The following is a 115,343-nucleotide window of genomic DNA, read 5'->3' as shown; positions in this document are numbered from 1 at the left end:
ATGCACGTGAAAATGCACAGGATGAAGGCGTGAACTGTCCGCTTCGCGAGCACGTGCCAATGGCGTGTGACCAAGAACGGACCGCGAATTTCCGTTTCTACTCGCTCTCCCGGCGGGCGATCAGTAGCCTCACCTCGAACACCGGCCGCGAACACCTGGCCGCGTCCCCCATGGCGACTGTTGGAGACATTGATGGAGCGTCCCGCCTGGGCCCCGCCCGGTATCGATATCTCGGTGCCGAGCGTGTCCCGCATGTACGACTTCTATCTGGGCGGCTCGCACAATTTCGAGGTCGACCGGGAAGCGGCCCGCAAGGCCATGGAGTTCATGCCGGGCCTGCCCAAGATCATGCAGGCGAACCGCGCGTTCATGCGCCGGGCCGTCCGCCACGCCGTCGACGACGGCGTCACCCAGTTCCTGGACATCGGCTCCGGCATACCCACCTTCGGCAACGTGCACGAGGTCGCCCAGGCCGCCCACCCCGGCGCGCACGTCGTCTACGTCGACCACGACCCGGTCGCCGTGGCCCACAGCCGCGCCGTCCTGGCGGGCGACGAGCGCGCCGCCGTCGTCGCCGCCGACCTGCGCAAGCCGGCCGACATCCTGCACAGCCCCGAGGTGGAACGGCTCCTCGACCTGGACCGGCCCGTCGCCCTCCTCCTCGTCGCCGTCCTGCACTTCCTGGAGGACGAGGACCGGCCGCGGGAGGCCGTCGCCGAACTGATCGACGCCCTCGCCCCCGGCAGCCTCGTCGTCCTCACCCACGCCTCCTACGAGGGCATCCCCCTCACCGAGGAACAGGCGAGCGGCACCGTCGGCGTCTACCGGAACATCCGCAACCCGCTCGTCATGCGCTCCGGGCCCGAGATCGCCCGCTTCTTCGAGGGCACCGAGCTCCTCGAACCCGGCCTGGTCCCGATGCCCCACTGGCGGCCGGACGGTCCGGTCGAGGAGGAGGACCCGTACGCCTTCTCCGGCTTCGCGGGCGTGGGGCGCAAGGCGTGAAGATGCCGTCGCAGCCGTCCGGCGCCGGCGCCGAAGCCGACGGCCCGGAGGACAGACTCAGGCGGTTCGCCACCATCTGGAGCCGGGCGATCTTCCCGGTGACCGCCACCTCGCTCACCCGCGCCGAGTTCGAGGGACACCTGCTGCCCCTCGCCCGCGCCCTGTACGACGCCCTGCACGCCCGGCCCTTCGACACGGCCCCGGCCCAGCGGACCGGCGCGGCCCTGGTGGAGGCCCACTGCACCGACCCCGACGCCCTCGGCCGCAGCCTCGGCGTCGTCGACAGCTACCTGGTGCTCTACTGCGGCGCGGAGTCGGACCTCCCGGCCGAGGAACTGCGGGCCCGGTGCTCCCGGCTCCAGCACGCCATAGCCACCGGCTACGCCCAGGCCCTGCGCGAGCGGACCCGTACCGAGCAGGAGGCCATCGCCCAGTCCGCCCTCTCCGCCCGCAGCGCCGCGGAACTCGCCCTGCACGCCACCGAGTCCCGCTTCCGGGCCGTCTTCGACGGGGCCGCCATCGGCATCGGCATCGCCGACCTCGACGGCAACGTCCTGGAGGTCAACGAGACCCTCACCCGCATGTTCGGCGGCATGGAGGGCCAGGTCCGCAGCCGCAACGTCAGCGAGTGGGTCCACCCCGAGGACGGCCCGCACGTCTGGAAGCTCTACGAGGAGCTCGTCCGCGGCGAGCGGGAGCACTACCGGGTCGAGAAGCCGTACTACCGCGGTGACGGAACGGTTCTCTGGACCAACCTCACCGTCTCGCTCCTCCGCGACGCCGACGGCCGCCCCCAGTACCAGCTGGCGCTCCTGGAGGACACCACCGAACGCCGTCTGCTCCACCTGCGGCTGCGGTACGAGGCCACCCACGACGCCCTCACCGGGCTCCCCAACCGGACCCTCTTCTTCGAACGCCTGGAGAAGGCCCTCGCCCCCGGCGAGAACACCCGCTTCGGCCTCTGCTACCTCGATCTCGACGGCTTCAAGGTCATCAACGACAGCCTCGGCCACTCCGCCGGCGACCGCCTCCTCGTGGAGGTCGCCGACCGGCTCCAGAGCTGTGTCACCGGCCCCCACGAGATGGTGGCCCGCCTCGGCGGGGACGAGTTCGTCGCCCTCACCACCGGCGCCGACGGCCGGCGCGACGTCACCGAACTCGCCGACCGCATGCTCGGCGCCCTCGCCGCGCCGCTGCGGATCGAGGGCCGCGAACTGACCGTCCGCGGCAGCGTCGGCGTCGTCGAGGGCCCGGCGGGCGAGCGGACCCCCGCCGAGGTGCTGCGCAGCGCCGACATCACCATGTACCGGGCCAAGTCGGCGGGCGGCAACCGCTTCGAACTCGCCGACCCCGAGGCCGACGCCCGCGCCATCACCCGGCACGGCCTCACCACGGCCCTGCCCGCCGCCCTGGAGCGCGGCGAGTTCTTCATCGAGTACCAGCCCCTCGTCCACCTCGGCGACGGCAGCGTGCACGGTGCCGAGGCGCTCGTCCGGTGGTGCCATCCGCAGCACGGCGTGCTCGGACCCGACCGCTTCATCCCCCTCGCCGAGGACACCGGCCTCATCGTGCCCCTCGGCCGGTGGGTGCTCCAGGAAGCCGTGCGCCAGGCCCGCGTCTGGCAGTCCCGGCACGCCGACGGCGGCCCCCTGCGCATCAACGTCAACCTGTCGCCGACCCAGCTGCACCACCCCCGGCTCGTCGCCGACACCGTCGACGTCCTGGAACGCTCCGGCCTCGAACCCGGCGCGCTCTGCCTGGAGGTCACGGAGTCGGCACTGATCGGGGCGGACGAGGACCTGCTCAAGCCGCTGCGGCAGCTCGCCGAGATGGGCGTCGACATCGCGCTCGACGACTTCGGCACCGGCTACTCCAACCTCGCCAACCTGCGCCGCCTCCCGGTGAGCGTCCTCAAGCTCGACCGGTCCTTCACCCGGGGCATGCAGCAGCACCCGGTGGACCCCGTCGACCTGAAGATCGTGGAGGGCATCGTCTCCCTCGCCCACAGCCTCGAACTCGCGGTCACCGTCGAGGGCGTCGAGACCGGAGCCCAGGCCCGCCGGCTCCGCGACCTCGGCTGCGACACCGCCCAGGGCTGGTACTACGCACGGCCCGGCGCCCCCGACCGCATCCACACCCTGCTCCTGGCGGACGCCGTCTGAGCCGCGTGCCCCGGCCCCCGCGCGGGGGCCGGGGCACGCGGCTCACCTCCGGTGCAGCAGCAGCTTCTGCAGCTCGCGGGCGGCCCGCGGCGGCGCCACGTCACTGCGGTGGGCCAGCGCGATCGTACGGCGCAGACCCGGGCGGGCCAGCGCCGTCACCCTCAGGTCCCGGCCCGCCCGCGAGGCGACCATCGCGGGCACCACGGCCATCCCGAGCCCCGCCCGCACGAACCCGAGCACCGCGTCCAGCTCCCCGCCCTCCACCGTGAACGACGGCTCGAACCCCTCCGCCCGGCAGGCCGACACCGTCAGCTCCCGCAGGTCGTAGCCGTGCCGGAACATCACCAGCGGCTGGTCGCGCAGATCGGTGATCCGCACCGGCCGGCGCGGCGCCGGAGCCGAGGCCGAGGAGACCACCACCAGATCCTCCCGGAGCAGCTCCACCGTCGTCAGGGCCGGTGACGGCGAGGGCAGCGGCAGCACCACGAGGGCCAGGTCGAGCGCGCCGCGCGCCAGTTCCCGTACGAGATCGTGCGAGCCGCCCTCCTCGATCATGATCTTGATGCCGGGGTGCAGGTCGTGGAAGGCGCGCAGCACGTCCGGCAGCAGACCGGTGCAGAGACTCGGCGTCGCCCCGAGCCGCACCCGGCCCCGCTTGAGCTGGACCAGCTCCTGCACCTCGGTGCGCGCCGTGTCGGTGTCGGCGAGGATCCTGCGGGCGAGCGGCAGCAGCGCCTCGCCCGCCTCGGTGAGCGCGATGTTCCCCCGCGCCCGGCTGAACAGCTCCGCGCCCAGCTCCTGCTCCAGCGCCTTGATCTGCTGCGACAGCGAGGGCTGCGAGACGTGCACCCGTTCCGCCGCCCGGGTGAAGTGCCGGGTCTCGGCCACGGCGACGAAGTAGAGGAGCTGCTGGAACTGCATGCCCTCACCTTAGAGACAAGGGGGATGCCGCGAGGCCCGGAGGCCGGCCCGGTCGTACGAGGTCCTGCCGGCCCGGTGGCCGATCTCAGGCCGGCTTGCGCCACACGGAGACGTGCTTCGCGGAGTCCTGGGTGAACGGGGACCCGTCCCAGTCCGCGACGCGGCGTTCCAGTTCGAGCCCGGCGATCCGTGCCATCAGGTCGAGCTCCGCCGGCCAGGCGTACCGGTGCCGGGAGTTCGCGCGGCGGTAGCGGCCGTCGTCGCCGTCGCGGGTGAAGTGGTGCGAGACGAGGATCTGCTCGACCAGGTCGAAGGTGTCGAAGCCGAGATGCCGCTGGGAGACGTCGAACGGCACCGCGACCTGGCCGGGCGGCAGGAGCCGCAGCGGCGGCACACCCAGCTCGACGACGAACCGGCCGCCGGGCTCCAGATGCCGGGCGGCGTTGCGGAAGCACTCGACCTGCTCGTCTTGCGTGAGCAGGTTCGTGAGGGTGTTGTAGACGAGGTAGACCAGGGAGAACGCGCCGGGGACGACGGTGGTGGCCATGTCCCCCACGGTCACCGGGAGCGTCTCCTCGTCCACCTTGCGCCGCAGCACCGCCGCCATGTGCTCGGACAGTTCGATGCCCACCACCGGCACGCCGCGCTTCTGGAGGGGAACGCCCACCCGTCCGGTTCCGATGGCGAACTCCAGTGCCCGGCCGTCTCCGGCGAGCTCGGCGAGGAAGGCGAGGGTCGGTCCGAGGACGGCGGCCGAGGAGGCTTCGGCCTCCTCGGCGTCGTAGCGGTCGGCGGTTTCACGGGTCCACAGTTCGCTGCTCGTCACGGCCGGCCACTGTGCCCGGTGCGAGGGGCGCTGTCGACCCGTTTTACCGCCTCCGCATAGGCGTGGCCTATCGAGATCAGCCGCACCATGTCTTGGACCTCTCGGCACTCCGAGCCGTAGCGTCGAGCCATGGCTCTGGCACCCCCGAGGGACCGGACGGCCGCCCGTACGCCGTCCTCCACCCCGACACGCGGATTCTGGTCCTCGACCATCGGCAAGAAGACCGTCATGGCCGTCAGCGGCCTGATCATGCTCGGCTACCTCGTCGCCCACGTCGCCGGCAACCTCAAGGTCTTCTTCGGCCCCGAGGAGTTCAACGCCTACGGTCACTGGCTGCGCGTGATGGGCGCCCCCGTCCTCCACCACGCATGGGGTCTGTGGGCCGTCCGCGTCCTGCTCCTCGCCGCCGTCCTCGCCCACGCCGTCTCTGCCTACCAGCTCAGCAGACGCGGCATCGCCGCCCGCCCCACCGGCTACGTCCACCGCCGCCGCCGCGCCTCCTACGCCACCCGGACCATGCGCTGGGGCGGCGTCGTCCTCGCCCTCTTCATCGTCTGGCACGTCCTCGACCTCACCACCGGCACCGTCCACCCCGGCGGCTTCGAGGCCGGCAAGCCGTACCAGAACGTGGTCGACACCTTCTCCACCTGGTACGGCAACGTCATCTACCTCGTCGCCATGCTCGCCGTCGGCCTCCACGTCCGCCACGGCTTCTGGAGCGCCGCCCAGACCCTCGGCGTCGGCAGCGCCCGCCGCGAACGCCTCCTGAGGGCCCTCGCCGACCTCCTCGCACTCGCCCTGACCGCCGGCTTCGTCTCCGTACCCGTCGCCGTCATGACCGGACTGGTGAACTGACCATGAACCACCCCGCGTACACGCTCGGCGAGCCGATCGCCGACACCAAGGCCCCGGCGGGACCCATCGCCGACCGCTGGGACACCCGTCGCTTCGAGGCGAAGCTGGTCAACCCCGCCAACCGCCGCAAGCACCGCGTCATCGTCGTCGGCACCGGCCTCGCCGGCGGCTCCGCCGGCGCCACCCTCGCTGAACAGGGCTACCAGGTCGTCCAGTTCTGCTACCAGGACTCCCCGCGCCGCGCCCACTCCATCGCCGCCCAGGGCGGCATCAACGCCGCGAAGAACTACCGCAACGACGGCGACTCGGTGCGCCGTCTGTTCTACGACACCGTCAAGGGCGGCGACTTCCGCGCCCGCGAGTCCAACGTCCACCGCCTCGCCCAGATCTCCGTCGAGATCATCGACCAGTGCGTCGCCCAGGGCGTCCCCTTCGCCCGTGAGTACGGCGGACTCCTCGACACCCGCTCCTTCGGCGGCGTCCAGGTCTCCCGCACCTTCTACGCCCGCGGCCAGACCGGACAGCAGCTCCTGCTCGGCGCCTACCAGGCCCTCTCCCGGCAGATCGCCGCCGGCACCGTCGAGATGCACCCCCGCACCGAGATGCTCGACCTGATCGTCGTCGACGGGCGCGCCCGGGGCATCGTCGCCCGCGACCTGATCACCGGTCGGATCTCCACCCACTACGCCGACGCCGTGGTCCTCGCCACCGGCGGCTACGGCAACGTCTTCCACCTCTCCACCAACGCGATGAACTCCAACGCCACCGCCGTCTGGCGGGCCCACCGGCGCGGCGCCTACTTCGCCAACCCCTGCTTCACCCAGATCCACCCCACCTGCATCCCGCGCACCGGCGACCACCAGTCCAAGCTCACGCTGATGAGCGAATCCCTGCGTAACGACGGCCGCATCTGGGTCCCCAAGGCCGCAGGCGACCGGCGGCCCCCCGCCGAGATCCCCGAGGACGAGCGCGACTACTACCTGGAGCGGATCTACCCCTCCTTCGGCAACCTCGTCCCCCGCGACATCGCCTCCCGCGCCGCCAAGAACGTCTGCGACGAGGGCAGGGGAGTGGGCCCCGGCGGCCAGGGGGTGTACCTCGACTTCGCCGACGCCATCCGCCGCATGGGCCGCGCCAAGGTCGAGGAGAAGTACGGCAACCTCTTCGACATGTACGAGCGGATCACCGCGGAGAACCCCTACGAGGTGCCGATGCGGATCTACCCCGCCGTGCACTACACGATGGGCGGACTGTGGGTCGACTACGACCTCCAGACCACCGTCCCCGGCCTCTTCGCCGTCGGGGAGGCCAACTTCTCCGACCACGGCGCCAACCGCCTCGGCGCCTCCGCCCTCATGCAGGGTCTCGCCGACGGCTACTTCGTCCTGCCCGCCACCCTCAACGACCACCTCGCCCGCCACCCCGGCGGCGAACCCGTCACCGACGACCACCCGGCCGTCCGGGAGGTGCTCGCCGAGACCGAGGACCGGCTGAACCTCCTGCTCGCCGTCGACGGCGACCGCACCCCCGACTCCTTCCACCGCGAACTCGGCGACCTCATGTGGGAGTTCTGCGGCATGTCCCGCACCGAGGAGGGACTGCGCACGGCGCTGCGCCGCATCCCGGAAATCCGCGAGGAGTTCTGGCACCGGATCAAGGTCCCCGGCACCGGCGAGGAGTTCAACCAGTCCCTGGAGAAGGCCAACCGGATCGTCGACTACCTGGAACTCGCCGAGCTGATGTGCCTCGACGCCCTCCACCGCGAGGAGTCCTGCGGCGGCCACTTCCGCGAGGAGTCCCGGACGCCGGACGGCGAGGCGGCCCGCCGCGACGAGGAGTTCGCGTACGTGGCGGCCTGGGAGTTCGCCTCCGACGGCGCCCCGGTGCTCCACAAGGAAGACCTGACCTTCGAGTACGTCCACCCCACCCAGCGGAGCTACGCATGAGGCTCACCCTGCGCGTCTGGCGCCAGAAGAACGCCGGCGCCGAAGGCGCCATGGCCGTCTACGAGGTCGACGGCATCTCCTCCGACATGTCCTTCCTGGAGATGCTGGACACCCTCAACGAGGACCTCATCCTGCGCGGCGAGGACCCCGTCGCCTTCGACCACGACTGCCGCGAGGGCATCTGCGGCGCGTGCAGCCTCGTCATCAACGGCGACGCCCACGGCCCCGAACGCACCACCACCTGCCAGCTCCACATGCGGTCCTTCCGCGACGGCGACACCATCGACATCGAACCCTGGCGTGCCGCCGCCTTCCCCGTCGTCAAGGACCTGGTGGTCGACCGCTCCGCCTTCGACCGCATCATCCAGTCCGGCGGCTACATCAGCGTCCCCACCGGCTCCGCCCCCGAGGCCCACGCCACGCCCGTCCCCAAGGCCGACGCGGACCTCGCCTTCGAGCACGCCGAGTGCATCGGCTGCGGCGCCTGCGTCGCCGCCTGCCCCAACGGCTCCGCCATGCTGTTCACCTCCGCCAAGGTCAACCACCTCAACGTCCTCCCGCAGGGCTCCCCGGAACGCGAGACCCGCGTCCTCGACATGGTCGCCCGCATGGACGCGGAGGGCTTCGGCGGCTGCACCCTGACGGGCGAGTGCGCGACCGCCTGCCCGAAGGGCATCCCGCTGCCCTCGATCACCGCGATGAACAAGGAGTGGCTGCGGGCCCGCCGGAAGGTCAAGGGGCAGGCCCCCTGACAGCGCCGCCGCGGGCTTCGCGGAGCGGCACGGCGGGGGAGGGGCGGCACGCCCGGGCGGCCACGCCCGCCTCGTGCTGTGACCGGGAAGGGAACTCTGCCGCCCACCGGCCCCACCGGCCCCACCGCCGGACCTCCGGGCCGAACCCGTTCGGAAAGGTGCGGTCAGCCGCGTCGGAAGCCGTCGACGGCCAGGTAGATGTTGAGGGCGAAGAGCGAGAGGGCGACGACGAGGAACGCCAGACAGAAGGAGGTCCGGAACACCTTGTGCACCCACGAGTGCGCGGCGAACGGCTCGCCGCCGGCCCTGTCCGGGTGGTAGGCGATCCGTCTGGTCGGGGCGGTGCCCGCGACGGCGGCGGTGCGGGTCGTGCCGTGCAGGTCGGTGAAGGCGTAGTTCCGGTGGCCGCGGTGGACCGCCTCGACGGTGATGCCGTACCGGGGCAGGTACCACTCGTAGAACGGCGTCCTCATCGCGTAGAGACCCAGCAGCGCCAGCACCAGGGTGATGGGGTTGGTGAACAGGAAGAGGAGCGCGCCGGCCGTCGACCCCGTGATCATCATCGCCACGGCCACTCCGACGGTCACGAGGCCGACGCCCCACGTCCGAGTCGAGCCGCTCGGCCCCCGGAGGGTGAGCGCCCGCGCGGGAGAACAGCATCCGCAGCGAGTTCGACAGCGCCGTCACCGTACCGACCGAGGAGCGGGCGTTCGGCGTGGACCTGTGCTGCTCCAGGGAGACCGCCGGCGGAAGACCGGTGATCTCGGCGACCCGGGGAGCCCCCACCTGGTGGATCAGCCGCCGCGCGTAGGGCGCGACCGACTCGAAGTAGCGGCGCTGCGCCTCCGCGTACACCGTTCCGAACGCCAGGGACGACTTGCCGGATCCCGAGACGCCCGTGAAGACGGTGAGCGCGTCGCGCGGAATGTCGACGTCCACCCCCTTGAGATTGTGCTCGCGGGCGCCACGCACCCGGACGTACGGGTCGTGGGCCGGGGCGGGAGCCGGGCCGGAGGTCCTGTCACGCATCCGGTGATTTTATCCGGTGGGACCGCTTTGCCCCGGTCGGGCCGGGGCCACGGGCGCCCGCAGGCCGACCGCGCGCGCCAGCCGCCGGTACGACTCGCTCAGCGCCGCCCGGTCGTACGTGCTCGTGGTGACCAGCACCTCCTGTGCGCCGGTCTCCTTCACGACCCGCTCCAGCTCCTCGGCCACCCGCTCCTCCGTACCGTGCAGATGGCCCCGCAGCCCGTCCACGTAGAAGCCCCGTTGCTTCGGCGTCATCGTCATCGCCTCGATCCGCCCGGCGGGCGCGAGCGGCGGATAGTCCCCGCGGGTGCGGGCGTGCGCCATCGCCCACGCCTCCGGCACGAGCAGCCGCCGCGCCTCCTCCTCGTCCCCGGCCACCGCCACCGTCCCCGCGACCACCACGTACGGCTCGGCCGCCCACGCGGAGGGCCGGAAGGCCGACCGGTACGCCTCCACGGCGGCCAGCAGCTTCGAACGGCCCCGCAAATCCCCGATGACCAGGGGAAGCCCGGCCTCGGCGGCGATGCCGGCTCCCTCGCCCATGGCCAGCACGAACGGCGGGACCCGCAGCCCCTCCGCCGGCCGCGCGTGCACCCCCGGATGGGCCGTCCGGTCCCCGGTGAACCAGCCGAGGAGCTCGGCCAGCTGCTCACCGAACAGCCCGGCCTCCTCCTTGTCGTGTCCGAGCGCCCGCCGCACACCGTCGGTGAACCCCAGCGAGCGCCCCACCCCCATGTCGATCCGCCCGGGGAAGAGGGACTCCAGGACCCCGAACTGCTCGGCCACCACGAACGGCCGGTGGTTGGGCAGCATCACCCCGCCCGTGCCCACCCGCACCGTCGAGGTGGCGGCCGCCACGGCGGCGGCGAGCACCGTGGGCGCCGAACCGGCCACCCCGGGCACGCCGTGGTGCTCCGACACCCAGAAGCGGTGGTAGCCGAGGGCCTCCACCTCCTGGGCCAGCCGGACGGTCTCGCGCAGCGCCCGCCCCGGCTCCTCGCCCTCCCGGACGCGGGAGCGGTCGAGGACCGAGAGACGGACGGCGCCGGGGAAGTCACTCGCGAAGCTGCTCACACCATGCTTCAACGCCGGGAGCGGGCCGGGATTCCCGGGACGGCCGCGCCGTGCGGCGGCACGGCCCGTGGCAGGCTGGGACGGTGACACGCGACCCGCGGCCGCTGGCCGTCTTCGACCTCGACAACACCCTCGCCGCGACCGCCCACCGACAGCACTTCCTGGAGCGGCGGCCCCGCGACTGGGACGCCTTCTTCGCGGCGGCGCCCGACGATCCCCCGCTCGACGAGGGGGTGGACCTCTGCCTCCGTACGGCTCGGGAGTGCGAGATCGTCTACCTCACCGGGCGGCCGGAGCGCTGCCGCCGCGACACCGAGCGGTGGCTCGCCGGCCACGGCCTGCCGGAGGGCGCGATCCACATGCGGCGCAACCGTGACTTCCGGCCCGCCCGGGTGACCAAGGTCGAGCTGCTGCGCGCGTTCGCGGAGGGCAGGGAGGTGCGGATGCTGGTGGACGACGACGACCTGGTCTGCGACGCGGCCGAGGCGGCGGGCTTCACCGTCGTGCGCGCCCGCTGGGCGACGCCGTCCGCGGAGCTGAAGGACGCCCAGGAGCGGGAGGGCAGGACCTGAGGGGGAGTACGCGAGCCGTGTGACGACCCGCGCGGGCCGGGGCGGCGTACGGGCGGAGGGGGGGTCGGCCCGTACGCGACGGTCCCGGCCGCCGTCAGGTCCGGGCGCGGCGGCGTACGCGCGTCACTCGCCCTCCTCCAGGCGGAAGCCGACCTTCAGGCCGACCTGGAAGTGCTCGACCGAGCCGTCGACCAGGTGGCCGCGGATCTGCGTGACCTCGAACCAGTCGAGACCGCGCAGGGTCTGCGAGGCCCGCTCGATCCCGTTGCGGATGGCGTGGTCCAGGCCCTCGGTGGAGGTGCCGACGATCTCGGTGACGCGGTAGGTGTGGTTGGACATGGGGGCCGGGCTCCTCTCGTGCGTTCCCTCCACCGTGCCCCAGGCCGGAGCGGCGCGCGACACGGCGGCTCCGGCCGGGCCGGCCTCCCGCCCACCTGCACGAGCCGGCCGGGGAAGGCCGGGGGGAGCCGTCCGTACGGCTCCGCGCGGACGCGGCCGACGCACCGCCACGTCCCTACCCGTCGGTAAGGATGCGGATCGTCCGGTACGGACCGGTCCAGGACTTGACCACTTCGTTGGTCCAGACCAGAATCCAGGCCACACACCCGCGCGAACGCCCCGTTCGTCCCCCCACGGCGGGTCAGCCCCCATGCCGCACGTCCGCCCGTGCCGGCCCGCAGAAGGTGACCGCCGTGAAGAACCGCCCTCTCGCCTGCCCCCTGGCAGCCCTCACCGCACTCGCCCTCACCGGCTGCGGCATGCTGCCGGGCGGTGGGAGCCGGACCAGGACGGTCGACCTCTGGCTCATGCGGGACAGCGTGAGCGAGCAGTTCCTGACGAAGTTCACCGAGACGTACGAGGCCGAGCACGAGGGCGTCGACATCCGGGTCACCGTCCAGGACTGGACCGGCATCGGCAAGAAGGTCACCGAGGCCATCGAGGGGCCCGGCGGGCCGGACGTCATCGAGGTCGGCAACACCCAGGTCGCCCGGTACGCGGACACCGGCCACCTCTTCGACCTGACACTGGAGTCGATCCGCGACCTCGGCCGGGAGGACTGGCTGCCCGGCCTCGCCGAGCCCGGCAGCATCGACGGCTCCCAGTACGGCATCCCCTGGTACGCGGCCAACCGCATCGTCATCTACCACAAGGGACTGTTCGAGAAGGCCGGCATCGACGGGCCGCCCGCCACCCGCGCCGAGTGGCTCGCCGACACCCGCAAGCTCAACCGAGACGGCGTCCAGGGCATCTACCTCGCCGGACAGGACTGGTACACCCTCGCCGGCTTCGTCTGGGACGAGGGTGGCGAACTGGCCGTCGACAAGGGCGGGATGTGGACCGGCGCCCTCGACAGCCCGGCGGCCCGGCGCGGCATGGCCGTCTACAAGGAGCTCCAGTCCCTCGGGCACGGCCCCAAGGACGCGGACGAGCAGAACCCGCCGCAGACCGGTGTCTTCGCCCGGGGAGACGTCGCCCAGATCATCGCGACGCCCAACAACGTGCCCGCGATCCTCAAGGCCAACCCGGCCCTGGAGAGCGAGCTCGGCTACTTCCCGATCCCCGGCGAGGAGCCCGGCAAGCCCTGCGCGGTCTTCACCGGCGGCTCCGACCTCGTCATCCCGGACAACGCGCCCGACAAGGGGCCGGCCCTGGAGGTCGTCAAGGCCCTCGCGGGCGAACGCTGGCAGACCGAACTCGCCCGCGCCATGGGCTACGTGCCCAACAAGAAGTCCCTGGCCGGGGCCGTCTCCGGCCAGGAGGCGACCGCCGTGATGGCGCGCGCGGCGGCCCGGGGCCGCGCCACCCCCAACTCGCCCCAGTGGGCCGACGTGGAGGCCGACAACCCCATCAAGCCGTACATGACGGCCGTCCTGCGGGGCGAGGACCCGGTGGAGGCCGCGCGCGAGGCGTCCCGGGCCATCACGGAGACGCTCGCCGAATAGCATTCAGCGTTCGCACATCCGCGATCCTCCGGACGGTCATGTCGAATCCAGCCGGCCACGGAAGAAGTGGGAGTGCGGGACCGGCGCCGCTCGCGGCCCCGTACCCCGCTTCCGTATCCGCACGCCGGAGGAGCCCGACATGCCCGTCCCGCCGTCAGCGCCTGCCGCCCCCACCCGGACGGCCCCCCTTCCCGCCGTCCCGGCCCAGCCGCTCGCCGTTCCCGCCGTTCCCGTGCCGCCCGGGGCTCCGTTCCCCGGGCAGGCCGGGGCCGCCGGGGACCGGGCGGCGGAGCCGGCGCCCCGGTACGTCGTCGGACTCGCCACCCGGCAGGAGGACGTCCGCGCCGCCCAGCGGCTGCGGCACCTCGTCTTCGCCGGGGAGATGGGCGCCCGCCTCGACGGACCCGAACCGGGCCTCGACACCGACGCCTTCGACGCCTACTGCGACCACCTGCTCGTGCGGGTCGAGGACACCGGAGAGGTCGTCGGCACCTACCGGATCCTGCCGCCCGAGCGGGCCGCCGTGGCCGGACGCCTCTACTCGGAGACCGAGTTCGACCTCGGCAGGCTCGCGCCCGTCCGCCCCGACCTCGTGGAGGTCGGGCGCTCCTGCGTCCACCCCGCCCACCGCAACGGCGCCGTCATCGCCCTCATCTGGGCCGGCCTCGCCCGCTATATGACCCGCACCGGCCACAACTGGCTGGCCGGCTGCTGCTCGATCCCGCTCGCCGACGGCGGCGCGCTCGCCGCCGCCACCTGGGACACCGTGAAGGAGAAGCACCTCGCCCCGGAGGAGTACTGGGTCACCCCGCGCAAACTGTGGAGCCCCGAGGGCGTCGCCCGGCCCGAGGGCCGCACCGAACTGCCCCCGCTGCTGCGCGGCTACCTCCGGCTCGGCGCGTGGGTCTGCGGCGCCCCCGCCCACGACCCGGACTTCGGCGTCGCCGACCTCTACGTCCTGCTGTCGCTGCGCAGGACCGACCCGCGCTACCTCCGCCACTTCCTCTCGCTCGCCCCGGCCCGGTGAGCGGGTCCCCGGCCCCCTCGCCGTGGCTCCCCACGGCGCCCTGCACCCCTGGTGACCGCTGCGCCGCCCACCCCTCGGACGGTACGGAGCCGGAGGGCCGCGTCCCCGTGGCGCGGGCCGTGCTCCGGCTCGCCGCGGGGATCGGCACCGTCCTGTCCGGCATCCTGCTCGCACCGGCGGCGGCCCCGCTCCCGGCGGACGCCCGGCACGCCCTCGTACGCCTCTGGGTCCGCGCGGTGCTCCGCGCCTTCGGCGTCCTGGTCCGTTTCCCCGAGGCGCCCGCCCGGGACGCCGGGCCGCTCCTCGTCGTCGCCAACCACGTCTCGTGGCTCGACGTCCCGCTCGTGGCCGCCGTCCTGCCGGGCCGCATGGTGGCCAAGCGGGAAGTCCGCGGCTGGCCCGTGCTCGGCACGCTGGCCGCGCTCGGCGGCACCCTCTTCATCGACCGGAACCGGCTGCGGAGCCTGCCCGGCACCGTACGGGCGATGACCGGCGTCCTCGCCGGCGGCGGACGGGTGGTCGTCTTCCCGGAGGGCTCGACCTGGTGCGGCCGGGCGGCGGGACGGTTCCGCCCCGCCGCGTTCCAGGCCGCCCTGGACGCCGGGACCGACGTCCAGCCCGTACGGCTCGACTACCGGCCCACGCACGCGGCGGCGTACGTCGGGGACGACCCGCTGGGCGCCTCGCTCTGGCGGATCGTGTCCACCCGCCGGCTCACCGCCGACGTCCGCCTCCTCGACCCCCTGCCCGGCGGACGGTACCGCGACCGCCGGGCCCTGGCCGCCGCCGCTCAGCGCGCCGTGGCCAGCGACAGCGCGAACCTGCCCTGCTCGTCCGTCCACCAGCGGGCCAGTTCGAGTCCGGCCGCGGCCAGTTCGTCCCTCACCCCCTCCTGACGGAACTTCGCGGACACCTCCGTCCGCACCTCCTCGCCCTCCTCGAACGGCACGACCAGGTCCAGGTCCCGGATCTTCACGGCCAGCGCGTGCCGGGCGCGCAGCCGCATCTCGATCCACTCCCGCTCCGGGTTCCACACCGCCACGTGCGCGAAGTCGGCGGGATCCGCGTCCCCGCCCAGCTCACGGTCGATGACCGCCAGCACGTTCTTGTTGAACGCCGCCGTCACCCCGGCCGCGTCGTCGTACGCGGCCACCAGCGTCGCCCCGTCCTTCACCAGATCCGTGCCGAGCAGCAGCGCGTCACCGGGCGACAGCATCGCCCGGACCGAGCGGAGGAAGGTCCGCCGCTCGGCGGGGAGCAGATTGCCGATCGTGCCGCCGAGGAACGCCACGAGCCGCGGCCCCTCGGTGCCCGGCAGGGCGAGACCCCGGGTGAAGTCCGCGACCAGCGCGTGCACCCGGAGGCCGGGACGCTCGGCCAGGAGCGCCTCGGCCGCTCCGGTCAGCGCCGACTCGCTCACGTCCACCGGCACGTACGTGTCGAGCCCGGGCAGCAGCGCGTCGATGAGGAAGCGGGTCTTCTCCGAGGAGCCCGAACCGAGCTCCACCAGGGTCCGCGCCCCCGTCGCGGCGGCGATCTCCGGCGCCCGGGCGGCGAGGATCTCCCGCTCCGCCCGCGTCGGGTAGTACTCCGGAAGCCGGGTGATCTCCTCGAACAGCTCGCTGCCCCGGGCGTCGTAGAACCACTTGGGCGGCAGCTCCTTCGGTGTGCGGGTCAGCCCGTGCAGGACGTCCGCGCGGAGATCGGCGCTCGCGGCGTCGGGGGCGAGGGTACGGGTCAGCTGGAACGGGCTCACGCGGAAGGCTCCTTGAGCGGGGTGAGGACGACGTCGGTACGGGTCGCGGTGACGAGGGTGTGGTCGGGCACCTCGCGCCACCGCGGGTCGTCGTCGTACGGTTCGGAGGCCACGGCCACCCGGCCGGGGCCCGTCAGATACCAGAGGCTGTTGTGCCAGGCCGTCGCCGCGATCGCGGAACCGTCGGTCAGGAGCAGGTTCAGCCGGGCGTCGGGCGCCGCCCCGGCCACCTCGCGCACGGTGTCGGCCAGGGCGTCCCCCGGCGCGTCCCCGGCCCGCAGCCGGTGCAGCACCAGTGCCCACAGCAGTGCCGAGTCGGTCCGCGCCTCCAGGGCGAGCAGCTCCCCGGCCGGCAGTGCCGCCGCGAGCCCGGTCAGCGCCCCCGGCCAGCCCGGCACGGCACCGTTGTGGCTGAACAGCCACGGGCCCGAGGCGAACGGCGCCGCCGCCGCCTCCCCGTCCGCGCCCGGCAGCGTGGCCCCCCGCACGGCACCGAGCAGCGCCCCGCTCCGAACCACCCGGCCCAGGTCCGCGAAGGACAGGTCGCCCCAGATGGGCCCGGTCCGCCGGTACCGGGCGGGGACCGGGTCCCCGCCCGCGTACCAGCCCACGCCGAACCCGTCCGCGTTCACCACGCCGCTGCTCTGCGTCCGCGGCGCCCACGCCTGCCGCAGCAGACCGTGCTCCGGAAGCAGCAGCAGCTCGCCCAGCGCCACCGGCGGCCCCACGTAGGCGAGATGACGGCACATCAGTCCAGCTCCGCGGAGCGCGCGGTACGGAAACCGGAGAAGATCTGGCGCCTCACCGGCAGGTCCCAGTTGCGGAAGGTGCCCCGGCACGCCACCGGGTCCACCGCGAACGAGCCGCCCCTCAGCACCTTGTGGCCGGGGCCGAAGAAGACCTCCGAGTACTCCTTGTACGGGAAGGCGCGAAAGCCCGGGTACGGCAGGAAGTCGCTGGCCGTCCACTCCCACACGTCACCGATGAGCTGGCGCACGCCCAGGGCGGAGGCGCCCTCCGGGTAGCTTCCGGCGGGAGCCGGCCGCAGGTGCCGCTGCCCCAGGTTCGCGTGCCGCGGCCCCGGGTCCGAGTCGCCCCACGGGTAGCGGCGCGAACGCCCGGACACCGGGTCGTGCCGGGCGGCCTTCTCCCACTCCGCCTCGGTCGGCAGCCTTCGGCCCGCCCAGCGCGCGTACGCGTCCGCCTCGTACCAGCTCACGTGCAGCACCGGCTCCTCCTCGGGCACCGGCTCCGTCATTCCGAACCGGCGGCGCAGCCACTGCCCGCCCTCCCGGTGCCAGAACAGCGGCGCCCCGATCCCGTGTTTCCGGATCTGCTCCCAGCCCTCCGGATGCCACCAGCGCGGGTCCGTGTACCCGCCGTCGGCGATGAAGGCCTGATAGGCGCCGTTGGTGACGGGCACGGTGTCGATGTGGAAGGCCGGCACGACCCGGTGGTGCGCCGGACGCTCGTTGTCCAGTGCCCACGGCTCGTCCGAGGTGCCCATGGTGAACGGCCCGCCGGGCACGAGCACTTCGGCGGGGAGCGCCCCCGTCCGGCTGTCCGGCGGCTCGGGAGCCGTCAGCGCGGCCGGCCCCTTGCGCAGCTGATGGGTGATCAGCATGGTCTCGTCGTGCTGCTGTTCGTGCTGCGCGACCATGCCGAAGGCGAACCCGTCCGCCAGGAGGGGCGGCCCTTCCAGCGCGGTCGACCCCAGGACGTCCAGCACTCGCGTCCGTACGTCGGCGGCGTAGGCGCGGGCTTCGCGCGGCGCCAGCAGGGGCAGCGACGGCCGGGTCGCCCGCGGATGCTCGAAGGCGTCGTACAGCGAGTCGATCTCCGGCCGCAGCGCCTCCCGTCCGGCGACCGCCCGCCACAGCCACTGCTCCTCCTGGTTGCCGATGTGCGCCAGGTCCCACACGAGCGGCGACATCAAGGGGGAGTGCTGGGCGGTGAGTTCGCCGTCCTCCACGCAGGAGGTCAGCAGCGCGGTCCGCTCCCGCGCCGCCGTGAGCGCGTCCACGGCCCGCCGCCGCAGCTCCTCGGGACCGGCGCCCGCCGCCGCGAGCGGGGCTCCGCCGCCGCGACCGGGCCCTGTCTCCGCATCGGCCCCGGTATCGGTGTCGGTGTCGATCTCGGTCATGACGTCACCACCTGGAGTTCGTCGGCCGGGCAGCTCCCCGGGATCACATACCGTTCGTGGAAGGCGGCCACCGCACGGCACACCTCCTCGCTCGCCCCGATCCGGGGCAGCGCCTCGCGCGCCGCGGTGAAGACCGCCAGGGCGGCGCCGTGCAGCCCGGGATCGGCCAGCCCGTCGCGGGCCGCCGCCTCCCAGAGCGGATTGCGCGGCGCGGGAGCGGCGCCGGCCCGCCACGCCAGCGGTCGTACCGCCTCGTACACGGCCTGCGCCGCCCGGTCGTCCTCGAACACCGCCGTCGTGACGGCCACCGGCACCATCCAGCCGTCCCGCCCCGGTTGCGCGTCGATCATCCGCAGCTCCAGATGACCGCGCGGCCGCACCGGCGGGAAGAGGGTCGTCAAGTGGTAGCGCAGGTCGTCGGTGACGGGGGGCCGGGGGAGCCCGGTGCGCAGCCAGGTACGGAAGGTCAGTTCCTCCGGCACGGCCCACGGCCCGTCCTCGGTCCGCACGCACAGCACGGGGGTGTCCAGGACGTGCGCGGCCCACGCGGCGCGCGGTTCGCCGTCCACCGGCGGGGCGAGCGCCCGCCGCGGGTCGAGGTCGGCCCACAGGGCCTGCCGGATGGAGCGCCAGCCGGTCGTGCGCCCGCCGTGCCGGGGCGAGTTGGCGAAGACGCCGACGAGCACCGCGCCCAGCAGGTGCGCCAGCTCCCAGCGCCGCCGGTAGCCCAGCGGCCCCGGCCGGTCGAGACCGGCGTCCAGGCAGACCTGCACGGACGCCGAGTCGCGCATCATGGCCCGGCCGGCGGGCCCGGTGCGGTCGAGGGCGGCCTCCATCGCGTCGTACCGCGGCTCGTGCAGGACGCGGTCCCGCTGCGCGTGCCAGGGGTCCACGCCGTAGCCGCTCAGCCCGAGGCCGAACGGGTCGAGCGCCGCCCGCACCGCGCGCAGATCGGCGGCGAGCGAGTCGAGGCACTCCATGAGGGATCCGGCCGGGCGCGAGCTGAGCTCCAGCTGCCCGCCGGGTTCGAAGGTGAGGGCCGACACCAGGGGTACGGCCCGTACGGAGTCGAGCGCCGCGGTGAGCCGGTCCGCGCGCACCGGGCGGCGGGGGTCGCGCAGATCGTGGACCAGCCATTCCAGCTCCGCTCCCACCGTCCGGGGCGGGCCGGTCTTGAAACAGATGCCCCGCAGCAGGGCCTCCGCCTCCTCCTCGGTCAGGGGCGGGCCGCCCCGTGCCGTGGCGTTCGACGACATCCGTGCACCTCCTCGTGTCCTCGCCGGAACCGTCCCGGGAGTCGCTGCTTCCACCTAAAGCCACCGCCCGGCCGCGTGCAAGGGCGCCCCCACGGGCCCGGCGCGCCCCTCGTGCCTCAGGTCGGCCGAAATCCCACGCTCCGTCCCACGGTCGCCGCGGGCGGCCCGGGGCACGCCCCGGCCGGCGACGGCGCTCCGCGGACCGCCGCCCGCCGCCCGGCGGAAAACCCTTTGTCCCGGACCCGCGGAAACGATCATCCTGGGCAGATGAGTGCACGACTGCGCGAGATCGCACGCCGGACCGAGGAGATCGTCGCCGCAGGGGAGTACCGGACCCCCGACGGCCGGACCGTCTCCCTCGCCGAGGACCTCGCCGCCGCCCTGGCCGGAACCCGGCTCCACGGCCCCGAACCCGTCCCCGTCACCCCCGACACCGACCGCCGGACGACCCTCGAGGTCACCGCCGAGAGCAGCCTGGCCGCCGCCCGGCGGATGCTCACCGCCGACCCCGCCCGTCCCGTCGCCGTCCTGAACTTCGCCTCCGCCCGCAACCCCGGCGGCGGCTACCTCAACGGCGCCCAGGCCCAGGAGGAGGCGCTCTGCCGCTCCTCCGCCCTGTACGTCACCCTGCTGCGGGCCCCCGCCTACTACGACCACCACCGGACCGAGCGCGACGCCTTCTACACCGACCGCGTCATCCACTCGCCCCGCGTCCCGGTCTTCCGCGACGACCGGGGAGCGCTGCTCCCGGAACCCTTCACCGCCGGCTTCCTCACCTCGCCCGCCCCCAACGCGGGAGTCGTGCTCCGGCGGACCCCGGAGCTGGCCGACCGCATCCCGGCGGCCCTGGCCTCCCGCGCCGAGCGGGTGCTCGAGACGGCGGCCGCCGCCGGCTACCGCAGGCTCGTGCTCGGCGCCTGGGGCTGCGGGGTCTTCCGCAACGACCCGGCCGAGGTCGCCGGCGCCTTCAAGGCCCTGCTCACCGGCGGGGGCCGCTTCGCCGGACACTTCGACGAGGTCGTCTTCGGCATCCTCGACCGTGCCACCGGCACCCCGACGCTCGCCGCCTTCCAGCGGGTCCTCGGTACGGTCCCGGCCCGCTGAAGCCCCGGCCCCCGGCGGACGTGCGGCGTCCCTGGGCCCGTGCCACGCTGAGGGGACGGACACCCCGTCCGACCCCGTCACGGGAGGCAGCACCGTGGGCAAGAAACAGACCCGGGTGAACAAGGGCGCCCGCACCGGCGGCCACGAACACCGCACGGCGGCGGCCGAGAAGGAACGGTCCCGGACCACCCCCACGCGAGAGGCCCCGAGGCCGTCCATCGACCAGCCCGCCCACCGCAAGGAACCGAAGTTCGGCCACAACTGAGACCGGGGAAGCGTGCGGGAACACGGGCCCGGGGGCGTCGGCGTGTGCCGTCGGCGCCCCCGGGCCCGGCCGCTTTCCCCCGGCCGGTACGGCGGCGCCGGCCCCGCCCAGGACGAGGGGTCCCGCGCCCCCGCGGTCCCCGCTCGCCTCGCGGGCCGTCCGGCCGAGCGCTTAGCGTCGAGACATGAGCACTGTCGTGAAGCGTTTCGAGATCCTGCTGGTGCCGGAGCACGTCGTGGACCGAGGACGGGCGTCGGTCGCGGACAGCGCCGTCCGCTCGGCGGTCGTGGAGGCGACCGGGCGGCAGGGCGCGTCGGGCTACCCGATGTACGAGGGGCACGGCATGGTCGCCGACATCGACCCCGGGACGGGGACCGTCGAGGCCCTGCTCGTCGACGGCCGGGAACTCGACTACGGCCTGACGGCACTGGCCCGCCCCGCGGACCCGGCCTGACGGCACTGGCCCGCCCCGCGGACCCGGCCTGACGGCACCGGCCCGCCCCACGGACCCCGGCGCGCCGCGCCCCTTCGGAACCGGTTCCGCCACCGCCCCCGCGGGCCCGGCGGCCCGTTGACAGCGCGGTCCGCCGGGCAGAGACTCTGCGCGCACGGAATCGCGAAAATTCGTTCACCAGGCGAACAGCGCGCGGACCGCGCCGAGTCGTTCCGAAGAGCACGCAGGCCACGTGGGAGAGAACCGATGAGCATCCGCGACGTCTACATCGTCGACGCCGTCCGTACCCCGATCGGGAAGTTCGGGGGCGCGCTCGCCCCGGTGCGCCCCGACGACCTCGCCGCGCACGTGGTCAAGGCCCTCGTCGACCGCTCGCCCGCCCTAGACCCGGAGCGGATCGACGACGTGTACTTCGGCGACGCCAACGGCGCCGGTGAGGACAACCGGGACGTGGCCCGCATGGCCGTCCTCCTCGCCGGGCTCCCCGTCACCGTCCCCGGCGTCACCGTCAACCGCCTCTGCGGCTCCGGCCTCGAGGCCGTCATCCAGGCGGCCCGCGCCATCGCGCTGGGCGACGCCTCCGTCGCCGTCGCCGGCGGCGTGGAGTCCATGTCCCGCGCCCCGTGGGTCCTCCAGAAGCCCGAGCGCGCCTTCCCCGCCGGGCATCAGCAGCTGTACTCCACCACGCTCGGCTGGCGCATGACCAACCCGCGGATGCCCGCCGACTGGACGGTGTCGCTCGGGGAGGGCGCCGAACTCGTCGCCGACAAGCACGCCCTCACCCGCGAGCAGCAGGACGCCTTCGCGCTGGCCAGCCACCGGAAGGCGGCCGAGGCCTGGGCCAAGGGCCTGTACGACGGGGAGGTCGTGCCGTACGAGGGCGTGGACCTGGTCCGGGACGAGTGCATCCGCGACTCCACCTCCCTGGAGGCGCTCGCCAAGCTGAAGCCCGCCTTCCGCCCCGAGGGCGGCACCGTCACGGCGGGCAACGCCTCCCCCCTCAACGACGGCGCGGCGGCGCTGCTCCTCGTCGACGAGGAAGGGCTGCGCGCCACCGGACGCGAGCCGCTCGCCCGCGTGCGGGCGTCCGCCGTCACCGGCATCGAGCCGCAGCTGTTCGGCCTCGGACCGGTGGAGGCGGTCCGGCGCGCCCTGGAGAAGGCGGGGCGTTCCTTCGCGGACCTGACGACCTTCGAGCTCAACGAGGCGTTCGCCGCCCAGTCCCTCGGCTGCCTCGCCGAGTGGCCGGAACTCGATCCGGAGATCGTCAACCCGCGCGGCGGAGCCATCGCCCTCGGGCACCCGCTCGGCGCCTCGGGGGCCCGGCTCGCCGGCTCCGTCGCCCATCAGCTGGCCGCGGCCGGCTCCGGAACGGGCCTCGCCGCACTGTGCATCGGGGTGGGCCAGGGCCTCGCCCTCGTCCTGGAGCGCTGAGCCGGCCCTCCTACCCCCGCTCCGTACCCCTCACGTCCGCCGGTTCCGCACCCGTACCCGTGGGTGACGGAACCGGGCGGTACGAAGCGGGCGTTCAGCTCACTGCTTCTGCTGCTGCGCCGCGATGGACTTGCGCACCTCGTCCATGTCCAGGTTCCGCGCCTGACCGATGACGTCCTCCAGGGCGGCCTCGGGAAGCGCCCCGGGCTGGGCGAAGACGGCGACCTTGTCCCGCACGATCATCAGCGTCGGAATGGAACGGATCTCGAACGCGGCGGCCAGCTCCTGCTGCGCCTCGGTGTCCACCTTCGCGAAGACCAGGTCCTGGTGACGCTCGGAGGCGGCCTCGAAGACGGGGCCGAACTGACGGCACGGACCGCACCACGAAGCCCAGAAGTCGATGAGGACGAAGTCGTTCTCGGTGACGACCTCGTCGAAGTTGTCCTTGGTGAGCTCTACGGTGCTCATGCTTCCTGCCTCTCGGTCTCCGGTGGTGTCCTCACGGTCCCCTGGGGACACGCCCCGCACAACGGCGTATCCGGTCGCGCTATTCCGGCGGCCTCCACCAGACTGGGGCCATGACACGAACGGTGACGGAAACCCCCGGTGACGGACAGCGGTACGAGCACACCTACGACGTGGTGGTCATCGGCGCGGGCCCGGTCGGCGAGAACGTCGTCGACCGGGTGCGGGCCGCGGGCCTGAGCGCGGCGATCGTCGAGAGCGAACTGATCGGCGGCGAATGCTCGTACTGGGCGTGCATGCCCAGCAAGGCGCTGCTCCGCCCGGCCCTCGCCCGCTCCGACGCCCGTAAGGTCCCCGGCCTGCGGGGGCTCGTCGAAGGGCCGCTCGACGCGCGCGAGGTCCTGGCGCACCGGGACGCCACCGTCGGCCACTGGAAGGACGGCGGTCAGGTGGACTGGCTCGACTCGATCGGCGTCGGCGTCCACCGGGGCCACGGGCGGCTCGACGGCCCCCGCCGGGTCACCGTCACCCGCCCCGACGGCGGGCGTGAAATCCTCACCGCCCGCCACGCCGTCGCCGTCTGCACCGGCAGCCGTGCCCTCCTGCCCGAACTGCCGGGCCTGGCGGACGCCCGCCCCTGGACCAGCCGGGAGGCCACCGGCGCGGACCGGGTGCCCGGCCGGCTGATCGTGGTCGGCGGCGGCGTGGTCGGCGTGGAGATGGCCACCGCCTGGCAGGCCCTCGGATCGCGCGTGACGATGCTGGTACGGGGCGGGGGACTGCTGCCGCGCATGGAGCCGTTCGTCGGGGAACACGTCGCCGAGGCCCTGGCGGCGCGCGGCGCCGAAATCCGTACCGGTGCCTCGGTCTCCGCGGTGGAACGCGACGGGGACTCCGGACCCGTGACCGTGGTCCTGGAGGACGGCACGCGGATCGAGGGCGACGAGGTGCTGTTCGCCACCGGCCGGGCCCCGCGCACCGACGACCTCGGCCTGGAGACCGTCGGCCTCGAACCGGGCTCCTGGCTCGACGTCGACGACAGCCTGAAGGTGTCCGGGAGCGACTGGCTCTACGCCGTCGGCGACGTCAACCGGCGCGCCCTCCTCACCCACCAGGGGAAGTACCAGGCCCGGATCGCGGGCGCGGCCATCTCCGCCCGCGCGAGCGGAAGCACCGACCTCGACACGGGCCGCTGGGGCGCCCACGCCGCCACCGCCGACCACGCGGCCGTGCCCCAGGTGGTGTTCTCGGACCCGGAGGCGGCGGCCGTGGGGCTCACCCACGCGGAGGCGGAACGGGCCGGGCACCGCGTCCGGGCCGTGGACCTCGACATGACGCAGGTCGCCGGCGCCGGCCTGTACGCGGACGGCTACCGGGGCCACGCCCGCATGGTCGTCGACCTCGAACGCGAGATCGTGCTCGGCGCCACCTTCGTGGGGCCCGGCATCGGCGAGCTCCTCCACTCGGCCACCGTCGCCGTGACGGCGGAGGTCCCCGTCGCCCGTCTCTGGCACGCCGTCCCGTCCTACCCGACGCTCAGCGAGGCCTGGCTGCGGCTCCTGGAGGCGTACCGGGGCTGATGCCCCGTCACTCACCGTGCGCCGGGGCGGCCTTGACGTCGTCCGCCCCGGCGGGGCAGGGCGGCACCAGGGCGCGTGCCGCCGCGCGGGCCGCCTCCAGGGCCGGGCGCGGGTCCCGCCCGGACTCCTGGCCGATCACCACGCGGGTGCTCAACCCGTCGAGCAGCGCCAGGAGTTCGGAGGCGCGGGCCGGAACGTCCAGTGGGGCGAAGCGTTTCCGGGCGACGCCGGCCGCGAGCAGTGACTCCAGGTCCTGCCGCCAGCCCTCGTCCAACTCGTCCTGCGCCGCGCGCAGCGAGGCGTTGCCCGCCGTGCGGGCCCACAGCTCGATCCACAGGGTCCAGCGCGGGTCGCGCGGCCCGCGCGGCAGGTAGAGCCGCAGGAAGAGGTCGAGCTTGCGCTCGTCGGTGATCCGCCGGGCCAGCAGGGCCCGCCGTTCCCCGGCGAGGAGCGCCTCGCTCCAGCGCAGCGCGGCCAGCAGCAGCAGGTCCTTGCTGCCGAAGTGGTACAGGATGTGCCCGCCGCTGGTGCCGAGCCGTTCGGCGAGGGCCGACATGGTGAGCGAGGCGAGGCCGTCCTCGGCGATCGCCGCCATGGCCTCCTCCAGCATCCGCTCCCGCGTCACGCTCCCGTCGCGCCGCCGCCCGGCCCGCGCCCCGGCCCCCGGTGCCGCGGTCCGCTCCGCCGCCGTCCCGGCGGGAGGCGCGGCCGCCGCCTTTCCCCCTGCCTTCGCGCGCGTTCCTTCCGCTCCCGGGGTTCCGGCGGCCGGCTTCGCCGCCGCTCCCGCCCTCGACCTTCCCCTCGCCACGGCCACCGCCCTTTCGTTCCCCGCGCCCTGCGCCGCTCGCGTGACCGACCCTAACGCGAGGCCTCCCGGGTCTTGACGTGGGAGTCGCCGTCACCCATCTTGAATGCCATTCAAAGACTTAGAACGCCATTCAAGATGGTGTGGAGCGAGGGAGGTGCGGTGTGCTCGGACACGAGCCGACGCGGGCGGAGCCCGCGACCACGGGCCGGGACGAGGTGTTCCAGGTCGAGGGGCACGGCATCGACCCCATACCCGACGCCGAACGCCACGGCGGCGCCAAGGACGTCTTCTGGCTCTGGTTCGGCTCCAACCTCACCTTCACCTACGTCATCAACGGCGCCCTCGCCGTCGCCTTCGGCCTCTCCTTCTGGCAGGCCACGGCCGTCGTCGTCCTCGGCGGCCTCTCCTTCGCCGTCATCGGCGCGGCCGGCCTCGGCGGCGTCCGCACCGGCACCGCCACCCTCGTCCTCTCCCGCGCCGCCTTCGGCGTCCGGGGCAACTGGCCCGCCGGACTCCTCAACTGGGTCGTCAGCATCGGCTACACCATCGTCAACACGGTCGTAGGCACCCTCGCCCTGGAGGCCTTCCTCGCCGACCTCGGCTGGGCCGTCGGGTCCCCGGCCCGCGCGCTCGCCCTCGCCGTCACCCTCGCGCTGACCTTCGCGGTCGCCCTGTGGGGCCACGCCACCGTCCAGTTCGCCGAGCGCTGGATGGCCTACGTCCTGGCCGCCGGCTTCGCCGTCCTCCTCGTGCTCCTGCTGCCCGGCGCCGACACCACGCCCCCCACCGCGGCGCCGGGGGCCGCCGGATGGAGCCTCGCCCTCGTCGTCATGCTCGCGGGCCCCTTCTCGTACCTGCCCATGCCCGCCGACTACACCCGCTACCTGCCCCGGACCACCTCCCTCCGGGCGGTCACCTGGAGCGGCGCCCTCGGCGGCTTCCTCTCCTCCGTCGCGCTCGGCGTCGCGGGCGTCGCCGCCGCGACGCAGACCGACATGACCGACGCCGTTGCGGGCACCGAAAGCCTGCTCCCCGGCTGGTTCCAGCCCCTCTTCCTCGCCCTGGTCCTCGGCGGCTCGGTCACCAACTCGATCATCACCCTCTACTCCTCCAGCCTGAACCTCCAGGTCCTCGGCATCCCGTGGAGCCGCGCCCGCGCCCTCCTCATCAGCGCCGGCGTGACCGCCGCCGGCTCGCTCGGCGCCCTCTTCCTCACCGACTTCACCACCTCGCTGCTCTCCTTCCTCTCCCTCCTGATCATCGTCTTCGCGCCCTGGGGAGGCGTCTTCCTCGCCGACATGGTGCTGCGCCGCTGCGCCTACGACCAGGACGCCCTCCACGCGGGAGCGGGCGGCGCCTACTGGTACCGCGCGGGCTGGCATCCGGCCGGTGGCGCCGCTCTCCTCGCCGGCATGCTGTTCGCCGCGCTCACCTGCGACTCCGCACTCTGGACCGGCCCCCTGGTCGCCCCGCTCGGCGGCGCCGACCTGACCCTGCTCGGCGCCCCCGTCGCCGCCCTGGTGTACGTCCTCCTCGCCCGCGGCACCGTCGCACCGGCGCCCCGCGACGCGTGAGCGCGCGACGCCGGGACCCCGCCATCCGATCCCTCCCGTACGACACGGAGTTCTGCCACGTGAACAGCGCCACCCCCGCCGATCTCGTCCTCACCGGCGCCCGCATCCACACCGTCGACCCCGGCCTGCCCGAGGCGGAGGCCCTCGCCGTCCGCGACGGGCGCATCGTGTGGCTGGGTGCCGCCGCCGACGCGGCCGCGCACACCGGGCCGGCCACGCGGGTCGTCGACGCGGGCGGCCGGCTGGTCCTGCCCGGTTTCATCGACGCCCACAACCACGTCCGCCTCGGCTCCGACGACGCCTGCGTGCAACTGGCGGGCGCCCGCACCCTCGACGCCGTCCACGCCCGGATCGCCGACTGGCGCACCGCCCACCCCGGCGCCCCCTGGATCGAGGCCGAGGCCTTCGACTACTCCGCCCTGCCCGGCGGACGCATGCCGACCACCGCCGACCTCGACCCCGTCACCGGTGACACCCCCGCGTTCGTCCTCAGCTACGACGTGCACACCGCCTGGCTCAACACCGCGGCCCTGCACCGCCTCGGCATCACCCGGGACCGTACCGACCTGCCCTTCGGCCGGGCCGTCACCGATCCGCGCACCGGCGAACCCACCGGTTTCATCCGGGACTTCGCGGTCAAAGGGCTCTCACGCGAGGGCCACCGCGCCCTGCGCGACCTCGGCGTCCCCTGGGCCTCGCCCGACCGCCAGTACGGCCGGCTCGCCAAGAGCCTCGACGACGCCATCGGCTACGGCATCACCACCGTCGTCGAACCCCAGAACTCCCTCGACGACCTCGCCCTCTTCCGGCGCGCCCGCGCCGAGGGCCGGCTGCGCTCCCGGATCGTCGCCGCCCTCTTCCACCCGCGCGGCACCACCGAAGCCGACCTGGACGCCTTCGAGGACGCGGCCCGCTGGCACGCGGACGACCGGCTGCGCGTCGGCCCGCTCAAGCTGTACATCGACGACGTGGTCGAACCGCGCACCGCCGCCCTCCTGGAGCCGTACGCGGGCTGCGCCCACCACAGGGGCGACACCTTCTATCCGCCCGAGGAGTTCGCCGGGCTCCTCACCCGCCTCGACGCGCGCGGCTTCCAGTGCTTCGTCCACGCGACCGGGGACCGGGGCATCCGTACCGTCCTCGACGCCGTCGCCCGGGCCCGTACCGTCAACGGCCCGCGGGACGCCCGCCACCAGATCGTCCACGTGGAATGCCTCGACCCGGCCGACACCCCCCGCTTCGCGGAACTCGGCGTCGTCGCCTGCATGCAGCCGCGCCACGCCGCACCCGACATCGCGGGGCCGGGCCGGGACTGGGCCGAGAACATCGGCCCCGACCGCTGGCACAAGGCCTGGCCGCTGCGCAGCCTGCGCGAGGCCGGCGCCGTCCTCGCCCTCTCCAGCGACTGGAACGTCGCCGAGATGGATCCGATGGTCGGCATCCACGCCGCCGTCACCCGCCGCCCGGTCGGCGGCGGCGAGCCCTGGACGGAGACCGAGACGATCGACGTCGCCGCCGCCGTCGAGGGCTACACCATGGGCTCCGCCTACGCGAACTTCCTGGAACGGGACCGCGGCTCGCTGACCGTCGGCAAGCTCGCCGACTTCGTCGTCCTCTCCCGCGACATCCTCCGGATCGCGCCGGAGGACATCCCGGGCACGGTGGCCGACACCGTCGTCGTCGGCGGCGAGATCGTCGCGGAGCGGGGACGCCCGCTCGCCGCCCGCGCCCCGGGGAAGTGAGGCAGGGCGGTCAGGAGAACGGGCGGCGGTGGCCGGACGGGGGCGGCCCGCGCGGTGCGGCACGGGCCGCCCCCTCGGCGGTCCGGGTCAGAGCCGGTCGAGGATCTTCCGCAGCTCGGTGATCTCGGCGGACTGGGTGCGGGCCACGTCGTCGGCGAGCCGCCTGGCGGTGGCGTTGCGACCGTCGCGCAGCTCCTGCCGCGCCATCTCCATGGCGCCGTCGTGGTGGGCGATCATCAGCTCGGCGAAGAGGCGGTCGAAGGCCCTGCCCCTGGCGGCGGCGAGCTGCTTCATCTGCTGCTCGGTCATCATGCCGGACATGCCGTGACCGCTCCCGTGGTCCCGGGGGGCCGACTCCGGCTCCCCCCATTCCTTCAGCCAGTCGCGCATCTTCCGGATCTCCGGGTCCTGGGCCCGCTCGATGGCGGCGACCAGCTTCTTGACCTCGGGGTCCTCGGCGCGGCCGTCGGCGAGTCGGGCCATCTCCAGCGCCTGGCGGTGGTGCGGGATCATCATCCGCGCGAACATCACGTCCGCGTCGTCGAAGGGGCCCGGGGCGGCCGTGCCCGAGCTGGTGCCGGTCCCGGCGGTGGGGGTGGCCGCCGTGGACGTACCGCCGTGGTGGGGGGCCTTCGCCGCGTCGTCGGTACCGCAGGCGGCGAGCAGCAGCCCGGCCGACAGGACGGCACCGAGCAGTGCGGGCGTCCGCCGCGTGCGGCACCCCCGAGGGGCCTCGGGGGTGCGAGAGATCAGAAAACGCATGGTGGTACCTCGTGAGCTGGGTTCGTACGGATCGATGAGGACAGGCCGCGACGGCCCCACGGCGCGGAGTGCGCGTGGGGGCATGGGGTACGGCCTAGATCCGCAGGACGGACAGCTCGGCGAGGTCGGGAGGGCGGCGGGGCGGCGCGTGCGGCCCCGGCGCGGGAGCGCGGCGCGCGTGGAGGAGGTGCAGCCAGTCGGTCCGGCGGCGCAGCGCCGCGCGGACGAGGCCGGCGAGCAGCCAGCCGGCGAGCACGGCCACGCAGAGCGTGGTCATGTCCATCCCCGAGCCGGGGCCGTGTCCGGCGTCCGGCGCGCCCGGGTGGAGACCGCCGACCGCGTCCGCCGTGTGGAGAACCGTCGCGGCGCCGTGGTGGGCGGTCGCCGCTCCGGGGGAGTGGGCGGCGGTCGCTCCCGGATCCGTTCCCGTCCGGGGTCCTTCGGGGTGCCCGGTGGAATGCATCATGAAGACGCCGAGCGCGAGCAGGCCGACGAGCAGCAGGTGCGCCAGGGCACCTCCCGCTCGTCGCCCGTGCCGGGCTCGGCCTCCCCGCATGCTCAGGACCTCCAGGAGCGACCATACCGTGCGGGGGTATCAGTTCCGTGTCAGGACGGCAGTTCGCCGGCCATGGCGGCGGCCATTCGGAGGTGCGGCGCCGCCTCGTCCGCGCGCCCCTGCCGCTCCAGGGTGCGCCCCAGCATGAGGCGGGCGTAGTGCTCCACCGGGTCGCGCTCCAGGATCTCGCGGAGCTCCGCCTCGGCCCGGGAGAGCTGGGCGGAGTGGTAGTAGGCGCGGGCGAGCAGGAGCCGCTGCGCCGTCTGGCCCGGGTGTTCGGCCACGAGGCCGCGCAGGATGCGGACGGCGGTGCCGTACTCCCGGGCATCGAAGAACAGACGGGCACGGTCCCAGCGCTCGACGGCCGTTCCGAACTCGTAGTACGTGTCGCTCACGGCTTTCTCTTTCCTTCAGGCCCGGATCCGCCACCCACGCAGGTGGTCGAGCGGTTCAACACGAGCCATTGGTTGAACATTCCACCAATAGGGGTGGAGTGTCATGAGCGCCGGGGCCGCCGCGGGCTTTCGGTTCCCCGGCTGAAGTCAACACGTCGGCGCCGACGTGTCCTCACGGTCGGCGGCGGACGACCGACGGCGGGTCAGGCGGAGATCGGTCAGGGCGAGGGAGACGGCCGAGGCGACCACGACGGCGTTGAGGCACAGGGCCAGGCGCGGGCCGACGCCGACCAGGGTGCCCGCCAGCGCCGTGCCGGCCGAACCGGCGGCCATCTTCAGCCCGGCCATCGTCACGAACACCTGCGCCCGGGCGTTCGGGGGGGAGTACACCGACCGCACGGCCAGGGACGCGGTGAACAGGACCGCGCTCGTCGCCCCCGCCAGGGCGAACGCGACCAGGGCGACGGCATAGCCGGGTGCCAGCGCGCAGAGGCCGACGGTCACGGCGTTCGCGGCGATCAGGCGCAGTACCCAGCGTTCCGGTTCCCCGGTGAGCGGGAACACGCCGGTCAGCAGGGCTCCGCAGAGGTTGCCGACACCGTAGGCCGCGCCGAGGGCGGCGCCCGCGCCCGCCGAGCCTTGGAGGTCACGGCCGAAGACCACCGCGATCACCATCACACCGCCGGTGCTGACCGAGGTGATCATCGTGGCGATCATGACGCGCCGCAGCGGACCCCGTCGGACGATCACCTTGAGCGCGTCCCGTACGGGCATGGAACGCTGCCTGGCGGCGGCGGTGCGGTGCTCCTTCGGCAGCGCGAACATCAGCAGGCCGGCCACCACGCCGGCCGCGCCCAGCACGACGACCGCGACCAGGGCCCCGGACAGGGCGGTGATCGCGGCGACCGCGGCGGGGCCGAGGATGTTGCTGCTTCCGTAGGTCGCCGAATCCCACCCCTCGGCGCGGCGCTGGGCGCGGGTGTCCTCGCCGACGATCAGCGCGAGCCGGCTGCTGAGCCCTCCCGTCATCAGCGGGTCGCACAGACCGCCGATGACGACGAGCAGACCCACCAGGACGATGGGCACCCGGTCCAGCGTCAGTCCGGTCCCGGCGAGCATCAGCCCGAAGACGACGAACGCGACCGCCAGCCGGAACCTGGGGTCGCGGGCCTCTTCCAGCCAGCGCGCCATCCACGGCCCGGCGATGTTGGGCAGCGTGAGCAGGGCCGCCAGGACGCCGCCGAGCGCGGCCCCTCCGTGGCCGGGGCGGGCCAGCGTCAGCGCGACGAGTGCCACGGGAGCGCCGCCGCTCGCCGAGCGCACGAGCGTGGCCGCGGTGAGGTACACGGCCAGTGAGAGCCCCCGACGCTGCCGTAACTTCCCCTCGTGGGCCGTCGCGTCCTCGGTCCGCGGGGCGCCGGGCGTCGCGTCCCCGTCGGCGCGCTTGCGGCGGTCGGGCACGTCTTCTCCGTTCGGTGAGGTCCGGCCGTGGTGTCCGGACGCGCTGTCGCTGCTCGTGCTCGCGGTGGTCCGCCGGCCGCCGCGCCTCACGCGGCCGGAGCCGGGGTACGCGTCCGCTCGGCGAGCAGCGGGAAGCCGAGGAGGGCCTCGACATCGGCCTTGACCGCCGAGCACGCCGCCTCGGCCTCGGCGGGCGTGGGGGCGAGGGCGCGCAGCATGCCGAACGAGTCGAAGTTGGTGCGCATGGGCGGCACCACGTCACCGGCCCGTGTCCGCGCATGGCCGGAGTGGAGCCGGGAGAGGAAGGGGGCGAACCAGTCGGCGGGAAGACCGGCGGGCACCGTGGACCTCTCCGGGGCGGCGAGGAACGAGTGCGAGGCCGAGCCCCGCAGCGGCAGCGGGCCGTCGGGCAGGGGCCCGCCGAGGAACAGGTCGACCAGGAGGGCGAAGACGTCCACCCCGGCGACACTGCTGATGGTGTCGGGCAGGGAGCCGCCCGTCAGGCGCGGGTTGACCTCGATGAGCCGGAAACCGGCCGGGGTGTGCATCACCTCCACGTGGAAGACGCCCAGGTCGAGCCCGAGCGCGCGGCACACCTCGACGGCGTAGCGGCCGAGCGCGGCCTCGTCGGCCGCCGGCAGTCCGGACGGGACGGTGCAGCCCAGTTCCAGTACCGGGTTCCGCGCACTCACCTTCCGGCTCGCGCACACGAGGGGCACCAGACGTCCGCCGGACGCGGCGACCTCCACGGAGTACAGGTCCCCGGACACCAGTTCCTCCACCAGGTACCGCTCGTCGAGCTGGCGGGCCATGCCCTCGGCGAGCCCGTCGCGGTCCGCCGCGGCGCCGGTGAAGTGGGCCCGCACGGCGGAGGGGTCGCGTGCGATGGAGGTCACGGCCTTTCCGATGCCCAGAACGGGTTTCACGATCACCGGGTAGCCGATCGCCTCGGCGGCCTCCAGCGCTTCGGTGGCGTCGGTGACCACGCGGAAGTCGACGCTCGGCACCCCGCGTTCGCGCAGGATGCGGCGGGACTCGCCCTTGTCGCGGGCCGCGAGGGTGCCGGCCGGTGAGGTCCCGCGCGCCCCGATCCGGGCGGCGAGATCGGCGGCGGCCTGCGCCCCGTAGCTCAGCGTGGAGAGCACCGCGTCGACGGTCCCGGGATCCGCGCCGGAGGCGAGCAGCGCTCCGTACACCGCGTCGCCGTCCAGGGGGTCGGCGAAGGGCGCGGCGTGGTCGGCGAGTTCGATCGCCTCCCCGCGCTGGGCCGGGGTGGCGGTGAAGTCGTAGAGGGGGCAGTGCAGGTAGGTCACGGTGTGACCGTTTCGCTTCGCGTGGGCGAGTGCCTGAACACCCAGGCCCGTGGTCTCGACGAAGAGGAGGTGAGACATGGCGGCCTTCCTCGCCGCACTGCGGCGGAGGATCGATTCGAACGGAAACGGGACGGCGCGGGACAGGGTAGGTGTTCCCGCTGAGCGGAATTCATGCCCGGGCGACCGGGGCACCCCGGGATTCCGCCGGCGGTCGGACGAGCACACCCGACGCACGCCGAGGCGGGTGACATGGGCTTATGCGCCCACACACCTGCGAACGAGGCGTTCACACCCCAGCCAGGAATATGACATGGGTCACATTCACTCGTGGGAGGCGTGTGATGCACGTGTCGTTGGTTAGCCGAGGCAGTGCAAGCCCGTGGCCGCCTGAAGGCAGCACATCGCCCACGAGGGCCCCACGGCGTTTCGGCGCTCCACGCACCATCGGGACGAGACCAACCGGTCCGCCCGCGCGCTTTCGAGCCGGGGAAATCTGTGAGCCACAGCCCAAAGACTGAAACGACGGCTGTCTTAGCCAGGCCGCTGCTGTTACCGCTGGGGAAGCGGGCCGGTGACCTCAGCACCGTCCTCTTCCCTCCCCTGGGAGGCGGCCTCCTCCCTTATCTGGGGCTCGTCGCCCACCTCTCCCGCCACGGCCCGGTGTACGGCATACGCGCGCTCGGCCTGGAGGCCGGCGAGGAGCCGGACACCCGCATACCGGACATGGCCGATCGTTACGCCGAGGTCGTCACCGCCCTCCCCACCCGTCCCAGCCTGCTCCTCGGCTGGTCGCTCGGCGGACTGCTCGCCTTCGAGACGGCGCGGCGGCTGCCCCCCGGACCCGCGCCCGACCTGGTGCTCGTCGACAGCAGTCCGGCACCCCTCCGCGAAGAACCCGAGGCCTACGCCGCCGTACGCCGGCAGGTGCTCCGCGAGGCCGCGGCCCACATGGACGCGGACGCGCTCGCCCGCACGGAGCGCACCGTCGACGCCCAGATCGAGGCCCGCACCCGCTACCGGGCCGAGGGGCGGCATCCCGGCCGCACCCTGCTGATCACCTGCACCGGCAGCGACGACCCCCGGCAGGCCCGGCGTTGGTCGCCGCACCTCGCGGACGTCTCCGTCCGCTCCCTGGACACCGACCACTTCGGCGTCCTGCGCGCACCGCACCTGCGGCAGCTCTCCTCGCACATTCAGCGGTTCGCCGCCGCTCCCGGCACCGACCGGACGCGACGCCGCCCACCCGGCGCGGAACGGCGCGGAGCCGACGCGGCTCCCGTCCGCTGACCGACCCCCGCCCCGCCGGCGTACGCACGGCTCCCTCACGCGGCCCACGCCCGCGCTCGGCACCACCTCCCCCGGACGGCCCACACGACCGGTCCTCGGCCGTCACTCCCCGTGTCCGTCCCTGCGCTCGGCATGCGCACATGCCCCGCGCGTCTTTTCCGCCTCGGCAAAGGAATGGCATGCAGCACGCACAGACCACGCCGCACCACCTCACGAGCGTCGTCAAGAAGGTCGTCGCGGCGGCCTCCGAACCCCCCGTCGATCCGCGCGGCCTGTCGGACGACGAACCCCTCAACGGCGAACGTCTCCGCATCAACTCCCTCTCCCTCATCGGCCTGCTGGTCCAGGTCGAGGAGGAGACCGGCATCGCGCTCGCCGACGAACTGTTCGTCGGCAGGTCCTTCACCACCGTCGCCGACATCACCGAGATCGTCGAGCAGAGCAGTGAGGCCGCCGCATGACCGACACCCCCCGCCAGTGGCGCAGCGTCCTTCCCCACCTCGGCCGGCCGCTGCCGGCCGACCGCACCCAGCACGCCGTCGCCAGCGGCGGCAGCGTGCAGGCCAACCTGCCGATGGAACTCGTCCGTCAGAGCGTGCAGACACGCGAGTACTGGGACATCCCCGAGGAGGTCGTGGACGCCTACCGGCGTTTCCGCCCCACTCCGCTGTGGCGGGCCCGTGCCTTCGAGAAGGCGGTGGGCGCCCGGGTCCCGATCTGGGTCAAGTACGAGGGCGGCAACATCTCCGGCAGCCACAAACTCAACACCGCCCTCGCCCAGGCCTACTACTACCACCGGGCGGGCGTGCGGGAACTGGTCACCGGCACGGGAGCCGGTCAGTGGGGCACCGCGCTGGCCGCTGCCTGTGCCCGCTTCGGCATGCGGTGCACCGTCTTCATGGTCGGCGGCAGCCTCGAACGCAAGCCGTACCGGGGCGTGCTGATGCGCATGCTCGGCGCACGCGTCATCTCCAGCCCCAGCACCCTCACCGAAGTCGCCCGCTCCGGTCGGTCGGCGGGCAACAGCCTCTCGCTCGCGATCGGCGAGGCCGTCGAGTACGCCGCCCGCACGGAGGGAGCGGCGTTCTGCATCGGCAGCGGCGAGACCTACAGCATCCTGCACCAGTCCGTGATCGGCCTGGAGGCCATCGACCAGCTCGCCGAGGAGGGCGGCGAGGTCGACGCCGTGGTCGGCTGCGTCGGAGCGGGTTCCAACTTCGGCGGCATCGCCCTGCCCTTCCACGCCCTGGCCGCAGCCGAGGGCACCGAACCGCCGGCCCTCATCGCGGCGGAGTCCAGTACGACCCCCAAGCTCACCCGAGGCGTGTACGCCTACGACCGCACGGACGCCACCGAGTCGTCCCCGCTGGAGGCCATGTACACCGTCGGCAGTGAATACGCCATCCCCGACTCCCACTCGGCGGGCCTGCGCTACCACGGCGCCGCCAAACTCATCTCCGCGATGCGGCACGCCGGGCAGGTGTCCGCCACCGCCGTCGACCAGGTCGCGGCCCTCGCCGCCGGCCGCGCCTTCACCACCACGGAGATGACCCTGCCCGCACCGGAATCCGGACACGCCCTGGCCGCTGCCGCCCGGGCGGCGGGTGACGGCGGATCGGACGGCGACGCTCCCCGCGCCCGCACCGGAGTCCTGGTCTGCGTGAGCGGCCACGGCTACCTGGACCTGGGCGCCTACCAGCAGTTCCTCGAGGGCGAACTGACCGACCGCGCGCCCGACCCGGCGGCCCTCACCGACGCCGTCGCGGGCCTCGCCCGCATCGACACACCGGTGGACTTCGAGGCGGCCCCCGGCCGCGTGCTGGTTCCGCCCGCAGGGACGGCCGGACGGCCGGCGGGCAGGACCGCGGACCTCGGAGAGGTGCGATGACCGCCCCCGCCGTCCCGCAGGCGGCCCCGCCGGCGGATCTGCGCGCCGAACTCATGGACTGCCTCCAGGTCAACCTGGCCTGGTGGGCCCGCGCCGAGTACGGCGTGTCGCCGCTCGTCCTCGGTGCTCGTCTCGACTTCGCCCCCCGTGACCTCGGGCCCGGTCGCCTGCCGACGGTCGAGGCGGACACCGACACGCACGTGGACCGAACCGCCGCGGCACTCGGACTCTCCGTCACGGACCGCCACACCCTCCCGCCCCGCACCGGCATCCCACCGGCCGGCCCCGGCCCTGTGTACGTGATCGCCGACGCCTACCACCTGCCCTGGGTGCCGTATCACGGCCACGCCCACATGGAGCACAGCTTCCTGCTCGGCAGGGACGCCTCCGGGCACGCCGAGGTGCGCGACGGATACCACAACGACACCCCGTACGGCCCGGCCCGGCCGGGCACCTGGACCCTCACACGGCAGGAGCTCGCCGAGGCCCTGCCCGAGGGGGCACGCGTCCACCGCATCACCCGCGCCGGCCTTCCGCAGGCCGCCCCCCGAGCCGTACCGGCCGACGCGGCGGCCGTCGAGTCGTACATACGCGCCTACCGCGAGCACCCCGACCGTGCGGAGGCCCTCGCCGGGCTCACCCTGGAGACCTGGCTGCTGGCCCGGGCCCGTCGCCTGCACGCCGCGCACCGCGCCGCGGCCGGCGGCCCGGCGGCAGCGGTCGAGGAGCACCTGACGGCCTGGGGCAAGCTGGCGGAACAGACCTTCCTCGCCCACCGCCGCGTCCAGCGGGGCCGGCCGGAGCCCACCGGCCCGCTGGAACGGCTCGCCGAACTCCTGCACGCCGACGCCCGGGTGTTCACCGCGCCGGCACCGGCCCGGGAGACCACCCCGGCCGCGGCCGGAGCCGGGACGGCGGGAACCGGTCCCCCGGACACCGACCCGCTGCGCACGGCCGTCGCCGAAGAGGCCGCCGCGGTGCTCCGCGTCCCGGCCGCCGAGCTGCTGGCAGGCCGTGCCCTGACCGACGTACCGGGCTTCAGCTCCTTCCGCATGGTCGACATCGTCGAGCGGATCGAGGAACGGCTGGACATCGAGTTCGACGCCGCCGATCTCGTCCCGGAGAACCTGCACGACCTCGGCGGCCTGTGCCGCATCACCGCCCGCGCCCACCGGGAGACGCCGTGACCCTGCTGCACGACCTCATCGACACCGCCGCGCACCGCGCGCCGGACACACCCGCCGTCACCACCTCGCACGACTCCCTCACCCAGGGCGAACTCGCCGTCGCCAGCCGCACGGCCGCCCGCTGGCTGGCGACCCTCGGCGTCCACCGCGGAGAACGCGTCGTGGTGGTGGCCCCCTCCGTCGTCGAGGTCGCCGTCGTCGTCTACGCCGCCTCCCGGATCGGGGCCCCCTTCGCGCTGCTGCACGAACAGACCCGGGGGCGCGCCCTGGCCCACGTCCTGGACGACGCCGCACCCGTCCTCCTCCTCGCCGACGACGAGGACGCCCGGCGCCTGGCCGCCGAACGCGGCATCACCGCCGCCCGTCTCTCCGACGTCCCGCGCCGCCCCGACCCGGCCCCCGACCGGCCGGGACAGGCCGGCGAAGAGACCGGCATGACGGCGCCGCTCCCGGTCGACCCGGTCTGCCTGATCTACACCTCCGGCACCACAGCGGCCCCGAAAGCCGTGGTGAGCACCCACCAGCAGGCGCTGTTCGCGCTCCACGCCATCCAGGGCGAACTGAAGTACCGTCCCGACGACGTGGTCTACAGCCCGCTTCCCCTCTCCTTCGACTACGGCCTCTACCAGGTGTTCCTCGGCGCTCTGAGCGGGGCGACGGTACGGCTCGGGCTGCCCGCCGAGGTCGGGGCCACCCTGCTGCGCAACATCGAGGCCGCGGACGCCACCGTCCTGGCCTCCGTGCCCGCCGTCGCCGAAACGCTGGCCAAGCTGGTGCGCCGTTCGCCCGACCACGGTCTGCGACTGCGGCTGCTCACCAACACCGGCGCCGCGATGCCCCCGCAGCCCCTCGCCGTACTGCGGGCCGCCGTCCCGGGGCTGAGGGTGCAGCTCATGTTCGGGCTCACCGAGTGCAAACGCGCCGCCATCAACCCGCCGGACGCGGACCTGGAGCACCCCGGGAGCTGCGGCCGGGCCCTGCCCGGAACGGAGATCTACGCGGCCGGCCCGGACGGGGAGCGGCTGCCCCCGGGCGAGATCGGCGAGCTGGTGGTGCGCGGACCGCACGTCATGGCGGGCTACTGGCGCCGCCCCGAGCTGACCGCCGAGCGGTTCCCACGCCGCGACGGGCTCTTCCCCGAACTGCGCACCGGTGACCACGGATGGCTCGACGCACACGGTTTCGTCCACTTCGCAGGCCGTCGCGACGACATCTACAAGGAGCGCGGTTTCCGGGTCAGCGCCACCGAGGTGGAGGCAGCCGCCCGCCGCGTGGACGGCGTCGAACAGGCCGCCGTCCTGCCGCCGGCCGAAGGTTCGCCCGCGATCCTGGTGGTGGTCTCCCGGCGCGGACCCGCGGACGTCCTGGACGCCATGCGCGAGGAGATCGAGGAGTTCAAGGTGCCCGGCCGCTGCGTGCCGCTGCCCGCCCTGCCCCTGACCCGCAACGGCAAGATCGACCGCAAGACCCTCGCCCGGGAGGTGGTCGGCCTTGTCTGACACGGCCGTCGCCCGGCCCGACGCCGGAACCGTCTCCGACACCCTGCCCGCGGCGGTCTCCGCCGCCCTGGACGCGGGCGCCGAGACGCCCGCCTACGTGTACGACCTCGCGCGCGTCCGGGACAACACCGCCCGGCTGCGCGGGGCCCTCCCCGAACCGGCCGACCTCTACTACTCGCTCAAGGCCAACAGCCACCCCGGGGTCCTGCGGACCCTCAGGGAGGCCGGGACCCTGCCCGAAGTGTGCTCCCCCGGCGAACTCGACGCCGCGCTCGCCGCCGGCTGGGACGCCGCACAGGTCCTCTACACCGGGCCGGGCAAACGCGACCAGGACATCGACCGGGCCCTGGAGAAGGGGGTGCGCGAATTCTGCGCCGACTCCCCGACCGGCCTCGACCAGCTCGACCGGCTCGCCGGCCGGGCGGGGGTGCGGCTACGAACGCTGCTGCGGGTCAACGACGACCGCCCCGCGGCGGGCCAGGGCCTCGCCATGACCGGAGTCGCCTCCCAGTTCGGCGCCGACGCGCGATGGATCACCGACGAGCCGGAGCGCTTCGGGGACCGCCCCCACGTCGACGTCACGGGTCTCCACCTCTACATGGGCACCAACCTCACCCACGTCCCCGACCTGCTGGCGCAGTTCCGGCAGTCGCTCACCACGGCGGCCCGGCTCCGCACCCTGCTGACCCGGCACACCGCCCGGCTGGACACCACCCTCGACCTGGGCGGCGGCTTCGGTGCCCCCTTCGCCAAGGAAGGCGACGAGGCCGACCTGACCGGCCTGCGCGAGGGGCTCACCGAACTGCTCGACACCTCCGCCCCCGGCTGGCGCGACGGTACGCCCCGCCCCGCGTACGAATCCGGCCGCTACCTGGTGGGCACCGCCGGGACCCTGCTCACCCGGGTCCTCGACGTGAAGCGGTCGCACGGCCGGGACGTCGCCGTTCTGGAGTCCGGCATCAACCACCTCGGAGGCATGGCCGGCCTGCGCCGCCTGCCACCCCTCAACCCGACCCTGCTCACCGACGCGGCAGGACGCGGCGAACCGCGCCCCACCATGGTCACCGGCCCCTTGTGCACCCCGCTCGACACCTGGGCGCGCCAGGCACCGCTGCCCCCGCTCCGCCCCGGCGACCTGCTGGCCGTCCCCAACGTCGGCGCCTACGGACTGTCCGCCGGCCTGCTCGCCTTCCTGGGCCATCCGGCCCCGCTCGAAGTCGCCGTCGACGGCGACACCGCACCGCACGTCACCCGTGTCACGCTCACCCGGAAGGACTGACCCCCCATGGACGCCGTCTTCCAGAAAGTGCTCCGCGACCACCTGCCCCGCTTCCAGGAGCAGCCCCTCACCGACGACACCCGGCTGCACGACCTGGGGCTCGACTCCATGAAATCGGTCGACCTGCTGTTCGCCATCGAGGACGAGATGGGCATCTCACTGCCCGACGACGACCTCAACGAGGAGACCTTCGCGACCGCCGGCTCGCTGTGGCGGGCCGTGGACGCCGCGCGCACCTCCGAGGCGGCCGCGTGACCACCACCTCCGCCGCCCCCGCCCCGGTCGCCGACGCGGCCGGCCGGGGCGAGGCCCCGCTCCTCCTCGCACCGCTGGTCGAGGAGGCCGCCGAGGTGACCGCGGCACACGCGCGCCGCACCGACACCGAAGCCGCGTTCCCCGTCGAGGCGCTGGACGCGCTGCGCCGCACCAGGCTGCTCGGCCTGCTCGTGCCGGCCGCCGAGGGCGGACTCGGCGGCGACCTGGGCGACATGCTCACCGCCACGCGGCGACTGGGCCGCGAGGACATGTCGCTCGCCATGATCTTCGCGATGCACTGCCAGCAGGTGGCCGCCCTCGTACGACACGCCGGCGGCGAACTGCGCGAGGACCTCCTGCCCCGGATCGGTGCGGGGGAGGCGTACCTGGCCTCGGTCACCACGGAGGCCGGCAAGGGGGGCGCGCTCCTCACCGCCGCCACGCCCCTGCGGCAGCGCGAGGACCACCTGCTCCTCGACCGCTTCGCGCCGATCGTCACCGGCGGCGCCCACGCGGACGGCTTCCTCGTCACCATGCGCAGCCCGGACTCCGACGACGAACACGCCGTGTCGCTGGTGTACGCCGACCGCGGCCGGCTGGAGGTGGCCTCCGCCGGCGGCTGGGATCCGCACGGCATGCGCGCCAGCCACAGCGGCCCGCTCCATCTGCGCGGCACCGTTCCCCGCCACCACGTCGTGGGGGAGCACGGCCGTTTCCGTGACATCGTCACGCACACCTTCGGCCCCCTCGCCCACCTCGGCTGGAGCGCCGCCTGGCTGGGCACGGCCGAGGGAGCACTCGCACGCACCGTCGCCATGCTCCGCTCCACCCGCACCCGTGGCGGCGTCGCCCTCGACTCCGAGCTGCTGCTCACCCGGCTGGCCCGGGTACGGCACCGTCTGGAGGCCGTCGCCGCGCTGCTGGCCCACACCCTGGACACGGTCACGCACGAGGACGTCTCCCGGCCCCGCGTCCAGCTTCTGGTCAACGGACTGAAAGTGACCGCGTCCGAGCAGTGTCACTCGGCGGTACAGGAACTGGTGGACGCGGTCGGACTGCGCCACGGCTACCTGCGGGACTCGCCCGTCGCGCTGGAACGCGCCCTGCGTGACCTGCGGTCGGCGAGTCTCAACTTCAGCAACGACCGGCTTCTGCTGGCCGACGGCAAGCTCACCCTCCTCGACGCGGAGGTACGCCTTGCCTGAGGTCGTGGAACTTCCCCGGCACAGCCGCCGCACGCCGGCACAGTCGCCCTCGCCGGCCGGTACGGGGTCGGGACGCGAGCTGTGGGCACGCCTGGGCGCGGTGGGTGCGCTGCGCGGACTGTACCGGGAGGAACGGCCCGAACGGGGGATCGTCCCCGACCGGCTCCGCGACCTGATCGTCCGCACCGAGGCACAGGAGGGCACCGGCTCCCTGCTGTCGGTCTGCGTCCAGGCCGCCACCGTGCTGCCCCTGCTGGCGGAGGCGGGCCGGCGCGGGCCGGCCGTCGCGGACGTCGCACGGCGGATGCTCGACGGCCGCTCCGTCGTGGCCCTGGCCGCCACCGACAGCGGTCCCGGCTCCGACCTCACCGCCCTGCTGACACACGCCGAGGAAACGGCCACCGGGACGGTGCTGCACGGCACCAAGCGCTGGATCACCAACGCGGACCACGCCGATCTGCTGCTCGTCCTGGCACGCCGCCGCCCCGGCCCCCACTTCACCAACTTCTCCTGGTACCTCGTGCCCGCCGACGACCCGCGCGTACGCGTCGAGACGGCCGCGAGCCCCTACTTCACGGGGTCCGGCACCGGACACGTCCACCTCGACGGCGTACCGGTGCTCGCGGACGGACCGGTCGGCGGTGCGGGGCGCGGACTGGCCCTGTTCGCCCGGCACATCACGGTCGAACGCCTGGCCGGCGGTCATTGGGCGGTGGCGGCCTGCCGCCGGGCGCTGGCCGACACCCGGGACCGGCTGGAGGCACGCGGACTGTGGCAGCAGCCCGCGATCCGCCAGCGGTTCGCCGCCGCCCTCGTCCGTACCCGCCAACTGGAGGCGCTGGTGGCGGCGCTGGGACCCGCCGTCGCCGCCGGACACGACCACACCGGTGCGGCACTGGTGAAGGCGGCAGCGGGGGAGACGGCCGATCACGTCCTCGACGTCTGCGCGCACCTGTGCGGTGCGGACGGCTTCGCCGTCGCGGGCATGCAGCACCGGCGCGCGGAGGCCGCGTTGTTCGGTATCGCCGGCGGCAGCACCGAAACCGTCCTCGCCTCCGTCGCCGACCACGCGGAGGCACTGCTGTCCCGGCCCTGCGGGGTCGCGCCGTGACGGGCGCCCCGACCCCGGCGCGCCCCGGCCCGGGGGCCCGACGGGCCGGTCCCGACACCGTCGAGGCGGCGCCCGGCGTATGGGTGGCCTGGACCCGCGCGGCCGTCCTGAGCACCCATCCCGCCGACCACGCGGACATGAGCGCTCGGGCGCCGTGGCGACGCCGCCAGTCCCTCGCCGCACGCGGACTGCTGCGCGCCCTGCTCGCCGAGGTGTGCCCCGGGACCGAGGACGTCCCGCTGACCGCCGGCGCCCGCGGCCGTCCCGTGCTGGAGGGACTGCCCGGCCTCGGGGTCAGCCTCTCCCACGACGGAGCGGACGACGCCTCGGGCGGTGACCTGGTGGCCGCCGCCGTGGCCCCCGGCCGGCGTGTGGGCGTGGACGTCCAGCTGCCCCCCGGCCCGGATCTGTCACCCGGCCTGATCCGCCGGTGCCTGCGCGAACGCGCCGCGGAACTGTCCCGGCTGCCGGCCGACCGCCGCGCCCTGGAATTCGCCTGGGTGTGGACCGTACAGGAAGCCTGCGTGAAGGCCGACGGCACCGGTGTCGCCGGCCGCCCCTGGTCCCTCGACGTCCCGGTGCGGCCCCGCACCGGCACCGCCGGCGATCTCACCTGGATCGCCCTGCGGCACCTCAGCGTCCATCCCGTGAGTTGCGCCTTTGGAGATGCCCGTGCCCGCTGAAGCACTGAGCTGCTACACCACCAACCTCAAGGAACACCTCCGTGTCACCGACCCCGATGCCGAGCGGAGGCTGGCGACCGGCTTCTCCCTCTCCGTCCGCCTCGACGGCCTCGACGGCACCCTGGCCTTCAGCCACCACGACCGGGTGGCGCCCGACTTCGGCTACCGCGGCGCGCCCCACTGGGACGACACCCTGTCCGCCCTCCGGGGCGAGTCGGCCCGCCGGGGCGACGTCCTCGCCGTGGCGAGCTGCCGCAATCTGCCGTGGAGCCCGTCCCACCTCGTTCGTGACGTGCCGCACTGGCTCCGCCTGGCCGCCCGTGACGGCGACCGCTGGCTGGTCGTGGACGACTTCGACGCTCTGCTGCCCGAAGGGCATCAGTCACCGCACCGCGGCTGGGTCGACGAAGCCGAACTGCGCGTCCTGCTCGCCCCGCTGCCGGGCCTGGACACCGTGCTGCACCAGCGTGACGTCTACGCCCTCGGCGGTGGCCCCGCCTGGGTGCCGGACCCCGGGAACCACCGCTGGCTGGAGCACGGCGCCGGACGCTTCGATCCCCACCCCGGCGCATGGGTCCGGGGCACCGCCGCCTCCCTGGCACTCCTCCGCGACCTGCTGCCGTCCGACCCGGAAGCGCTGGTCCGCTACGCCGAGGACCTCTGGGCCGCGGCGCGCCACCACCAGTACCTGCACCGCGCCGAACCGGCGGCCGCCGCCGCATGGGGCGAGCTGTCCCGCTCACTGCGCTACGCGGCCCAGTCGGCGGCACGCGGCCGCCCCCGCGCCTCCCTGGTACGCACCGCCTTCGACCGCGTCCTCACCACGAGCGGCCCCGGCGACGCGGCCGCTCCCCGCCCCGCCGCCACGCGGGTGGGAGCGGCCTGGTGACCCCCCGCACCGGGGACCACCCCGGCACCCTGTACGCGTGGTTCGCGGCATCGGCCGGACGCCATCCCGACCGCGTCGCCCTGGAGGCGGACGGGCAGACCCTGACCTACCGCGAACTCGACGAGTACAGCGCGCGCGTCGCGGCCGGCATCCTCCGGGCCTGCTCCGGCCCGCCGGACCGCGTCGGTCTGCTGGCCGGCCGGCGGCCCGCCACGTACGCCGGCTATCTGGCCGTCCAGCGACTCGGCGCCACAGCCGTCCCGCTCAACACCGCCTGGCCCGGCGCCCGCAACGCCTCCGTCGCCGGCCGTGCCGGGCTCGACCTGGTGCTGACCGACGACCCCGGGGGAGCACGCGGGCTTCCCGTACCGTCGCTCGACCTGGCCGACGCGGCCCGCGGTCCCGCCGACGGCCGGGCTCCCTCCGGGGAGACGGGGACGCCCGCCTACATCCTGTTCACCTCCGGCAGTACCGGCGCTCCCAAAGGCGTACCGATCCTGCAGGGCAACGTCGTCCCGTACCTCGCCCATGTCATCGACCGCTACGAGGTCGGGCCCGGCTCCCGGCTGTCCCAGACGTTCGACCTCACTTTCGACGTCTCCGTGTTCGACATGTTCACCGCGTGGGGCGGCGGCGCGACCCTGGTCGTCCCGAGCCGCGACGAGATCCTCGCGCCCGTACGGTTCGTCAACGACCGCCGGCTGACCCACTGGTGCTCCGTCCCGTCGGTGATCTCCTTCGCCCGCCGCGTGCGGGCGCTGCGTCACGGCGCCATGCCCGGACTGCGGCACAGCCTCTTCGCGGGGGAGCCGCTCACCCTCCAGCAGGCCCGGGCGTGGCAGGCGGCGGCACCGGCGTCGCGACTGGAGAACTTCTACGGTCCGACCGAACTGACCATCACCTGCTCCGAGTTCTCCCTCGGCACCGACACGGCCACCTGGCCCGCGACAGCCAACGGAACGGTGCCGATCGGCCACGTCTACCCGCACCTGGAGCACCGCGTCCTCGACGCCGAGGGGCGGCCGGCGGAAGAGGGAGAACTGTGCGTGCGGGGGCCCCAGCGCTTCCCCGGCTACCTGGACCCCGCCGACAACGCCGGACGATTCTGGGACCTGGACGGTGACCGCCCCGCCGACCCCGCTCCGGTGCCGCCCGGTGCCGCCGCCCCGTCCCCGGGCACGGTCCCGGCCCGCATGTGGTACCGCACCGGCGACCGGGTGCGCCGCTCAGGCCGGGACGGATTCCTCCATCTGGGCCGTCTGGACCACCAGGTGAAGGTGGACGGCTATCGCGTCGAGCTCGGCGAGATCGAGTCCGCGCTGCGCGACCGGCCCGACGTCCACGACGCCGTGGTCCTGGCGCTGCCCACCGCCCACGGCGGCACCGAACTGCACGCGGTGTGCACCGGTGACGGCCTCGTCCCCGGCACCCTGCTCGCCGAACTCCGTGCACGGTTGCCCGCCTACATGGTCCCCGCCTCCCTCCACGTCCGTTCCGAACTGCCCCTGAACGGCAACGGCAAGACCGACCGGGCGGCCCTCGCCGCCCAGCTGCGGGACGCCCCCGCAACGGCCCAGGAGCTCGTATGACGCACCATCTGCCCGTAGCTCTCGTCGGAGCCCGCCCCGCCGAGGGCCCCGCCACCCTGGCCCGCCTGGGCATCCCCTTCACCTGGATCGTCGACCCCGGCGAGCCCCTGCCACAGGCCGGACCTGGCGTTCTCGCCGTCCACCGCGCCCCCTACCGCGACGACCCGGTCTCCCTGCTGGAGGTCCCGCTGCCGCCTGACACCGCCGCGGTCCTCTCCTTCACGGAGTTCGGCCTGCTCCCGGCCGCGCTGCTGTCCGAGGCGCTGGGGCTGCCGTCGGTCTCCGTGGGCGCCGTACTGCGCACCCGGGACAAGCTCCTCATGCGCCGGGCCCTCCAGGCCACCTCTTCCGGACCCGCCTTCGGCATCATCGGCGAGGACGAGCCGGACGCGGACGACTTCCCCCTGATCGCCAAGCCGGTACGGGGCGCCGGCAGCCGGGGCCTGCGGTACGTCGCCGGACCGGCCGACTACCCGGCGCTGCGCGAAGAACTGCGCGGCATGCTCTGGGAGCGCTACGTCAGGGGTCCGGAATACAGCGTGGAGGCCGTGTCAGGTGAGGACGGCCACCGCATCCTGGGAGTCACCGCCAAGCGCACGAGCGGACGCCCGCGCTTCATCGAGACCGGTCACGAGGCCCCGGCGCCCGTGGGCCGGACCACGCGCGACCGCATCGAGGAACGCGTACGCCGCTGCCTCGACGCCCTCGGTGTCGACCGGGGTGCCAGCCACACCGAGGTCAAGGTCGAGGACGGCCGGGTGCAGGTCATCGAGACGCACACCCGGGCCGGCGGCGACCGCATCCCGCTGCTGACCCGCCTGGTCACCGGGCTCGACCAGTACGAGCTGGCCGTCCGCTCGGTGCTCCCCGGCGCGACCGCCGCCGAACCGCGTCCCCGCTTCGCCCACGCGGCCGTCCACTACTTCCCCTGGGAGGACGCCGTCCTCGCCGGCCACAACGATCCGGACCACTGCCGGGACCTCGACGGCGTGGTGGAACTGGAGCTGCGCGCCCGCCCCGGCGACCACCTGCCGGTCTGGCGGCACAGCCACGAGCGCCCGGGACACGTCGTCGTCGGTGCCGCCAGCCGCGAGCAACTCCACGCACGGGTGCCGGCCGTGGAGGCAGCGCTGGGCCCGGCACTCCACCCCGCGGCTGCCCCCGTCCCCGCCGCGCCTCCGCTGACACCCACTTCCTGAGGAGTCACCCCATGGGCCTTCCCGCCCCCACCGACACGTCCCTGCCGCCGGCCTCCGACAGCCGCGCCCGGCACGGGCGACGCGCCGACCGCGACACCTTCTGCACCGCCATGACCCATCTCCCCAGCGGCGTCAGCATCATCACGACGCAGAGTCCGGACGGCCCCCTGGGCTGCACCGTCAACTCCGTCATCTCGCTGTCCGCCCAACCGCCTTCGCTGCTGGTCTCCCTCGCCAACACCAGCCGCACCCTGCTCCACGCCCTGCGCACCGGCGGCTTCGCCGTCAACGTCGTCTCCTGGCGGCAACGGGAGCTCTACCGCCGGTTCGCCCAGGGAGACCCCCTGCGCCGCTTCGACGACGTCGCGTACACCGTTCATGACGGCCAGCCCGTACTGGCCCACACGTCCGCCGTCTTCACCTGCACGGTCGAACGGTCCATCGAGGTGGGCGACCACACCCTGCTGGTCGGCAGCCCCGTCGAGGCGTCCCACGACGCGGACGCCCACCCGCTGGTCCTCCACCGCCACCGCGCACACCGACTCGACCCGTACGGATGACACCTCCGGAAGGGCGGTGAGCAAGACCTGTCCACGAGGCTCCGGCCCGGGCAAGGTCAAGGTTTGCCCAGGGAGGCCCGGACGGGCTGGCCACGGCAGCGCCGGGCGTGCGACGGTGGCAGGAGCCGGCCTGGTCCGGTGAGCGACCCCGCGTCCTGTCCGGGCCACCTTGCCGGTGACCGAGAAGCGACGCGGGTGGTCTTGCCCGGCCGCGTGTGGTCCTACGCCGCGCGCTTGGCACCCGCCCTGGGCGGGGTGCGAAAGGCTCGATCCCGGAAGGGACGGACCATGCGCGACTTCACTGTGACAGCCGCCCATCACCCCGGGGGGACCGTCGTCACCGTGTGCGGTGAGATGGACCTCGACACCTCCCCGCAGGTCGAGGAGATCGCCGCCGCCCTGCCCGTCGGGAACGAGACCGTCTGCCTGGACCTGTCCGCGGTGCCGTTCCTCGACTCCATGGGTCTCAACACGCTTCTGCGGCTGCGGCGCCGCGTCCGGACCCACGGCGGCCGCCTCCTCCTGGCCGGCCTCCAGACCCAGCCGAGCGACGTGCTGCACCTGACGGAGACGTACGTCCTCTTCGACACCGGCGTCTCTCCCGCCCCGCGCTGACGTACGGCCCGGGCCCCCGGTTTCGACGGCGACAGGACGGTCCCGCAGTGACCCCCTGTGCGGGTCGCGTACGCATCGACTCCGACGACGCGCGGGGGCGGAAGCCTTTCCCACCTCGCGCCCGTGCAGGAGTCCGGTGCCGAGCAGCTGCGTTAGCGGTGCGTCGGCGGGTCGTTAGCAGTGATCCGTAGCGTCGGTCCCACGGAAGGCGGACGAGCGGCTTCGCCGCCGGCCGTGCAGAGGTGCTCACCATCGATGTCGACATCCGCGCGAAGGGCGGCGACGGACGTTACCGGTCCGGCGACCACGCGTGGGGCACGACGCGATCCGACCGCGCTCAACCGACCCCGGAGAACCCGTCGCATGAAAATCAACCCATCCGCCCGCCCGGTGTTGGCGCGCATCGTCCTCCTGGTTCTGGCGTTGCTGGCATCCGTCGGACTCACGCAGGCCCCCGCCCCCACCGCGACCGCGGTGACACCGCGGTGGGTTCGCGTGGACTGGGACATCACCCACCTCCAGCCGAATACGTCCAGTTCGTACGCCGCGAACTCCTACTGGTCGATGCTGGCGTCGGTCCGGCAGTACGCGAGCACGGGAATTCCGCCCCATCACGGCGCCACCTATTCCATCACCGACCCCAATTCGAACAGGTACATCGAAGTCGCGCTGGTGGACTGGTCGAACGAGGCGGTGCCGCATCGACTGTCCCTCATCCTTGACGCGAGAAATCTCTACGCGGTGGGGTTCTTCACGCCTCAAAGCAGGTACCTCTTCCGCGACATGGACGTGAACCGCATCGTGGCCTCGTACAACGCCGTCCACGGCGGGCTGCGGCCGGAACACTTCACCTACCTGCCGTACGGCGAGAACTACAACGACTTCTCCCGGGACGAGTGGCGCGCCAACACGTCATTTCTGGGGCTGAGAAACGACATCAACACTCTTGTCGCCCTCAGTGGAAACATAGGCCAGAACACGCCTCCGGCCATCGCCGCCGGACGTTCCCTCACTCAGGTCGTGGCCGCGGTGTCCGAAGCCGCCCGATTCGGATGGATCCAGAATCGCATCCTCAACACGATCCGGAGCGGTTCCGACATCGACGGGCACAGCAGGTACAGCCACCTGGGCCCCTTCGGTGCCGAAATGGAAACCAGCTGGGCGGCCCTCACCCGCCTCCTTGCCGCCAACGCGGCGGGACGACAAGGGGTGCCGGTGACCATCAACAACCGGGTCTATGCGAATCGCACGGAAGTGGAGCAGGGGGACCCGAGCCGGAACATGCCCGCCATCGACGTGTTCGTCGCTCTCGGATCCCAATGGTGACCTGACCCCGCGTGCCCGCGCCACCGAGTGGCGCGGGCACGCCGACGCAGGGGCCGGATCGGCTCGCGTCACCGACCCGACCCCACGTAGGGACCGACAAGGCGCACGGCGCCGGCCCTGGCCGTCATAATCGCGTGCATGTTCCGTATCGCACGCACGCTCGCCCTGGCCTTCTGTACGGCCGTCGTGGCGACCGCCGCCACGGTGGCCCCGGCCCGGGCCGCCGACGAACTGCCCGGTGGCAAGGCGAACTACGTCGTCTCCCTGGGCCATCTCAAGGACGGCAGCACCCACGACAACTGGGTCCGCCTGGGTACGTACGCCTTCGACGCCGCCTCCGGCACCGTCTCGGCGCACATGTACGTGTGGTCGCAGGCCGCCCCCAAGCCGCGCATCGGCACCGGCACCGTCCCCGACGCCAGCTGCACCACCACCGACCCGAGGAGCACGAGCAGGGTCCTGGACTGCGAGGTCAAGACGGTCGACGGCTTCACCACCACCCCGAACGAAACGCGCACCGGCGTCTACACCCTGCAGACCGACACCGTCGACGGGGTGTCCACGCCGACCGTGTGGATCTCCTGGAACCACTCCACCGCCTGGACGGAGAAGTGGGCGATCGAGACCGGTACCGGCCTGAGCCGCCTGTCGTTCCTCCACAACACCAAAGCCACCCTGGGCTACGGCTACGGCAGCAACGCCTCCCTCGGCACCCGCCGTGCCCTGTCCAGCGTCCAGGCCCACGACGCCACCATGCGGCTCGACGGCAGGTCCTGGTCCAAGGACGCGCTGACCGTCTCCGGTGGCGTCTTCCAGAACCAGGCGTTCACCACCTGCCGGACCACGACCTGGTGTCTCACCCACCTCCAGCCGACCTCCGCGCGCGCCTGCCAGAAGGACAGCGGCTGCCCGAACCACGGCGGCGGCACGACGGCGAACATCTCCTCCATCCAGTACTACATCCAGAAGCTGAGCAACACCGACCGCCGTGACACCCTGTGGCACTGGTGCACCTGCCTCGCCATGGAACGGGGCGAGAAGTGCTACACCGGCAACTCACACGTGAAGCCCATGCTCCAGGTCGTCGACGACAGCGGCGCCTTCCGTGGCTGGGTCGGCGTCGAGGCCTCCTTCTGGCCCAACGGCGGCACCAACCCGCGCGCGAGCGACATGCTCTCCGTCTTCCGCCTGACCGACTGGACCTGACGCATACCCCAGGCCGGTCGGACCCCGTTCCGGACGTGAAGGGCGCGCCGTTCCGGGGTGGGATCTGGTCAATCCCCGCGCGGGCCGGCCGGCACCGCACACCGCCGGCCTGCGTTTCCTCCGCCGGCACGGATCGGATCCGGCCGGGAGCCCCCGGCGTGCGCCCCCTGTGCGCCCGGTGACCCGTTCCTACCGGAGAGTCACGGGCAGAGGGGTGGGGTTGGCTGCTCGCGTCGCGCACCCCTGGCACGACGCAGGACCGAAGGGCTGGGAATGATACGAGTGACGGTGGTCTACGAGGCGCAACTCCTGCGCCTCGCGCTCGAGGAACTGCTGCGGTCGAGCGGGATCGACGTGGTCGCCTCGCTGCCCCGGTGGTCGCACGTACCGGCCGCCGAGCGGCCCGGGACGGACGTGTACGTCGCCGACGCGGAGTGTCTGCCACCCTCCTTCGTACCCGCGACCACTCGCTCACCCTCGCCCGGAGCCGACGCGGGCCGCTCGGCGCTCCTGGCACTCGTCCCGGGGCAGCGACCGGGGGTGCTGAGACGGGCGCACGCGGCAGGAGCGGCCGGCTTCGTCGACAAGGACAGCCCCAAGAGCCGCCTGGTGGAGGCCGTGCACCGGCTGGCCAGAGGGGAGCGCTTCATCGACGAGACGCTGGCCCTCGGGTTCCTCCAGGCCGCGGAGATGCCCCTGACCCGCCGTGAGTTGAGTGTCCTGTCGCTGGCCGCCAACGGAGCGCCGATCTCCGAGATCGCCACGACGCTGTTCCTGTCCCCGGGCACCGTCCGCAACTACATGGCGAGCGTCATACGCAAGGTCGGCGCCCGCAACCGTGTGGACGCCATCCGGATCGCCCAGGGCGCCGGGTGGACCTGACCCGCGCCGGCGTGAGGCCGCGGCGGCCGGGGGTTCACCCCCCGGCCTCGCCCCAGTGCCCCATGAGGTCGCGGTAGAGCGGGGACCGCTCCAGCAGCTCCGCGTGCGTGCCGTACTGGGCACGGGAGCCGTCGAGGACGAGGACGCGGTCGGCCCGCAGCGCGGACGACAGCCGGTGGGCCACGACCACCAGGGTGCCGGGCCGGGCCCGCAGGGCCTGTTCGGCCGTGGCCTCCGCGACGGGATCCATGTGGCAGGTCGCCTCGTCGAGCAACAACAGCGGGGGGGAGGCCAGGTGGGCCCGGCCCAGGGCGATGAGCTGGCGTTCGCCGAGGGACAGGGCGTCGGGCGTCAGCGTACGGTCGAGACCGCCCACCCGGTCGACGAGCGGCCGCAGGGCAAGCGCGTCCACGGCCCCGTCGACCTCCGGCCCACCGGCGCCGGGCCGCAGGTAGCACAGGTTCTCCCGCAGGGTGCCCGTGAAGACGTACGCCTCCTGGGGGAGCAGTACGCGCAGGGCCGCGAGTTCCGGCGGCCGGCAGGCACCGACCGCGCGGCCGAAGAGGCGTACCTCCCCCCGCTCGGGTGTCAGCAGGCCCGCCATCGCGTGCAGCAGGGTGGATTTGCCGATGCCGCTCGGACCGACGACCGCGAGGTGTTCACCCCGCTCGACGGTCAGTTCCAGCTCGTCCAGTACGGGTCGGGCCCCGGGGCCGTACGCGGCGCGCACGCCGCGCAGTTCGACAGCCGCGGTCGCCCGGCCCGCGTGGCGGGGACCGGTCGCGGGGGCGGCGGGGGCGGGGGCGGCGGGCAGCGGGCGGGTGAGCCGGTCCAGGATCACGAACAGCCGTGCGCCCGCCGCGCCCAGCACGGTCATCAGGGTGTGCAGGGCGGGGAGCAGCGACTGGAGGACGTAGGTGAGCGCCCCCACCATGGCGCCCGCCGTGACGCCCTGGCGGAGGAGCCACGGGGCCGCGGCGAGCAGCAGGAACACCGGCAGCTGCCCGGCCGTCGCCACGGAGAGCGTGCGGACGGCCGCCCAGCGGGCCAGGACGCGCTGGGCGGCCGCGGCCTCCTCGACGGCACGGCGGTTCTCCGCGGCGGTCGCCTCCTGGGCACCGCAGGCCACGATGTCGCGCAGGGCGGTACGGGTGACCCCGGCGCGCCGGCCGACCGCCTCGTCGGCGTCGAGGTAGCGGTGCTGGGCCCGTGCCATCGGCCGGAGCGACGCCGTGAACAGAGCGAGGCCCAGCACCAGGGGAGGGATCACGAGGAGGAGGAACTGCGGGGCCAGCGACACCAGGCCGGCGAGGGCTCCCACGGCGACGAAGACGAAGGAGCGGGCCGCGAGCACCAGTCCCGCGAAGCTGTCGCGGGCGATCTCGGTCTGGCTCGTCAGCCGGGACACCGCGGTGGTGTCCGCGCCGCGGCCGGCGGCGGTGGCCGAGCGCAGCGCCCGTACGACCGACCCTCGCACGAGGTCGTCACGCAACGATTCGGTCAGGTGCGGGAGTTGGGCGAAGATACCCCGGACGACGGGAGCGCCGAGCAGGATGGCCACGGCGGCCCCCGCCAGCCAGAGCAGTCCTGTGGCGGAGGAGCCCCGCAGGAAACCGTCGTCGAGGGAGCGGGCCACGCAGTAACCGCCGAGGAACGTCTGGGCGGACTCGGCGGCCGACCATGCCGCCAGTTTCGCCAGGACTCCCCTGCGGCGGAGCAGGAGGGACCGGATCGGTGCCGTGGCGCGCCGGGCCGTGGCCGTCTCCTCGAAGGCCTCCGCCGGTTCCTTCGTCCCCGTCGCGCGTGGCGGCGCCGTCACGTGCGCACCTCCGCTCCGGGCGGCGGCGCCGGCGTCCTCGCCTCGGGCGTCACGGTCTCCGCCCCGGCCGCCGGCGCCTCCGCCGTGAACACCGCGCGGTACTCCGGGTCCTCCCACAGCAGACGGTGAGGTCCGGTCCCGCGCACGCGGCCCGCCTCCATCCAGACCACCTGGTCCGCCCGGGCGGCGGTGGACACCCGGTGGGCGACGATCAGCTTGGTGCACGGTCGCGGGGACGCGGCGAGGGCGCGTTCCACCTGCCGTTCGGTGGCCGTGTCGAGACTGGACGTGGCGTCGTCGAGGATCATCAGACGCCCGTGGTTGACGAAGGCCCGCGCCAGGCCCAGGCGCTGGGCCTCCCCGCCGGACAGCGGAGCCTCGTCCACCGGGGTCTCGTAGCCGTGGGGCAGCAGCCGCAGGAAGGCGTCGGCGCAGACGGCCGTCGCCGCCTCCCGGACCCTCTCCGGCGTGGCGGGGCCCCGCGCGGGGCCGGTCCCGGCGGCCAGCGCCGCGCCGATCGTGACGGTGGCGCCACCGTCGAAGACGGGACGCGCGAAGGCGTACGCGGTCGCCCCGCGCAGCTCCGGGTCGGCCAGGTCGGCCAGGTCGACACCGTCCAGCAGAACGCGTCCGGCGTCGGGGTCGGTCAGCCGGCCCGCGACGGCCGCCAGCGTGGACTTGCCCGCGCCCGACCGGCCCACGACGGCCACCGTCGAGCCGCCGTCGACGGTGAGCGTCACGTCCGTGATCAGGGGAACACCTCCGCGCACCACCCGCACCTGCCGCAGCTCCAGGTCACCCGGCCCGTCGGGCGGCAGGACGGCGGAGCCGTGGGTCACCGGCTCCAGGTGGGCGAGTTCGGCGGTGCGATGGGCCGCGCTGCGGGCCCGGACCAGGGTGCCGAGGGGCGCCGCGACACCTCCGATCCCGGCGGCGAGCGCCGCGTACCGGGACGCGGCCATCAGTTCGCCCACGCTGACGTCACCCGCGGCGAGACCCGCTCCCGCCACCGCGACGACGGCCACGGTGAGCAGCGGGAGCAGGACACCGCTGCGGGCCACGGCACGGCCGTGGACGAGCCACATGCGCGTGCCGTGCAGGCTCAGTTCCGGCAGGAGGGCGAGGACGCGGTCCTCCTCGCGGCGTGCCGTGTCGGCGGCGGCGATGGTACGGGCGCCGCCGAGGGCTTCGGCCAGCCGGGCTGCCATGGCGCCCTGCGCCTGCTGGTACCGGCCGACCGAGTCGGAGGACTGGGTGGCGAACGCGCGCAGGAGCAACAGGAGCAGCGGGAGACCGGCGGCGAAGACCACCGCGGTCCAGGGGTGGATGAGCGCCAGGGCCACGAGCGCGCCGATCGGCACGAGCACGGAGGCGACCGAGGTCGCGAGGGCCGCCGGGGCGGTGCCGCTGTCGGTGGCGTTGACGCACAGCCGCGCGGCCACGTCGCCGCCCGAGTGGGGCGCCGCCCGGTGCGGGGCGGTGCCGAGGAGGCCGGCCAGTGCGCGCAGCCGGATCCAGGCGGTGGCACGGGCGTTGGCGAGCTGGGTCAGGAGCACGGTGCCCGTCTCCGCGAGGATCTCCGCGGCGAGCACGGCGGCGGTCCACACCAGCCACGTCCGTGCCCCGGGACCGTCGCGCAGCAGCAGGTCCAGGGTCCTGCCGGCGAGCGCGGGGACGGCGAGCGAGCAGGCGGCGCCGACGACGGAGCAGAGCAGCAGCGCCGCGGTGATGCCCGCGGTGTGCCGTGCGGCGCCGATGAGCAGCCGGTCGGAACCGGTCGGCGGGGCCATCCGATCCCCTCTCTTCCCTTCTCGTACCGGAACGCCCCCGCGAGGCCCCGACGGCCGGTGCCCCGGGAGCAGCGCTCCAGGGGCACCGTGACTCCGCGCCGGCGTTTCAGGGCGCCGTGCGGGAAGCCGGATCGGGTCAGTTACAGGTCGTCACGCTGAGGCTGCTGTCGCCGCAGAGCAGGAGGCTCGCGCGGCTCCCGGTCTCGACGTCACCGATGGCCTCGTCCTTGGGGGTCTCCAGCGACTGAAGGTCGAACAGGTTCATGATCGTTCCTTTCGTTGTCGGACGGTGTTGCGGGACGACCCCTTATGGGGCCGGTTCGTGGGGCCGCGGAAGCGGCGGGAGGAACGGCAGCTGCGCCGGGCGGTCGTCCAGCGCCGCCGCGAGGGCCAGCAGGACGCCGGCGGTGCCGGTGGAGAGGTCCATGGAGAGGCGCATCATCTGCTCACCGGGGAAGGCGAGGTGGCCCTGGTAGGACATGGCGTGCCAGGTGAGGCACCCGACCTGGCGGCGTACGTCCCCGGGCGTCGTCCCCGGTCCGCCGGCGTTCGTACGGGAGAGGTGGAGCACCATCCCGGCGACGCCGCGGAAGAGGCCCGGCTGGGCGTAGAAGGTGGCCTGCGCCGCCCGTACGATGTCGCGGCGGGCCCGGTCCAGGACGTCGTCCTGCCGGTGGAGCAGATAGTCGTCGATCACCATGCCGATGCCGACACTGCCCGCGCCGAGGTAGGGCATCGTGCGCCAGCCCTCGTCGACCTGCAGGGTCCCGGAGGCCCCGCGGACGCAGCGGGAGAGGTCGTCGTGGAGCGCCTCGGCGGCGAGGTCGAGGAGCGCGGAGTCCCGCGTGCGTTCGTAGAGCCGTACGAACAGCAGGGCGCGTCCGGCACCGCCGTGCAGCAGCCCCGTGCGCACGGTGCCCGGCGCCGCCGTCCCCGTCGTCCGGGCGGAGTTCCTGAGCGGGCGGGCCGTCAGCTCGGCGCAGCGCAGGGCCGCCGCGTGCAGGCGGCTCTCGCCGGTGGTGGCGGCCAGGGCGTCCAGGGCGAGGCCGATGCCGGCGGTCCCGCCGTGCAGGTCGGGGGCGAGGGCGTCGTGGTCCTCTTCCAGCACGAGTGCGGCCAGTTCGAGCGCGGCGGCGGTGTGCCCGAGCCGGTCGAGGGTCCACGCGACGCCGGTGAGCCCGTCGTAGAAACCGAGCGGCGTGCCGGAGCCGGGTTCCTTGGCGTACCGCAGCAGTCTGTCCTCGGCCTCCGGACATCGAGGGGCCCCGCTCTCCCGCAGGGCGTGGAGCACTCCCGCGGTGCCGTACGCGAAGGACATGCCGCCGCCGGCGGTGGCGAACTGGGCGATGTCGCCGGGAAAGAACCGGTCCTCCCTGTCCGGCGTCGCCGACGCGAGGACGGCGCGCACCAGGGAGTCACGGGCGGCGGGCCAGTCCCCCGGCTCCACGGGCAGGAACCGGGAGGGGTCCGGGTGTCGAGCGGCCACCCGGACGCCGTCGCCGGGCCGGTTCGCGGCCGGCTCGCGCGTGATCTCCCGCACCGCCTCGTCCAGGAACCCGGAGGGCACCGGGAACCGCGCCGCGGCGGCCTCCGCCAGGTGCGCGGCCTTGGCCCGGTCCACCGCCAGCAGACTGGTGAGGGGGATGAACAGGGCGATGCGGAGGCACGCGAGGGCGTACCGGTCCACGTCGAAGCCCCGCCGGTCGGCCGGTGCCACGAACGCCGGGTTGGCGACGGTCTGGCGGCCGCCCTCCGCGGCGGGCTTGGCGGCTTCGAAGTCCAGCAGCACCACCGAGGACTCGTCCTCGGACACCATGATGTTGAACAGATGGAGGTCGTTGAAGACGATCCCGCGTGCGTGGACCTCGGCCACGGCCCGCTCGACGAGCCCGTGGATCCTCAGGGCCCACTCCGTGTACTCCGCGAGCCTCTGCGCCGGCGGGTCGGCCTCCATGAGCGGATGCCGCCGGGCGAAGAAGGTGTTGAGCGGCTTGCCCTCCACGAACTCCAGCGCCAGGAAGTGGTGGTCGCCGACCGTGAAGCTGTCGAGGACCTCCGGTGTGCAGGCGAGCCCCGACAGCTTCTCCAGCGCCTCCCGTTCGCGGCGCAGCCGGGTCACGGCGTCCGCCCCGTCCGCGGCGAGCCCGGCGTACGGGCGCGCCTCCTTCAGGACGACCCGCCGACCGGTCGGCCGGTGCACGGCCTCGTACACTCCGCCGCCGTTGGAGAAGTGCAGCGCCTTCTCGATCTCGTACGGCAGGTCCCGCACGGTCACCGCGGCCCGTGCCGCGAGGTGCGGCAGCAGGAAGGCGGGCGGGGTCACCCAGTCGGGCACGTGGAAGACAGGACCGCGCAGATCGGGTACGAGCGTCCCGGAAGCGTCCTCCAGGGCCGGCCGCAGCTCCCCGTTCCCGTCGTAGCAGTGGCGGCGGGTGAAGCTTCCGTACCGCAGGTGCACGGGACCCCGGCCCCACCGCAGGTCGCTCAGGATGTACGGGCCGGCCTCGCCGTCCAGGAGCCCGGCCAGGTCGGTGGCCACGCGCTCGCACTCCCGGTCGTCGGCCGGGTAGACGGTGATGAACTTGCCGCTCGCCGAGCGGTCCGCGTACTTGGCGTTGCGCTGGTGCAGCAGGTAGCGGCTGGGGACGAACTTGAAGGCGACCTCGTGCTCCAGGCAGTACTCCCGGACCGTGGCGAGCACCGCCTCCGCGTTGTCGAGACCGGCCGAGACGTGGATCTTCCAGCCCTGCGGAGGGAGCGGGCGGTCCAGCGGACGCAGGGCGAGCCAGTCGCCCGTCCGGTGCGAGGTCCAGCCCTCGGGTACGGGGAGGGTGGCGGCCCGGTAGAGGGAGCCGCCGCTCCCGGTCTCGCCGAAGACGAGGCGGTGCGGCGCGTCGTAGAAGTGACGGTCGGCGTCGCAGAAGACCGCGTACCCCTTGTTCACTGCGCACTCCCTCGGTCGGTGACAACACGACGTTGTCACGTCCCCCACGGGCCCCGACAGTCGCCGCTGTCACCTTCCGTGTGTGCGGAACGCATGGGTAACCAGGGCCGATCGGACACCGGCGGAGTTCCCTTCCGGACCGGGCCGCGGTCGCCGTTCGCGGAACGGGGCGCCGCCGAGGCGTCACAGGAGAAGCAGGACCGCCGCACCCCACAGCACGGACAGGGCCGACAGCGGCGGCCCGACGGGCATGCCCTGCCGCCCGGCCGATGCCTTCCCGAGCGGCCGCAGCTCCGGTCGGAGCACGAGCGCCCGCAGCTCCTCGGTGGCGCGCACCGCCCGCGGCTCGCGGCCCAGGCGGCGCTCCAGCCAGGCCCAGCCGGTGGGGGAGAGCTCGACGGGGGAGTCCTCCGCCCGGTCCACGCGGATGCGGTCGTCGGAGTGCCGCACCCCGGTGATGACGTCCCACGGCACCTGCCGCACGCGCCAGGCTCCCATGACCCACAGCCCGTCGCGGTCTGCGGTGACACGCCAGGTGAGCGCCGTCGCGACGGCCGTGAGCAGCCACGGCAGGCCCAGCGGCAGCCACAGCCAGGACCACGAGGGCCCGTCGTCGAGCGCGGCCCAGATGCCGCCGCCCTGCACCACGAGCAGAGCGAGGCCCACCGCGCGCGAGAAGCCGTGGGCCCGCCACACCCGCGGGGCCGACGTGGGCGGGGCGACGCCGCTCCCGTCACGGGGCCGGCGCCGGCTCGATCCCGTACGGTGCCAATCCTCCGCCGACGCCGGGACGGCCGGCTTCACCGCGGTGACGCTGCACTCCACCGACACCTCGTCGCCGTCCGGCCCCTCGGGCGCGACGAAGACGAGTTCCGCGCCGGTGCAGGGGACCCCGTACAGGACGGCCTCCCGCAGCGGGGGGAGAGGGTCCTCGCCCCTGAGGATCTCCACGACCTTGTCGAGGGCGACCGCGGCCTCCAGGTCGTCGTCCTCCTCGGCATCGTCCTCGTCCCGTTCCCCGAAGGCGTGCAGGGAGTGGAAGGACAGAATCGGCCGCAGGCCCTCCCGGTCGTCGGCCGCGAACACCCAGGTACGGCCGTCGTCATGACCTTCGCGCACCAGGACACGCAGCACCGGCAGCGGTTCGCCCCGCAACCGCTTCGCACGTGTCCGCCCGTCCACACCGTTGGCGAGGAACGCCGTCCCCGCGACGGAGCCGGCCAGCACCAGCAGCTCCCAGCCGAAGACGTCGTACGGCTCCGCGACCAGTGCCGCCCAGTCACCCGCCACGACGATGTCCACCCGGCTGCCCACGGGGAAGTCCTCGGGGTAGGCCGTCTCGAAGCGATGGGTACGTCCGCCGGCCTCCACCTCCAGGACGTCGGTGTCGGCGTCCTGCTCCAGGCCCGTGACCCGTCCGGTCAGCTGGGTCGCTCCCGCGGCCCGTTCCTCGTACGCGCCGGCGATCTGCCCGGCCCGCAGGAAGCCGAACGCGGCGACGGCCAGCAGCAGCGCCGCGAGAACGAAGGAGAACCGGCCCCGCCGGAACGTCCCCGCCGCGGCGGGCAGCGGATGCACGACCGGTCCGGCGGCGGCGAGCGCCCGTGCCCGCTGCCGGCCGGCGGCGGCCAGCCGGTGGACGAGGCCGGCGGCGGTGAACGCGACCGCCAGCAGGAACGCGAGCGCCGACGGTTCGCCGAAGGCCGCCGTGAAGCCGCCCTGCACGGCGAAGACCGCCAGCGTGCCCCCCAGCCCGGCGAGCGCGAGCCGCGGCTGCCGCCACACCCAGTACCACGTCAACACCAGCACGGCGGCCGCTCCCAGCCCCGGCCAGTCGGTACCGCAGGGGTCGGCGGAGGTGCACGGCGCGACAGGAGCTGCCGCCACGTCCCACGCGAACGAGCCGGCCAGCGCCGCCAGCGCCCACCCGGGATGCGCCCATCCGGCGGGCACCGCGGCGAGCCAGCGCCGGGCGTCGGGGGTCCGCCAGGGGACGGCACCGGGGGGTATGTGCTCGGCGGCCAACGGCACGGGGTGTCTGCTCACCCGCGCATTATGACCGCGCACCGGAAACCGGACGGCCGCGGGGCCCCCTCCGGGCGGCGGCCGCCTTCCGCGCTCCGCTCGTCCCCGATTCCCCGCACAGTCGTCTCGGATCCGGGCACCGAACGGCACCGGTCGCGGTCGGCCCGCAACCACCCTGCCTGCGGGCCGTCTTGGCCTCGCACGGGTCGGGGCCGGTACGGCGCGGACCGGGTCGCCGCGCGCATGAGGGGCATGGCAGGATCGCGGCCATGTCCCTCAGCGTTCCCCGCCTCCGGATCGGCTCGACCGAGATCATCGCCCTGGCCGACGGCGAGGGCCCGTTCTTCTCGCCCCGCGAGGAGGTCTTCCCCGAGGCCACGGCCGCCCAGTGGGCCGAGGCCGACCGCTTCGATCCGGGCGCGGTCGACACCGAGGGCCGCTGGCGGCTGCAGTTCCGGGCGTACGCGATCCGCAGCGACAAGGGCGTCACCGTCGTGGACGCCGGTATCGGTCCCGCCGACGGTCCGGCAGCCTCGTGGGCGCCCGTGCCCGGCGCGCTCCCCGCCTCGCTCGCCGCCGCGGGCGTCGACCCGGCGGACGTCGACACCGTGGTGCTCACCCACCTGCACACCGACCACGTCGGATGGGCGGTCGTGACCGAGGCAGCCGTCCCCCCGGCGGGCGGCGCGGCGGACGGCGGCACCCCGGGCCGCCGCCCCTACTTCCCCCACGCCGAATACCTCCTCCAGCGCACCGAGTTCGACGCCCTCGACTCGCTCAACCCGCAGCTCCGCGAGACCCTCATCGACCCGCTGTCGGCCGCCGGCCGGCTCCGGCTCCTCGACGGCGACACCCCGCTGCGCGCCGGACGCGCGGTCGCCACACCCGGTCACACCCCCGGCCACCAGAGCGTGCTGGTCACCGCCGGCCACGAGCAGGCTCTCGTCACCGGCGACCTCCTGGTGCACGCGCTCCAGCTCCTCCACCCGGATCTCGCCTACGCGCACGAGGTCGACCCCGGGGCCGCGCGGGTGTCGAGACGGCGCATGCTCGGCCGCGACCCGGCCGCCACGCTGCACCTGGCGACGCCCCATCTGACGGAGCCGTTCCTCCCGGCGTGATCGCCGCCGTCGCGTGGCGCGGCGGACACGCGGAGCCGGCCGGGGTCAGCAGGGCCGGCGCCAGACGTCGAGTTCCGGGTGCTTCAGCATCGACGACAGGCGCAGGGCTCGGGCCTCGGGGCAGAAGCGGTGGGCCGGCTCCGTGTACTCCACGTGGAAGACGGCCTTCCCGGCGGCGACGAACGGTTCGAGCAGGGCGCACTCACCGAACTCCGCGCACTCCTCGTTGACCGCGAAGTCGAAGTCGCCGACGAGCGCGGGGATCTGGGCCAGGTCGTTCTTCAGTCCCACCGCAAGACCCCGCTCATGGGCGATGGCGGCGATCATGCGGTTGTAGCGGAGCTGGTCCCGGGCCGTCAGCGGGAACCCGGTGTCGTTCGCGTATCCCTCGACCAGGTCCGGCTCGACGGCGTCGAACCCCTTGTCACGGCACATGTCGAAGCGCCGTTCCATGAGCGGGCGCAGCACCTCCAGGCGGCGGATGTCGAGCCAGCGCTCCCCGTCCCAGCCGTTGGGGCGGCCCAGGACGGACCGGGGGAAGGCGTCGCGGTCGGGGCGGAAGTCCTCCCAGGCGCCGACGTTCACGTAGCAGATGACCTTCCGCCCGGCCCGGTGCAGCCGGGCCACGTCGGCGGCGCCGTTCTCGAACCCGTCGATGTCGTACACCGCCACGTCGACCGAGGGATCGACCCGGCCGTCGAGCTGCCACTGCCAGCTCAGACCGGGCCGCGGCTGCCACCTCCGGCCGGCGGGGGGAGCGCCCCCGGGCCGCGCCGTACGCTCCGGGGCCGCCGTACGGCCGGGGGAGCGGGTGGGGTCCGGGGACGCCGGCCGGTCGGACGGAGCCGTACGGGCGGGAGCCGTCGGGGCCGCACCGGCATCCGTCCCCGCCCCGCCGCACCCCGCGAGCGCGGCCGGCAGCAGCAGGACCGCCACGGCGGCCGCCCGGAGGCCCCGGCGGTTCACCGTTCCGCCTCCGTCAGCGCGGGGGTCAACCCCGCCCATGGGTTGGGCAGTTCGCCCGTCACCGGACCGCAGACCGCCGCTCCCCGCTCCCGCGCCGTCCGCACGGCGAGCGGCACCAGCGGCCGCGGCACCCCGTACACGAGGTGGCACAGCCGGCCCGAGGACGGCCGCGCCGCCCACCCCGGCCGGCTGAACCCGGACACGTACGTCGACCACGGCCCCTCGAAGGTGACGGTCAGGTCGGCCAGCCGGGCGTAGCCGGGGGCCGGGTGGACGCCGGGGTTGAGGACGACGGCCGTCGCCCCGGCCCGGCGCAGCCCGCGCACCAGGCGCCGGCACTCCGCCAGCCCCTCCCGGCGGGCGGTCGTCCGGTCCAGGAAACAGCCGTCCACCCCGTACCACTCGCGGTGCCGCCTCCAGTCGGCGATGACGCGCTCCGTCCCGCGCACCCCGTAGTCGGTGTCCACGTAGCCGAGGAGCCGGGCCCCGGTGGCGCTCAGGGCCCGGGCCGCCGCCGTGAAGGCCGGATCCGGCGCGTCCCCGGGACCGCTCGCCGGGTTGATCACCACCCCGTAGGTCCGCTCGGTCGCCGTGAGCAGCCGCCGCCACGCCTCCGGGTCCTCGGCGGGGTGGACGTACAGCGGGATCAGCAGGTTCACGGCGCGGCCACCTCCTCGGGGGCGCGGGCCGGTGCCCGCGCCGCCCACAGCGCGGCGGCCGAGTCGCCGAGGGAGTGCGCGGGCCGCCAGCCGAGGGCCTCGCGGGCGGCGGTGACGGAGGAGCACTGCCAGGAGACGCGGGCGGACCGCTCGGAGCCGCCGTCCCCCTCGTCGATCCGGCCGGTGAACCCGGCCGCGTCCGCCAGGCGCCGCACCAGTTCCCGTACGGGCACGGCCTGCCCGCCCGAGACGTTGAGGACGGGCGGCAGGGGGCCGGCGGCGGTGGCCGCCAGCTCCACCGCGCGCGCCACGTCCCGCACGTCGACGAAGTCGCGGTACGCCGACAGGTCACCCAGCCTCAGCACCTGCTCCGCCTCCGCCCCCGGCCGCCGGGCCGCCAGGCCGGCCAGCAGGTCCGCGACCCGGCCCGGCAGCCCGGTCGCGGGCGCCCCGGGCCCCACCGGGTTGCCGACCCGGAGCACCACGGCGTCCAGGCCGGACGCCGTCACCGCCACCGTCCCGGCCAGCTTGGTCGCCCCGTACGGCCCGGCCGGGGCGCACGGGTCGGCCTCCGCCGCCGGACGGCCGGGGTGGCCCGGACCGTACTCGGCGGCGGAGCCGAGGTGGACCAGCCGCGCGCCGGGCGCGGCCTCCCGCAGCGCCGCGCACAGCGCGGCCGGGCCGCGCGCGTTGGCCTCCGCGAGGTGGACGGCGTCGCCGCCGGTCGCTCCGGCGCAGTTGACGACGGCGTCGGGCGCCGCCGCCGCGAGCACCCGGGCCATCTCGCGGGGACGGCCGGCGGCGAGGTCCACGGGGACGTCGGCCGCCGGGGAGCGGCCCCCGGTGAGCACGGTGGTGCCGGGGCGGGCCCGCAGCCGCTCGGAGACATGGCCGCCCAGGTATCCGCCGGCGCCGAGGAGAAGGATGCGCATCGGTGCTCAGGCTCCCTTGAGCAGCATGGCCTTGCGGCTGGTGAATTCGGCGTTCGCCCGGTCGTAGTCGTCGGGGCGGCCGATGTCGAGCCAGTAGCCGTCGAACTCGTAGGCGTGCGGCGGGGTGTGCGCGGCGAGCAGGTCGAGCACCAGCTCGTCGAAGCCGAGCGGCAGCCCGGGCGTGTAGGCGTCCAGGGTGGAGAGGGAGACGCCGTAGACGCCCATGGACACCCGGTAGTCGATGCTGGGCTTCTCGGTGAAGGCGACCACCCGGCTGTCGGCCGTGGTGAGCACCCCGAAGTCGATGTGCACCTTGCGGGCGTAGGTGGCGATGGTGAGGGGGGCCGCCGAACGCCGGTGCTGCCGCAGGACGTCGGCGTAGTCGAGATCGGTGAGGACGTCCCCGTTCATGACCAGGAAGTGTTCCGGCAGCCGGTCCCGCAGGGTGAGCAGCGGGCCCATCGTGCCGAGCGGGCTCTCCTCCGTGGCGTAGTCGATGCTCAGGCCCCACTGCGAGCCGTCGCCGACGTAGGCGCGGATGATCTCACCCAGGTGGCCGATGGCGAGGGTGCAGTGGGTGAAGCCGGCCGTGGAGAGCTGCCGCAGCACGATCTCCAGGATGGCGTGCTGGTCGCCGATCGGGACGAGCGGCTTGGGAAGGGCGGTGGTGTACGGCCGGAGCCGCACGCCCTTTCCTCCGGCCAGGATCACAGCGTGCATGGCATTCCTCCTGCGGGGTGCGTGCCGGTGGAGCGGACGGTGAGGGTGACGACGCGTCAGATGTTGTAGATGCCGGTCTTGTAGCGGGCCAGGTGGGCCGGGTCGGTGAACCACTCGGCGGTCCGGGCCAGGCCCTCCTCCAGGGAGTGGCCCGGCCGCCAGCCGGTGGCCTCGGTCAGCCGGGACGCGTCGGCGACCAGCCGCATCACCTCGGAGGCGGCGGGCCGCAGCCGCGCGGGATCCTCGCGGACGTCCAGCGGCGCGTCCATCACCTTGCCGATGAGGGCGACCAGGTCGCCCACGGAGATCTCGCCGCCCGTCCCGGCGTTGAAGGTGCGGCCCACGACCCGCTCCGCGGGGGCCGTCCCCACGGCGAGGAACGCCCGCGCGGTGTCCTCGACGAAGGTGAAGTCCCGGGTGGGACGCAGGTCTCCGAGGGTCAGGGTGCGCTCCCCGGCGGCGACCTGCCCGATGACGGTGGGGATCACCGCCCGCATCGACTGGCGCGGCCCGAAGGTGTTGAACGGACGCAGGGTGACCACGGGCGTGCCGAAGCTGGCGTGGTAGCTGTCGGCCAGCCGGTCACCGCCCGCCTTCGAAGCGGCGTACGGGGACTGGGTGTTGATCGGATGGTCCTCGGTGATGGGGACCGTCCGGGCCGTGCCGTAGGTCTCGCTGGTCGAGGTGTGCACCAGCCGGGGGGTGCCCAGGGCGCGCACCGCCTCCAGGACGTTGAGCGTGCCCGTGACGTTGGTGTCCACGTAGCTGTGCGGCGCCTGGTAGGAGTACGGGATCGCGATCAGCGCCGCCAGGTGGTAGGCGCAGTCGGCGCCTTCGAGCAGCCCGCGCACGGAGCCGGGGTCGCGGACGTCACCGAGGACGATCTCCACCTGGTCGAGGACGTCGGGGGCGAGGGTCTCCAGCCAGCCGTAGGAGGAGAAGGAGTTGTACTGGGCCATGGCCCGCACCCGGTGGCCGGACGCGACGAGCGCCTCGGTGAGGTGCGAGCCGATGAAGCCCTCGGCTCCGGTGACGGCGGCGAGCGGTGCGGAGGTCATGGACGGGTCCTTTCGGGACGGGACGGCGGGAGGGGTCGGCCGGGCGGCCGGGCGGGTCAGACGTGCGGGGACGGCCGGCCCAGGACGGTGACGGCGAGGGCGACGAGACAGACGGCGGCCGGACCGCAGACCGCCGGCAGGAGCGCGGCCGGACCGGGCGGCCCCGTCGTCCAGGCGACCGTCCCGGCGACCGTGGCGGCGGCGAGGCAGACGAGCGCCGGCGGCCACGCCACGCCGAACGCCTGGAGCAGGAGCGCCGTCCACAGCGCCGCCGCCAGGGCGAGCAGGGCCGCCGGATCGGAGCCGGTCAGCAGTGCCGCCGGCAGCAACGGCAGCAGGTAGCCGCCGACGCAGCCGGCGAGGACGCCGCAGGAGCGGAGCAGGAACGCGCCGGGCGTGGCGGTGGCGCGCAGGGCACTCACCGACCAGCCCCGGTAGCGGTGGAGCAGCCACTCGGCCGGTCCCATGCTGAGCGTCAGCACGATGACCGCGTACGGCTCCTCGCGGCCCAGCAGCATCGTCAGCACGGCCGCGGCCAGACCGAAGAGGCCGTACGGCACCGAGGCCCGCAGCCGGGGCCGGGGAGCGCCGCCGGGCGCGGCGGGCGCGGCGAGGCAGCCGGAGAGGACCCTCGCCGCCGCCGCGAGCGTCAGCAGGAGCGCCAGCAGCGGCAGGGCCAGCCGGATCAGGGCGCCCGGCTCCCACCAGGGGAGGACGGCGGCGCCGGCGATCAGCGGGGTGAGCGCGAGGAGCAGCAGCCGCTCCCGGCCGAGGACCAGGAGCACGCCCGCGCCCGCCAGGTAGAGCGACTGGGCCGCCGCGACGGCCGTGACCGGGCCGCCGCCGGCGGGCACGGCGGCCAGCCCGGTCGCCACGGCCGCGCCGAGCGCGGAGCCGGCCAGCAGGGTGCGCCCGGCCTCGCGTCGGCCGGCGACGAGCCGGAGATGGGCCCGGTGCCCGAGACCCTGCCCCCATGCCCAGGAGACGGCGCCCGCCACCATGAGGACCGGGGCGCTCCGGCCCACGTTCCACAGCGGAGCGGTGAGGAGGTAGGCGAGGGCGGGCAGGGCGAACAGCAGCCCGCGCAGCAGGCACCGCAGGGTGTCGGGGCGCCAGGGGTCGGGCGAGGCGGGCGGTTCCGGGAAGGTCCGGGGCACGCGCGCGTGGAGCGCGGCGGCCAGGGAGAACAGGGTGGGGTGGCCGTACCGTTCCTTGACGACGGTGGCGGAGAGGCCGTCCGCCTCCAGGAGCGCGGCGACCTCGTAGGGGTGCACGGCGGGGCCGATCCGGTCGGCGAGTTCGGCGGCGAGCGCGCTGACCGCCTCCTCGTCGGGGCCGCCGCCGGGCAGCCGGATCGCCAGGGTGGGGGAGTCGAGGAGGCGCCGGCGCGGACGGGGCGCGGCCAGCCGGATGGCCAGCGTGTCCTGTTCGGTGCCGCCGGGTTCCAGGGACATCGGGCCGCTCATCCGGCGAGGCTCCCGGTGCCGGTGACGGCCGGGGCGGGCAGGACGACGCGGGCGGGCACGGCCTCCACCGCACGCCGTCCGTCGGCCAGTTCGTGGTAGATGGCGCGGAAGGTGTCGATGGTCTGCCGGAGGGTGAACTGCTCGATCACCCGCAGGCGGGCGGCCTCCCCCATGGCCTTGCGGCGGCCGGCGTCGGCGAGGAGTTCGAGCGCGGCCGCCGCCATCGCCCCGGGGTCGCGCGGCGGGACGACGAGACCGGTGTCACCGACGGCCTCCCGGACGCCCCCGACGTCCGTGGAGACGGTCGCCCGGCCGCAGGACATGGCCTCGATCAGGGTGAACGGGAAGCCTTCGCTGATGCTGGACAGCATCACCACGTTGCCGGCCGCGTAGGCGTCGCGGATGTCGTCGACCCGGCCCTCGAAGGTCACGGCCTGCGCGTGGCCGAGCGAGGCGGCGAGCGCCTCGCAGCGCTCCCGGTAGGCCTCCCCGCCGCGCGGGGTGCCGCCGAAGAGCCGCAGGCGGACGTCCGGCAGCCGGTCGCGGACGAGCGCGAAGGCGCGGATGAGCGTCTCCAGGTCCTTGATGGGGTCCACCCGGCCGGCCCAGCTGAGGGTGAGGGTGTCCGGTTCCGGCCCGGCGGGCGGGAAGGCCGCCGGGTCGACGCCGTTGTAGACGGTGCGGATGGCCGCCGGGTCGGCGCCGCCCTCCTCCTCCCACAGCCGGTTGTAGCGGTTGCCGGGGGTGATGAGGGCCGCCCGTCGGTAGCTCTCCTCCGCGAGCAGCCGGAAGAAGCCGAGGATCACGGCCTTGACGGGCCAGCGGTAGGGGGCCGTGCGGTAGCCGAGGTAGCGCTCGCGCAGGTAGACCCCGTGTTCCGTCAGGAGCAGCGGCACGCCGTGGCGTTCGAGCGCGGCGAGCCCGGGCAGGACGGCCACGCCGCCGCTGACGGCGTGCGCGACCCCCTCGGCCGGCGGCGGCGCGGCCAGCGGGCGCAGGGCGTGCTCCAGGAGGCCGGTGGCGGTGAGGGCGTCGTGCACGGTCGGCCGCGCCTCGCGGACGGCGAGCCCGGGCCGCCGCCAGACGGAGGTGAGGACGGATATCGCCGTGTCGCCGCGGAGGAAGGGGCCGAGCAGCCCGTCGGCGGCGGCCCGCGCCAGGCCGTGCAGGGCCGGGCCGAAGTGGTGCTCGGCGGCCGGGTCGAGCAGCGCCTCCAGGAACGTCTCGTACGTGGCGGCCAGCCGCTTGCGGGCCCGGCCCCGTGGCGCGTGGCCGGGCGGCGGCGTACCCCACATCGGTACGGACAGCACGTTCCCCACGTTGGCGGGCGGCTCCCACGCCAGGGGCTCCCGGCCGGTGCCGGTGACGGCGATGACGTCGAACCGGATGTCGGGCATCCCGGTGACGAGCTGGTCGCACCAGACGCTCACCCCGCCGTGGCTGTGCGGGTACGTGCCTTCGGTGAGGAGGGTGACGCGCGGGGCGCCGTCGCGCCGGACGCCCTGGGGTATGTGCATGGGTGTGCTCCACGGCCGTGGTGGGGGTGGTGGTGCCGGTCCCGGCCGCGGGTGGGCGGCCGGGACACGGGGGACGTGCGGTCAGCCGCCGGCGCCGGGCCGGACCTGGGCGGTGACGCCCTCGGGGACCCGGACGGGGGGCGCGGGGGCCGGAGCGGGGGCCGGGGCCGTGGCGTCCGGATCGCCGGCCGGGGCCGCGGCGGGCGCGGGGAGCGCCAGGCCGAGCGGGGCCGTGGTGAGGGCGGTCCAGCCGGAGCGGGTGCCCGCGTACGCCTCCCCGAAGGCGGAGCCGGCCCGCAGGGTGCCCTCCGGCATGGTGGCCGGGACGTCGAGGCCGGCGGGGCCCTCGACGGTGACCGTGGTGCCGACGCGGTGGGCGGTGACCCGCCCGTCCCGGACGGCCGTCCCCCAGGCCTCGCGCCGCTGGAGCTCCCGCCCGATGTCCCGCATCCGCAGGTTGACGACGGGGGCCGCCGGGGTGAACAGGGCGTCGTAGGAGTCGAGCACACCGTCGAGGACGGGGTAGGCGATGCGGTCCTCGGCGAGGTTCGACTGGTGGATGAAGTGCGGCTTCGGGTCGTTGGCGAGGACGTGTCCGAGCGCGATCCGCCGCTCCACCGGCACGATGTGGCCGGCGTACCCGGTGGCCGGGTCGAGCGGGGCCGGCAGGCAGGTGGTGGTGGCCGGGTTGTCCTCGCAGATGCCGCTGCCGCCCTGGGCGCGGCTGGTGTAGATCCAGTTGTACTCGTCGACCTGCTCGGCCGCCCGGCCCGCGTTGTAGAAGACGTTCATCGGGTACCGGGGGACGGTGGTGGCCGGCCCGACCCGCCGCTGGCCGCCGCTCTCCCGGGAGTTGTCCGAGGCCAGCCAGGTGACGCGGTTGTCGGCGAGGGCGGGGCCCAGGTGAGGGTTGTCGACGGGCTGCTGCGGCAGGACGCGCAGCCCGGAGTGCTCACCGGTGACGAGTTCGCCGTTGTCCAGGGGGAGCCCGGCGACCTGGCCCCAGACGCGGTTGAGCGCGATCTCGTCGGAGACGTCCTCGCGGCTCACCCACTTCACGGAGCCGTCCGGGCGGGTGGCGCACCGCCAGGGCACGACGGTGGTGTCCTGCTCGCAGCCGAGGAAGGCGTGGGTGTAGGTGTGGTTGATCCAGCGGAAGTCGTCACGCCGGGCGAGGAAGCGGTCGGCGAGCGGATCGGCCCCGCCGTTGTCCTCCCGGTGGTCCACGCTGCCCGCGCCGTTGTAGGCCATGTCGAGGGTGAAGCCGCGCGCGGCCTGCCAGGCGGCGGCGTGGTCGACGTCGGCCGGTGTCATCCGGATGGGGTCGGGGGTGGCGTTCGGGTCGGTGCAGTCGACGTCGCCGGGGGTGCAGTTGAGCACCGAGTTCCAGCGGTCGTCGGCGGCGAAGACGTCGTCGACATGGACGGCGAAGTAGTTGCGGGAGGCCCCCAGGTGCACGCCGCCGGTCATCCACTCCACGATGCCGCGGGCCAGCAGGCGGTACTGCTGCTGGTGACGGTTGTAGACGAAGGTGACGACGAGCTCGCGCCGCCCGTCGTGGCGGTACTCGCCGACCAGCGAGCCCCGCCTCGTGGTGCCGGGGATCGTCGCCTGGACGTACGGCGTGAAGTCCGCGCCGGTGACCGGGGCCGACAGGTAGGCGTAACTCTCGCCCACGGTCGGCGAATTGTCCTCGAAGGGAACCGCTCCGTCCAGGTATCCGAAGGGGCCGGAGCGGCCCGCGGGGGTGACCTGGGCGGTCACTCCGTCGAGGCTGCCGGAGTAGCCGCCGTACACCGGGTACTGGAGTCCCGCCTCGGGCCGGGCGTAGGTGTAGGCGTCGACCTGCGGAATGCCGTAGGTCCGCTCGTACGAGGCGAGCGCCGCCATCTCGGGCGACCGGGCCGGGAACGGGTTGTCGTTCGGCAGGACGACCGCCTGGAACCTGGCCCGGGGCCGGCCGTCGACGGTGTCCGCGAGGTATCCGGCGTCGATCACCGGACGGTCGGCGCGGGTGAGGTCGATCCGCGTGTACGGCGTGCCCGCCACGTCCAGTTCGGCGGCGATGGCCTCGGTGGCCGGGCCGCCGTCGGAGACGACCAGGACCCGCAGGTCCACGCGCGGTTCCGGCGCGGCGGCACGGGCCGCCGTTCCCGGCAGGACGAGTCCTGCCAGCAGCGCGCCCGTGGCGAGCAAGGTGGTGCCTGATATCCGCTTCATGCGGTGGGTGTCCCCTCCCGGAGCACAGGGGTGGTCATGGCTCCGCGGAGCGGACGCACCCCCTCGTGCGACGCCGGCATCCCCCTCGAAGGCCGGTCGTCCACGCGTCCGTCGCGTCAAATGGTGAGGTATCTGTGGAGCTTTCGTGGTCGTGCTGCTCAAGCTGGCGGAAAATCGTGGTCGGTCCCTGGCGTCCGCACGCCGACCGGGCCGGGCTCCGACGGCTCCCGGGCCCGCCCGTGCCGGTTGCCCGGGGGGCCTCCCGGCCAAGCGGGACGGGAAAGAGTTCCACCGGCGGGCCCGGGAAGCCGCCGGTGGAACATTCAGAGGTCCAGACCGGTCGGGTGAGCGGTCCTTGGCCGGATCACGGCCCCGGTTCGGCCCGGAGCCGGGGCCGTCAGGCGCAGAGGACGCGCGTCTCGGGGGTGTGGACCGGGCCGCCGCTGACGTTCGAGCTGTCGCTGAACTCGGCGTAGAAGTACGAGTAGAAGCCGATGTTGCCGTTGCAGCCGGAGTCGGCGGCGACCTTGAGGGTCAGCGTGACGGTGCGGCTCTGGCCGGGCGGGATGGTGGCCCCGTAGTTGGCGCCCAGGTCGGCCGGGCCGGTGCCGGAACAGGCGCTGCTGCCGCTCGGACCGGTCAGGGTGCAGCCGGTGAACGCGTACTTCAGGTCCGGGCGCTGGTTGGTGAGCCAGGTCGGGTCGATGGTCTGGTAGACGAACCAGATGTCGTAGGTCTTGTTGTTGGTGAGCGTCATCGAGAGCTCCACGGAGCCGCCCGGCGTGGTCGTGGCGGCGCTGGTGCTGAACGTCAGCTGGGCGGCGGCCGGGGTCGCCGCGCTCGCGGACGGGGCCAGGCCGAACAGGGCGAGGCACAGGGCGAGGACGGTGGTGAGCCCGAGGCGTCGCGTGAGGAGTGATCGCATGGCCCGGGAGGCTAGGCAGCGCCGCGACCCGCCGTCTTCCCCGCCGGGAGCCCCCGGAGAGGCCGACGGCCGAAAGCGCGCATCCCGTGAAGGCCTCGCGGAGAAAACGTGAAGCACCGGTCCGGAGGGCCGTTTCCGCACGCCACACGCCTCGCTCCGCACCCCCCGCCGGCTGTGCTCGGCGGGGCCGGCCGGAAGTTCCCCCACGCGCACTATTGGCGTGTACGCATCGGACCACGCCCGGCGGGCGGCGCGCCACACCGCCTCCCCACCGGCGCCTCCCGGCCACCCGGCGCGATTCCGCCGCGAGAGGCCCGCGTCCCGGTTCCACGTCCGGGGCGGCCGGCGGGGCCCGGGCGGAGGGGTCCGTCCGGGCCCCGCCGGCGACGGTCAGCCGCAGGCGTTTCCGTTGAGGGTGAAGACCGTGGGGGAGGGGTTCGCACCGCTGTGGGTCCCCTGGACCCCGAAGCTCACGGTCGCGCCGGGGGCGAGGGTCCGGTTCCAGTCGGTGTTGCGGGCGTCGACGGCGCCGCCGCTCTGGGTGACGGTGGCGTTCCAGGAGCCCGTGACGCGCTGGCCGCCCGGGTACGTCCAGGCCAGCTGCCACCCCTCGACGGCCGTCGGGCCGGTGTTCCTGACGGTGACGGTCGCGGTGAAGCCGGTGCTCCAGGCGTTGTCCACCCGGTAGGTGACCGCGCAGGAGGCGGCCGGCGGTTCACCGCCGCCGGAGGCCCGCTCGGCGGCGTAGGCGGCGAGCCAGGCCAGCGGGGCGTTCCAGTTGATCGCCACTTCGTTGGTCGAGTACGAGTCGACGTGGTCGATGTAGCAGGCCGCGGGGGCGCAGCCGGCGAGCCTCTCCTGGGCCACCGGGTCCTGGAGTCCGCTGTTGGGCCCGCCCGCGAGGGAACCGGCCGGCGGGCGGGGCAGCGAGGGGTCCAGCTGGTGCGCCCAGAAGCGGTGGTGCTGGTTCTGCGAGGACGTCTCGCCGTGGCCGGTGACGTAGGACAGGCCCAGGGCGTTGCGGCCCAGCAGGTAGTCCATCGTCTCCAGGGCGCCGGCGCGGTAGCGCGCGTCACCCGTCAGCTCCCCGGCGACGGCCATGACGATCGCGTCGTTGGCGACCTCGCCGTTCGAGCCCCAGAAGTACCCGTCCGCCGGGACGGGCACGGCGTACCCCTGGGCGGCCATCCTGGCCAGGTAGCCGTCGGCCGCGGCGGTCACGGAGGAGCGGATCCGGGCGGTGTCGGCCGCGGGCAGTCCGGTGGGCACGGTGGCCAGCACGAGCCGGCCGAGCGCGGCGGTGTCGGCCCAGCCGAATCCGTAGGGGCTGAAGGCGTCGGCGGAGGTGTGCCAGGGCGAGGAGGTGACCGCGTCCCGGTAGGCGCTCTCACCGGTCGCCGCGTACAGCTCGGCGGCGGCCCAGTAGAACTCGTCGGTGACCCGCGTGTCCCCGTAGGGCCCGCCGCCCGTGCTGTCGGAATCCGGCGCGTACACCGCGGGGTTGGCCCTCGCGGCGCTCCATGCCTGGCGGGCGGCCGAGAGGCAGCGGTCGGCGTAGGCGGAGTCGTACGGCCGGAACACCCGGGCGCACTGCGCGGCGGCCGCCGCGAGGTTCAGGGTCGCCGCCGTCGACGGGCGGTGCAGTTCACGCGGCTGGGGGTCCAGCTCGGGGCGCATCGGCATGCCGGTCCAGGCCGCGTCGTGGATCTTGTGGAACGCCATGCCCGCGTACGGCTTGCCCGCCGGCACCTGCATCCGCATGAGGAAGTCGAGCTCCCACCGGGCCTCGTCGAGGACGTCGGGTACGCCGTTCCCGCGCTCGGGCACGCGCAGGGTGGAGTCGCCCAGCGCGGCTCCCTTGCCGGCCCGGTCGGCGCGCTCGAAGGAGTTGACGAGCAGCCAGGTGGAGAGGCCGCCGTTGACCACGTACTTGCCGTGGTCGCCGGCGTCGTACCAGCCGCCTCTGACGTCCCGGGTGTAGTCGCACACGGTGGCCTGGCAGGGGACGGAGGTGTCGCCCTTGTTGGGCGCGACGCCGAGGTGTCCGGCCGGGCGCGCGTGGGCGGAGCCCACCAGTGAGGCGTCGATCGCGATGCCGCTGCGCTGGTGGTGGAAGAACGCCATCGCGTCGGAGCGCAGCGTGTCGTAGAGGTTCGCGCGGATGTCGAAGGGAACGCTGCTGCTGCCGTCCACGGTCAGGACGTATCCGCTGCCCGTCTCCCGGTGGGACGAGAAGTCGGCCACCTGGAGGGACTGCCCGGAAGGGGCGTCCGCGCCGCGCGGGACGGTCGAACCGGAGGCGACCACCGTCCCGGCCGCGTTCCGCAACTGCCAGCCGAGCGCCTGTGCCGCCGTGGTGACGACGGTGGCGCGCTTCGGCCCGTCGGGCAGGTAGCCGACCTGGTTGACGCGGACGGCCGTGGTCGCCGCCGCCGTGGTGGACGCGCCCGCGGCGGCGGGCGCGGTCGTGAGTCCGCCGAGGAGGAGCGCACCCGTCAGGAGCGCGGCGGAGAGGTGGAGAGGGCGGCGGAGTAAGGGGGGTGCGGTGCGGTGCATGTGCGGCTCCTTCGGGAGGGGGAGTGTGCCGGGGCGGGCAGGTCCCTGTGCCGGGGGGGCGGGAGGTCCCTCCGGCGGCCGGACGCCCGCCCGGCCGGACGGTGTGGGAGCGCTCCCAAAACAGGCGGTGGTGAACGAGGGTCGTGGTGCGGGGATCGGGGCGCAGAGTAGTGACGCCCCGCCGCCACCGTCAACGGTCCCGGCGGCACCGGAAAATGCCTCGGACCGGACGCGTACGACGGCACCCCGCCCTCCGTCCGGCGCACCGCCCCGAACCGGCCGTGCCCGTCGCTCCGGTGGGAGCGACGGGCACGGGACGGATCAGGCCCGGGACCAGCGCTGGTTGGCGCCGTTCCAGCAGGAGTAGAGCTGGATCAGGGTCCCGTTGGCGGTGCCGTTGGCGGCGGCGTCGAGGCAGAGGCCGGACTGGACGCCGACGATCGACCCGTCGGAGTTGAGGCGCCACTTCTGGTTGTCGCCGCCCCAGCAGCTGTAGATCTGCACCTTGGCGCCGTTGGCGGTGCCGGCGGCGTCCAGGCATTTGTCGCCGAGGACCCGGAGTTCACCAGCGGCGGTGTAGGTCCACTGCTGGTTGGTGCGGTTGTTGCAGTCCCACAGCTGGAGCTGCGTGCCGTCGGTCGTGGTGGATCCGGGGACGTCGAGACAGCGGCCCGAAGCGACTCCCTTGATCGGCCCGGTGCCGGGGGAGGGGGTCGGAGGCGGCGTGGAGGAGCCGGCGTTGAGCGCGTTGAGGACGGAGGCGTACGCGGGCTTCTTGCTGCCGTCACCGTTGAACAGCAGCGGCGTGTGTTCCGCCCGCCACGAGTCGGTGTCGCGCACGCCCCAGACGGTGATGCCGACACAGCGCGGGACGGCCAGGCAGTCGTTCACCACGTTGGCGTACGTGGTGGGCGAGGCGCCCTGGATGTCGAGCTCGGTGATGGCCACGTCGACGCCGAGGGCGGCGAAGTTCTGGAGTGTGGTGCGGAAGTTGCTGTGGTAGGGGCTGTCGTTGTTGAAGTGGGACTGGAAGCCGACGCAGTCGATGGGCACACCGCGCTGCTTGAAGTCCCGCACCATGGCGTACATGGCCTGCGTCTTGGCCCAGGTCCAGTTCTCGACGTTGTAGTCGTTGTAGCAGAGCTTGGCGGCCGGGTCGGCGGCGCGCGCGGTACGGAAGGCGACCTCGATCCAGTCGTTGCCGGTGCGCTGCAGGTTGGAGTCGCGCCGGGCGCCCGAGGTGCCGTCGACGAAGGCCTCGTTCACGACGTCCCACTGGGTGATCCTGCCCTTGTAGTGGGCCATCACGCCGTTGATGTGGTTGATCATGGCCTGGCGCAGCGCGCCGCCGCTGAGGTTCTGCATCCAGCCGGGCTGCTGGGAGTGCCAGGCCAGGGTGTGCCCCCGTACCTGCTTGCCGTTCTGGACCGCCCAGTTGAGGACACGGTCACCGGCGGTGAAGTTGAACTGCCCCTGCTGCGGTTCGGTGGCGTCGATCTTCATCTCGTTCTCGGCGGTCACCGAGTTGAACTCGCGGCTCGCGATCGTCGTGTACGCCGTGTCGTTGAGCCGCCCCGAGGCGATGGCGGTGCCGAAGTAGCGGCCGCTCTGCGCCGCCGCGCGGCCGAGCGTGCTCTCGGCGGCGTGCGAGGGCGGAGCCACCAGCACGGTGGCGGAGCCGAGGAAGCCGACGATCAGCGCCGCGCACAGGCTGCCGATTCTGCGGCGGACGGCCGGCGGGGAAAGGGTGGGTGAACGCATGAGGGAACCTCCAGGACGGACATCACGCGGGGAGGGGTGCGGCGGAGTGAATCCGCGTCTGCGGCGTCCGCGTCCAGGGAAAGGGCGCGTTCGTCAGGGCGCGGCCAGGTCGAGGCCGGCGCCGTGGCGGAGAAAAGGTGTGACACCGCTTCGGAATTCAGTCTGAAAATACCGCAGGGACATGTCAACGGTTTCGAAGGTTTTCGGAATCGCGATCCCCCGGAGTGATCCCCGGAGGATTTCGTGAACCCGCTCCGTATCGACATGCTTGCGACGTGGAGCGCCACCTGAGCTGCGACGTCGCGCGCGGGGCGCGGCGGCGTCGCCGTCGGCGCACGCATCGGTGACCTCACGGTGGAGTATTTCCCCGGGCGATGCGTCACCCGTGAAGGGCGGACACGGCCCGCTTTCCGTGAGCGGGCGGCATCACGAGGAGGATGTTTTCCGTCGACTCCGCCGGGGGCAGGACGATTTCCGCCGGCGGGAATACGTGAGGTCGATCCACGGGAAACGGGCACGGCGAGTGGACGGGCGGCCGTGCGACGTGGCGTACCCACCGAACTGGACGCCGGTGAACAGGGGTACGAGGAACGGGGCGACGAAACCGGCCGGGTCCTGCCGGGCGCCGCCCCGCGCCGCGCAGGCGAAGGCGTGGCGGAAACCGCGGACGCGTGCCCCCGGGCGCAGGGGGCCCGGGGGGACGGGATCGCCCGAGAAGCTCATGGCACCGGGGCGACCTCGACCGGCACGGACAGCACCCGGTCGGCCCCCGGGTGACGGACCGGGCCCCGCAGAGTGAAGGAGCCCTGGAGCGGAAGGTCGCCGCTGGACCGCCCCACGGCCACGCCGATCTCCCCGGGTTCCACTCTTCTCCGCAGGTCGACCCCGGTGAACGAGGTCCGGTCGGCATGGACGGAGAAGGTGACCCGGGCGGCCGCGCCCGGCTCCAGCTCGACCCTGCCGAAGCCGGCGAGCCAGCGCTCCGGCCGGACGACGGACGCCTCGGGATCCGAGAGGTACAGCTGGACCACCTCCGTCCCGGCCACCTCGCCGACGTTGCGCACGGTGACCGCGACGGTGACGGTCCCGTCCGTCGCCGCGACGGGGTCCACCGCGAGCTCGGAGTAGCCGAACCGGGTCCAGCTGAGACCGTGCCCGAAGGGGAACAGCGGAGTCGGGTCCACCGAGCTCCAGTCGGTGGGCCCGGCAAGCCTCGAACGCAGGTAGGTGCCGGGCTGGCCGCCGGCCCGCCGGGGGAGGGAGAGCGGCAGCCGTCCGGACGGCTCCGCGGCCCCGCTGATGATCCGGGCCAGAGCCGTCCCGCCCTCCTCGCCGGGGAAGAAGGCCTGGATCACGGCCGACGCCCGCTCGGCCAGGGAGCCGAGCGCGTAGGGCCGCCCGGAGACGAGGACCAGGACGGTCGGCACCCCGGAGTCGAGCACGGCGGAGGCGAAGGCGGCCTGGTCACCGGGCAGATCGAGGGTCTCGGCGTCGCAGCCCTCTCCCGAGGTCCCCCGGCCGAACATGCCGGCCCGGTCACCGAGCACCAGCACGTTCACCTCCGGGGCGTCCGCGGTGACCGTGAACCCGGCGGTGGTCAGCGCCTCCCCCAGCGTCGGTATCTCCAGGCCGGGGTCCCCGGGCAGCGCGACGTGGTTGGGGAAGGAGTAGCAGCCGAGGAAGGACTGCGGATCGTCGGCGTACGGCCCGAGGACCGCGACCCGGCACGGCCGCAGCGGCAGGACGCCGTCGTTGGCGAGCAGCACGGTGGACCGTTCGGCCAGCAGCCTGGCCAGTGCCCGGTTCTCCGGCGGGTCGAGGTCGACCGGCCCGGGCTCGACGGGCTCCCAGCCCGGGTCGAGCAGGCCCAGTTCGGCCTTCTGCAGCAGGACGCGTTCCGCGGCCCGGTCGACGAGTTCCTCGGACACGCTCCCCGCCCGCACGAGCGCGGTCAGCGGCTCGCCGTAACAGCGGGCCGTGGGCAGTTCCACGTCGATTCCGGCGGTCAGCGCCAGCGCGCCGGCCGCACCACGCGAATCGGTGACGCCGTGCCGGGTCTCCAGGAAGGAGACGGAGTAGTAGTCGGCGACCACGACCCCGCCGAAGCCGAGTTCCCCTCTGAGCAGATCGGTCAGCAGCCGTTCGTCGGCGGCCACGGGGACGCCGTCCACGTCGGTGTAGCTGTTCATCACCGACCGGGCGCCCCCCTCGCGCAGGGCGCGTACGAAGGGCTCCACCAGCACGTCGGCGAACTCGCGGGGCCCCGAGGAGACGGGCGCCATGTTCCGGCCGCCGCGCGAGGCCGAGTACCCGGCGAAGTGCTTGAGCGTCGCCACGACGCCGGCGCCCTCCAGGCCCTGTACGTACGCGGTGCCGATCGCCCCGACGAGATAGGGGTCCTCGCCGATGCACTCCTCGGTCCTGCCCCACCGGTAGTCGCGGACCACGTCGAGCACCGGTGCCAGCCCCTGGTGGACGCCGACCCGCCGCATCCCGGCGCCGATGGCCGCGGCCATCCGGCGTACGAGACCGGGATCGAAGGACGCCCCCCAGGCCGGCGGCCCCGGGAAGACCGTCGCTCCGAACGTCATGAACCCGGTCAGGCACTCCTCGTGCGCGACCGCGGGGATCCCGAACCGGCCCGAACCGGTCACCTGCCGCTGGAGCGAGGCGAGCCGCTCCATGCCGGCTTCCGCGGTGACCGGGGCGGTGCCGAACACCCGGGTGAGCTGACCGAGCCCATGGGCGACGATGTCGTCGAGGCCGGGCGCGGGCTCGCCGGAATCGTCCTCCATGGGGGCGACGGGCGCTCCCGGATCCGAGGGCAGCGCCCAGAAACCGGCGAGCTGCCCCACCTTCTCCTCCAGCGTCATCCGCTTCAGCAGGTCGGCGACGCGTACGGACGCGGGCAGGAGAGGGTCGCGCCAGAGCTCGTTCAAGAGGTTCTCCTAGGGACGGGGCGGGGCGGTGGAGAGCCGGACCTTCAGTTCGGTCGAGAGCTCCATCCGCGGGCTGACCAGGGACTGGCCCTCCAGGAGCTGGAACAGGGTGCGGGCGGCGACCCGGCCCATCTCCTCCAGCGGCTGGCGTACCGTCGTCAGCGGCGGTGACAGCCAGTCGCACATCGGCAGGTCGTCGAAGCCGACGACGCTGAGGTCCTGCGGGATGCTCAGTCCGCCCTGCCGGGCGGCCTCGTAGACGCCCATCGCCTGCTGGTCGCTGCCTGCGAAGACGGCGGTCGGGGGCTCGGGGAGGGCCAGCAGCTCCCGGGCGCACCGGAAACCGCCTTCGTGCTGGAAGTCGCCGAACCGGATCAGGTCACGGTCGACCTCGATCCCGGCCCGCTCCAGGGCGGCCCGGTACCCGTCGATGCGGGCCTGGCTGCACAGCATCTCCTTGCGTCCGCCGATCGCGGCGATCCGGCGGTGCCCCAGCTCCAGCAGGTGCTCGGTGGCGGCGAGGCCGCCGGCCCAGTTGGTCGCTCCCACGCTCGGCACGCCGTTGCCCGGCAGGTCGATCGGGTCGATGACGACGAGCGCCACTCCGGCCCGTTCGACCTGGGCGCGCTGGGCACGGGTGACCGAGGCGGTGACGAGGATGACGCCGTCGCTGTGGTGCAGGACCGGCAGCGCCGCCCAACTGGACGGCGTGGCCTCGCCCGGCGGAACCAGCGACACGACGGTGCCGACGCTGCGCTGGGCGCACTCGGCCTCCACACCGCGCAGGATCTCCACCGCCCACGCGCTGTCCAGACCGCCGATGATCAGGTCGACGAGCCCCGATCTGCGGGCCCTGCCCTGCCGGCCCGGCGGGAGGTAGTTGTGCGCGTGCAGCAGACCCTCGATCCGTTCGCGGGTCGAGGGCGCGACATCGGAGCGGCCGTTGATCACCTTGGACACGGTGGCCTGGGACACCCCCGCCTCCGCGGCGATGACGGCCAGGGTCGGGCGCTGCTCACTCAACTTCTCTCCTCTGCGCGGTGCCTTCGGCCGGCGACAGGTATCGCAAACTTTCGATGAGTTTCCGGGCGGCTCGACCTGCTTGTCAACCCTGCGAACACCACGTCGCGCCAAGATAATTCGGCGCGAGGCCTTGACCGATAAGCCGCACGTTCCTAGTTTGTGGCAGCACGTAATTCGAGAGTATTTCGAAACATTTTCGGGCACGAACCGGCATTCCCCACCCCGGAGGTCCCATGGCCAGCACCCTTCCGAGCCGACGGAGCTTCCTCGCTCTCTCGGGCTTGTCCGCCCTCTCCGTCGCCCTGACCACGGCCTGCGGAGCCGGTGACTCCGGCGGCGGACCGGCGGGCGACGGCACCGTGTCCTTCGCGTGGTGGAACATCGCGACGACGGAACCGGGCAAGTCCCTCTTCCCGCAGATCTCCGCGGCGTTCACGGCCGCTCACCCGAACATCACGATCGACACGACGTCGTTGGAGAACGAGGCGTTCAAGTCCAAGCTGACCGCCACCACTTCCTCGGGCAGACTCCCCGACGTCTTCCAGACCTGGGGCGGCGGTGTGCTGCGACAGCAGGCCGACGCGGGACTGGTCGAGGACCTCACCGACCTCCTCGACTGGTCGTCCCGGCTCACCCCGGTCTCCCTGGAGGCCTACCAGTTCGACGGCCGGACCTACGCGGTGCCCTACGACATCGGCATGGTCGGCTTCTGGTACAACAGGAAACTCTTCGCCCAGGCCGGGATCACCTCCCCTCCGGCCACCTGGGCCGAACTCCTCGAGGACGTCAGGAAGCTCAAGGCGGCCGGCATCACCCCGATCGCCCTCGCGGGCAAGGAGAAGTGGCCGGGCCACTACTACTGGGCCTACCTCGCGATGCGGGTCGCCGGGCTCCCCGCCCTGCAGGAGGCGGCCACGCGCAAGGACTTCACCGGAGCCGGATTCGTCCGGGCGGGTGCCCACCTCAAGGAGCTGGTCGACCTCCAGCCGTTCCAGCCGGCCTTCCTCGGAGCCGGTTACGCCACCCCCGGCGGGCAGGCCGCGACCATGGGCAACGGCAAGGCCGCCATGGAGCTGATGGGGCAGTGGGGTCCTTCCGTGCAGAAGGACGCGGGCGCCGACCTCGGAGCGGACCTGGGCTTCTTCCCCTTCCCGACCGTGGAGGGCGGTGCGGGCCGGGCCACCGACGTGTTCGGCGGTGGCGGCGGCTTCGCGCTGCGCAAGGGCGCCCCCAAGGAGGCGCTCGACTTCCTGAAGTTCTTCGTCCTGGAGAACGAGCCGAAGCTGCTGGCCTCCAACGGGTACCTGCCGGTGGTCAAGGGCGCGGAGAGCCTCCTCACCGACGCCAACAAGAAGGTGGTGGCGGAGAGCCTGACCAAGGCGACGGGCTTCCAGCTCTTCCTCGACCAGGCCTACCCGCCGGCGGTCGGCCAGGAGGTCAACGACAGCGTCGCCGACCTCATCGCGGGCCGGAAGACGCCCGAGCAGGTCACCGCGTCGATCACCGAGGCTGCGAAGGGTGCCTAGCGCCGAGACCACCCTGACGAAGGAGCGGACGGACAGGGCCGTACCGCCGCACCCGCCCGCCCCGGTCCGGTCACGCCCGCGCGCGTGGAGTAACTGGGCCTCGGTCGCGTGGTTCCTCGTCCCGGCTCTGGCCCTCTTCCTCGTCTTCGTCCTCGCCCCGATCGTCGTCGCCGTCTACACCGGCTTCTTCAAGTGGGGCGGCATCGGCCCCCTGGACGACTTCGTCGGCTTCGGCAACTACACCAAACTCTTCGGCGACCAGGTCTTCCTCGGCGATCTGGGACGCGGCCTGTACCTGATCGTCCTGTCGATCACGGTGCAACTGCCGTTCGCCCTGTTCACCGCTGTCCTGCTCAACCAGAGACTGCGCGGCCGGGCCGTCTACCGGATGCTGTTCTTCGCGCCGTACATCCTGTCCGAAGTGGTGACGGCGGTCCTCTTCACGATGATCTTCCTGCCCGGCTCCGGCATGGCCGACCACCTCGTCGGGCTCGTGGGCCTGGAGGGGTTGCAGGGCAAATGGCTCGCCGACCCCTCGACGGTCATGCCGACCCTGTTCGTGGTCATGATCTGGAAGTACTTCGGCTTCCACATGATGCTCTTCCTCGCCGGACTGCAGAGCATCCCGTCCGAGATCCTCGAGGCCGCGGCCATCGACGGCGCCAACCCCTGGCAGCGCTTCCGGCACGTGACGCTGCCGTTGCTCGGCCCGACGATCCGGATCAGCGTCTTCCTTTCGATCATCGGGTCCATCCAGCTCTTCGACCTCGTCTGGGTCATGACCGCGGGCGGGCCCAACCACTCCTCCGAGACGATGGCGATCGCGATGTTCCAGTTCGGGTTCAAGCGGTACCAGGTCGGCTACGCCAGTGCGATCAGCGTGGTGCTGTTCATGATCAGCCTGGTCTTCTCCCTCTTCTACCAGCGTTACGTGCTCCGCCGTGACCTGAGCGGCGCCGTCACCGCGGGAGGCGGCCGATGAACGCCCGCAGGGCGGCACGCGGCCTCTCGCTGCACGCCGTGGTCTGGCTGATCGGCGCGTTCGTCGCCGTACCGCTCATCTACGCGGTGATCTCCGGGTTCAAGAGCACCGGCGAGCTCACGACGAACCCCTTCGGGCTACCGGAACGGTGGAAGGCCGGCAACTACACCGGCATCCTCGGCGACGGAATGTTCTGGCGGCAGATCGCCAACAGCGCGGGCATCGCCGTCGGCACGGCGTTCTGCACGGTGGCGGCCTCCGCGATGGCGGCGTTCGTTCTGGCCCGCTACGCCTTCCGGGGCAGGGAGTTGTTCTACACCCTCTTCACGATCGGTTTGATGTTCCCGTTCGCCGTGGCCGTCCTGCCGCTCTTCCTCATGCTGCGCACCTTCGGCCTGCTCGACAATCCGCTCGGGGTGATCCTCCCGCAGGCGGCCTTCGGACTCCCGATGACGATCGTCATCCTGCGCGGCTTCTTCCGGACGATCCCGGCGGAGATCGAGGAGGCGGCCGTCATGGACGGCTGCGGCAAGTTCCGCTTCTTCTGGAAGATCCTCCTGCCGATGGCGCGCCCGGCACTCGGTACGGTCTCGGTGCTGGCGGTCGTCGCGAGCTGGAACAACTTCTTCCTGCCGCTGCTGGTGTTCAACGATCCGAAGTGGCAGACGATCCCGGTCGGCGTCCAGCAGTTCCAGGGCCAGTACTCGACCGACTACGCGCTCGTCCTCGCCTACATCGTCCTCGCCATGGTCCCCGCGCTCGCCTTCTACGCCGTCGCCGAACGCCAGCTCATCGGCGGCCTCACCGCGGGCGCCACCAAGGGCTGACCCGTCCCGCGCGACCTCCACCCCCGAGGAGACCCCGTGAAACGCCTGATCACACTGACCGCCGTTGTGTTAGCGCTCACATCGCTGTCGGCGCCCACCCCCGCGGCGGACCGGCCGGGCCCCGTCGTCGACTTCCGTGCCGCACTCCAGCCCATCGACGGGTTCGGCTTCTCCATGGCCTTCCAGCGGGCCGACCTGCTCTACGGCGCGCGCGGCCTCAGCCCCGCCAAACGGCGCGAGGTGCTCGACCTGCTGCTCAGCAAGGAGAAGGGCGCGGGCCTGTCGATCCTGCGCCTGGGCATCGGGTCGTCGACCGACCGGGTCTACGACCACATGCCGACGATCCTTCCGGCCGATCCCGGCGGGCCGGACGCCACCCCCGCGTACGTCTGGGACGGCTGGGACGCCGGCCAGGTCCGGCTCGCCAAGGACGCGAAGGCGTACGGCGTCGAACGCTTCTTCGCCGACGCCTGGAGCGCGCCGGCCTTCATGAAGACCAACGGCAGCGAGAACGACGGCGGTGAACTGCTGCCCGCGTGGCGTCAGGCCTACGCGAACTACCTCGTCCAGTACGTGAAGTTCTACCAGCGGGAAGGGGTCAGGATCACCGACCTGGGGTTCACCAACGAACCCGACTGGACGGCGACGTACGCCTCGATGCGGTTCACCCCGCAGCAGGCCGTCGACTTCCTCAAGGTGCTCGGACCGACCGTCCGCGCGTCCGGACTGAGGACCGGAATCGTCTGCTGCGACGCCGCCGGCTGGGACCGGCAGGTCGCCTACACCGAGGCCATCGAGGCGGACCCCGAGGCCGACAAGGCCGTACGGACCGTCACCGGCCACCGCTACAGCGGTCCCACCGACGTCCCGCAGCCGACCGACAAGCGCGTGTGGATGTCGGAGTGGTCGCCGGACGGCACCACCTGGAACGAGAACTGGGACGACGGCAGCGGTTACGACGGCCTCACGGTCGCGGCCGACATCCAGAACACCCTGACCGTCGGCAACGCCAACGCCTACGTCTACTGGACCGGCGCCTCCCTCGGCGCCACCCGGGGGCTCATCCAGCTCGCCGACCCCGGTGACGCGTACCGGGTCTCCAAACGCTACTGGGCCCTGGCCGCCTTCAGCCGCTTCATCCGCCCGGGCGCCGTCCGCGTACCGGTCACGAACACCGACCCGGCACTGAAGATCACGGCCTTCCGCAACACCGGCGGCAGCCGCGTGATCGAGATCCTCAACACCGCGACCACCGAGACCTCCGCCGCCTTCACCCTCCGCGGCGGGCACGACCGGCACCCCGACGCCTACGTCACCGACGGGACCCGCTCGATCACCCCCGCCGACGTCGTCTCCGTGCGCGGGACGACCCTCACGGCGACGCTCGCCCCGCGCGCGCTGACCACGATCGTCCTCGACTGACCCCCCACACCCGAGGAGTCACCCATGTCCCTGTCCCGGCATCTCGTCGCCCTGTCCGCCGCCCTCTGCCTCGCGGCGGGCCTCGCCGCCGAGCCCGCGGCCGCCGAACCCCGTCCCAGGACGCTCGCCGAACTCGCCAGGAAGCACCACAAGTACTTCGGATCCGCCACCGACAACCCCGAGTTCACCGACGCCGCCTATCTGAAGATCCTCGGCAGCGAGTTCGGACAGACCACTCCCGGCAACGCCATGAAGTGGTACGCCACCGAACCCGAACGCGGCGTCTTCGACTTCACCGCCGGCGACGAGGTCGTGGCCTTCGCCAGGGCCCACCACCAGAAGGTCCGCGGCCACACCCTCGTCTGGCACAGCCAGCTCCCCGCCTGGCTCACCGAGCGCAGCTGGACCGCCGACGAGCTGCGCGCCGTCCTGAAGAACCACATCCGGACGGTGGTCCGGCACTACAAGGGCCAGGTCATCCACTGGGACGTCGTCAACGAGGCCTTCAACGAGGACGGCACCTACCGCGAGTCCCTCTTCTACAGAACGCTCGGCCCCGGCTACATCGCCGACGCCCTGCGCTGGGCCCACGAGGCCGATCCGCACGCCAAGCTGTACCTCAACGACTACAACGTCGACGGGATCAATGCCAAGAGCGACGCCTACTTCCACCTGATCAAGCAGCTGAAGGCCGACGGCGTCCCCGTGGAGGGCTTCGGCATCCAGGGCCACCTGGCGCTCCAGTACGGCTTCCCCACCGGCGTCCGGCAGAACCTGCAGCGCTTCGCCGACCTCGGCGTCGAGGTCGCGGTCACCGAACTCGACATCCGGATGACGCTCCCCGCCACCCCGGAGAAACTTGCCACCCAGGCCACCTGGTACGCCGACTACGTGCGGGCCTGCCTGGCGGTCAGGAAATGCGTCGGCATCACCCTCTGGGACTACACGGACAAGTACTCGTGGATCCCCGCCGTCTTCCCCGGGGAGGGCGCCGCGCTGCCCTACGACGAGAACCTGGCACCCAAGCCCGCCTACCACGCGATCAGGAAGGTGCTGGGCGGATGATACGAACGGCGATCGTCGGTACGGGCGGCATCGCGGGCATCTGCCACGTACCCGCGCTGCGGACGCAGGCCCACCGGGCCGTGCTCGTGGCCGCCGTCGACGTGGACGCGGCGCGCGCCGAGGCCTTCGCGGCCGAGCACGGTGTCCCCGCGGTCTACACCGACCTGCGCACGATGCTCCAGGAGCAGAGCCCGGACCTCGTGCACCTGTGCACCCCGCCCTTCCTGCACGCCGAACAGGCCGTCGCCTGCCTGGAGTCGGGCGCGTGGGTGTGGTGCGAGAAGCCGGTGGCCCTGTCGCTGGCCGAACTCGACCGGATCCACGCCGCCGAGGGGCCCGCCGCCGCGGGCGCCGTGTTCCAGCACCGGTACGGCCCGGGGGCCCGCTACCTCCGCGACCGGATCACGGCCGGAACCCTGGGCCGTCCGCTCGTGGCCCAGTGCGTCACCGCGTGGTACCGCGACGACGCCTACTACGGCGTGCCCTGGCGCGGCAGCTGGCGGAGCGAGGGCGGCGGCCCGACCCTCGGCCACGGCATCCACCAGATGGACCTGATGCTCCACGCGCTCGGCGCCTGGTCCGAGGTGCGCGCCATGGCCGGCCGCCTCGACCGCGACGTCCAGACCGAGGACGTGTCCGCGGCCCTGGTCCGCTTCGAGAACGGAGCCATCGCCACCGTCGTCAACAGCGTCCTCTCCCCGCGCGAGGAGAGCTACCTGCGGTTCGACCTCACCGACGCCACGGTCGAGCTCCGCCATCTGTACGGCTACTCCCCGGCGGACTGGACCTTCACCGCCCGGTCGCCCGGCGTGACCTGGGAGCCGCCGGACGGTCCGCCCAGTTCGCACGCCGCCCAGCTCGCGGACCTCCTGGACGGCTACGAGGCGGGGATCCGGCCCGATCTCGGCAGGCCCACGATGGAACTGGTCACCGCCCTCTACAAGGCCGCGATCACCGGCCGGCCCGTCCGGCGGGGCGAGATCGACGCGGCCGACCCGTTCTACGGCTCGCTCAACGGAGGCCGCCCGGAGGTGTTCCGATGACGCTCACCCTCCGGGCGGCCGGGGACTCCCTGACCGTCCGGGCGCGGGGGGTCGACCTCTTCCGCTACGTCCACCGGCCGGTCATGGACCCTTTCGAGGCGCCGAAACCCTACCTGCATCCGGTGCGCACGCTCGCCGGCGACGTGGTCACCGGTTACCGGCCGCACGACCACCGGTGGCACAAGGGCATCCAGATGACGGCCTCGTGGGTGTCGGGACAGAACTTCTGGGGCGGCGGCACCTACCTGCGCGGGCAGGGCTACGTCGACCTGCCGAACCTCGGCACGATGCGCAGCCTCACCCTGTCCGCCGAGACGGGCCACGGACACGCCGTGATCACCGAGGACCTGGCCTGGCAGACGAGCGCGGGGGAGCACTGGATCGACGAGCGCCGCACCCTCACCGCACGGGACGTCGAGGACGACTCCTGGACCCTGGAGGTCACCACCGCGCTCACCAACGTCCACGACGCCACCCTGACGTTCGGCAGCCCGGGCACCCAGGGCAGGGAACTCGCCGGATACTCCGGACTGTTCTGGCGCGGCCCACGGGCCTTCACCGGCGGCGACGTGACCGGACCCGCGATGGGCGAGAAGGGCGACCGGCTGGCCTTCACCGGCCACCACGACGAGGTCGACCGTTCCTCCACGCTCCTGTTCCTGGACGATCCGGACAACCCCGGCCGCTGGTTCGTCCGCAGTGAGCCCATCCCCGCCGTCAACCCGTCCCTGGCGTTCGACGAGGAACTGCCCCTGGCCCCGGGCGCCACCCTGGCCCGCCGCTACCGGATCGTCGTGGCCGACGGCGCGTGGACCCCCGCCCGCCTGGCCCGCCACGTCGAGGAGCACCCGTGGTGACCCCGCTCCCCGGCGGTGTGGGGCTCTCCGACCTGACCGTCTACGACTGGGAGGCCGCCGACGGGCTGCGCGGCGGCACCCCCCACATGCACCTCGTCTGCTCCGAGGCCTACGTCGTCACCGGCGGCGAGGGCAGCGTCCAGACCCTCACCATGGCCGGCTTCGCCGACACCCCGCTCCGCCCCGGCGACGTCGTCCGGTTCACCCCCGGCACGATCCACCGCCTGGTCAACGGCGGCGGACTGCGCCTCCTGGTCCTCATGCAGAACGGCGGACTGCCCGAGGCGGGCGACGCCGTCCTCACCTTCCCCGCCCCCGTGCTGGCCGATCCCGAGGCCTACCGGGCGGCGGCCACCCTGACCGGCGACCACGCCGTGGCGGCGCGCCGCCGCAGAGACCTGGCGATCGAGGGATTCCTCGCCCTGCGCGAAGGAGGGCTGCGGGAGTTCCACACCGCGGCCCACCGCCTGAAGAGGGACCTGCTGGCCGACTGGCGGACACGCTGGCGGGCCGGCCCCCTGGCCGCTGCCACCGGGACCGGCCGCCAGCTGGAGCGCCTGCGGGCCGGAGACCTCTCCCACCTCGATCACGGCGAAGTGTCACGACTGGAGCGCCCGGAGGAACCGCTCCACGGCATGTGCGGCCTCCTCCGGCCCTGTTCCGTCCCCGACCTTCCGGCGCGGCCGCTCAGCGGTCCGTCGGAGCCACCCCACCCCCAACCCCCGAAGGAGCTCCTCCGGTGAGATTGCGCCGCCCACCCCTCGTCCTGACTCTCGTCCTCGCGGTCCTGTCGTCCTTGCTGCTCGGGGCGAGTCTCCTCACCGCCCCGCCCGCCGCCGCGGCGACCGTCGACACCAACGCCTGGTACGTGCTGGTCAACCGCACCAGCGGCAAGGCCCTGGACGTCCACAACCTGGCGACCAACGACGGGGCCCGTATCACCCAGTGGACCAGGAACGACCAGAACCAGCAGCAGTGGCAGTTCGTCGACTCCGGCGGCGGTTACTACCGCGTCAAGTCCCGCCACTCCGGCAAGGTCCTGGACGTCCACAACCTCTCCACCGCCAACGGCGGCGCGATCGTCCAGTGGACCGACCTGAACGGCACCAACCAGCAGTGGCGCCTGGCCGACAGCGCCGACGGCCACGTGCGTCTCATCGCCCGCCACAGCGGCAAGGCCCTCGAAGTGCAGGGCGCCTCCACCGCCGACAACGCGAACATCGTGCAGTACGACGACTGGGGCGGCGCCAACCAGCAGTGGCAGCTCGTCAAGGTCGCCGGCGGCACCCCCGGCACGTGCGCCCTGCCCTCGACGTACCGCTGGTCCTCGACCGGCGCGCTGGCGCAGCCCAAGGCGGGATGGGCCTCGCTCAAGGACTTCACCGTCGCGCCCTACAACGGCAGGCATCTGGTCTACGCGACGACGCACGGCGCGGCGGGGACGGGTGCGGGATGGGGCTCGATGAACTTCAGCCCGTTCACCGACTGGCCGGAGATGGCCTCGGCGAGCCAGAACACGATGTCGAGTTCCGTCGTCGCGCCCACGCTCTTCTACTTCGCGCCGAAGAACGTCTGGGTGCTCGCCTACCAGTGGGGCAGGACCGCCTTCTCCTACCGGACGTCGACCGATCCCACCAATCCGAACGGCTGGTCGGCGGAGCGGGAGCTCTTCTCCGGAAGCATCTCCGGCTCGGACACCGGTCCCATCGACCAGACGCTGATCGCCGACGGGACGAACATGTACCTGTTCTTCGCCGGTGACAACGGCAAGATCTACCGGGCGAGCATGCCGATCGGGAACTTCCCGGGCAGTTTCGGCTCGTCCTACACGACGATCATGAGCGACACGAAGAACAACCTGTTCGAAGCCCCTCAGGTGTACAAGCTCCAGGGCCAGGACCGCTACCTCATGATCGTCGAGGCCATCGGCGCGCAGGGCCGGTACTTCCGCTCGTTCACGGCCACCAGCCTGAACGGCGCGTGGACCCCCCAGGCCGCGACCGAGAGCAACCCCTTCGCCGGCAAGGCCAACAGCGGCGCCACCTGGACCAACGACATCAGCCACGGAGAACTGATCCGCACGAGCGCCGATCAGACCTTCACGGTCGATCCCTGCAACCTGCGGTTCCTCTACCAGGGACGCGACCCCAGGTCCGGCGGCGACTACGGCCAGTGGCCCTACCGGCCGGGTCTGCTGACGCTGCAGCGCTGACGGCGTGACAACGGCCCGTCTCCCCGCGCGGAGGCGGGCCGCTGCCCCTCAGGCCGCGATACGGAGCAGGAGGGCGGTCAACTGCCGCACCGCGCCCTCGGCCTCGGCGAACTGACCGGGCGTCGGGTGCGAGGTGTCGAAGTTCCGACCGCCGCCCGACGGCAGGGCCCGCCAGTGGAGAACCGGCGAAAGGGCCTCGATGCAGGCGGCGAGGAACCACGCGAGGCGACCGTGGGTGCGGGCCAGGGCGATCGCCAGCGCGGCCAGGACTTCGCGCAGGTGCGCCAGGCGTTCCAGGTCGGCCAGGGCCTCCTGGTCACCGGTGTGACCGACCGCCTGCTGGAGGCGGGTCGCCGTGGCGAGCGCCAGGTCCCGGTCGCCGGGCGTGAGGTCCCACCCCTGCTCGTGGAGCTGCTGCTCCGCCTCTTCGATCAGCGCTCCGACCGCCGTCCGTACTCCCATGTCCTCACAATATTGCCACAACCCGCCCGGCAACTCCCCGCGGTCTTCACATGCGGGTGGTGCGGCTGCCGGAAGGGCCGGGCTCCTCGGACGTACGGTCCGGCGCCGGTCGCTGCCCGGGGCCCCAGGGTCGGGGCACCCGGGGACCACCGGAGGGCGTCAGTGCTCGCAGAGGGAGAACTCCCGCTCGTAGAGCTGCTCGTTGTGCTCGTCCACGAAGAACTTGCGCTCCCGCATGAGCTGTTCGCGGAAGTCCTTGGCCTGTTCGAGCGTCATGGTCGAGGTGTCGGACCAGGGCTGCTGGGGAGGCACGTCGGAGGTCGAGACGATCGTCTCCGACGGGTCGACCAGGAAGAACGCCAGGATCTTGCGATGCCCGGGGCGGCTGGGATCCGCCAGGCGGAAGGAATCGACCCGGTGCTGCAGGACGTTCGGGAACGCCAGGCAGCGCCCCGCCGGGGTCGCGACCGATCCCAGCACCTGGTTCAGCGTGTCCTCGTTCTCCAGCCCGTAGACCTCGCGCACACCGTTGTCGTCGTTCTGCTCGTACTCCGGGTCGTCGAGCGCCGCCCGGAATCCGAGGCGGCTCTCGGTGATGTTCTCGCTGTCCCAGTAGAAGATGCCGGTGGAGACGATCCGCTCGTTCAGCATCCCCTCGACGTGCCAGGAACCGCCGGCGTACTCCGGCTTCTCCGGGGTGAGATGCAGGGTGGCGAGCTTGACGACGACCTGGAGGCGGCGGCCGCGCAGGTCGACGCGGGCCGACGCGCCCGGCGGCTCGGGCGCGGTGAAGGCGGGGGCGTCGGGGACCACCGGGCTGCGGTTCTCCCACCAGTCGTCCATGGCCGTCTCCCAGGCCCGGACGGCCTCCCGGTAGGCGGCGTCATCGCTGTGGGCGGAGGCGTCCGGGCGCTCCGGCCCGGAGCCGTACCACCCGTAGGGGTCGGCCTCGATCCGCGGGGGCCGCGGGTGACGCAGATCGGTGAGGACGTTTTCCAGCAGCGGCCGGAAACGCGCGAACACGTCCGGCAGGACGGAGAGCAGCGCGCGGTGCTTCTCGGGATGGACGTTGTTGACGTACGAGCGGAAGGTGGCCTCGCCGTCCGCGCTGATGTCGACGTCGGTCGGCAGCCACTGGAACCTCTCCGAGAACTCGTACTTCGAGTAGTGGTTCGTCGGGTTCCGCCACGCCCGCTCGGGCCCGCCGCTCACCTCCCTGACGAGGCAGAACAGTGACGGGTGCACCAGATCCAGGACCTGACCGCCGGATCCGGGATGCCAGTCCTTCTCCTCCTCCGGTACCTCTTCCAGCACCCGGACCGCCTCGCGCAGGCGGGACCTGAGTTCGTCGTCGACCAGGGTGTCCGACTGCCACACCCCGTCGACGCCGGACACCTCCGTGCCGGTCCGCTCGTCCCGCAGCGCGGCGTAGTGCGCGAGCTCGTCGAGCACGTAACGGACCTGCGCCTCGGTGAGCCCCTGGTCGAGCGCTTCCCGCGTCCATCTGGCGACGATCCCGGCGTCGTTCATCTTGTCGAACCACCCGGGCTTCTCCCGGATGTGCGCGCTGCACCGGATCATCTGGCGCTCCCGCACCGTCCGGGGAGTCGCGAACGGCAGGGAGCGGGAGGTGTGAAAGGGCAGCGGGAAGGCGGGCAGGCCAGACAACTCTCTTGGTCCTCCGAGTCGGTGTGCGGTGGCCGGAAGGATACGTGAGCGCACCGACACCGCCGCCGTGGCCCCTGCGGCGGCCGGAACGCTCCGGACCGGGCGCGGACGGTTCCGTACGGCACGGTTGACGGCCGCCGAGGCGGGCAGCCGGACGGTGAGACACGTACGGAACCGAGGAGGAGTCCCCGATGCAGAGCGCACCCGAGCCGGAACTGCCCGATCCCGTGCCGTCCGACCCCGACGCGGTGACGCCGGACCTGCCCGCCCCGGGACCGGAGGCACCCGACATACGGATCGCCCGGCCCGAGCGGCCCCGGACCGAGGAGGCCGCCGACGGCGCGGCGGGAGGCGACACCCGGGAAGCGGCCGGGCACGACGAGGAGCGGAAGAAGCCGGAGCGGGGCGGCGACAGCACGGCGGTCGCCGGCCCGGGCACCCCGGCGCCCCAGGAGCAGACCGGCTGACGCCGGATCCCCCGGCCCGGGCGGGCGGCGAGGCGGTGCACGTGCGGGCCCCGCGCCCGCGCGCTCCCCGGGCCGGTGGAACTCGGCCATGGTGAGCGGGGTGGTGCGACGGGTCGGGGGATCGGAGGTACCGGACATTTCGCGGCCTGCGGCACGTGAGGGGCGCGCACCTTCTTTCAGGCAGAGAAACATGCGATGACCTGCTTGTTAAAGGGGCGGTGCCGGCGTGTCTGAAAGTCCTTGCAGCAACTTGCGGAAAGTTCTTTCCTCGGGTGAGGTGCGGGGCATGACGAACCGCATGAAGCACAGAGCGCGCACGACCACCCTCGCCGCCACCGCCGCGGCGGGACTGCTGACGGTGCTGACCTCCACCCCGCCCGCGGCGGCCGCCGACTCCGCCGCGCCCGCGTGCGTGGAGTACCACCAGAGCTGGCGCTACACCGATGTGCACAACACGTGCGCGGAGACCGTCGCCGTCACGGTCGACTACACGAACGGCCAGTGGGCGCCCTGCCGGGTCGTCGAGCCCGGACAGCGGGCCACCTTCGCCGGATACGGCACCGACGGCAACTACGTGACGGGGCTGCGGACCTGCGACCCCGCCGCGCCGAGCGGCGTCTGATCCGGCCGGCTCCGTCCCTCGCCACGGAGCGGCAGGGCCCGGCGCACCGCCGGGCCCTCCTCCCGCACACGAAGGGGGCTCCGCCCGCCCGGCGGGCACCACGGCGGAGCGCCCCCGTCCGGTGGGCCGGAGCGGGCGCCGCGGGTCTCCGGGATGGTCACCGTGCGGCCGGGGGCGCAGCATGGAGGGTGTTCAGCCGGTGGCGGCCCTCCCCGCCGCCGGGCCGTGGGCGAAGGGAGCAGGCCATGAGCGACGGCGCGCCGCCCGGGCCGGACGATTCCGGGACTCCGGAGGCCGGCGCCGACCGGCCGGCACCCCGGCGGGGCCTGCTGGACTTCCTGAACGTCGCGGCGGTCGTCCTGGACGCGAACGGCCGGATCGTCTTCTGGAGCCCGCAGGCCACCGACACGTTCGGTTACACCTCACAGGAGGCGCTCGGCCGGTACGCCGCGCGGCTGCTGGTGGGGGAGGAGAACCGTGACCGGGCGGTGGAGCTGTTCGGCGGCGTCATGGGTACGGGGAAGCCCTGGTCGGGCGTCTTTCCCGTCCGCCACCGCGACGGTGCGACGCGGCCGGTGGAGTTCCGCTCCATGCGTCTCCTGGACGACCTCGGGGACGTGTACGCCCTGGGGATCGCCGTCGACCAGGCCGCCCTGCACGACGTGGAGAGCCGGCTGGCGCTCTCCGAGCAGCTGGTGTCCCAGGCACCGGTCGGGTTCGCCCTCCTGGACACCGATCTGCGCTACCGGCTGGTCAACCGGGCACTGGAACGGATCAACGGCGTGCCGGCCGGCGAGCACATCGGGCGCCACCCCCGCGACATCCACCCCGACGCGCAGGTGGAGATCGTCGAGCAGGCCCTGCGGCACGTCCTGGAGACCGGCGAGCCGCTCATCGACCAGCACTTCGTCGGACGCACCCGGGCCGATCCCGCGCACGACCGTGCCTGGTCGGTGTCCCACTACCGGATCCACGACCCGGCGGGCGAGGTGATCGGCGTCGCCACCTCGGTGGTCGACATCACCGAGCGCCACCGGGCTGCGGCCGAGGCCGAGCAGGCCCGTCGGCGGCTCGCCCTGATCGCGGACGCCTCCACCCGGATCGGGACGACACTCGGTGTCGAACAGACCGCCCGGGAGCTCGCCGAGGTCGCGGTGGGAGACCTCGCGGACCTGGCCGCGGTCGACGTCCTGGACGGCGTGCTGTCCTGCCGGACCGCCGCACCGCGCGCGGACGGCCCGGAACTCTTCCGGGCCCTCGCCGTCGCCTCCGCCTTCCCCACCCACCTCACCGCCGTCGCGGACCCGGTCGGCGAGGTCGCCGCCTACGGCCCCGAGCGGCTGATCACCCGGTGCGTGCGCACCGGCCGGCCCGTCCTCGTGGCCCACTGCGGCGAGCAGGACCTCCGGCGCATCGCCCGCGATCCCCAGGCCGCCGCGGCCCTCGCCAGGAGCGGGGTCCACTCCTACCTCGCCGTTCCGCTGATCGCCCGCGACGAGATCCTCGGCGCCCTGGACCTCCTGCGGGTCCGCAACCCGGCACCCTTCGACGCGGACGACGTGCTCCTCGCCCGCGAACTCGCCGCCCGGGCCGCCGTCGCCATCGACAACGCCCGCTGGCACCAGAACGTCCGCACCGCCGCCGAGACCCTCCAGCGCAGCCTGCTGCCGCCCGCCCCGCCCCAGCGTCCCGGCCTGCGGATCGCCTCCCTCTACCGGCCGGCCCGGGCCGCCAACGAGGTCGGCGGGGACTGGTACGACGTGATCTCCCTGACCGGCGACAGGACCGCCCTCGTCATCGGCGACGTCATGGGCAACGGCATCGACGCGGCGGCCACCATGGGCCGGCTGTGCACCGTCGTCCGCGCCTACGCCGCCCTCGACCTGCCGCCCGACGAGATCCTCCACCACCTGGACGACCTCACCGACGGCCTGGAGCACTACATCGCCACCTGCCTCTACGCCACGTACGACCCGCACACCGGCCAGTGCCGGATCGCCAACGCGGGACACCTCCCGCCGGTCCTGACCCGCCCGGGCCACCGCCCCCAGCTGCTGCACCTTCCCAGCGGCGCGCCGCTCGGCGTCGGCGGAGTCACCTTCGACACCACCACCGTCCCTCTGCACCCCGGTGACCAGCTCCTCCTCTACACCGACGGTCTCGTCGAGACCCGTGACGACCCCATCGACGAGCGCCTCACCACCCTGCTGGCCGCCCTCGGCCCGGCGGGCCGCGACTTCGACTCCCTGTGCGGGCGGCTGGTCGACGCCATGCGCCAGCCCGAGGACCCGGACGACGTCGCTCTCCTCCTGGTGGAGGCGGGGGACCACGAAGGCTGACCGTCCCGGCCGACCGGCGGGAGCGACGGACACCGCGCACCGGTGGGTACCGGTCGAACCGCTCGGCACGAGCACCGGCGAAGGCCGCCTCACACGACGGAGGTCTCTTCCCGCCCGACCGGCTGACCGGGGGCCGCCGGCCGGGTCACCCCCCGGGGGAGACGACGAACGGGCGTGCGGCAGGGGCGCTCCGGTCCGTGCGCGTCTCCTTCACCGGGCCGGCCCGCCGGCCGGCGTGCGGGGCTCCGGCCGGGGGCCGGGGAGACGCGGCCGGTCGCGCGGGAAGGGGGAGGGGCCGCGCTCCAGGTGGTCGAGCAGGCGGCTCAGGGCGGAGTGGGCCTGGGGCGCGTCGAGACGGGCGCCGAGCTGGGTGAGGGCGCGGTGGGCGCGGTGGCGGGCCCGGGCGGTGCGGCCGGTGTGGTGGTCGGTGAGGGCGCGGGCGTACTGCGCGAGGGCGACGGCCCAGGTGTCGTGGCAGGCGGACGGCTGGGCGAGGGCGCGCCGCGCGGTCCGGGCGGCGCGCGCGGGCGAGAGGTGGCTCTGGACGACCGCCAGGGCGGCCAGGCTGACCATCCGGGTGGGGCCGCCCGGGGCGTGTTCCGGGATGGTGTCGGCGGCGTGCCGGTAGTGCCCGGCGGCGGCGGGCAGGTCGCCGCGCCGCCAGGCGAGCGTGCCGTGCGCGTGCGCCACGCGGCCGACGAGGGCGTCGTCTCCGGCGAGGACGGCGGTGGTCCAGGCCCGGTCCACCAGGGCGCGGGCGGTGACCGGGTCGGCGCCGGCGGTGAGCCAGCCCGCCAGCCACTGGCCCCGGGCGGCCTGATGGCTGTCGGCCGGGAGGAGGGGCAGCAGTGCCAGGAGATGGCCGGCGCCGTCCCGGGCACGCTGCTGGCTCACCCACCAGAACCACAGGTGGAGCGCGGTCTCCAGGGTGATGTCGGCGCGGTCGGGACGGTGGGCGGCGCGGCGCAGCAGGGCCTCCAGGTCCGGGAGTTCGTCGTGGACCAACTGGACGGCCTGCTGCTGCAGGCCCGTGTTCCACAGCGTCTCCGCCACCGCGGCCACGCTCCGGCAGTGACGGGCGTGCCGTTCCTCCGCCGCGGGTGCCTCGCCCGCCGCGGCCAGGCGCTCGGCCCCGAAGTCGCGGGCGGCCCGGGTGAGCCGGTAGCGCGGTTCGCACACCGCGCCGGGCTCCCCCCGCCGGTCCAGCACCCCGTTCGCGGTCAACTCGGCGAGTGCGCGCGGTACGGCCTCGGCGGCGGGACCGGCGCTCTCGCACACGAAGGACGCGGCCTGCTCGGTGAAGGAGCCCGCGAACACGCTGAGGCCGCGCCAGACGGCCCGTACGGACGGTGCGCACAGGGCGTGCACGGCGCCCAGGGACGATCTGACCGAGCGGTGCCGCGGGACGGCCGGGCCGGGGCCGGGGGCGGTCAGCCAGCACTGCCCGTCCGCCAGGCGGGCGGCGAGCACGCGCACGCTGGTGTGCTCCAGCTGCGCCGCGGCCAGTTCCAGAGCCAGCGGTACGCCCTCCACCAGCGCGCACACCCGGTCCACCGCGTGCCGGTCCTCGGGGGCGATCCGGCCGTGCCGGAGCGCCTGGGCGTGGAACAGCGCGGCGGCGGGGGAGAGGCCCGCCGACGGCGGGTCGGTGGACAGGGGGCCGAGGCGCAGGACGTGCTCCGGGCCGAGGCCCAGGGGGCGTCGCGCGGTGACGAGCACCCGCAGGGCCGGCAGGCTCAGCAGGAGGGACTGGGCCAGCCGGGTGCAGTCGGCGTGCACCGCGTCGACGTCGTCCAGGACGAGGAGCAGTTCGCCGCCGATCACGGACCGCATCGCGGTGGCGAGGTCGGGGGAGGCGGTCCGGTCCGGCCTGCCGGTCGCCGCGTCCAGGGCCCGGGCGATCCGAGCCGCGAACGCCCAGGGGCCGGCCGGGACGCCGTCGTGCCACCGGACCCGGACCGTCGTCCGCCACGGACCGGCCCCCGGCGCGGCCACCGCCGCCAGGGCCAGTCGGCTCTTGCCGACGCCGGCCGCGCCCGTCACGGTGACCAGCCGGTGCGTGGCCAGGGCCGCTCGGAGCGCCGCCGTCTCGGCCTCCCGTCCCACCAGGCCGGAGCTCGCGCCGGGGCGGTCCGTGGACCGGACGTCGTATCCGTGGCCTGCACGAGGCACGTTCGCCACTCCCATGATCAGTTCGTCTCCCGTTCGTGACGCCCGGGCGGCAGGAAACGCTGCCCGGAGTCCGCAGGTCCCGGTTGCAGAACCGTCACTGCAGAACCGTCACTGCACCCCAACGTCTCCCCGGCGCGGGAAGTAGCGCCGGCGCCGTCCGCATCACCCGTCACGGTGAAAAGCAGGGCGTGCGGGGGTCGCGCGGTGGGGCCGTTCCCGGATGGGGTGAGGCCTTCGGCTGGCTTCACTCGAATGCCGCGTTCCCTGCCCTGGGGAGGGTCGTTGTGCGGGGTGCGACAACGGAAACGCGAATTCTTTTCGAATGTGACGACTCTTGATCCCTGAAATGAGGAACCTATGTACGAAGGAACGATTCCCCTTGAGGACTTCCTGCGCACCATGAACGAGTTGCAGGCGGACTTCGAGCGGCGCCTCGGAGGGATCGAATGCGGGGCGGATTCGGTTCCTCCGGCGACCGGACGCGAGCAGGAACGTTCCGGCTCGTCGCGGTGGGCGGAGCCGGACGACGACCGCCCCCTCGGCCTGGAGGCCATCTGGAACACCCCCCGCCGCTCCTCCGCCGCGCGGGCCGGCGAGGGGTGGCGTCCGGCCGCCGCGTACCGGCCGCACGCGCCGGACGCGCCCCCGGAGGAAGGGTTCGTCCGGCACCGGTGAGGACGCCCGCGCGTCCGGTGCTCACGCCGGGGCAGAGGCGAACGCCCCCGGCCTTCCACGCGCGTGCGGCCGGTCCGTGGGCGAGGGGCTCAGGCCGTGGAACGCCGGACGCATTCGATCAGATAGTCACCGGACTCCGGGTCGACCGTCACCCCGTGGGCCTCGCTGTGGAAGCCGGGGAACTCCCGGTCGAACGCCTCCAGCGCCCCCAGATACCGCAGCAGCGGGCCGTCGGGGGCGCCGATCGACTCGCCGGGCATGAGGACCGGGATGCCGGGCGGAGTCACCGTCACCATCGCGGCTGCGACCCGGCCCGCCGCCTCCGCCGGACGCAGCCGCTCGGTGCCGCCCCGGACGAGCCGCTGGTAGCAGCGCTGCGGCGGCTCGACCGGCTCGGGAAGTTGCTGGAACGCGGCGTCCAGGGACGCGATCAGCTCCCCGCTCGCGAGGTGCTCGTGCATGTCCTGGCAGAGTCCGCGCAGCGTCCCGCCGCCGTAGCGCAGCGGGAACTGCTCCACCAGGCCCGGCAGCGCCTCCTCCAGCGGGGCGTCGGCGTCGTACAGGGCCTTGAAGTCCATCAGGGCGTCCATGAGCGTGCCCCACTTGCCCTTGGTGATGCCCATGGAGAAGAGGATCAGGGTGGTGTAACTGTCGGTCTTCTCCACCACGATGCCGCGATCCGCCAGGTACGCGGTGAGGATCCGCACCGGGATGCCCCAGGGCGAGGTCTCCCCGGTCGCGCCGACCCCCGGGCAGGTCAGCGTCACCTTGATCGGGTCGAGCATGCAGTAGCCCTCGGTGAGCCCCTCGAACCCGTGCCAGGCGGCCCCCGGCTCCAGTTGCCAGCAGGACGGCTCGGAGCGCAGCAGCGCGGCGGGCGCGTCGGCGAAGGCGACCGGGGTGCCCGTGGCCGGATCGGTGACGGTGTGGGGCTGCCACACGCCGAAGAACCACTCGGGGCGGTCGCCCGCCTCGGCGATCCGGCGGCCGGTGCGGACGACGGCCTGCCGGAAGCGGATCGCCTCGGTCACCGCCTCGTCGATCAACCACTCGCCCTGGGGGCCGTCCATCATGGCCGCCGCCACGTCGAGGGAGGCGATCGCCGGATAGAGCGGGGACGTCGTCCCGTGCATCATGTACGCCTCGTTGAAGCGTTCGTGCTCGACGGGAGCCCGGGGCGACGACCGGACGTGCACCATCGCGCCCTGCGACAGCGCGGCCAGTAGTTTGTGGGTCGACTGGGTGGAGAACACCGTGGGCCGCTCCGGGCCGGGGAGCGTCTCGGGGCCGACCGCCATCCCGTACCGCCCGGCGTACAGCGGATGGAAGCGGGCGTACGCGAACCAGGCCTCGTCGAAGTGGAGGCGCGGCGTGCTCGGGGCGAAGGCGCGGGCCGCCGCCACCGTGTCGTAACACAGCCCGTCGTAGGTCGAGTTGGTGACCACCGCGTACTGCGCCTCCGGCGCGACGGCGCCGGCCGCCAGGGGGTTCTCCGCGACCCGGGCCGCGACCGCCCCGGGTGCGATCGCGTGCGGGGGAAGCGGGCCGGCGAGGCCGTAACCGTTGCGGGTGGGCACCAGGTAGACGGGACGGGCGCCGGAGATCACCAGCCCGTGCAGGACCGACTTGTGACAGTTCCGGTCGACCAGGGCGATCTCGTCGGCGGTCACGCTGTAGTGGCCCACCATCCGGTCGGCGGTGGAGTTGCCGTGCAGGACGAAGTACGTCCGGTCGGCCCCGAAGACCCGGGCGGCGTTGCGCTCCGCGTCGCCGATGGGCCCGTTGTGCTCGAAGAGGGAACCGAGCGCGCCGACGGAGATCGACAGGTCGCTGCGGAACAGGCGCTCGCCGAAGTACTCGAAGAAGGCGCGGCCGGTCGCGGACTTGAGGAAGGCGACACCGCCCGAGTGCGCGGGGGTGTGCCACGAGTACTCGTGGGCGTCGTCGAAGCGCCGCAGGGCCTTGAAGAACGGCGGCAGGAGGTCCTGGTGGTAGGCCTGGGCCGCCGTCACGATGCGCCCGGCGATGAAGGTGGCGGTGTCCTCCAGCGGCCAGACGTAGCCGATCACCGCCTCCGAGACCCACAGCGGGAGCCGTTCGAGGTCCTGGTCGGAGTCGTCGTTCATCAGCAGGAAGACCGGCAGCCGCTTCCAGCGGCGCTGGATCTGGCGGAGTACGTCCGCTCCGCCGCCCTCCCCGTCGGTGCCGCCGGGCAGGTCCCAGGCGATCACGGCGGCGGAGAGTCCGGCCTCGGTCCGCAGGGTGGCCTTCGCCTCCCCGGCGCCGGTGGCCCAACGCGGCTCCAGGCCACGGTTGTCCAGCTCCTTGCCGATGCGGCGTACCTGCTCGGTGCCGGCGCCGCCGGCCAGGGGGTTCTCGCGCAGTGCCAGCAGCACGCTGTTTCGTGTCATGTGTACGCCTCCGGTGGGGGTGTGCCGATTCGTCGCGCATGTCGGCTGCGGCACAGTGTGGGGGGCGCGGGGGGCGTGAACCGATCGTCGCCGCCGCTTTCACCCGCAGAGGTGGCTGCGGCGCGGGCTGCGCGACGTCGCGCTCCTGCTCGCGGCGCCCGCCCTGGCCCGCCTCGCCGGCGGACGCCGGCTGCCCCGAGGACCGCGCCACCCCACCGCTTCGCAGGGCCGCCCGTGGGGGAGACCCCTCCGCGCGGGCACCGTTCCTCTCAGCGGCGGGTGCCGCCCGGGGCCCGGCCGAAGGCCGTCACCGCGCAGGCACCGGCGGCGAGGGCCGCGCCCAGACACAGCACGGCCCCGACCCCGGCCGTGTCCGCCGCGAGGCCCCCGGCGAACGCCCCCAGCGCGATCGAGCCGTTGAAGGCCCCGACGAACAGCGCCGACGCCGCCTCCCGGGCGTCGGGGGCCGCGGCCAGCAGCCACGTCTGGGTGGCGACCGACACCCCGCCGTACGCGACGCCCCACACCGCCAGCAGCACCCCGGCCACCGGCACCGAACCGCCGAACGACGGCAGGGCGCCGACCGTCACCGCCGTCACCAGGCCGATCACCAGGAGCGTGCCGCGCGGCGAGCGGGAGACCACGGACCCGGCGGCGAAGGTGCCGACGACGCCCGCGAGGCCGTACACCAGCAGCAGGGTGCCGATCGTCGTCGCGCCCGCGCCCGCCAGCCGCTCCAGGACCGGACGGACGTACGTGTACGCGGCGAAGTGCCCGGTCACCAGGAGCGCCACGACACCGAGCCCGGTCGCCACCGGCGGCCTTCCGGCCAGCCGCAGCACACCCCCCAGCCGCAGCTCCCCCTCCGCCGGGAGCGCCGGCAGCAGCGCCGCCAGGGCCACCAGCACCACCAGCGCGAGCCCGCCGGCCGCCAGGAACGCCGCACGCCACCCCGCCAGTTCGCCGAGGAACGTACCCGCCGGCACGCCCAGCACGGAAGCCACCGCGATGCCGCTGAAGACCAGCGAGGTGGCCCGGCCCACGGACCGCGCCGGGACGAGCCGTACCGCCAGACCGGCCGCGACGGCCCACACCCCGCCCATGCCGACGCCCACCAGCACCCGCGCCACCACCATCACCGCGAAGTGCGGGGAGAACGCGGCCAGCAGATTGCCCGTCACCAGCACCCCCATCAGCCCGCACAGCACCCGGCGGCGGTCGAAGCGGCTCAGCGCGGGCGTGAGGAGCGGTGCCGCCACCGCGGCCACCAGCCCCGTGACGGTGAGCGTCAGCCCGGCCGTGCCCTCGCTCACCCGCAGCGCGCCGCCGATCGGGGTGAGCAGACCCACCGGCAGCATCTCGGACGTGACCACCGTGAACGTCGCCCCCGCCACCGCCGTCACCGCCGCCCAGCCCCCGTGCCGCGTTCGCGCCCCGCCGGCCGCCGTACCCGTGATGTCCCCTGTCCCTGTCATGCGACCAGCCAACGCGGCACGACCCGCGGGAACAACAGCCGATCACTCATGCTTCGATGAGCGGGGCTCATCGATCGGCGCGGCGGCGGGAAAGGGGTCCGGGGCATGGGAGGTCTGGAGATCCGCGAGCTGGAGGCGTTCCTCGCGCTCGCCGAGGAACTGCACTTCGGCCGGGCGGGGGAGCGGTTGTACGTCTCCCAGAGCCGGGTCAGCCAGCTGCTCCGGTCCCTGGAGCACCGGATCGGCGCCCCGTTGGTGGAACGGACCAGCCGCCGGGTGAGCCTCACGCCGCTCGGCGCCTCCTTCCTGGCGTCGCTGCGTCCCGCGTACGACACCCTGCGGGCGACCGTCGAGGAGGCGCGCGCGGCGGCCCGGGGGGCCGTCGGGGTGCTGCGCGTCGGCTTCCAGGGGGCGGTTGACGACCGGGTGGCCGGGGCCCTCGCCCTGTTCGAGGAGCGCCACCCCGCGTGGACGGCCGAGGTGGTGGAGATCCCCCTCGCGGACCCCTTCGGGGCGCTGCGCCGCGAGGAGGTCGACTGCGGGGTGGTGCTGCTGCCGGTGGCGGAGGAGGACCTGGCGCTCGGGCCCGTCTTCTCCCGGCAGCCGCAGACCCTGGCGGTCTCCGTCCGGCACCCCCTGGCGGCGCGGGAGTCGGTCGCCGCGGAGGAGCTGGCGGACTGCCGGCTGATCGGCGTCCAGGACTCCGCCCCCGCCTACTGGCGGCTGGCCCAGGCCCCGCGCGAGACGCCGGGCGGCCGGCCCGTCCCGGCCGGGCCCCTGGTCACCACCCTGCAGGAGGGCCTGTCGCTCGCCGCGGCGAACCGGGGGGCCATGCTGCTGTGCCGGTCCACCGCCGAGTACCACGGCCGCCGGGGCTCCCTCGCGTTCGTCCCGGTCGACGGCCTCCCCGACTCCTGGCTCGGCCTGGTCCTGCGCCGTACGGATCCGGCCCCGCAGGCCCGCGCCTTCTCCCGCGCCCTCGCCGACACCCTCGCCCGCGCCGACCCGGCGCCGGACGGACCGGAGCGCGCTCCGGGTGCGGGGGAGGCGAGGCGGACGGCGGCGAGCTCCGCGGGCTGACGGGGACGAGCCGGCGGGCCCGTACCGCTCGCGCGGACGGACACGGCCCGACGGTCGCGGGCGGGTGAGCGCCGACCCGGGAACGGCCCGCGTGCCGGTTCCCTCCGGACGGCGCGGGGCCCGGAAACGGCCCGGGGCAGGCCCGGCGCCGCTCCCCACCCGCGCATGGGGGCGCGACGTCGGGGTACTCGGCACGCGATCACCTTCGCCGCGGTGCGGGGGCCGGCACGAGAACGCGCGCCCGCCCCCGTACCGGCGCGGACCAGTCCGTCGATGGGAGAGATGCCATGATCGCCACCAGTCCTCCAGCCGTCCCGCTCGCAGCCTCCGGTTCGTCCTCGATGCTGATGCCGCTCGTCGGGATCGCGGTGGTCCTGGTGCTCATCGCGGCGTTCTGGTGGGGGAGCAAGCGGGTCGCCCGCAGGCGCCGGACCGTGGGATCGGTCCAGCCGCCGGCCGCCACGCGGCGGGGGGAGGGCACGCGATGAAGAAGACGGCGATCCTCTACAAGCCCGTCTCCCTGACCTTCGGCACCGCGGGCGGCCTGCTGGCCGGAGCGGCCTTCAAGCGGGTGTGGCGGCTCCTCGGGCATGACGACACCGACGCGCCCAACGCCACCGACGAGGACCGGGGGTGGGGCGAGGTGCTGCTGGCGGCGGCGATCCAGGGCGCGATCTTCGCCCTCGTGAAGGCCGCCGTCGACCGGGGCGGGGCCACCGCCGTGCGCCGGGTCACCGGTGCCTGGCCCACCTGAGCACCACCGCGCACCGCACGAGCCCCCGGACGCGACGCGTCCGGGGGCTCTCGGCATCCCGGACACCGTGACGTCCCGCTGTGCGCCGGGACGCACCTCTCGCCGTGCCGACCCGCCCCCGGACCGTGGAGCCGTGCCACCGCGCCGCTCGCACACCTCCGGGCCGCCGGGGAACGCCTCGGAGCGCGGGAGAACGCCCCCGCACACGGCTTCGCCCCGCACACGCTTCCGTGTGCGGGGCGAAGGGTGCCCGGGAGCCGGAGCGTGTCCGGTCCCCGTCCTGGCGTGCGGTCCCGAGGGTGCGGGGCCGCGCGGTGAGGGCCCGCGGGGCGGCCCCTCACGACTGTCAGGCGTGATGCGTGCGACGGCCGGCGACGGCGCGGTAGATCAGCAGCAGGATGATCGAACCGATGATGGCGGCCACCCATGTCGAGAGCTCGAAGAACCCGTCCACGGCCTGGACGCCGAAGATCACCTTGCCCAGCCAGCCTCCGAGCAGGCCGCCCGCCACGCCGATGAGGGTCGTGACGACCAGCCCACCAGGATCCCGGCCGGGCGTGAGTGCCTTCGCGATGAGCCCGGCCAGCAGCCCGATGATGACCCAGGCGATGATTCCCATGATGTGCCTCGTCTCCTTCGAGTTCTGCGTTGTGCCTCCCTCTTCGGGTGGACCCGAACAGCGCTTCTAAACCCTCCGGCCTCGCGGGAGGCGCCGCGTCCGGCGGGCGAACGCCCCGGAGTGAGGCGTCCCGGGCCGAGTGCGATGCGCGCGAAGATCGTCGTACGCATGAACGAAAGGGCGTCCGCGCCGCCATGTCCGGCTCCCCGAGCTCCGCGCCCCTCCCGCCCTCCTCCTCGCCGTTGCCCTGGTGGCGGACGGGCACCGCACGGGTGGTGGCGATCGCCGCCGTCCCGTTGGCCGGGCTGATGAACGACCGCCTGGGCGGTGTGATGCTGCTGATCGCCCTGGTGCTGCTGTGGTGGCGCAGCCCCTGGCCCAAGGGGGGCCGTCCCGTCGCCTCGGTGGTGGCCGCGGCCCTCCTCGGGGCCGTCCTGCCCGATCGGCCGGCGCCCGCTCCGGACCGCGCCGGGGCCGCCGCCCGCGCCGACGCGAAGCCCCTGGTCTCCCCGAGCCGCCTCCCCGGCTTCCCGCGCCCCTCGCGGACGACGCCGGAGCCCACCATGCCGGCCGTCCCGGACTTCACGGGCGACTCCCTCGACATCGCCTTCCCCCGCTCCCGGCGGCTCGGACTCACCGTGAGGTACCACGACGCCTCCGACGGGAAGCGGAGGGTGGGGGGCGCTCGCTGTGGAAGGTGTGCTTCCAGAAGACGTCCGGCACCCCCGGCGACCCGGCCGTCGACTGCGCCGTCGTCCGCGACGAGGAACCCTGCCCGCCGGCCGAGGGCAGCCCGGTGCCCTGGCCGCGGATGCCCGAAGTGGTCTGGACGACCTGGCGCGCCGCCGTCGCCGAGGTGGTGGGCGCGGGCGTGCCCGAGGACCGGCTGTACGCCGGGACGGCGTACCTCGACGACGTGCTGCCCGCCGAGGGCGCGTACGAGGAGTGGCGGGTCTGCCGGCAGGACCCCGCGGAGGGCGAACCGGTCACGGACGAGGTCCGGACGGTGACGCTCTCCCTGACCGCGCCCGGCACCGGCTGCCCCGACCCCGACCGCGGCCGGGACGCCCGGCTGCCGGACCGCGACGGCGACGGGGATCCCGACCGCCTCGACCCGTACCCGGGCGACCGCGACCGCACCCGCCTCCACCCCGACGGGCGGCCGGGCGGCTCGGACTCCTGGAGCGGCTCCGGGGGTTCGGGCGGCTCCGGCGGCGGCTGGAGCCCCTGCCGGCACACGCGGTGGTGCTGACCGCTCCCCGGTGACCCGGGCGGCGCCGGTCGGCCGGCGCGTGCACCGGTCCCCATGTCCCCGACGCGGAACGCCCGCTGATCCCCCGTCGGAAAGCGGCCCGTTCCCCGTCGGCCGACACCGGACCCTTCTCCCTCCGGGCACCGCCCGCGCGGACCCGAGCCCCTCCTCACCCGCGTGTGGAACCTCACATTCGGCATGGAACGCGAACGCCGGGTGAGGCACCCGTCCGCAAGGACGCGCCGCAAGGGCGCTGACCAGGAGGAACGAGAAGCATGCCCGAACTCTTCATCGGCGGGGCCTGGCGGTCCGCACTCGACGGCCGGACCCGGGAGATCCGGTGCCCCGCCGACGGAAGCCTCGTCGCGGTCGTCGACGAGGCCGGCGGCAAGGACACCGTCGAGGCCGTCGCGGCCGCCCGCCGCGCCTTCGACGAGGGACCGTGGCCCACCACTCCGGCCGCGGAGCGGGGCGATCTGCTGCTGCGCGTCGCCGGCCTGCTGGAGCGCGACAAGGACGCGCTGGCCCGCGCCGAGTCCCTCGACACCGGCAAGCGCCTGGTGGAGAGCGCGTACGACATCGACGACGTCATCGCCTGCTTCCGCTACTTCGGACGGCTCGCCGGGACCGAGACCGGCCGGGTCGTGGAGACCGGCACCCCCACGGCCGAGAGCACCGTCGTGTACGAGCCGGTCGGGGTCTGCGCACTGATCACTCCCTGGAACTACCCGCTGCTCCAGACCGCCTGGAAGGTGGCCCCGGCCCTCGCCGCCGGCAACACCTTCGTGCTCAAGCCCAGCGAACTCACCCCGCACACCGCCGTCCACCTGGTGCGGCTGCTCACCGAGGCCGGGCTGCCCGGCGGCGTCGCCAACCTGGTGCTCGGCGCGGGCCCCGAGGCGGGCGCGCCGCTCGCCGAGCACCCCGACGTCGACCTGGTCTCCTTCACGGGCGGCGTGCGCACCGGCCGCCGCCTGATGGCGGCCGCCGCCGCCACCGTGAAGAAGGTCGCCCTCGAACTGGGCGGCAAGAACCCGAACATCGTCTTCGCGGACGCCGACTTCGACGCCGCCGTCGACATGGCGCTCACCGCGGTCTTCCTCCACTCCGGACAGGTCTGCTCGGCCGGGGCCCGGCTCCTCGTGGAGGACCGGATCCACGACCGGTTCGTGGACGAACTCGTCCGCAGGGCCGGAGACATCCGCCTCGGCGGCCCCTTCGACGAGGACGCCAGGACCGGGCCGCTCATCTCCGCCGAGCACCGCGCCAAGGTCGAGGCGTACGTGGAGAAGGGCATCGCCGAGGGCGCGGTACTGCGCTGCGGCGGAGCCCGGCCCGAGGGCGCGGACTTCGAGCGGGGCTTCTACTACCTGCCGACCGTGCTGGACGAGTGCCGGGCGGACATGGAGGTCGTCCGCGAGGAGTCCTTCGGCCCCGTCCTCACCGTCGAACGGTTCCGCGACGGCGACGAGGACCACGCGGTCGGCCTGGCCAACGACACCATCTACGGCCTGGCCGGCGCCGTCTGGACCGGCGACGAGGCACGCGCCCGCCGGATGGCCCGGCGGCTGCGCCTCGGCACGGTCTGGATCAACGACTACCACCCGTACGTGCCGCAGGCCGAATGGGGCGGCTTCAAGCAGTCCGGCACGGGCCGGGAACTGGGCCCGGCGGGCCTGGCGGAGTACCGCGAGGCGAAGCACATCTGGCGCAACACCGCGCCGGAGCCGCAGCGCTGGTTCGAGTGATCCGCCCCCACCGTCGAGGAGTCCCCATGACCGCAGCACCGCCGGGGCCCGCCGTGGCCCATGACGACGACGAGCTCGCCGAGTTCGGCTACCGGCCCGAGCTCAAGAGAACGCTCGGCACCTTCCACACCTTCGCCGCCGGCATCTCCTACATCTCCATCCTCACCGGCACCTTCCAGCTGTTCTACTTCGGGTTCGCCAGCGGCGGACCCGCCTACTGGTGGTCCTGGCCGATGGTCTTCGCCGGCCAGTTCATGGTGGCGCTCTGCTTCGCCGAGCTGGCCGCCCGCTACCCGGTGGCGGGCTCCATCTACAACTGGTCCAAGAAGGTGGGCAATCCGCACATCGGCTGGCTCGCCGGCTGGATGATGCTCCTCGCCTCGGTGGTGTCGATCGCCGCCGTCGCCCTCGCCTATCAGCTGACCCTGCCTCAGATCTCCTCGGCCTTCCAGATCGTCGGGGACGGGACGGGGCCGTACGACACCGCGACCAACGCCGTCCTCCTCGCCGCCGTGCTGATCCTCTTCACCACGCTCGTCAACGCCTTCGGCGTGAAGCTGATGGCGCGGATCAACACCGCCGGCGTCTTCCTCGAACTGATCGCCACCGTCGTCCTCATCGTCCTTCTCGCCGTCAACGTCGTGCGCGGCCCCGAGGTCGTGACCGACACCGCCGGCACCGGCACCGGCCAGCCGTTCGGCTACCTCGGCGCGTTCCTCGTCGCCTCGCTCGCCTCGGCGTACGTGATGTACGGCTTCGACACCGCCGCCTCGCTCGGCGAGGAGTCCCTCGACCCCTCCCGCAACGCGCCGCGCGCCATCCTCCGCGCGATCGTCGCCTCTTTCGTCCTGGGCGGTCTCATCCTGATCCTCGCCCTCATGAGCGTCTCCAGCCTCAGGGGCGGGAAGATCTCCACCGACGGCCTCCAGTACGTCGTCCTCGACGTGCTGGGCCCCACGGCCGGCAAGGCGATGCTCTGGTGCGTCCTCATCGCCGTCACCGTCTGCGCGCTCGCCGTCCACACCGCCGCCGTCCGCCTCGCCTTCGCGATGGCCCGGGACAACAACCTGCCCGGCGCCGCCCGCCTGTCGAAGGTCAGCCCCCGCTTCGGCACCCCGGTCCTGCCGACCGTGATCATCGGCGTCCTGGCGCTGGCGATCCTGCTGGTCAACATCCGTCAGCCGCAGATCTTCACCGTGGTCACCAGCATCGGCATCATCATGATCTACCTCGCCTACCTGCTGGTCACGGGCCCCATGCTGGTCGCCCGGCTGCGCGGTCGCTGGAAGCCGGCCGAGGGCAAGTTCTCCCTCGGCCGCTGGGGCCTGCCCGTCAACATCCTCGCCGTGCTGTGGGGCGCGGGCATGACCCTCAACCTCATCTGGCCGCGCGCCGCCGTCTACAACGCCACCGCCCCCCACCACTGGTACCTGCGCTGGGGTGCCGTCCTCTTCGTCGGCGCCATCGCGCTCGGCGGATTCACCTACTACTGGTTCGTGCAGCGGCACCGCACCGGAGTCCTCGCCGAACACGCCGCCGCCCCGGCCGCCCCCGAACAGCCCGCCGCACCGAAGGAAGTCGCCGCCCGATGACCGATGCCACCCGCACCCACGACACCCACGGCACCCACGAGACGTTCGACTACGTGGTGGTCGGCGGCGGCACGGCGGGCAACGTCGTCGCCGCCCGGCTGAGCGAGGACCCGTCCGTGTCGGTCTGCGTCCTGGAGGCCGGCCCCAGCGACGTCGGCGACGACAACGTCCTGAAGCTGGAACGCTGGATGGGCCTCCTCGAATCCGGCTACGACTGGGACTACCCCGTCGAACCCCAGGCCAGCGGCAACAGCTTCATGCGCCACGCCCGCGCCAAGGTCCTCGGCGGCTGCTCCTCGCACAACTCCTGCATCGCCTTCTGGGCCCCCGCCGAGGACCTGGACGACTGGGCGGCGGCTGGCTGCGCCGGCTGGAGCGCGGCGGACCTCTTCCCGCTCTACCGGCGCCTGGAGAACAACGACGCGCCCGGCGACCACCACGGCCGCACCGGTCCCGTGAAGCTGCGCACCCTCAAGGGCGGCGACCCCTGCGGCACGGCGCTGCTGGAGGCCTGCGCCCAGGCGGGCATCCCCACCACCCCGTTCAACACCGGCCGGACCGTGGTGCGCGGCGCGAACTGGTTCCAGATCAACTCGGACGAGAACAACATCCGCCAGTCGTCCTCGGTCGCCTACCTGCACCCCGTCATGGGCAAGCGCCCCAACCTGGAGATACGCACCGGCGTGCGCGCCAAGCGGCTCCTCTTCGACGGCGACCGCTGCACCGGAGCCGAGTACCTCGACCCCGACATGATCCACAGCCGGACGGTCCGCGCCCGCCGCGAGGTCGTCGTCTCCTGCGGCTCCATCGACACCCCGAAGCTCCTGATGCTCTCCGGCATCGGCCCGGCGGAGCACCTGCGCGAGGTCGGCGTGGACGTCCGCGTCGACGCGCCCGGAGTCGGCGAGAACCTCCAGGACCACCCCGAGGGCGTGATCATGTGGGAGGCCAAGCAGCCCATGACCACCACCTCCAGCCAGTGGTGGGAGGCCGGCATCTTCTACGACACCGAGCCGGGGCTCGACCGCCCCGACCTGATGTTCCACTACGGCTCGGTGCCCTTCGACATGAACACCGCCCGGCACGGCTACCCCACCTCCGAGAACGCCTTCTGCCTCACCCCGAACGTCACCCGCGCCAAGTCGCGCGGCACCGTGCGGCTCCGCACCCGCGACTACCGTGACAAGCCGAAGGTCGACCCCCGCTACTTCACCCACGAGCACGACGTCCGCGTGATGACGTACGGCCTCAAGCTGGCGCGCCGCATCGCCGCGCAGCCCGCGCTCGCCGGCTGGGCGGGCGCCGAACTCGCCCCCGGGCCCGAGGTCCGTACCGACGACGAACTGCTCGACTACATCCACAAGACGCACAACACCGTCTACCACCCGGCCTGCACGGTGAAGATGGGCGCGGACGACGACCCGACGGCGCCGCTCGACGCCCGCCTGCGCGTCAAGGGCGTCCGCGGCCTGCGCGTCGCGGACGGCTCCGTGATGCCGGACCTCGTGACCGTCAACCCGTGCATCACGACGATGATGATCGGCGAGAAGTGCGCGGACCTGCTCCGCGAGGACGCCCGGGCCTGACCGGGACGCGGTCGTACGCCGGCCCGGACGGCCACCGGGCCCGCGTACGGCGCGGGGCACCCGGCCCCCGAACCCGGCTCACGCGGCGGGTTCGGGGGCCGGGTCCTGCCGCGACGGGCGGCGGTTGCCGATGCTCCGGTAGAGCGCGGGCGTGCGGTGAAGCACCGGGGCGGGCAGGCAGTTCTTGGCGTCGAGAACGATCCGCGGCTCCGCCATCCGGGGCACCAGCTCCTCCCAGTCGGCGCCCGTGAGTTCCGGCCACGCGGTCAGCACCAGTACCGCGTGCGCTCCGGTCACCGCCGACGCCAGAGAGGCGTGCGCCACCGCGCGCGGCGCGGCGCGGCGCAGGTCCTCGGCCGTCATCGCCGGGTCCCAGACCCGTACCACCGCGTCGTGCTCGTGCAGCAGCGGGATCACCGCCCGGCTCGGCGCGGCCCGCAGATCGTCGCTCCACGGCTCGTACCGCAGCCCGAGCACGGCCACGTGCAGACCGTTCAGGCGCCCTCCGGCGCTCTCCAGGAGCGTCCGCACGAGCAGCCCCGGCCGGCGGACGTTGGTCTCGATCGTGGCGTCCAGAAGCGGGGTGTCGAGGGCCCGCTCCCGCGCCCAGTGCGCGAGCGCGAGGGTGTCCTTCGGCAGGCAGGAGTCGCCGAAGCCCGTCCCCGGCGTCAGCAGGGCGGGGCCGATCCGGGGATCCAGGCCGACCCCGAGGATCACGTCGTCGATGTCGAGGTCCCCGTCGGCGCAGAGCCCGGCCACCTCGTTGGCGAAGCTGATCTTCGTCGCCAGGAAGGCGTTGCTCGCGTACTTGATCATCTCCGCGCTCGCCGGGGTCGTCGTCACCCACGGACAGCTCACCCACGCGTAGAGCTCACGGCACCGGGCGAGCGCCGCCGGGGCGTGCGTGCCCACGACGGTACGGGCGGGGGCCTGCCAGTCGTCCAGGGCCCGGCCCTGGTTGAGGAACTCCGGGTTGTACACGAACCGGTCGCGCAGGTGCGGGTGCTCCTCCAGCAGGGCGTCGCTCGTGCCGGGCGGCACCGTCGACTTGAGCACCACCAGCGGCGAACCCTCCAGCCGGGCCGCCTGCTGCACCGCCTGGCGGACATGGGAGAGGTTGGCCGTGCCGTCGGGCGCGGGCGGCGTCCCCACGCTCAGCAGCACCGCGTCGACCGGATCCGCGGCGGTCGCCTCCTCCAGGCACCCCACGAAATCCAGCCGCCCCGTCCGCAGCACCGACGCCAGGTGCTCCGCGAGCCCCGGCTCGTACACCGCCGGCTCCCCGGCCCGCAGCCGCGAGAGCCGCTCCGCGTCCTGCTCCACACCGACCACCCGGTGCCCGTGCCGCGCGAGCGCCACCGCGCCCGTCAGGCCGACGTACCCCTGCCCGATGACCGCTACCCGCATGGCACTCCTCGACGCTCGTGGGTCCCCGTCTCCCACCGAAACACAGAACGTGAGGACATGCCCTGTTCTGGTCACCCTCCGCCGCGCCCGGGCGGCGGACGCCGGCGGTGCCCGGCCCGCGTCACCGGGCCCGGGTCACCAGCCGAAGCGGCGGTCCGCCCAGGTCGCGAACTCCTCGAAGGTGAGCACGCAGTCCCCGTTCTGGTCGGCCGCGTCGAAGAGGGCCGCCGAGGCGTCGACGTCCCCGACGCCCCAGGGCGGGATCACGCCCCGCGCCGCGAGGGTCGGCCCCTTCTCGCGCAGCGCGCGCATCACCTCCATCCGCGTCAGGGTGCCGTCGTGGTCGAGATCGAGCGCGTCGAAGAGAATGCGGGCCTTGTCGCTCATCGCTGTCCTGCTTCCGTGTGACCGTACGCGCCGTCCGGCCGACGCCGCCTGACCGGAAGGACGCCCCCCGCGCCCGCCGGGTTGCCCGCGTACCCCCTGTGCTACGACAGGCTCCGCGTATGAGCCGTGGCCGACAAGGACGTTTCCGTGCCGCTCACCCGCCCCGCCGGGAGGGCCGGGTGGTGGCCTCGGGCGAACCGGCCGGCGTCCTCACGGAGGAGCTGATCGCCGACGTGTGCGGCGTCCGCGCGGCCGTCGCCCGCCCCGACCCGGCGGGACCGCCGCACATCCGCTTCCTCGGCACACTGACGTCCCGGGCGGACGGCCTCGCGGGCGGCCGGACACCCCGGGCGGACCGACGGCGGGGCGCCGGCGGACGCCCGGCCCACCGGCGCACCGGCGGCCCGCCCGGGCCGGCCGGGGAAAGGAGCAGGTGGGGGGCCGTGGAGCCGGGGGCCGGGGGGTCGGTACAGTCGGCGTCGCCCCGGCGGTGGCCGGACGTACGGGGCGACCTCCTCCGACCGGCAGGGGTAGCCATGACCAGTACACCCAGCACACCGGACCCGGCCGTCGGGACCGCCGCCCCCACCACCCCGGCCGAGCGCAAGCAGCGGATGCGACGGCGCCTGGAGCGCCTGATCGGCATCGCCGCCACGGAGGGGAACGCGCTGCGCGCCCTGCGCAACGGCGACGAGATCTTCCCGGCGATGCTCGACAGCATCCGCTCGGCCCGGCACACGGTGGACATGATGACGTTCGTGTACTGGCGGGGGGACATAGCCCGGCAGTTCGCCGAGGCACTGGCCGACCGGGCCCGGAACGGCGTGCGGGTGCGCCTGCTGCTGGACGGGTTCGGCAGCCGGCTCATCGAGCGGGACCTGCTGGACCTCATGGACCGGGCCGGCGCCGAGGTCGCGTGGTTCCGCAAGCCGCTGGTCCTCTCCCCGCTGAAGCAGAACCACCGCTGCCACCGCAAGGCGCTGATCGTGGACGAGTCCGTGGCCTACACCGGTGGGGTGGGCATAGCGGAGGAGTGGTGCGGCGACGCCCGCGACGAGAACGAGTGGCGCGACACCCACGTCCAGGTGCGGGGCCCCGCGGTGGACGGCATCGCGGCCGCCTTCGCGCAGAACTGGGCGGAATGCCACGACGTCCTGTTCGACACGCACGACCGCTTCACCGAGCACGAGCCGCAGGGCGACTCCGTCGTGCAGGTGGTCCGCGGCTCGGCCAGCCTCGGCTGGCAGGACATGCAGACCCTCATCCGGGTGATGCTCGAATCCGCCGAGCACCGCTTCCGCCTCGCCACGGCCTACTTCGCGCCCGACGCCTACTTCGTCGACCTGCTGTGCGCGACGGCCCGCCGGGGCGTCGACGTGGAGATCCTGCTGCCCGGACCGCACACCGACAAGAGGGTCTGCCAGCTCGCGGGACGGCGCTTCTACGAGGACCTCCTCGCCTGCGGCGTCCGGATCTTCGAATACCAGCCGACGATGATGCACGCCAAGATCATCACCGTGGACGGGGTGGCCGCACTGGTCGGGTCGACCAACTTCAACCGCCGCTCGCTCGACCACGACGAGGAGGTCATGCTGGCCGTCCTCGACGAGCACTTCACCGCCACCCTGGACGGTCACTTCGACGAGGACCTTCAGGCCTGCGAACGGATCAGGGCCGGACGGTGGAAGAAACGCTCCGCCTTCCACCGCGCGCAGGAGGCGGCGGTCGTCCCCATCCGCCGCTTCCTGTGACCGCGCGGGGCGCGGGGGCCCGTGCCCCGCACGCCGCGCACGGCTGAGGAGACGGGCGGCACAACGCGCGTACCGGCAAGGCGTTTGTCGGGGACTTCGGGGCAAGAGGGGCCGTACGACGAATCCTCGGCACCGAGACCAGAGACGAGTGTGATGACGTTGTCCTTCTCCTCACCCACCCAGCCCCACGACCCCGCCCGGCACCCCGGAGAGACGAGACGGACCAACGGCATGGCCATCGCCGCGCTGGTCCTCGGCGTCGTGGCGCTCGTCCTCTTCTGGACCGTCTTCGGCGGCATCGTGCTGGGCCTGGCCGCCGTCGTCCTCGGCATCATCGGCGCACGCAAGGCGAAAGGCGGCCGGGCGCCCCACGGCAAGATGTCGGTCGTCGGCGCGGTCCTCGGTGCCCTGGCCCTGATCGTCTCCGTCGTGATTCTCGCGATCGGCGCGTCGATCCTCGGCTCGGACGAATACAAGAACCTCGACGAGTGCGTCCGGGACGCCACGACGCAGAGCGAACGCGAGGCCTGCGAGAAGGACTTCGAGCGGGACATCAACGACTGACACCATCACCGACACGTCCTTCCGTACCTTCGCCACGGGCACCCTCGAACTGCCCGGCGGCGTCACGCTGACGTACAGCGTGCTCGTCGCCCTGGCG

At 73.7% G+C, this 115,343-nt stretch carries 99 protein-coding genes and 1 pseudogene; 57 read left to right on the top strand and 43 right to left on the bottom strand.

The window, feature by feature from the left end; translation table 11 throughout:
- Positions 1–192: 192 nt before the first annotated feature.
- Both ACFY60_RS19140 and ACFY60_RS19135 read left to right on the top strand, forming a co-directional pair.
- A complete protein-coding gene (locus tag ACFY60_RS19140; protein ID WP_388611924.1) occupies positions 193–1,005 on the top strand; it encodes an SAM-dependent methyltransferase in 813 nt (270 codons plus the stop codon).
- Positions 1,002–3,167: a putative bifunctional diguanylate cyclase/phosphodiesterase gene (locus ACFY60_RS19135; RefSeq protein WP_388611922.1), complete on the top strand. Its 2,166-nt coding sequence runs from the start codon at positions 1,002–1,004 to the stop codon at positions 3,165–3,167. Before ACFY60_RS19140 ends, ACFY60_RS19135 begins: the two co-directional genes overlap by 4 nt.
- Before the next feature lie 42 nt (positions 3,168–3,209).
- Here the strand turns inward: ACFY60_RS19135 and ACFY60_RS19130 are convergent, their stop codons facing one another.
- Both ACFY60_RS19130 and ACFY60_RS19125 read right to left on the bottom strand, forming a co-directional pair.
- Positions 3,210–4,088, bottom strand: a complete 879-nt coding sequence (locus tag ACFY60_RS19130) for a LysR substrate-binding domain-containing protein (protein ID WP_345277349.1) — start codon at positions 4,086–4,088, stop codon at positions 3,210–3,212.
- Between the two features lie 85 nt (positions 4,089–4,173).
- Complete coding sequence (locus ACFY60_RS19125; RefSeq protein WP_388611921.1) at positions 4,174–4,914, bottom strand: class I SAM-dependent DNA methyltransferase; 741 nt, start codon at positions 4,912–4,914, stop codon at positions 4,174–4,176.
- Positions 4,915–5,043: 129 nt separating this feature from the next.
- On the opposite strand from ACFY60_RS19125, the gene ACFY60_RS19120 reads away from it, so the two are divergent.
- The 3 genes from ACFY60_RS19120 to ACFY60_RS19110 are packed head-to-tail and all read left to right on the top strand — an operon-like array spanning position 5,044 to position 8,467.
- Positions 5,044–5,769: a succinate dehydrogenase gene (locus ACFY60_RS19120; RefSeq protein ID WP_388611919.1), complete on the top strand. Its 726-nt coding sequence runs from the start codon at positions 5,044–5,046 to the stop codon at positions 5,767–5,769.
- A gap of 2 nt (positions 5,770–5,771) precedes the next feature.
- Entirely contained in the window at positions 5,772–7,715 is a 1,944-nt protein-coding gene (locus ACFY60_RS19115; RefSeq protein ID WP_388611918.1) for a fumarate reductase/succinate dehydrogenase flavoprotein subunit, read from the top strand.
- The gene (locus tag ACFY60_RS19110) at positions 7,712–8,467 is read left to right on the top strand and encodes a succinate dehydrogenase/fumarate reductase iron-sulfur subunit (protein ID WP_388611916.1); all 756 of its coding nucleotides are present in this window, start codon (positions 7,712–7,714) and stop codon (positions 8,465–8,467) included. The genes ACFY60_RS19115 and ACFY60_RS19110 overlap by 4 nt, the downstream gene beginning before the upstream one ends.
- Positions 8,468–8,631: 164 nt before the next feature.
- Here ACFY60_RS19110 and ACFY60_RS19105 read toward each other — a convergent pair whose 3' ends face one another.
- The 3 genes and pseudogenes from ACFY60_RS19105 to ACFY60_RS19095 form a co-directional block, all read right to left on the bottom strand.
- Entirely contained in the window at positions 8,632–9,054 is a 423-nt protein-coding gene (locus ACFY60_RS19105) for a hypothetical protein (RefSeq protein WP_388611914.1), read from the bottom strand.
- A gap of 16 nt (positions 9,055–9,070) precedes the next feature.
- Positions 9,071–9,496: pseudogene (locus ACFY60_RS19100) on the bottom strand (ABC transporter); the annotation flags it as partial.
- Positions 9,497–9,505: 9 nt separating this feature from the next.
- On the bottom strand, positions 9,506–10,570 hold the full coding sequence (locus ACFY60_RS19095; protein WP_388611912.1) for an MsnO8 family LLM class oxidoreductase: 1,065 nt from the start codon (positions 10,568–10,570) through the stop codon (positions 9,506–9,508).
- Between the two features lie 83 nt (positions 10,571–10,653).
- Here ACFY60_RS19095 and ACFY60_RS19090 point away from each other — a divergent pair, with 83 nt between their 5' ends.
- Entirely contained in the window at positions 10,654–11,142 is a 489-nt protein-coding gene (locus tag ACFY60_RS19090; protein WP_388611910.1) for a hypothetical protein, read from the top strand.
- 123 nt (positions 11,143–11,265) lie between these two features.
- On the opposite strand, the gene ACFY60_RS19085 is transcribed toward ACFY60_RS19090, so the two are convergent.
- The gene (locus ACFY60_RS19085; protein WP_388611908.1) at positions 11,266–11,481 is read right to left on the bottom strand and encodes a dodecin; all 216 of its coding nucleotides are present in this window, start codon (positions 11,479–11,481) and stop codon (positions 11,266–11,268) included.
- A gap of 353 nt (positions 11,482–11,834) precedes the next feature.
- Between ACFY60_RS19085 and ACFY60_RS19080 the strand changes: the two genes are divergently transcribed.
- The 3 genes from ACFY60_RS19080 (at position 11,835) to ACFY60_RS19070 (ending at position 15,008) form a co-directional block, all read left to right on the top strand.
- Positions 11,835–13,085 carry an extracellular solute-binding protein gene (locus tag ACFY60_RS19080; protein ID WP_388611906.1) on the top strand — a complete coding sequence of 417 codons (1,251 nt, stop codon included), beginning with the start codon at positions 11,835–11,837 and terminating at the stop codon, positions 13,083–13,085.
- A 139-nt stretch (positions 13,086–13,224) separates the two neighbouring features.
- A complete protein-coding gene (locus ACFY60_RS19075) occupies positions 13,225–14,112 on the top strand; it encodes a GNAT family N-acetyltransferase (protein WP_388611905.1) in 888 nt (295 codons plus the stop codon).
- Entirely contained in the window at positions 14,109–15,008 is a 900-nt protein-coding gene (locus ACFY60_RS19070; protein WP_388611903.1) for a lysophospholipid acyltransferase family protein, read from the top strand. The genes ACFY60_RS19075 and ACFY60_RS19070 overlap by 4 nt, the downstream gene beginning before the upstream one ends.
- Here the strand turns inward: ACFY60_RS19070 and egtD are convergent.
- From egtD to egtA, 4 genes are read right to left on the bottom strand one after another with little or no spacing between them, the layout of a single operon-like run.
- Complete coding sequence (gene egtD / locus ACFY60_RS19065; protein ID WP_388611901.1) at positions 14,903–15,868, bottom strand: L-histidine N(alpha)-methyltransferase; 966 nt, start codon at positions 15,866–15,868, stop codon at positions 14,903–14,905. The genes ACFY60_RS19070 and egtD overlap by 106 nt on opposite strands.
- A complete protein-coding gene (gene egtC / locus ACFY60_RS19060) occupies positions 15,865–16,617 on the bottom strand; it encodes an ergothioneine biosynthesis protein EgtC (protein ID WP_388611899.1) in 753 nt (250 codons plus the stop codon). The genes egtD and egtC overlap by 4 nt, the downstream gene beginning before the upstream one ends.
- Positions 16,617–18,011: an ergothioneine biosynthesis protein EgtB gene (gene egtB, locus ACFY60_RS19055; protein WP_388611898.1), complete on the bottom strand. Its 1,395-nt coding sequence runs from the start codon at positions 18,009–18,011 to the stop codon at positions 16,617–16,619. Before egtB ends, egtC begins: the two co-directional genes overlap by 1 nt.
- Complete coding sequence (egtA, locus tag ACFY60_RS19050; protein ID WP_388611896.1) at positions 18,008–19,267, bottom strand: ergothioneine biosynthesis glutamate--cysteine ligase EgtA; 1,260 nt, start codon at positions 19,265–19,267, stop codon at positions 18,008–18,010. The genes egtB and egtA overlap by 4 nt, the downstream gene beginning before the upstream one ends.
- A gap of 267 nt (positions 19,268–19,534) precedes the next feature.
- On the opposite strand from egtA, the gene ACFY60_RS19045 reads away from it, so the two are divergent.
- The 4 genes from ACFY60_RS19045 (at position 19,535) to ACFY60_RS19030 (ending at position 22,524) form a co-directional block, all read left to right on the top strand.
- Complete coding sequence (locus ACFY60_RS19045) at positions 19,535–20,371, top strand: TIGR02452 family protein (RefSeq protein WP_388611894.1); 837 nt, start codon at positions 19,535–19,537, stop codon at positions 20,369–20,371.
- Positions 20,372–20,465: 94 nt separating this feature from the next.
- Positions 20,466–20,636, top strand: coding sequence for a hypothetical protein (locus ACFY60_RS19040; RefSeq protein ID WP_388611893.1), 171 nt, complete (start codon positions 20,466–20,468; stop codon positions 20,634–20,636).
- Positions 20,637–20,820: 184 nt separating this feature from the next.
- A complete protein-coding gene (locus ACFY60_RS19035; RefSeq protein ID WP_309054071.1) occupies positions 20,821–21,090 on the top strand; it encodes a hypothetical protein in 270 nt (89 codons plus the stop codon).
- A gap of 246 nt (positions 21,091–21,336) precedes the next feature.
- Positions 21,337–22,524 (top strand): thiolase family protein, encoded by a 1,188-nt coding sequence (locus tag ACFY60_RS19030; RefSeq protein ID WP_388611891.1) that lies wholly within the window; start codon positions 21,337–21,339, stop codon positions 22,522–22,524.
- Between the two features lie 99 nt (positions 22,525–22,623).
- Here ACFY60_RS19030 and trxA read toward each other — a convergent pair whose 3' ends face one another.
- A complete protein-coding gene (gene trxA / locus ACFY60_RS19025) occupies positions 22,624–22,992 on the bottom strand; it encodes a thioredoxin (RefSeq protein ID WP_309055759.1) in 369 nt (122 codons plus the stop codon).
- Between the two features lie 110 nt (positions 22,993–23,102).
- Here trxA and ACFY60_RS19020 point away from each other — a divergent pair, with 110 nt between their 5' ends.
- Positions 23,103–24,569, top strand: coding sequence for a dihydrolipoyl dehydrogenase family protein (locus ACFY60_RS19020; protein WP_388611889.1), 1,467 nt, complete (start codon positions 23,103–23,105; stop codon positions 24,567–24,569).
- Positions 24,570–24,576: 7 nt separating this feature from the next.
- On the opposite strand, the gene ACFY60_RS19015 is transcribed toward ACFY60_RS19020, so the two are convergent.
- Complete coding sequence (locus tag ACFY60_RS19015) at positions 24,577–25,179, bottom strand: TetR/AcrR family transcriptional regulator (protein WP_388612124.1); 603 nt, start codon at positions 25,177–25,179, stop codon at positions 24,577–24,579.
- Positions 25,180–25,538: 359 nt separating this feature from the next.
- Here ACFY60_RS19015 and ACFY60_RS19010 point away from each other — a divergent pair, with 359 nt between their 5' ends.
- Complete coding sequence (locus tag ACFY60_RS19010; RefSeq protein WP_388611887.1) at positions 25,539–26,951, top strand: purine-cytosine permease family protein; 1,413 nt, start codon at positions 25,539–25,541, stop codon at positions 26,949–26,951.
- Between the two features lie 59 nt (positions 26,952–27,010).
- Positions 27,011–28,693 (top strand): amidohydrolase, encoded by a 1,683-nt coding sequence (locus ACFY60_RS19005; protein WP_388611886.1) that lies wholly within the window; start codon positions 27,011–27,013, stop codon positions 28,691–28,693.
- 87 nt (positions 28,694–28,780) lie between these two features.
- Here the strand turns inward: ACFY60_RS19005 and ACFY60_RS19000 are convergent, their stop codons facing one another.
- The 5 genes from ACFY60_RS19000 to ACFY60_RS18980 form a co-directional block, all read right to left on the bottom strand.
- Complete coding sequence (locus ACFY60_RS19000; protein ID WP_388611885.1) at positions 28,781–29,455, bottom strand: DUF305 domain-containing protein; 675 nt, start codon at positions 29,453–29,455, stop codon at positions 28,781–28,783.
- A 94-nt stretch (positions 29,456–29,549) separates the two neighbouring features.
- Positions 29,550–30,011 (bottom strand): DUF6153 family protein, encoded by a 462-nt coding sequence (locus ACFY60_RS18995; RefSeq protein WP_388611883.1) that lies wholly within the window; start codon positions 30,009–30,011, stop codon positions 29,550–29,552.
- Positions 30,012–30,061: 50 nt separating this feature from the next.
- Positions 30,062–30,406 (bottom strand): tetratricopeptide repeat protein, encoded by a 345-nt coding sequence (locus ACFY60_RS18990; RefSeq protein ID WP_388611882.1) that lies wholly within the window; start codon positions 30,404–30,406, stop codon positions 30,062–30,064.
- Positions 30,407–30,553: 147 nt separating this feature from the next.
- Positions 30,554–31,867, bottom strand: a complete 1,314-nt coding sequence (locus ACFY60_RS18985; protein WP_388611881.1) for an MFS transporter — start codon at positions 31,865–31,867, stop codon at positions 30,554–30,556.
- Positions 31,868–31,953: 86 nt separating this feature from the next.
- Entirely contained in the window at positions 31,954–33,258 is a 1,305-nt protein-coding gene (locus ACFY60_RS18980; protein WP_388611879.1) for an acetyl-CoA carboxylase biotin carboxylase subunit family protein, read from the bottom strand.
- 291 nt (positions 33,259–33,549) lie between these two features.
- On the opposite strand from ACFY60_RS18980, the gene ACFY60_RS18975 reads away from it, so the two are divergent.
- The 18 genes from ACFY60_RS18975 (at position 33,550) to ACFY60_RS18890 (ending at position 51,840) form a co-directional block, all read left to right on the top strand.
- The gene (locus tag ACFY60_RS18975; RefSeq protein ID WP_388611877.1) at positions 33,550–34,467 is read left to right on the top strand and encodes a thioesterase domain-containing protein; all 918 of its coding nucleotides are present in this window, start codon (positions 33,550–33,552) and stop codon (positions 34,465–34,467) included.
- Positions 34,468–34,646: 179 nt separating this feature from the next.
- A complete protein-coding gene (locus tag ACFY60_RS18970; protein ID WP_388611875.1) occupies positions 34,647–34,928 on the top strand; it encodes an acyl carrier protein in 282 nt (93 codons plus the stop codon).
- Entirely contained in the window at positions 34,925–36,355 is a 1,431-nt protein-coding gene (locus ACFY60_RS18965) for a TrpB-like pyridoxal phosphate-dependent enzyme (RefSeq protein WP_388611873.1), read from the top strand. Before ACFY60_RS18970 ends, ACFY60_RS18965 begins: the two co-directional genes overlap by 4 nt.
- The gene (locus tag ACFY60_RS18960) at positions 36,352–37,542 is read left to right on the top strand and encodes an acyl carrier protein (RefSeq protein ID WP_388611871.1); all 1,191 of its coding nucleotides are present in this window, start codon (positions 36,352–36,354) and stop codon (positions 37,540–37,542) included. Before ACFY60_RS18965 ends, ACFY60_RS18960 begins: the two co-directional genes overlap by 4 nt.
- Entirely contained in the window at positions 37,539–39,041 is a 1,503-nt protein-coding gene (locus ACFY60_RS18955; RefSeq protein WP_388611869.1) for a class I adenylate-forming enzyme family protein, read from the top strand. Before ACFY60_RS18960 ends, ACFY60_RS18955 begins: the two co-directional genes overlap by 4 nt.
- On the top strand, positions 39,034–40,320 hold the full coding sequence (locus tag ACFY60_RS18950; RefSeq protein WP_388611868.1) for a type III PLP-dependent enzyme: 1,287 nt from the start codon (positions 39,034–39,036) through the stop codon (positions 40,318–40,320). Before ACFY60_RS18955 ends, ACFY60_RS18950 begins: the two co-directional genes overlap by 8 nt.
- 6 nt (positions 40,321–40,326) lie before the next feature.
- Positions 40,327–40,575, top strand: a complete 249-nt coding sequence (locus ACFY60_RS18945; RefSeq protein ID WP_388611866.1) for a phosphopantetheine-binding protein — start codon at positions 40,327–40,329, stop codon at positions 40,573–40,575.
- Positions 40,572–41,780, top strand: a complete 1,209-nt coding sequence (locus tag ACFY60_RS18940; RefSeq protein ID WP_388611864.1) for an acyl-CoA dehydrogenase family protein — start codon at positions 40,572–40,574, stop codon at positions 41,778–41,780. Before ACFY60_RS18945 ends, ACFY60_RS18940 begins: the two co-directional genes overlap by 4 nt.
- A 4-nt stretch (positions 41,781–41,784) precedes the next feature.
- Positions 41,785–42,891: an acyl-CoA dehydrogenase family protein gene (locus ACFY60_RS18935; protein WP_388611862.1), complete on the top strand. Its 1,107-nt coding sequence runs from the start codon at positions 41,785–41,787 to the stop codon at positions 42,889–42,891.
- Positions 42,888–43,574 (top strand): 4'-phosphopantetheinyl transferase family protein, encoded by a 687-nt coding sequence (locus tag ACFY60_RS18930; protein WP_388611861.1) that lies wholly within the window; start codon positions 42,888–42,890, stop codon positions 43,572–43,574. The genes ACFY60_RS18935 and ACFY60_RS18930 overlap by 4 nt, the downstream gene beginning before the upstream one ends.
- On the top strand, positions 43,564–44,463 hold the full coding sequence (locus tag ACFY60_RS18925; RefSeq protein ID WP_388611859.1) for a hypothetical protein: 900 nt from the start codon (positions 43,564–43,566) through the stop codon (positions 44,461–44,463). The genes ACFY60_RS18930 and ACFY60_RS18925 overlap by 11 nt, the downstream gene beginning before the upstream one ends.
- Complete coding sequence (locus ACFY60_RS18920; RefSeq protein ID WP_388611857.1) at positions 44,460–46,052, top strand: AMP-binding protein; 1,593 nt, start codon at positions 44,460–44,462, stop codon at positions 46,050–46,052. The genes ACFY60_RS18925 and ACFY60_RS18920 overlap by 4 nt, the downstream gene beginning before the upstream one ends.
- Positions 46,049–47,251: an ATP-grasp domain-containing protein gene (locus ACFY60_RS18915; RefSeq protein ID WP_388611856.1), complete on the top strand. Its 1,203-nt coding sequence runs from the start codon at positions 46,049–46,051 to the stop codon at positions 47,249–47,251. Before ACFY60_RS18920 ends, ACFY60_RS18915 begins: the two co-directional genes overlap by 4 nt.
- Before the next feature lie 11 nt (positions 47,252–47,262).
- Positions 47,263–47,811 carry a flavin reductase family protein gene (locus ACFY60_RS18910; protein WP_388611854.1) on the top strand — a complete coding sequence of 183 codons (549 nt, stop codon included), beginning with the start codon at positions 47,263–47,265 and terminating at the stop codon, positions 47,809–47,811.
- 288 nt (positions 47,812–48,099) lie between these two features.
- On the top strand, positions 48,100–48,426 hold the full coding sequence (locus ACFY60_RS18905) for an STAS domain-containing protein (RefSeq protein WP_388611852.1): 327 nt from the start codon (positions 48,100–48,102) through the stop codon (positions 48,424–48,426).
- Between the two features lie 363 nt (positions 48,427–48,789).
- Positions 48,790–49,752 (top strand): ribosome-inactivating family protein, encoded by a 963-nt coding sequence (locus tag ACFY60_RS18900; protein WP_388611851.1) that lies wholly within the window; start codon positions 48,790–48,792, stop codon positions 49,750–49,752.
- Positions 49,753–49,890: 138 nt separating this feature from the next.
- On the top strand, positions 49,891–50,958 hold the full coding sequence (locus ACFY60_RS18895) for a hypothetical protein (protein WP_388611849.1): 1,068 nt from the start codon (positions 49,891–49,893) through the stop codon (positions 50,956–50,958).
- Between the two features lie 273 nt (positions 50,959–51,231).
- Positions 51,232–51,840, top strand: a complete 609-nt coding sequence (locus tag ACFY60_RS18890; RefSeq protein ID WP_388611847.1) for a LuxR C-terminal-related transcriptional regulator — start codon at positions 51,232–51,234, stop codon at positions 51,838–51,840.
- Positions 51,841–51,874: 34 nt separating this feature from the next.
- On the opposite strand, the gene ACFY60_RS18885 is transcribed toward ACFY60_RS18890, so the two are convergent.
- The 5 genes from ACFY60_RS18885 to ACFY60_RS18865 form a co-directional block, all read right to left on the bottom strand.
- Positions 51,875–53,659, bottom strand: coding sequence for an ATP-binding cassette domain-containing protein (locus ACFY60_RS18885; RefSeq protein ID WP_388611845.1), 1,785 nt, complete (start codon positions 53,657–53,659; stop codon positions 51,875–51,877).
- The gene (locus ACFY60_RS18880) at positions 53,656–55,449 is read right to left on the bottom strand and encodes an ABC transporter ATP-binding protein (RefSeq protein WP_388611843.1); all 1,794 of its coding nucleotides are present in this window, start codon (positions 55,447–55,449) and stop codon (positions 53,656–53,658) included. The genes ACFY60_RS18885 and ACFY60_RS18880 overlap by 4 nt, the downstream gene beginning before the upstream one ends.
- 136 nt (positions 55,450–55,585) lie before the next feature.
- Positions 55,586–55,714, bottom strand: coding sequence for a SapB/AmfS family lanthipeptide (locus ACFY60_RS18875; protein ID WP_015037662.1), 129 nt, complete (start codon positions 55,712–55,714; stop codon positions 55,586–55,588).
- Between the two features lie 42 nt (positions 55,715–55,756).
- A complete protein-coding gene (lanKC, locus tag ACFY60_RS18870; RefSeq protein WP_388611841.1) occupies positions 55,757–58,393 on the bottom strand; it encodes a class III lanthionine synthetase LanKC in 2,637 nt (878 codons plus the stop codon).
- A gap of 183 nt (positions 58,394–58,576) precedes the next feature.
- Positions 58,577–60,439, bottom strand: coding sequence for a hypothetical protein (locus ACFY60_RS18865; protein WP_388611839.1), 1,863 nt, complete (start codon positions 60,437–60,439; stop codon positions 58,577–58,579).
- A 248-nt stretch (positions 60,440–60,687) separates the two neighbouring features.
- Here ACFY60_RS18865 and ACFY60_RS18860 point away from each other — a divergent pair, with 248 nt between their 5' ends.
- Positions 60,688–61,539 carry an MBL fold metallo-hydrolase gene (locus ACFY60_RS18860; RefSeq protein ID WP_388611837.1) on the top strand — a complete coding sequence of 284 codons (852 nt, stop codon included), beginning with the start codon at positions 60,688–60,690 and terminating at the stop codon, positions 61,537–61,539.
- A 45-nt stretch (positions 61,540–61,584) separates the two neighbouring features.
- Here ACFY60_RS18860 and ACFY60_RS18855 read toward each other — a convergent pair whose 3' ends face one another.
- The 13 genes from ACFY60_RS18855 to ACFY60_RS18795 all read right to left on the bottom strand — a co-directional run bounded on the left by ACFY60_RS18855 (position 61,585) and on the right by ACFY60_RS18795 (position 80,281).
- Positions 61,585–62,544 carry an endo alpha-1,4 polygalactosaminidase gene (locus ACFY60_RS18855; RefSeq protein ID WP_388611835.1) on the bottom strand — a complete coding sequence of 320 codons (960 nt, stop codon included), beginning with the start codon at positions 62,542–62,544 and terminating at the stop codon, positions 61,585–61,587.
- The gene (locus tag ACFY60_RS18850) at positions 62,502–63,164 is read right to left on the bottom strand and encodes a spherulation-specific family 4 protein (RefSeq protein ID WP_388611833.1); all 663 of its coding nucleotides are present in this window, start codon (positions 63,162–63,164) and stop codon (positions 62,502–62,504) included. The genes ACFY60_RS18855 and ACFY60_RS18850 overlap by 43 nt, the downstream gene beginning before the upstream one ends.
- Positions 63,161–64,096, bottom strand: a complete 936-nt coding sequence (locus ACFY60_RS18845; protein WP_388611831.1) for an NAD-dependent epimerase/dehydratase family protein — start codon at positions 64,094–64,096, stop codon at positions 63,161–63,163. The genes ACFY60_RS18850 and ACFY60_RS18845 overlap by 4 nt, the downstream gene beginning before the upstream one ends.
- A 6-nt stretch (positions 64,097–64,102) precedes the next feature.
- Positions 64,103–64,816: an NDP-sugar synthase gene (locus ACFY60_RS18840; protein WP_388611829.1), complete on the bottom strand. Its 714-nt coding sequence runs from the start codon at positions 64,814–64,816 to the stop codon at positions 64,103–64,105.
- A 56-nt stretch (positions 64,817–64,872) separates the two neighbouring features.
- A complete protein-coding gene (locus tag ACFY60_RS18835; protein WP_388611827.1) occupies positions 64,873–65,874 on the bottom strand; it encodes a GDP-mannose 4,6-dehydratase in 1,002 nt (333 codons plus the stop codon).
- Positions 65,875–65,930: 56 nt separating this feature from the next.
- Positions 65,931–67,340 carry a hypothetical protein gene (locus ACFY60_RS18830; protein ID WP_388611825.1) on the bottom strand — a complete coding sequence of 470 codons (1,410 nt, stop codon included), beginning with the start codon at positions 67,338–67,340 and terminating at the stop codon, positions 65,931–65,933.
- Complete coding sequence (gene pelF / locus ACFY60_RS18825; RefSeq protein WP_388611823.1) at positions 67,337–68,857, bottom strand: GT4 family glycosyltransferase PelF; 1,521 nt, start codon at positions 68,855–68,857, stop codon at positions 67,337–67,339. The genes ACFY60_RS18830 and pelF overlap by 4 nt, the downstream gene beginning before the upstream one ends.
- An 81-nt stretch (positions 68,858–68,938) precedes the next feature.
- Positions 68,939–71,077 carry a hypothetical protein gene (locus tag ACFY60_RS18820; protein WP_388611822.1) on the bottom strand — a complete coding sequence of 713 codons (2,139 nt, stop codon included), beginning with the start codon at positions 71,075–71,077 and terminating at the stop codon, positions 68,939–68,941.
- A gap of 397 nt (positions 71,078–71,474) precedes the next feature.
- A complete protein-coding gene (locus ACFY60_RS18815; RefSeq protein WP_388611821.1) occupies positions 71,475–72,002 on the bottom strand; it encodes a hypothetical protein in 528 nt (175 codons plus the stop codon).
- Between the two features lie 390 nt (positions 72,003–72,392).
- Entirely contained in the window at positions 72,393–74,558 is a 2,166-nt protein-coding gene (locus ACFY60_RS18810; RefSeq protein WP_388611820.1) for a glycoside hydrolase family 9 protein, read from the bottom strand.
- 321 nt (positions 74,559–74,879) lie between these two features.
- Positions 74,880–76,319, bottom strand: coding sequence for an endo-1,4-beta-xylanase (locus ACFY60_RS18805; protein ID WP_388611819.1), 1,440 nt, complete (start codon positions 76,317–76,319; stop codon positions 74,880–74,882).
- A gap of 719 nt (positions 76,320–77,038) precedes the next feature.
- Positions 77,039–79,258 carry a glycoside hydrolase family 3 N-terminal domain-containing protein gene (locus ACFY60_RS18800; RefSeq protein WP_388611816.1) on the bottom strand — a complete coding sequence of 740 codons (2,220 nt, stop codon included), beginning with the start codon at positions 79,256–79,258 and terminating at the stop codon, positions 77,039–77,041.
- A 9-nt stretch (positions 79,259–79,267) separates the two neighbouring features.
- Positions 79,268–80,281, bottom strand: a complete 1,014-nt coding sequence (locus ACFY60_RS18795; protein ID WP_309050309.1) for a LacI family DNA-binding transcriptional regulator — start codon at positions 80,279–80,281, stop codon at positions 79,268–79,270.
- 233 nt (positions 80,282–80,514) lie between these two features.
- On the opposite strand from ACFY60_RS18795, the gene ACFY60_RS18790 reads away from it, so the two are divergent.
- From ACFY60_RS18790 to ACFY60_RS18750, 9 genes are all read left to right on the top strand, one after another.
- A complete protein-coding gene (locus tag ACFY60_RS18790) occupies positions 80,515–81,807 on the top strand; it encodes an extracellular solute-binding protein (RefSeq protein WP_388611814.1) in 1,293 nt (430 codons plus the stop codon).
- Entirely contained in the window at positions 81,800–82,789 is a 990-nt protein-coding gene (locus ACFY60_RS18785) for a carbohydrate ABC transporter permease (protein WP_388611812.1), read from the top strand. Before ACFY60_RS18790 ends, ACFY60_RS18785 begins: the two co-directional genes overlap by 8 nt.
- The gene (locus ACFY60_RS18780; protein ID WP_388611810.1) at positions 82,786–83,616 is read left to right on the top strand and encodes a carbohydrate ABC transporter permease; all 831 of its coding nucleotides are present in this window, start codon (positions 82,786–82,788) and stop codon (positions 83,614–83,616) included. Before ACFY60_RS18785 ends, ACFY60_RS18780 begins: the two co-directional genes overlap by 4 nt.
- Before the next feature lie 66 nt (positions 83,617–83,682).
- Positions 83,683–85,038 carry a glycoside hydrolase gene (locus tag ACFY60_RS18775; protein ID WP_388611808.1) on the top strand — a complete coding sequence of 452 codons (1,356 nt, stop codon included), beginning with the start codon at positions 83,683–83,685 and terminating at the stop codon, positions 85,036–85,038.
- 24 nt (positions 85,039–85,062) lie between these two features.
- Entirely contained in the window at positions 85,063–86,103 is a 1,041-nt protein-coding gene (locus tag ACFY60_RS18770; protein ID WP_388611806.1) for an endo-1,4-beta-xylanase, read from the top strand.
- A complete protein-coding gene (locus ACFY60_RS18765) occupies positions 86,100–87,146 on the top strand; it encodes a Gfo/Idh/MocA family protein (protein WP_388611804.1) in 1,047 nt (348 codons plus the stop codon). Before ACFY60_RS18770 ends, ACFY60_RS18765 begins: the two co-directional genes overlap by 4 nt.
- Complete coding sequence (locus ACFY60_RS18760) at positions 87,143–88,003, top strand: PmoA family protein (RefSeq protein WP_388611802.1); 861 nt, start codon at positions 87,143–87,145, stop codon at positions 88,001–88,003. The genes ACFY60_RS18765 and ACFY60_RS18760 overlap by 4 nt, the downstream gene beginning before the upstream one ends.
- Positions 88,000–88,746 carry a cupin domain-containing protein gene (locus ACFY60_RS18755; RefSeq protein WP_388612123.1) on the top strand — a complete coding sequence of 249 codons (747 nt, stop codon included), beginning with the start codon at positions 88,000–88,002 and terminating at the stop codon, positions 88,744–88,746. The genes ACFY60_RS18760 and ACFY60_RS18755 overlap by 4 nt, the downstream gene beginning before the upstream one ends.
- Entirely contained in the window at positions 88,743–90,215 is a 1,473-nt protein-coding gene (locus ACFY60_RS18750; RefSeq protein ID WP_388611801.1) for a non-reducing end alpha-L-arabinofuranosidase family hydrolase, read from the top strand. The genes ACFY60_RS18755 and ACFY60_RS18750 overlap by 4 nt, the downstream gene beginning before the upstream one ends.
- A 48-nt stretch (positions 90,216–90,263) precedes the next feature.
- Here ACFY60_RS18750 and ACFY60_RS18745 read toward each other — a convergent pair whose 3' ends face one another.
- Entirely contained in the window at positions 90,264–90,677 is a 414-nt protein-coding gene (locus ACFY60_RS18745) for a hypothetical protein (protein WP_388611799.1), read from the bottom strand.
- Between the two features lie 159 nt (positions 90,678–90,836).
- On the bottom strand, positions 90,837–92,345 hold the full coding sequence (locus ACFY60_RS18740) for a DUF4246 domain-containing protein (protein ID WP_388611797.1): 1,509 nt from the start codon (positions 92,343–92,345) through the stop codon (positions 90,837–90,839).
- A 191-nt stretch (positions 92,346–92,536) separates the two neighbouring features.
- Here ACFY60_RS18740 and ACFY60_RS18735 point away from each other — a divergent pair, with 191 nt between their 5' ends.
- From ACFY60_RS18735 to ACFY60_RS18725, 3 genes are all read left to right on the top strand, one after another.
- Positions 92,537–92,812 carry a hypothetical protein gene (locus tag ACFY60_RS18735; RefSeq protein WP_388611795.1) on the top strand — a complete coding sequence of 92 codons (276 nt, stop codon included), beginning with the start codon at positions 92,537–92,539 and terminating at the stop codon, positions 92,810–92,812.
- A 286-nt stretch (positions 92,813–93,098) separates the two neighbouring features.
- Positions 93,099–93,434, top strand: coding sequence for an alpha-amylase (locus tag ACFY60_RS18730; RefSeq protein ID WP_388611794.1), 336 nt, complete (start codon positions 93,099–93,101; stop codon positions 93,432–93,434).
- Between the two features lie 245 nt (positions 93,435–93,679).
- Positions 93,680–95,773: a SpoIIE family protein phosphatase gene (locus ACFY60_RS18725; RefSeq protein WP_388611793.1), complete on the top strand. Its 2,094-nt coding sequence runs from the start codon at positions 93,680–93,682 to the stop codon at positions 95,771–95,773.
- A 210-nt stretch (positions 95,774–95,983) separates the two neighbouring features.
- Here the strand turns inward: ACFY60_RS18725 and ACFY60_RS18720 are convergent, their stop codons facing one another.
- Complete coding sequence (locus ACFY60_RS18720; RefSeq protein WP_388611791.1) at positions 95,984–97,945, bottom strand: ATP-binding protein; 1,962 nt, start codon at positions 97,943–97,945, stop codon at positions 95,984–95,986.
- 357 nt (positions 97,946–98,302) lie between these two features.
- Between ACFY60_RS18720 and ACFY60_RS18715 the strand changes: the two genes are divergently transcribed.
- Positions 98,303–98,620: a hypothetical protein gene (locus tag ACFY60_RS18715; protein WP_388611789.1), complete on the top strand. Its 318-nt coding sequence runs from the start codon at positions 98,303–98,305 to the stop codon at positions 98,618–98,620.
- 89 nt (positions 98,621–98,709) lie between these two features.
- Here the strand turns inward: ACFY60_RS18715 and ACFY60_RS18710 are convergent, their stop codons facing one another.
- Both ACFY60_RS18710 and ACFY60_RS18705 read right to left on the bottom strand, forming a co-directional pair.
- Complete coding sequence (locus ACFY60_RS18710; protein WP_388611787.1) at positions 98,710–101,031, bottom strand: Orn/Lys/Arg decarboxylase N-terminal domain-containing protein; 2,322 nt, start codon at positions 101,029–101,031, stop codon at positions 98,710–98,712.
- A gap of 269 nt (positions 101,032–101,300) precedes the next feature.
- The gene (locus tag ACFY60_RS18705) at positions 101,301–102,506 is read right to left on the bottom strand and encodes an MFS transporter (RefSeq protein WP_388611785.1); all 1,206 of its coding nucleotides are present in this window, start codon (positions 102,504–102,506) and stop codon (positions 101,301–101,303) included.
- Between the two features lie 105 nt (positions 102,507–102,611).
- Here ACFY60_RS18705 and ACFY60_RS18700 point away from each other — a divergent pair, with 105 nt between their 5' ends.
- From ACFY60_RS18700 to ACFY60_RS18690, 3 genes are all read left to right on the top strand, one after another.
- The gene (locus ACFY60_RS18700; RefSeq protein ID WP_388611783.1) at positions 102,612–103,586 is read left to right on the top strand and encodes a LysR family transcriptional regulator; all 975 of its coding nucleotides are present in this window, start codon (positions 102,612–102,614) and stop codon (positions 103,584–103,586) included.
- Positions 103,587–103,873: 287 nt separating this feature from the next.
- Positions 103,874–104,074 carry a DUF6479 family protein gene (locus ACFY60_RS18695; RefSeq protein ID WP_388611781.1) on the top strand — a complete coding sequence of 67 codons (201 nt, stop codon included), beginning with the start codon at positions 103,874–103,876 and terminating at the stop codon, positions 104,072–104,074.
- Positions 104,071–104,340, top strand: coding sequence for a DUF4235 domain-containing protein (locus ACFY60_RS18690; RefSeq protein WP_388611780.1), 270 nt, complete (start codon positions 104,071–104,073; stop codon positions 104,338–104,340). Before ACFY60_RS18695 ends, ACFY60_RS18690 begins: the two co-directional genes overlap by 4 nt.
- A gap of 346 nt (positions 104,341–104,686) precedes the next feature.
- Here the strand turns inward: ACFY60_RS18690 and ACFY60_RS18685 are convergent, their stop codons facing one another.
- Complete coding sequence (locus tag ACFY60_RS18685) at positions 104,687–104,959, bottom strand: GlsB/YeaQ/YmgE family stress response membrane protein (protein WP_388611778.1); 273 nt, start codon at positions 104,957–104,959, stop codon at positions 104,687–104,689.
- Between the two features lie 697 nt (positions 104,960–105,656).
- Here ACFY60_RS18685 and ACFY60_RS18680 point away from each other — a divergent pair.
- The 4 genes from ACFY60_RS18680 to ACFY60_RS18665 all read left to right on the top strand — a co-directional run bounded on the left by ACFY60_RS18680 (position 105,657) and on the right by ACFY60_RS18665 (position 111,137).
- A complete protein-coding gene (locus ACFY60_RS18680) occupies positions 105,657–106,211 on the top strand; it encodes a hypothetical protein (RefSeq protein WP_388611776.1) in 555 nt (184 codons plus the stop codon).
- 275 nt (positions 106,212–106,486) lie between these two features.
- Positions 106,487–107,959 (top strand): aldehyde dehydrogenase family protein, encoded by a 1,473-nt coding sequence (locus ACFY60_RS18675; RefSeq protein ID WP_388611774.1) that lies wholly within the window; start codon positions 106,487–106,489, stop codon positions 107,957–107,959.
- A 26-nt stretch (positions 107,960–107,985) separates the two neighbouring features.
- The gene (locus ACFY60_RS18670) at positions 107,986–109,551 is read left to right on the top strand and encodes an APC family permease (RefSeq protein ID WP_388611772.1); all 1,566 of its coding nucleotides are present in this window, start codon (positions 107,986–107,988) and stop codon (positions 109,549–109,551) included.
- Positions 109,548–111,137 carry a GMC family oxidoreductase gene (locus ACFY60_RS18665; protein ID WP_388611770.1) on the top strand — a complete coding sequence of 530 codons (1,590 nt, stop codon included), beginning with the start codon at positions 109,548–109,550 and terminating at the stop codon, positions 111,135–111,137. The genes ACFY60_RS18670 and ACFY60_RS18665 overlap by 4 nt, the downstream gene beginning before the upstream one ends.
- 78 nt (positions 111,138–111,215) lie before the next feature.
- On the opposite strand, the gene ACFY60_RS18660 is transcribed toward ACFY60_RS18665, so the two are convergent.
- A complete protein-coding gene (locus ACFY60_RS18660; RefSeq protein ID WP_388611768.1) occupies positions 111,216–112,544 on the bottom strand; it encodes a UDP-glucose dehydrogenase family protein in 1,329 nt (442 codons plus the stop codon).
- 135 nt (positions 112,545–112,679) lie between these two features.
- Positions 112,680–112,931 carry an EF-hand domain-containing protein gene (locus tag ACFY60_RS18655; RefSeq protein ID WP_388611766.1) on the bottom strand — a complete coding sequence of 84 codons (252 nt, stop codon included), beginning with the start codon at positions 112,929–112,931 and terminating at the stop codon, positions 112,680–112,682.
- Positions 112,932–113,467: 536 nt separating this feature from the next.
- On the opposite strand from ACFY60_RS18655, the gene ACFY60_RS18650 reads away from it, so the two are divergent.
- Together ACFY60_RS18650 and ACFY60_RS18645 are read left to right on the top strand one after the other, a co-directional pair.
- Entirely contained in the window at positions 113,468–114,682 is a 1,215-nt protein-coding gene (locus ACFY60_RS18650) for a phosphatidylserine/phosphatidylglycerophosphate/cardiolipin synthase family protein (protein ID WP_388611765.1), read from the top strand.
- 153 nt (positions 114,683–114,835) lie between these two features.
- Complete coding sequence (locus tag ACFY60_RS18645; protein ID WP_388611764.1) at positions 114,836–115,246, top strand: DUF4190 domain-containing protein; 411 nt, start codon at positions 114,836–114,838, stop codon at positions 115,244–115,246.
- The last annotated feature ends 97 nt before the right edge of the window (positions 115,247–115,343 follow it).

The organism is Streptomyces sp. NPDC012827, assembly GCF_042900905.1.
Taxonomy (GTDB): Bacteria; Actinomycetota; Actinomycetes; order Streptomycetales; family Streptomycetaceae; genus Streptomyces; species Streptomyces gulbargensis.
This window is presented reverse-complemented; position numbering and strand designations above follow the sequence as displayed.

Coding starts and splice junctions, on each gene's coding strand:
- ACFY60_RS19140 (WP_388611924.1), top strand. CDS start 193: ATGGAGCGTCCCGCCTGGGCCCCGCCCGGTATCGATATCTCGGTGCCG.
- ACFY60_RS19130 (WP_345277349.1), bottom strand. CDS start 4,088: ATGCAGTTCCAGCAGCTCCTCTACTTCGTCGCCGTGGCCGAGACCCGG.
- ACFY60_RS19120 (WP_388611919.1), top strand. CDS start 5,044: ATGGCTCTGGCACCCCCGAGGGACCGGACGGCCGCCCGTACGCCGTCC.
- ACFY60_RS19115 (WP_388611918.1), top strand. CDS start 5,772: ATGAACCACCCCGCGTACACGCTCGGCGAGCCGATCGCCGACACCAAG.
- ACFY60_RS19110 (WP_388611916.1), top strand. CDS start 7,712: ATGAGGCTCACCCTGCGCGTCTGGCGCCAGAAGAACGCCGGCGCCGAA.
- ACFY60_RS19085 (WP_388611908.1), bottom strand. CDS start 11,481: ATGTCCAACCACACCTACCGCGTCACCGAGATCGTCGGCACCTCCACC.
- ACFY60_RS19075 (WP_388611905.1), top strand. CDS start 13,225: ATGCCCGTCCCGCCGTCAGCGCCTGCCGCCCCCACCCGGACGGCCCCC.
- egtC (WP_388611899.1), bottom strand. CDS start 16,617: ATGTGCCGTCATCTCGCCTACGTGGGGCCGCCGGTGGCGCTGGGCGAG.
- egtB (WP_388611898.1), bottom strand. CDS start 18,011: ATGACCGAGATCGACACCGACACCGATACCGGGGCCGATGCGGAGACA.
- egtA (WP_388611896.1), bottom strand. CDS start 19,267: ATGTCGTCGAACGCCACGGCACGGGGCGGCCCGCCCCTGACCGAGGAG.
- ACFY60_RS19045 (WP_388611894.1), top strand. CDS start 19,535: ATGAGTGCACGACTGCGCGAGATCGCACGCCGGACCGAGGAGATCGTC.
- ACFY60_RS19035 (WP_309054071.1), top strand. CDS start 20,821: ATGAGCACTGTCGTGAAGCGTTTCGAGATCCTGCTGGTGCCGGAGCAC.
- ACFY60_RS19030 (WP_388611891.1), top strand. CDS start 21,337: ATGAGCATCCGCGACGTCTACATCGTCGACGCCGTCCGTACCCCGATC.
- trxA (WP_309055759.1), bottom strand. CDS start 22,992: ATGAGCACCGTAGAGCTCACCAAGGACAACTTCGACGAGGTCGTCACC.
- ACFY60_RS19020 (WP_388611889.1), top strand. CDS start 23,103: ATGACACGAACGGTGACGGAAACCCCCGGTGACGGACAGCGGTACGAG.
- ACFY60_RS19015 (WP_388612124.1), bottom strand. CDS start 25,179: ATGCTGGAGGAGGCCATGGCGGCGATCGCCGAGGACGGCCTCGCCTCG.
- ACFY60_RS19000 (WP_388611885.1), bottom strand. CDS start 29,455: ATGCGTTTTCTGATCTCTCGCACCCCCGAGGCCCCTCGGGGGTGCCGC.
- ACFY60_RS18995 (WP_388611883.1), bottom strand. CDS start 30,011: ATGCGGGGAGGCCGAGCCCGGCACGGGCGACGAGCGGGAGGTGCCCTG.
- ACFY60_RS18980 (WP_388611879.1), bottom strand. CDS start 33,258: ATGTCTCACCTCCTCTTCGTCGAGACCACGGGCCTGGGTGTTCAGGCA.
- ACFY60_RS18970 (WP_388611875.1), top strand. CDS start 34,647: ATGCAGCACGCACAGACCACGCCGCACCACCTCACGAGCGTCGTCAAG.
- ACFY60_RS18965 (WP_388611873.1), top strand. CDS start 34,925: ATGACCGACACCCCCCGCCAGTGGCGCAGCGTCCTTCCCCACCTCGGC.
- ACFY60_RS18960 (WP_388611871.1), top strand. CDS start 36,352: ATGACCGCCCCCGCCGTCCCGCAGGCGGCCCCGCCGGCGGATCTGCGC.
- ACFY60_RS18945 (WP_388611866.1), top strand. CDS start 40,327: ATGGACGCCGTCTTCCAGAAAGTGCTCCGCGACCACCTGCCCCGCTTC.
- ACFY60_RS18915 (WP_388611856.1), top strand. CDS start 46,049: ATGACGCACCATCTGCCCGTAGCTCTCGTCGGAGCCCGCCCCGCCGAG.
- ACFY60_RS18910 (WP_388611854.1), top strand. CDS start 47,263: ATGGGCCTTCCCGCCCCCACCGACACGTCCCTGCCGCCGGCCTCCGAC.
- ACFY60_RS18905 (WP_388611852.1), top strand. CDS start 48,100: ATGCGCGACTTCACTGTGACAGCCGCCCATCACCCCGGGGGGACCGTC.
- ACFY60_RS18900 (WP_388611851.1), top strand. CDS start 48,790: ATGAAAATCAACCCATCCGCCCGCCCGGTGTTGGCGCGCATCGTCCTC.
- ACFY60_RS18895 (WP_388611849.1), top strand. CDS start 49,891: ATGTTCCGTATCGCACGCACGCTCGCCCTGGCCTTCTGTACGGCCGTC.
- ACFY60_RS18890 (WP_388611847.1), top strand. CDS start 51,232: ATGATACGAGTGACGGTGGTCTACGAGGCGCAACTCCTGCGCCTCGCG.
- ACFY60_RS18880 (WP_388611843.1), bottom strand. CDS start 55,449: ATGGCCCCGCCGACCGGTTCCGACCGGCTGCTCATCGGCGCCGCACGG.
- ACFY60_RS18875 (WP_015037662.1), bottom strand. CDS start 55,714: ATGAACCTGTTCGACCTTCAGTCGCTGGAGACCCCCAAGGACGAGGCC.
- ACFY60_RS18860 (WP_388611837.1), top strand. CDS start 60,688: ATGTCCCTCAGCGTTCCCCGCCTCCGGATCGGCTCGACCGAGATCATC.
- ACFY60_RS18855 (WP_388611835.1), bottom strand. CDS start 62,544: ATGGGCGGGGTTGACCCCCGCGCTGACGGAGGCGGAACGGTGAACCGC.
- ACFY60_RS18845 (WP_388611831.1), bottom strand. CDS start 64,096: ATGCGCATCCTTCTCCTCGGCGCCGGCGGATACCTGGGCGGCCATGTC.
- ACFY60_RS18840 (WP_388611829.1), bottom strand. CDS start 64,816: ATGCACGCTGTGATCCTGGCCGGAGGAAAGGGCGTGCGGCTCCGGCCG.
- ACFY60_RS18835 (WP_388611827.1), bottom strand. CDS start 65,874: ATGACCTCCGCACCGCTCGCCGCCGTCACCGGAGCCGAGGGCTTCATC.
- ACFY60_RS18830 (WP_388611825.1), bottom strand. CDS start 67,340: ATGAGCGGCCCGATGTCCCTGGAACCCGGCGGCACCGAACAGGACACG.
- pelF (WP_388611823.1), bottom strand. CDS start 68,857: ATGCACATACCCCAGGGCGTCCGGCGCGACGGCGCCCCGCGCGTCACC.
- ACFY60_RS18820 (WP_388611822.1), bottom strand. CDS start 71,077: ATGAAGCGGATATCAGGCACCACCTTGCTCGCCACGGGCGCGCTGCTG.
- ACFY60_RS18815 (WP_388611821.1), bottom strand. CDS start 72,002: ATGCGATCACTCCTCACGCGACGCCTCGGGCTCACCACCGTCCTCGCC.
- ACFY60_RS18810 (WP_388611820.1), bottom strand. CDS start 74,558: ATGCACCGCACCGCACCCCCCTTACTCCGCCGCCCTCTCCACCTCTCC.
- ACFY60_RS18805 (WP_388611819.1), bottom strand. CDS start 76,319: ATGCGTTCACCCACCCTTTCCCCGCCGGCCGTCCGCCGCAGAATCGGC.
- ACFY60_RS18790 (WP_388611814.1), top strand. CDS start 80,515: ATGGCCAGCACCCTTCCGAGCCGACGGAGCTTCCTCGCTCTCTCGGGC.
- ACFY60_RS18780 (WP_388611810.1), top strand. CDS start 82,786: ATGAACGCCCGCAGGGCGGCACGCGGCCTCTCGCTGCACGCCGTGGTC.
- ACFY60_RS18770 (WP_388611806.1), top strand. CDS start 85,063: ATGTCCCTGTCCCGGCATCTCGTCGCCCTGTCCGCCGCCCTCTGCCTC.
- ACFY60_RS18765 (WP_388611804.1), top strand. CDS start 86,100: ATGATACGAACGGCGATCGTCGGTACGGGCGGCATCGCGGGCATCTGC.
- ACFY60_RS18760 (WP_388611802.1), top strand. CDS start 87,143: ATGACGCTCACCCTCCGGGCGGCCGGGGACTCCCTGACCGTCCGGGCG.
- ACFY60_RS18745 (WP_388611799.1), bottom strand. CDS start 90,677: ATGGGAGTACGGACGGCGGTCGGAGCGCTGATCGAAGAGGCGGAGCAG.
- ACFY60_RS18735 (WP_388611795.1), top strand. CDS start 92,537: ATGCAGAGCGCACCCGAGCCGGAACTGCCCGATCCCGTGCCGTCCGAC.
- ACFY60_RS18730 (WP_388611794.1), top strand. CDS start 93,099: ATGACGAACCGCATGAAGCACAGAGCGCGCACGACCACCCTCGCCGCC.
- ACFY60_RS18725 (WP_388611793.1), top strand. CDS start 93,680: ATGAGCGACGGCGCGCCGCCCGGGCCGGACGATTCCGGGACTCCGGAG.
- ACFY60_RS18715 (WP_388611789.1), top strand. CDS start 98,303: ATGTACGAAGGAACGATTCCCCTTGAGGACTTCCTGCGCACCATGAAC.
- ACFY60_RS18710 (WP_388611787.1), bottom strand. CDS start 101,031: ATGACACGAAACAGCGTGCTGCTGGCACTGCGCGAGAACCCCCTGGCC.
- ACFY60_RS18705 (WP_388611785.1), bottom strand. CDS start 102,506: ATGACAGGGACAGGGGACATCACGGGTACGGCGGCCGGCGGGGCGCGA.
- ACFY60_RS18700 (WP_388611783.1), top strand. CDS start 102,612: ATGGGAGGTCTGGAGATCCGCGAGCTGGAGGCGTTCCTCGCGCTCGCC.
- ACFY60_RS18695 (WP_388611781.1), top strand. CDS start 103,874: ATGATCGCCACCAGTCCTCCAGCCGTCCCGCTCGCAGCCTCCGGTTCG.
- ACFY60_RS18690 (WP_388611780.1), top strand. CDS start 104,071: ATGAAGAAGACGGCGATCCTCTACAAGCCCGTCTCCCTGACCTTCGGC.
- ACFY60_RS18685 (WP_388611778.1), bottom strand. CDS start 104,959: ATGGGAATCATCGCCTGGGTCATCATCGGGCTGCTGGCCGGGCTCATC.
- ACFY60_RS18675 (WP_388611774.1), top strand. CDS start 106,487: ATGCCCGAACTCTTCATCGGCGGGGCCTGGCGGTCCGCACTCGACGGC.
- ACFY60_RS18670 (WP_388611772.1), top strand. CDS start 107,986: ATGACCGCAGCACCGCCGGGGCCCGCCGTGGCCCATGACGACGACGAG.
- ACFY60_RS18665 (WP_388611770.1), top strand. CDS start 109,548: ATGACCGATGCCACCCGCACCCACGACACCCACGGCACCCACGAGACG.
- ACFY60_RS18660 (WP_388611768.1), bottom strand. CDS start 112,544: ATGCGGGTAGCGGTCATCGGGCAGGGGTACGTCGGCCTGACGGGCGCG.
- ACFY60_RS18655 (WP_388611766.1), bottom strand. CDS start 112,931: ATGAGCGACAAGGCCCGCATTCTCTTCGACGCGCTCGATCTCGACCAC.
- ACFY60_RS18650 (WP_388611765.1), top strand. CDS start 113,468: ATGACCAGTACACCCAGCACACCGGACCCGGCCGTCGGGACCGCCGCC.
- ACFY60_RS18645 (WP_388611764.1), top strand. CDS start 114,836: ATGACGTTGTCCTTCTCCTCACCCACCCAGCCCCACGACCCCGCCCGG.